The 115,343-nt window shown below is 37.0% G+C and carries 124 protein-coding genes, 1 tRNA gene and 1 other RNA gene (2 of these 126 only partly in view); 102 read left to right on the top strand and 24 right to left on the bottom strand.

Features of this window, described 5'->3' with window-relative positions:
* The 7 genes in view from fabF to fabI are tightly spaced (at most 17 nt apart) and all read left to right on the top strand, a layout consistent with a single transcriptional unit that may run on beyond the window.
* On the top strand, window positions 1–987 hold the 3' portion of the coding sequence (fabF, locus tag HFC68_RS01740; RefSeq protein ID WP_011673306.1) for a beta-ketoacyl-ACP synthase II. Its footprint begins 240 nt before the window's first position; the window shows 987 of its 1,227 coding nt (coding positions 241–1,227); its start codon lies off the left edge, out of view; its stop codon occupies window positions 985–987.
* A gap of 5 nt (window positions 988–992) precedes the next feature.
* Window positions 993–1,430 carry a biotin/lipoyl-containing protein gene (locus HFC68_RS01735; protein WP_041527000.1) on the top strand — a complete coding sequence of 146 codons (438 nt, stop codon included), beginning with the start codon at window positions 993–995 and terminating at the stop codon, window positions 1,428–1,430.
* On the top strand, window positions 1,430–1,843 hold the full coding sequence (locus HFC68_RS01730; protein WP_011673308.1) for a 3-hydroxyacyl-ACP dehydratase FabZ family protein: 414 nt from the start codon (window positions 1,430–1,432) through the stop codon (window positions 1,841–1,843). The genes HFC68_RS01735 and HFC68_RS01730 overlap by 1 nt, the downstream gene beginning before the upstream one ends.
* A 17-nt stretch (window positions 1,844–1,860) precedes the next feature.
* On the top strand, window positions 1,861–3,228 hold the full coding sequence (locus tag HFC68_RS01725) for an acetyl/propionyl/methylcrotonyl-CoA carboxylase subunit alpha (protein WP_011673309.1): 1,368 nt from the start codon (window positions 1,861–1,863) through the stop codon (window positions 3,226–3,228).
* Window positions 3,218–4,048 (top strand): acetyl-CoA carboxylase carboxyltransferase subunit beta, encoded by an 831-nt coding sequence (locus HFC68_RS01720; protein WP_002833591.1) that lies wholly within the window; start codon window positions 3,218–3,220, stop codon window positions 4,046–4,048. The genes HFC68_RS01725 and HFC68_RS01720 overlap by 11 nt, the downstream gene beginning before the upstream one ends.
* A 12-nt stretch (window positions 4,049–4,060) precedes the next feature.
* Window positions 4,061–4,828: a carboxyltransferase subunit alpha gene (gene accA, locus HFC68_RS01715; protein WP_002833592.1), complete on the top strand. Its 768-nt coding sequence runs from the start codon at window positions 4,061–4,063 to the stop codon at window positions 4,826–4,828.
* A gap of 16 nt (window positions 4,829–4,844) precedes the next feature.
* Window positions 4,845–5,603 (top strand): enoyl-ACP reductase FabI, encoded by a 759-nt coding sequence (gene fabI / locus HFC68_RS01710; RefSeq protein WP_002833593.1) that lies wholly within the window; start codon window positions 4,845–4,847, stop codon window positions 5,601–5,603.
* 138 nt (window positions 5,604–5,741) lie between these two features.
* Here the strand turns inward: fabI and HFC68_RS01705 are convergent, their stop codons facing one another.
* From HFC68_RS01705 to HFC68_RS01680, 6 genes are all read right to left on the bottom strand, one after another.
* Entirely contained in the window at window positions 5,742–6,914 is a 1,173-nt protein-coding gene (locus tag HFC68_RS01705) for a site-specific integrase (protein ID WP_167399603.1), read from the bottom strand.
* Window positions 6,915–7,010: 96 nt separating this feature from the next.
* The gene (locus HFC68_RS01700; RefSeq protein ID WP_029257881.1) at window positions 7,011–7,313 is read right to left on the bottom strand and encodes a hypothetical protein; all 303 of its coding nucleotides are present in this window, start codon (window positions 7,311–7,313) and stop codon (window positions 7,011–7,013) included.
* An 88-nt stretch (window positions 7,314–7,401) separates the two neighbouring features.
* A complete protein-coding gene (locus HFC68_RS01695; RefSeq protein ID WP_167399602.1) occupies window positions 7,402–8,376 on the bottom strand; it encodes a DUF4236 domain-containing protein in 975 nt (324 codons plus the stop codon).
* Between the two features lie 111 nt (window positions 8,377–8,487).
* Window positions 8,488–8,925: a hypothetical protein gene (locus HFC68_RS01690; protein WP_159251094.1), complete on the bottom strand. Its 438-nt coding sequence runs from the start codon at window positions 8,923–8,925 to the stop codon at window positions 8,488–8,490.
* Between the two features lie 55 nt (window positions 8,926–8,980).
* Window positions 8,981–9,379 (bottom strand): hypothetical protein, encoded by a 399-nt coding sequence (locus tag HFC68_RS01685; protein ID WP_069825264.1) that lies wholly within the window; start codon window positions 9,377–9,379, stop codon window positions 8,981–8,983.
* Window positions 9,380–9,382: 3 nt separating this feature from the next.
* The gene (locus HFC68_RS01680) at window positions 9,383–9,757 is read right to left on the bottom strand and encodes a helix-turn-helix domain-containing protein (RefSeq protein WP_081332163.1); all 375 of its coding nucleotides are present in this window, start codon (window positions 9,755–9,757) and stop codon (window positions 9,383–9,385) included.
* 164 nt (window positions 9,758–9,921) lie between these two features.
* Here HFC68_RS01680 and HFC68_RS01675 point away from each other — a divergent pair, with 164 nt between their 5' ends.
* The 46 genes from HFC68_RS01675 (at window position 9,922) to HFC68_RS01460 (ending at window position 46,590) form a co-directional block, all read left to right on the top strand.
* Window positions 9,922–10,155, top strand: coding sequence for an XRE family transcriptional regulator (locus tag HFC68_RS01675; protein WP_069825265.1), 234 nt, complete (start codon window positions 9,922–9,924; stop codon window positions 10,153–10,155).
* On the top strand, window positions 10,152–10,394 hold the full coding sequence (locus HFC68_RS01670) for a hypothetical protein (RefSeq protein ID WP_167399601.1): 243 nt from the start codon (window positions 10,152–10,154) through the stop codon (window positions 10,392–10,394). Before HFC68_RS01675 ends, HFC68_RS01670 begins: the two co-directional genes overlap by 4 nt.
* A 73-nt stretch (window positions 10,395–10,467) precedes the next feature.
* A complete protein-coding gene (locus HFC68_RS01665; protein ID WP_229564423.1) occupies window positions 10,468–10,926 on the top strand; it encodes a helix-turn-helix transcriptional regulator in 459 nt (152 codons plus the stop codon).
* Window positions 10,927–11,202, top strand: coding sequence for a helix-turn-helix domain-containing protein (locus tag HFC68_RS01660; RefSeq protein WP_167399600.1), 276 nt, complete (start codon window positions 10,927–10,929; stop codon window positions 11,200–11,202). It begins immediately after the preceding gene.
* A 13-nt stretch (window positions 11,203–11,215) separates the two neighbouring features.
* A complete protein-coding gene (locus HFC68_RS09320) occupies window positions 11,216–11,347 on the top strand; it encodes a hypothetical protein (protein ID WP_256677761.1) in 132 nt (43 codons plus the stop codon).
* 192 nt (window positions 11,348–11,539) lie between these two features.
* Window positions 11,540–12,307, top strand: a complete 768-nt coding sequence (gene bet / locus HFC68_RS01655) for a phage recombination protein Bet (RefSeq protein WP_229564422.1) — start codon at window positions 11,540–11,542, stop codon at window positions 12,305–12,307.
* A complete protein-coding gene (locus HFC68_RS01650) occupies window positions 12,267–13,112 on the top strand; it encodes a PD-(D/E)XK nuclease-like domain-containing protein (RefSeq protein WP_229564421.1) in 846 nt (281 codons plus the stop codon). The genes bet and HFC68_RS01650 overlap by 41 nt, the downstream gene beginning before the upstream one ends.
* 10 nt (window positions 13,113–13,122) lie before the next feature.
* On the top strand, window positions 13,123–13,953 hold the full coding sequence (locus HFC68_RS01645; RefSeq protein ID WP_167399599.1) for a helix-turn-helix domain-containing protein: 831 nt from the start codon (window positions 13,123–13,125) through the stop codon (window positions 13,951–13,953).
* Between the two features lie 3 nt (window positions 13,954–13,956).
* Complete coding sequence (locus tag HFC68_RS01640) at window positions 13,957–14,649, top strand: putative HNHc nuclease (protein ID WP_167399598.1); 693 nt, start codon at window positions 13,957–13,959, stop codon at window positions 14,647–14,649.
* Between the two features lie 167 nt (window positions 14,650–14,816).
* Entirely contained in the window at window positions 14,817–15,272 is a 456-nt protein-coding gene (gene ssb, locus HFC68_RS01635; protein WP_167399597.1) for a single-stranded DNA-binding protein, read from the top strand.
* 150 nt (window positions 15,273–15,422) lie between these two features.
* Window positions 15,423–15,728, top strand: coding sequence for a DeoR family transcriptional regulator (locus tag HFC68_RS01630; RefSeq protein ID WP_159276381.1), 306 nt, complete (start codon window positions 15,423–15,425; stop codon window positions 15,726–15,728).
* Between the two features lie 10 nt (window positions 15,729–15,738).
* Window positions 15,739–15,924: a hypothetical protein gene (locus HFC68_RS01625; RefSeq protein ID WP_159276383.1), complete on the top strand. Its 186-nt coding sequence runs from the start codon at window positions 15,739–15,741 to the stop codon at window positions 15,922–15,924.
* 11 nt (window positions 15,925–15,935) lie between these two features.
* Window positions 15,936–16,160: a hypothetical protein gene (locus HFC68_RS01620; protein WP_160208596.1), complete on the top strand. Its 225-nt coding sequence runs from the start codon at window positions 15,936–15,938 to the stop codon at window positions 16,158–16,160.
* Window positions 16,161–16,170: 10 nt separating this feature from the next.
* Window positions 16,171–16,293 (top strand): hypothetical protein, encoded by a 123-nt coding sequence (locus tag HFC68_RS09315; RefSeq protein WP_256677763.1) that lies wholly within the window; start codon window positions 16,171–16,173, stop codon window positions 16,291–16,293.
* 85 nt (window positions 16,294–16,378) lie between these two features.
* Window positions 16,379–16,795 (top strand): ArpU family phage packaging/lysis transcriptional regulator, encoded by a 417-nt coding sequence (locus HFC68_RS01615; protein ID WP_167399596.1) that lies wholly within the window; start codon window positions 16,379–16,381, stop codon window positions 16,793–16,795.
* A gap of 167 nt (window positions 16,796–16,962) precedes the next feature.
* A tRNA-Asn gene (locus HFC68_RS01610) sits at window positions 16,963–17,036 on the top strand.
* A 105-nt stretch (window positions 17,037–17,141) separates the two neighbouring features.
* Window positions 17,142–17,666 carry a hypothetical protein gene (locus HFC68_RS01605; protein WP_141822593.1) on the top strand — a complete coding sequence of 175 codons (525 nt, stop codon included), beginning with the start codon at window positions 17,142–17,144 and terminating at the stop codon, window positions 17,664–17,666.
* Window positions 17,667–17,903: 237 nt separating this feature from the next.
* Entirely contained in the window at window positions 17,904–18,101 is a 198-nt protein-coding gene (locus tag HFC68_RS01600; RefSeq protein WP_167399563.1) for a hypothetical protein, read from the top strand.
* Window positions 18,102–18,163: 62 nt separating this feature from the next.
* On the top strand, window positions 18,164–18,979 hold the full coding sequence (locus HFC68_RS01595) for a hypothetical protein (RefSeq protein WP_141822597.1): 816 nt from the start codon (window positions 18,164–18,166) through the stop codon (window positions 18,977–18,979).
* Between the two features lie 69 nt (window positions 18,980–19,048).
* Window positions 19,049–19,654: a terminase small subunit gene (locus tag HFC68_RS01590; protein ID WP_167399595.1), complete on the top strand. Its 606-nt coding sequence runs from the start codon at window positions 19,049–19,051 to the stop codon at window positions 19,652–19,654.
* Entirely contained in the window at window positions 19,638–20,909 is a 1,272-nt protein-coding gene (locus HFC68_RS01585; protein ID WP_167399594.1) for a PBSX family phage terminase large subunit, read from the top strand. The genes HFC68_RS01590 and HFC68_RS01585 overlap by 17 nt, the downstream gene beginning before the upstream one ends.
* A gap of 7 nt (window positions 20,910–20,916) precedes the next feature.
* Complete coding sequence (locus HFC68_RS01580; protein WP_167399593.1) at window positions 20,917–22,314, top strand: phage portal protein; 1,398 nt, start codon at window positions 20,917–20,919, stop codon at window positions 22,312–22,314.
* Window positions 22,298–23,263, top strand: coding sequence for a minor capsid protein (locus HFC68_RS01575; protein WP_167399592.1), 966 nt, complete (start codon window positions 22,298–22,300; stop codon window positions 23,261–23,263). Before HFC68_RS01580 ends, HFC68_RS01575 begins: the two co-directional genes overlap by 17 nt.
* A gap of 2 nt (window positions 23,264–23,265) precedes the next feature.
* Window positions 23,266–23,541, top strand: coding sequence for a hypothetical protein (locus tag HFC68_RS01570; protein ID WP_167399591.1), 276 nt, complete (start codon window positions 23,266–23,268; stop codon window positions 23,539–23,541).
* Window positions 23,542–23,738: 197 nt separating this feature from the next.
* Window positions 23,739–24,350: a DUF4355 domain-containing protein gene (locus tag HFC68_RS01565; protein ID WP_167399590.1), complete on the top strand. Its 612-nt coding sequence runs from the start codon at window positions 23,739–23,741 to the stop codon at window positions 24,348–24,350.
* A gap of 14 nt (window positions 24,351–24,364) precedes the next feature.
* A complete protein-coding gene (locus HFC68_RS01560) occupies window positions 24,365–25,279 on the top strand; it encodes a phage capsid protein (protein WP_167399589.1) in 915 nt (304 codons plus the stop codon).
* Between the two features lie 38 nt (window positions 25,280–25,317).
* Entirely contained in the window at window positions 25,318–25,563 is a 246-nt protein-coding gene (locus HFC68_RS01555; RefSeq protein WP_256682584.1) for an Ig-like domain-containing protein, read from the top strand.
* Between the two features lie 11 nt (window positions 25,564–25,574).
* On the top strand, window positions 25,575–25,946 hold the full coding sequence (locus HFC68_RS01550) for a phage head-tail connector protein (RefSeq protein ID WP_167399588.1): 372 nt from the start codon (window positions 25,575–25,577) through the stop codon (window positions 25,944–25,946).
* Between the two features lie 4 nt (window positions 25,947–25,950).
* Window positions 25,951–26,253, top strand: a complete 303-nt coding sequence (locus tag HFC68_RS01545; RefSeq protein ID WP_167399587.1) for a hypothetical protein — start codon at window positions 25,951–25,953, stop codon at window positions 26,251–26,253.
* Window positions 26,246–26,617 carry an HK97-gp10 family putative phage morphogenesis protein gene (locus HFC68_RS01540; protein WP_167399586.1) on the top strand — a complete coding sequence of 124 codons (372 nt, stop codon included), beginning with the start codon at window positions 26,246–26,248 and terminating at the stop codon, window positions 26,615–26,617. Before HFC68_RS01545 ends, HFC68_RS01540 begins: the two co-directional genes overlap by 8 nt.
* Entirely contained in the window at window positions 26,618–27,025 is a 408-nt protein-coding gene (locus HFC68_RS01535) for a hypothetical protein (RefSeq protein ID WP_167399585.1), read from the top strand.
* 17 nt (window positions 27,026–27,042) lie between these two features.
* The gene (locus HFC68_RS01530) at window positions 27,043–27,639 is read left to right on the top strand and encodes a phage major tail protein, TP901-1 family (RefSeq protein WP_141822621.1); all 597 of its coding nucleotides are present in this window, start codon (window positions 27,043–27,045) and stop codon (window positions 27,637–27,639) included.
* 77 nt (window positions 27,640–27,716) lie between these two features.
* The gene (locus HFC68_RS01525) at window positions 27,717–27,995 is read left to right on the top strand and encodes a hypothetical protein (protein WP_159276415.1); all 279 of its coding nucleotides are present in this window, start codon (window positions 27,717–27,719) and stop codon (window positions 27,993–27,995) included.
* Window positions 27,996–28,074: 79 nt separating this feature from the next.
* Window positions 28,075–28,413 carry a tail assembly chaperone gene (locus HFC68_RS01520; RefSeq protein WP_159234056.1) on the top strand — a complete coding sequence of 113 codons (339 nt, stop codon included), beginning with the start codon at window positions 28,075–28,077 and terminating at the stop codon, window positions 28,411–28,413.
* 101 nt (window positions 28,414–28,514) lie between these two features.
* Window positions 28,515–28,847: a hypothetical protein gene (locus HFC68_RS01515; RefSeq protein ID WP_229572677.1), complete on the top strand. Its 333-nt coding sequence runs from the start codon at window positions 28,515–28,517 to the stop codon at window positions 28,845–28,847.
* On the top strand, window positions 28,840–32,190 hold the full coding sequence (locus tag HFC68_RS01510) for a phage tail tape measure protein (protein WP_167399584.1): 3,351 nt from the start codon (window positions 28,840–28,842) through the stop codon (window positions 32,188–32,190). The genes HFC68_RS01515 and HFC68_RS01510 overlap by 8 nt, the downstream gene beginning before the upstream one ends.
* A complete protein-coding gene (locus tag HFC68_RS01505) occupies window positions 32,190–32,954 on the top strand; it encodes a phage tail protein (RefSeq protein WP_167399583.1) in 765 nt (254 codons plus the stop codon). Before HFC68_RS01510 ends, HFC68_RS01505 begins: the two co-directional genes overlap by 1 nt.
* Window positions 32,954–35,959, top strand: a complete 3,006-nt coding sequence (locus HFC68_RS01500) for a peptidoglycan amidohydrolase family protein (protein ID WP_167399582.1) — start codon at window positions 32,954–32,956, stop codon at window positions 35,957–35,959. The genes HFC68_RS01505 and HFC68_RS01500 overlap by 1 nt, the downstream gene beginning before the upstream one ends.
* Entirely contained in the window at window positions 35,943–36,305 is a 363-nt protein-coding gene (locus HFC68_RS01495) for a hypothetical protein (RefSeq protein ID WP_167399581.1), read from the top strand. Before HFC68_RS01500 ends, HFC68_RS01495 begins: the two co-directional genes overlap by 17 nt.
* A 1-nt stretch (window position 36,306) precedes the next feature.
* On the top strand, window positions 36,307–39,405 hold the full coding sequence (locus HFC68_RS01490) for a hypothetical protein (protein WP_167399580.1): 3,099 nt from the start codon (window positions 36,307–36,309) through the stop codon (window positions 39,403–39,405).
* A 35-nt stretch (window positions 39,406–39,440) separates the two neighbouring features.
* Window positions 39,441–39,749: a hypothetical protein gene (locus HFC68_RS01485; RefSeq protein ID WP_167399579.1), complete on the top strand. Its 309-nt coding sequence runs from the start codon at window positions 39,441–39,443 to the stop codon at window positions 39,747–39,749.
* Window positions 39,750–39,751: 2 nt separating this feature from the next.
* Entirely contained in the window at window positions 39,752–39,982 is a 231-nt protein-coding gene (locus HFC68_RS01480; RefSeq protein WP_167399578.1) for a phage holin, read from the top strand.
* On the top strand, window positions 39,966–41,090 hold the full coding sequence (locus HFC68_RS01475; protein WP_178084806.1) for a peptidoglycan recognition family protein: 1,125 nt from the start codon (window positions 39,966–39,968) through the stop codon (window positions 41,088–41,090). The genes HFC68_RS01480 and HFC68_RS01475 overlap by 17 nt, the downstream gene beginning before the upstream one ends.
* Window positions 41,091–42,136: 1,046 nt before the next feature.
* Window positions 42,137–43,417, top strand: coding sequence for an AbiH family protein (locus tag HFC68_RS01470; RefSeq protein ID WP_167399577.1), 1,281 nt, complete (start codon window positions 42,137–42,139; stop codon window positions 43,415–43,417).
* Window positions 43,418–43,886: 469 nt separating this feature from the next.
* Window positions 43,887–45,263, top strand: a complete 1,377-nt coding sequence (locus tag HFC68_RS01465; RefSeq protein ID WP_002833594.1) for an amino acid permease — start codon at window positions 43,887–43,889, stop codon at window positions 45,261–45,263.
* Between the two features lie 160 nt (window positions 45,264–45,423).
* A complete protein-coding gene (locus tag HFC68_RS01460) occupies window positions 45,424–46,590 on the top strand; it encodes a hydroxymethylglutaryl-CoA synthase (RefSeq protein ID WP_011673311.1) in 1,167 nt (388 codons plus the stop codon).
* 39 nt (window positions 46,591–46,629) lie between these two features.
* On the opposite strand, the gene HFC68_RS01455 is transcribed toward HFC68_RS01460, so the two are convergent.
* Window positions 46,630–47,229 (bottom strand): hypothetical protein, encoded by a 600-nt coding sequence (locus HFC68_RS01455; protein WP_011673312.1) that lies wholly within the window; start codon window positions 47,227–47,229, stop codon window positions 46,630–46,632.
* A 78-nt stretch (window positions 47,230–47,307) separates the two neighbouring features.
* Complete coding sequence (gene lexA / locus HFC68_RS01450) at window positions 47,308–47,937, bottom strand: transcriptional repressor LexA (RefSeq protein ID WP_002833597.1); 630 nt, start codon at window positions 47,935–47,937, stop codon at window positions 47,308–47,310.
* Window positions 47,938–48,070: 133 nt separating this feature from the next.
* Between lexA and HFC68_RS01445 the strand changes: the two genes are divergently transcribed.
* Both HFC68_RS01445 and HFC68_RS01440 read left to right on the top strand, forming a co-directional pair.
* On the top strand, window positions 48,071–48,319 hold the full coding sequence (locus tag HFC68_RS01445) for a DUF896 domain-containing protein (RefSeq protein WP_002833598.1): 249 nt from the start codon (window positions 48,071–48,073) through the stop codon (window positions 48,317–48,319).
* 70 nt (window positions 48,320–48,389) lie between these two features.
* Window positions 48,390–48,611: a YneF family protein gene (locus tag HFC68_RS01440; RefSeq protein WP_002833599.1), complete on the top strand. Its 222-nt coding sequence runs from the start codon at window positions 48,390–48,392 to the stop codon at window positions 48,609–48,611.
* A gap of 11 nt (window positions 48,612–48,622) precedes the next feature.
* On the opposite strand, the gene HFC68_RS01435 is transcribed toward HFC68_RS01440, so the two are convergent.
* Window positions 48,623–49,267, bottom strand: a complete 645-nt coding sequence (locus HFC68_RS01435; protein ID WP_029257926.1) for a 1-acyl-sn-glycerol-3-phosphate acyltransferase — start codon at window positions 49,265–49,267, stop codon at window positions 48,623–48,625.
* Window positions 49,268–49,341: 74 nt separating this feature from the next.
* Here HFC68_RS01435 and HFC68_RS01430 point away from each other — a divergent pair, with 74 nt between their 5' ends.
* The 24 genes from HFC68_RS01430 (at window position 49,342) to dnaJ (ending at window position 76,362) form a co-directional block, all read left to right on the top strand.
* Complete coding sequence (locus tag HFC68_RS01430; protein WP_002833602.1) at window positions 49,342–50,097, top strand: tRNA1(Val) (adenine(37)-N6)-methyltransferase; 756 nt, start codon at window positions 49,342–49,344, stop codon at window positions 50,095–50,097.
* Window positions 50,078–50,365: a GIY-YIG nuclease family protein gene (locus tag HFC68_RS01425; RefSeq protein ID WP_002833603.1), complete on the top strand. Its 288-nt coding sequence runs from the start codon at window positions 50,078–50,080 to the stop codon at window positions 50,363–50,365. The genes HFC68_RS01430 and HFC68_RS01425 overlap by 20 nt, the downstream gene beginning before the upstream one ends.
* Before the next feature lie 120 nt (window positions 50,366–50,485).
* Window positions 50,486–51,481, top strand: a complete 996-nt coding sequence (locus HFC68_RS01420) for a D-2-hydroxyacid dehydrogenase (protein WP_011673315.1) — start codon at window positions 50,486–50,488, stop codon at window positions 51,479–51,481.
* A 151-nt stretch (window positions 51,482–51,632) separates the two neighbouring features.
* On the top strand, window positions 51,633–52,415 hold the full coding sequence (gene rpsB, locus HFC68_RS01415; protein ID WP_002833605.1) for a 30S ribosomal protein S2: 783 nt from the start codon (window positions 51,633–51,635) through the stop codon (window positions 52,413–52,415).
* Window positions 52,416–52,530: 115 nt separating this feature from the next.
* Entirely contained in the window at window positions 52,531–53,409 is an 879-nt protein-coding gene (gene tsf, locus HFC68_RS01410) for a translation elongation factor Ts (protein ID WP_002833606.1), read from the top strand.
* Between the two features lie 153 nt (window positions 53,410–53,562).
* Complete coding sequence (pyrH, locus tag HFC68_RS01405) at window positions 53,563–54,288, top strand: UMP kinase (RefSeq protein WP_002833607.1); 726 nt, start codon at window positions 53,563–53,565, stop codon at window positions 54,286–54,288.
* Window positions 54,288–54,848, top strand: coding sequence for a ribosome recycling factor (frr, locus tag HFC68_RS01400; RefSeq protein ID WP_002833608.1), 561 nt, complete (start codon window positions 54,288–54,290; stop codon window positions 54,846–54,848). Before pyrH ends, frr begins: the two co-directional genes overlap by 1 nt.
* 257 nt (window positions 54,849–55,105) lie before the next feature.
* Window positions 55,106–55,855, top strand: coding sequence for an isoprenyl transferase (locus HFC68_RS01395; protein WP_011673316.1), 750 nt, complete (start codon window positions 55,106–55,108; stop codon window positions 55,853–55,855).
* A 10-nt stretch (window positions 55,856–55,865) separates the two neighbouring features.
* On the top strand, window positions 55,866–56,651 hold the full coding sequence (locus tag HFC68_RS01390) for a phosphatidate cytidylyltransferase (protein WP_041527001.1): 786 nt from the start codon (window positions 55,866–55,868) through the stop codon (window positions 56,649–56,651).
* 23 nt (window positions 56,652–56,674) lie between these two features.
* Window positions 56,675–57,937, top strand: a complete 1,263-nt coding sequence (gene rseP / locus HFC68_RS01385; RefSeq protein ID WP_011673318.1) for an RIP metalloprotease RseP — start codon at window positions 56,675–56,677, stop codon at window positions 57,935–57,937.
* A gap of 27 nt (window positions 57,938–57,964) precedes the next feature.
* The gene (locus tag HFC68_RS01380) at window positions 57,965–59,680 is read left to right on the top strand and encodes a proline--tRNA ligase (RefSeq protein ID WP_011673319.1); all 1,716 of its coding nucleotides are present in this window, start codon (window positions 57,965–57,967) and stop codon (window positions 59,678–59,680) included.
* Between the two features lie 93 nt (window positions 59,681–59,773).
* On the top strand, window positions 59,774–64,087 hold the full coding sequence (locus HFC68_RS01375; protein WP_088356025.1) for a PolC-type DNA polymerase III: 4,314 nt from the start codon (window positions 59,774–59,776) through the stop codon (window positions 64,085–64,087).
* A gap of 119 nt (window positions 64,088–64,206) precedes the next feature.
* Window positions 64,207–64,683, top strand: coding sequence for a ribosome maturation factor RimP (gene rimP / locus HFC68_RS01370; protein WP_002833614.1), 477 nt, complete (start codon window positions 64,207–64,209; stop codon window positions 64,681–64,683).
* 13 nt (window positions 64,684–64,696) lie between these two features.
* On the top strand, window positions 64,697–65,785 hold the full coding sequence (gene nusA / locus HFC68_RS01365; RefSeq protein ID WP_002833615.1) for a transcription termination factor NusA: 1,089 nt from the start codon (window positions 64,697–64,699) through the stop codon (window positions 65,783–65,785).
* A gap of 21 nt (window positions 65,786–65,806) precedes the next feature.
* Window positions 65,807–66,100 (top strand): RNase P modulator RnpM, encoded by a 294-nt coding sequence (gene rnpM, locus HFC68_RS01360; RefSeq protein WP_011673321.1) that lies wholly within the window; start codon window positions 65,807–65,809, stop codon window positions 66,098–66,100.
* The gene (locus tag HFC68_RS01355; protein ID WP_002833617.1) at window positions 66,101–66,403 is read left to right on the top strand and encodes a ribosomal L7Ae/L30e/S12e/Gadd45 family protein; all 303 of its coding nucleotides are present in this window, start codon (window positions 66,101–66,103) and stop codon (window positions 66,401–66,403) included.
* Between the two features lie 12 nt (window positions 66,404–66,415).
* Window positions 66,416–69,172, top strand: coding sequence for a translation initiation factor IF-2 (infB, locus tag HFC68_RS01350; protein ID WP_011673322.1), 2,757 nt, complete (start codon window positions 66,416–66,418; stop codon window positions 69,170–69,172).
* Window positions 69,173–69,188: 16 nt separating this feature from the next.
* Window positions 69,189–69,539 carry a 30S ribosome-binding factor RbfA gene (rbfA, locus tag HFC68_RS01345; RefSeq protein ID WP_002833619.1) on the top strand — a complete coding sequence of 117 codons (351 nt, stop codon included), beginning with the start codon at window positions 69,189–69,191 and terminating at the stop codon, window positions 69,537–69,539.
* Window positions 69,540–69,677: 138 nt separating this feature from the next.
* Window positions 69,678–70,577 (top strand): tRNA pseudouridine(55) synthase TruB, encoded by a 900-nt coding sequence (gene truB, locus HFC68_RS01340; protein WP_011673323.1) that lies wholly within the window; start codon window positions 69,678–69,680, stop codon window positions 70,575–70,577.
* Window positions 70,578–70,580: 3 nt separating this feature from the next.
* A complete protein-coding gene (ribF, locus tag HFC68_RS01335) occupies window positions 70,581–71,525 on the top strand; it encodes a riboflavin biosynthesis protein RibF (RefSeq protein ID WP_011673324.1) in 945 nt (314 codons plus the stop codon).
* Window positions 71,526–71,632: 107 nt separating this feature from the next.
* Entirely contained in the window at window positions 71,633–72,673 is a 1,041-nt protein-coding gene (gene hrcA / locus HFC68_RS01330) for a heat-inducible transcriptional repressor HrcA (protein WP_002833622.1), read from the top strand.
* A gap of 10 nt (window positions 72,674–72,683) precedes the next feature.
* On the top strand, window positions 72,684–73,256 hold the full coding sequence (gene grpE / locus HFC68_RS01325; RefSeq protein WP_011673325.1) for a nucleotide exchange factor GrpE: 573 nt from the start codon (window positions 72,684–72,686) through the stop codon (window positions 73,254–73,256).
* Between the two features lie 25 nt (window positions 73,257–73,281).
* On the top strand, window positions 73,282–75,141 hold the full coding sequence (gene dnaK / locus HFC68_RS01320; RefSeq protein WP_011673326.1) for a molecular chaperone DnaK: 1,860 nt from the start codon (window positions 73,282–73,284) through the stop codon (window positions 75,139–75,141).
* A 96-nt stretch (window positions 75,142–75,237) separates the two neighbouring features.
* Window positions 75,238–76,362 carry a molecular chaperone DnaJ gene (gene dnaJ, locus HFC68_RS01315; protein ID WP_002833625.1) on the top strand — a complete coding sequence of 375 codons (1,125 nt, stop codon included), beginning with the start codon at window positions 75,238–75,240 and terminating at the stop codon, window positions 76,360–76,362.
* Window positions 76,363–76,467: 105 nt separating this feature from the next.
* Here dnaJ and HFC68_RS01310 read toward each other — a convergent pair whose 3' ends face one another.
* Both HFC68_RS01310 and HFC68_RS01305 read right to left on the bottom strand, forming a co-directional pair.
* On the bottom strand, window positions 76,468–76,695 hold the full coding sequence (locus HFC68_RS01310) for a DUF378 domain-containing protein (RefSeq protein WP_002833626.1): 228 nt from the start codon (window positions 76,693–76,695) through the stop codon (window positions 76,468–76,470).
* Window positions 76,696–76,823: 128 nt separating this feature from the next.
* Window positions 76,824–77,294, bottom strand: coding sequence for a TspO/MBR family protein (locus tag HFC68_RS01305; RefSeq protein WP_011673327.1), 471 nt, complete (start codon window positions 77,292–77,294; stop codon window positions 76,824–76,826).
* Between the two features lie 236 nt (window positions 77,295–77,530).
* Here HFC68_RS01305 and HFC68_RS01300 point away from each other — a divergent pair, with 236 nt between their 5' ends.
* The 5 genes from HFC68_RS01300 (at window position 77,531) to HFC68_RS01280 (ending at window position 80,077) form a co-directional block, all read left to right on the top strand.
* The gene (locus HFC68_RS01300; protein ID WP_011673329.1) at window positions 77,531–78,013 is read left to right on the top strand and encodes a QueT transporter family protein; all 483 of its coding nucleotides are present in this window, start codon (window positions 77,531–77,533) and stop codon (window positions 78,011–78,013) included.
* Window positions 78,014–78,029: 16 nt separating this feature from the next.
* Window positions 78,030–78,251 carry a DUF2829 domain-containing protein gene (locus HFC68_RS01295; protein WP_011673330.1) on the top strand — a complete coding sequence of 74 codons (222 nt, stop codon included), beginning with the start codon at window positions 78,030–78,032 and terminating at the stop codon, window positions 78,249–78,251.
* Window positions 78,252–78,992 (top strand): 3-oxoacyl-ACP reductase, encoded by a 741-nt coding sequence (locus tag HFC68_RS01290; protein ID WP_011673331.1) that lies wholly within the window; start codon window positions 78,252–78,254, stop codon window positions 78,990–78,992.
* A gap of 123 nt (window positions 78,993–79,115) precedes the next feature.
* Window positions 79,116–79,637 carry a DUF4373 domain-containing protein gene (locus tag HFC68_RS01285; protein WP_002833631.1) on the top strand — a complete coding sequence of 174 codons (522 nt, stop codon included), beginning with the start codon at window positions 79,116–79,118 and terminating at the stop codon, window positions 79,635–79,637.
* A gap of 191 nt (window positions 79,638–79,828) precedes the next feature.
* Window positions 79,829–80,077 carry a GlsB/YeaQ/YmgE family stress response membrane protein gene (locus HFC68_RS01280; RefSeq protein WP_002833632.1) on the top strand — a complete coding sequence of 83 codons (249 nt, stop codon included), beginning with the start codon at window positions 79,829–79,831 and terminating at the stop codon, window positions 80,075–80,077.
* A gap of 170 nt (window positions 80,078–80,247) precedes the next feature.
* Here HFC68_RS01280 and HFC68_RS01275 read toward each other — a convergent pair whose 3' ends face one another.
* Window positions 80,248–81,048, bottom strand: coding sequence for a manganese catalase family protein (locus HFC68_RS01275; protein ID WP_002833633.1), 801 nt, complete (start codon window positions 81,046–81,048; stop codon window positions 80,248–80,250).
* A gap of 2,358 nt (window positions 81,049–83,406) precedes the next feature.
* Window positions 83,407–85,248 (bottom strand): translation elongation factor 4, encoded by a 1,842-nt coding sequence (gene lepA, locus HFC68_RS01265; RefSeq protein WP_167399576.1) that lies wholly within the window; start codon window positions 85,246–85,248, stop codon window positions 83,407–83,409.
* A gap of 226 nt (window positions 85,249–85,474) precedes the next feature.
* On the opposite strand from lepA, the gene HFC68_RS01260 reads away from it, so the two are divergent.
* On the top strand, window positions 85,475–86,083 hold the full coding sequence (locus HFC68_RS01260) for a hypothetical protein (protein ID WP_011673335.1): 609 nt from the start codon (window positions 85,475–85,477) through the stop codon (window positions 86,081–86,083).
* A gap of 39 nt (window positions 86,084–86,122) precedes the next feature.
* Here HFC68_RS01260 and HFC68_RS01255 read toward each other — a convergent pair whose 3' ends face one another.
* Entirely contained in the window at window positions 86,123–87,223 is a 1,101-nt protein-coding gene (locus HFC68_RS01255) for an SLC13 family permease (protein ID WP_041526963.1), read from the bottom strand.
* An 88-nt stretch (window positions 87,224–87,311) separates the two neighbouring features.
* Entirely contained in the window at window positions 87,312–88,733 is a 1,422-nt protein-coding gene (locus tag HFC68_RS01250; protein WP_167399672.1) for a C69 family dipeptidase, read from the bottom strand.
* Window positions 88,734–88,858: 125 nt separating this feature from the next.
* On the opposite strand from HFC68_RS01250, the gene HFC68_RS01245 reads away from it, so the two are divergent.
* Window positions 88,859–89,047 carry a 2-hydroxymuconate tautomerase gene (locus tag HFC68_RS01245; protein ID WP_002833641.1) on the top strand — a complete coding sequence of 63 codons (189 nt, stop codon included), beginning with the start codon at window positions 88,859–88,861 and terminating at the stop codon, window positions 89,045–89,047.
* A gap of 47 nt (window positions 89,048–89,094) precedes the next feature.
* On the opposite strand, the gene HFC68_RS01240 is transcribed toward HFC68_RS01245, so the two are convergent.
* The gene (locus HFC68_RS01240) at window positions 89,095–89,907 is read right to left on the bottom strand and encodes a Cof-type HAD-IIB family hydrolase (protein ID WP_011673338.1); all 813 of its coding nucleotides are present in this window, start codon (window positions 89,905–89,907) and stop codon (window positions 89,095–89,097) included.
* Between the two features lie 177 nt (window positions 89,908–90,084).
* Between HFC68_RS01240 and HFC68_RS01235 the strand changes: the two genes are divergently transcribed.
* Window positions 90,085–91,461, top strand: a complete 1,377-nt coding sequence (locus HFC68_RS01235) for an RsmB/NOP family class I SAM-dependent RNA methyltransferase (protein ID WP_099299610.1) — start codon at window positions 90,085–90,087, stop codon at window positions 91,459–91,461.
* Window positions 91,462–91,959: 498 nt separating this feature from the next.
* On the top strand, window positions 91,960–92,913 hold the full coding sequence (locus HFC68_RS01230) for a hypothetical protein (protein ID WP_011673340.1): 954 nt from the start codon (window positions 91,960–91,962) through the stop codon (window positions 92,911–92,913).
* Window positions 92,914–92,992: 79 nt separating this feature from the next.
* Here the strand turns inward: HFC68_RS01230 and HFC68_RS01225 are convergent, their stop codons facing one another.
* A complete protein-coding gene (locus tag HFC68_RS01225; RefSeq protein WP_055126237.1) occupies window positions 92,993–94,426 on the bottom strand; it encodes a L,D-transpeptidase/peptidoglycan binding protein in 1,434 nt (477 codons plus the stop codon).
* Window positions 94,427–94,725: 299 nt separating this feature from the next.
* On the opposite strand from HFC68_RS01225, the gene HFC68_RS01220 reads away from it, so the two are divergent.
* Both HFC68_RS01220 and HFC68_RS01215 read left to right on the top strand, forming a co-directional pair.
* Window positions 94,726–95,781: an LLM class flavin-dependent oxidoreductase gene (locus HFC68_RS01220; RefSeq protein ID WP_011673342.1), complete on the top strand. Its 1,056-nt coding sequence runs from the start codon at window positions 94,726–94,728 to the stop codon at window positions 95,779–95,781.
* Complete coding sequence (locus HFC68_RS01215; protein ID WP_029257941.1) at window positions 95,778–96,458, top strand: NADPH-dependent F420 reductase; 681 nt, start codon at window positions 95,778–95,780, stop codon at window positions 96,456–96,458. The genes HFC68_RS01220 and HFC68_RS01215 overlap by 4 nt, the downstream gene beginning before the upstream one ends.
* 87 nt (window positions 96,459–96,545) lie before the next feature.
* Here the strand turns inward: HFC68_RS01215 and HFC68_RS01210 are convergent, their stop codons facing one another.
* On the bottom strand, window positions 96,546–97,325 hold the full coding sequence (locus HFC68_RS01210; protein ID WP_011673343.1) for an alpha/beta hydrolase: 780 nt from the start codon (window positions 97,323–97,325) through the stop codon (window positions 96,546–96,548).
* 287 nt (window positions 97,326–97,612) lie between these two features.
* On the opposite strand from HFC68_RS01210, the gene HFC68_RS01205 reads away from it, so the two are divergent.
* Both HFC68_RS01205 and HFC68_RS01200 read left to right on the top strand, forming a co-directional pair.
* Window positions 97,613–98,722 carry a lactate oxidase gene (locus HFC68_RS01205; RefSeq protein WP_167399575.1) on the top strand — a complete coding sequence of 370 codons (1,110 nt, stop codon included), beginning with the start codon at window positions 97,613–97,615 and terminating at the stop codon, window positions 98,720–98,722.
* A gap of 152 nt (window positions 98,723–98,874) precedes the next feature.
* A complete protein-coding gene (locus HFC68_RS01200) occupies window positions 98,875–99,426 on the top strand; it encodes a TMEM175 family protein (RefSeq protein ID WP_011673345.1) in 552 nt (183 codons plus the stop codon).
* 177 nt (window positions 99,427–99,603) lie between these two features.
* Here the strand turns inward: HFC68_RS01200 and fni are convergent, their stop codons facing one another.
* The 4 genes from fni to mvk are packed head-to-tail and all read right to left on the bottom strand — an operon-like array spanning window position 99,604 to window position 103,614.
* On the bottom strand, window positions 99,604–100,587 hold the full coding sequence (fni, locus tag HFC68_RS01195; RefSeq protein ID WP_011673346.1) for a type 2 isopentenyl-diphosphate Delta-isomerase: 984 nt from the start codon (window positions 100,585–100,587) through the stop codon (window positions 99,604–99,606).
* A gap of 8 nt (window positions 100,588–100,595) precedes the next feature.
* The gene (locus tag HFC68_RS01190) at window positions 100,596–101,678 is read right to left on the bottom strand and encodes a phosphomevalonate kinase (RefSeq protein ID WP_023440342.1); all 1,083 of its coding nucleotides are present in this window, start codon (window positions 101,676–101,678) and stop codon (window positions 100,596–100,598) included.
* Between the two features lie 13 nt (window positions 101,679–101,691).
* Window positions 101,692–102,675 (bottom strand): diphosphomevalonate decarboxylase, encoded by a 984-nt coding sequence (gene mvaD, locus HFC68_RS01185; protein ID WP_011673348.1) that lies wholly within the window; start codon window positions 102,673–102,675, stop codon window positions 101,692–101,694.
* Window positions 102,676–102,693: 18 nt separating this feature from the next.
* Complete coding sequence (mvk, locus tag HFC68_RS01180; RefSeq protein ID WP_011673349.1) at window positions 102,694–103,614, bottom strand: mevalonate kinase; 921 nt, start codon at window positions 103,612–103,614, stop codon at window positions 102,694–102,696.
* A 116-nt stretch (window positions 103,615–103,730) separates the two neighbouring features.
* Here mvk and HFC68_RS01175 point away from each other — a divergent pair, with 116 nt between their 5' ends.
* The 3 genes from HFC68_RS01175 to HFC68_RS01165 are packed head-to-tail and all read left to right on the top strand — an operon-like array spanning window position 103,731 to window position 107,789.
* A complete protein-coding gene (locus HFC68_RS01175; protein WP_167399574.1) occupies window positions 103,731–106,520 on the top strand; it encodes a helicase C-terminal domain-containing protein in 2,790 nt (929 codons plus the stop codon).
* Window positions 106,521–106,580: 60 nt separating this feature from the next.
* Complete coding sequence (locus tag HFC68_RS01170) at window positions 106,581–107,072, top strand: DUF5590 domain-containing protein (RefSeq protein ID WP_011673351.1); 492 nt, start codon at window positions 106,581–106,583, stop codon at window positions 107,070–107,072.
* Window positions 107,073–107,084: 12 nt separating this feature from the next.
* A complete protein-coding gene (locus HFC68_RS01165) occupies window positions 107,085–107,789 on the top strand; it encodes a DnaD domain-containing protein (RefSeq protein WP_011673352.1) in 705 nt (234 codons plus the stop codon).
* A gap of 37 nt (window positions 107,790–107,826) precedes the next feature.
* On the opposite strand, the gene HFC68_RS01160 is transcribed toward HFC68_RS01165, so the two are convergent.
* Together HFC68_RS01160 and recU are read right to left on the bottom strand one after the other, a co-directional pair.
* On the bottom strand, window positions 107,827–110,136 hold the full coding sequence (locus HFC68_RS01160) for a PBP1A family penicillin-binding protein (RefSeq protein WP_011673353.1): 2,310 nt from the start codon (window positions 110,134–110,136) through the stop codon (window positions 107,827–107,829).
* A 33-nt stretch (window positions 110,137–110,169) separates the two neighbouring features.
* The gene (recU, locus tag HFC68_RS01155) at window positions 110,170–110,775 is read right to left on the bottom strand and encodes a Holliday junction resolvase RecU (protein ID WP_002833049.1); all 606 of its coding nucleotides are present in this window, start codon (window positions 110,773–110,775) and stop codon (window positions 110,170–110,172) included.
* Between the two features lie 136 nt (window positions 110,776–110,911).
* Here recU and HFC68_RS01150 point away from each other — a divergent pair, with 136 nt between their 5' ends.
* From HFC68_RS01150 to HFC68_RS01120, 7 genes are all read left to right on the top strand, one after another.
* Window positions 110,912–111,463 (top strand): DUF1273 domain-containing protein, encoded by a 552-nt coding sequence (locus tag HFC68_RS01150; RefSeq protein ID WP_002833050.1) that lies wholly within the window; start codon window positions 110,912–110,914, stop codon window positions 111,461–111,463.
* A 75-nt stretch (window positions 111,464–111,538) separates the two neighbouring features.
* Entirely contained in the window at window positions 111,539–111,880 is a 342-nt protein-coding gene (gene gpsB, locus HFC68_RS01145; protein WP_002833051.1) for a cell division regulator GpsB, read from the top strand.
* A gap of 22 nt (window positions 111,881–111,902) precedes the next feature.
* Window positions 111,903–112,275, top strand: an RNA gene (rnpB, locus tag HFC68_RS01140) — RNase P RNA component class B.
* An 86-nt stretch (window positions 112,276–112,361) separates the two neighbouring features.
* Window positions 112,362–113,492 carry a class I SAM-dependent RNA methyltransferase gene (locus tag HFC68_RS01135; RefSeq protein ID WP_011673354.1) on the top strand — a complete coding sequence of 377 codons (1,131 nt, stop codon included), beginning with the start codon at window positions 112,362–112,364 and terminating at the stop codon, window positions 113,490–113,492.
* A 9-nt stretch (window positions 113,493–113,501) separates the two neighbouring features.
* Window positions 113,502–114,596: an FAD-binding oxidoreductase gene (locus HFC68_RS01130; RefSeq protein WP_011673355.1), complete on the top strand. Its 1,095-nt coding sequence runs from the start codon at window positions 113,502–113,504 to the stop codon at window positions 114,594–114,596.
* A gap of 13 nt (window positions 114,597–114,609) precedes the next feature.
* Window positions 114,610–114,996, top strand: a complete 387-nt coding sequence (locus tag HFC68_RS01125; protein ID WP_011673356.1) for an EbsA family protein — start codon at window positions 114,610–114,612, stop codon at window positions 114,994–114,996.
* Between the two features lie 7 nt (window positions 114,997–115,003).
* Window positions 115,004–115,343 carry the 5' portion of a formate--tetrahydrofolate ligase gene (locus tag HFC68_RS01120; RefSeq protein WP_011673357.1) on the top strand. The gene runs 1,322 nt beyond the window's last position, so the window shows 340 of its 1,662 coding nt (coding positions 1–340); the start codon lies at window positions 115,004–115,006; its stop codon lies off the right edge, out of view.

Raw genomic sequence — 115,343 nt, 5'->3', positions numbered from 1 at the left:
GCCGTTGAAGCAATGGAACAAGCTGATTTTAAAGAAGGCGAGTTAGATCCTTACCAAGTCGGTGTAATTTATGGTTCAGGAATTGGTGGATTAACTACCATCCAAGAACAAGTCATTAAAATGGATCATAAAGGGCCAAGACGGGTTTCACCATTATTTGTAACTAACTCAATTACTAACATGGCAGCTGGGAACATTTCAATGTATTTCAATGCAAAAAATACCAGTCAAGCAATCGTTACTGCTTGTGCTAGCGCAAATAATGCAATTGGAAATGCATTCCACCATATCAAAAATGGTTACGCAGATGTTATGATTACAGGTGGTTCAGAATCATCAATTAATGAAATTGGAATCGCTGGTTTCGCTTCATTAACTGCATTAACTGCATCAGAAGATCGTTTACGTGCCTCAATTCCATTTGATAAGGATCGCAATGGTTTTGTAATGGGTGAAGGAGCAGCTACTTTAATCCTTGAAGACTACGACCATGCTAAAGCACGTGGTGCTAATATTTTAGCTGAAATCGTTGGTTACGGTATGACAAGTGATGCTTTCCATATGACCCAACCAGATCCTGAAGGTCGCGGTGCCATTCGTGCAATGCAAATGGCAATGGACGAAGGTGGCATTAAAGCCAATGATATTGATTATATCAATGCTCATGGTACCAGTACGCATGCTAACGATAGTGCAGAATCAAAAGCTATCGAAAGCATCTTTACTGAAAACGACCATTATAAGGTAAGTAGTACTAAGTCAATGACTGGTCATTTGCTTGGTGCGGCTGGAGCAATTGAAGCTGTTGCAACTATTGCAGCACTTCAAAATGGTATTATGCCGGTTAACGTAGGTTTAGAAACTAAAGACCCTGAAGTTAACATTCCATTAGTTACAGAAGATAACCGTAAGGCTTCTGTTAACTATGCCTTGAGTAATTCATTTGGTTTTGGTGGACATAACGCTGTATTAGCATTCAAGAGGTGAAAATGTTGACTGAAATAGATTTAGAAAAGTTATTAACCAAATTAGATAAATCATCATTCACGTCATTCGAAATGACGGAAGGTGATTTTAGCATTAAAGTAAAAAAAGAAACTACTCAAATAGTTCAACCAGTAGCAACGGTTAATGCCGTTGCTACTGACGTTGAAGCAACTTCTGAAATAGCGGATGCTAACCTAGAAGAGATTAAGGCTCCGTTCGTGGGGGTGGTCTATTTTGCACCTTCAGAAGGAGAAGATCCTTATATTAAGGTTGGCAGTCACATTTCAAAAGGCGATACTGTGGGCTTAATCGAAGCCATGAAGATGTTTAACGAAGTTCATTCACCAGTTGATGGTGAAGTCGTAGAACTCTTAGTTGAAAATGGATCGATGGTTGAATACGATCAACCAATTGCTCGTGTTCGTAAAGTTGGAGATAATTAATGGAAATTAATGTTCAAGATATTATTCCTCAACGTCCTCCTTTTCAAATGATTGATCAATTAGTTGATCTTGAAGCAGGAAAAAAGGCGGTCGCTGAAAAGAAAGTTACCATCAATGAATGGTTTTTTAATAATGGCAACGAGCTCTGCATGCCTGAGCCACTCTTAGTCGAGGCTTTAGCACAAACGGGAGCTTGTGCACTTTTATCAAACGAAGCATTTGTGGGAAAAAATGCTTTCTTTGGCGGAATTAAACAAGCTGAATTTTCAAATAGAGTTGTTCCTGGCAATCGACTTACTTTAACGGTTGAATTAACCAAAATGAAAAGACAAATCGGTACTGGTCATGGGGTTATTGTTAATGAAAATAACGAACTGATCTGTGAAGCTGATTTAACTTTCATTGTGGGCTAGGAACAGGGAGGCTATCTATGTTTCAAAAGGTTTTAGTTGCTAATCGTGGTGAAATCGCGGTCCAAATTATCCGCGCCTTACACGAAATGGATATCGCTGCAGTTAGTGTCTATTCTACAGCTGATGAGAATAGTTTATTCGTTAAATTAGCGGATGAAGCCGTCTGCATTGGAGGGCCTCAACCTGCTGATTCATATTTAAACATGTTTAATATTATCAGTGCTGCCGTCTTAACTGGCTGTGATGCGATCCATCCAGGTTACGGATTTTTATCCGAAAATGCGGAATTCGCTCGATTATGTAAAGAAAGTAATCTGGTATTTATTGGACCGCACTATAAAACCATTGACTTGATGGGAAATAAGTCTCGGGCGCGTGAAACGATGATTAGTGCGAATGTTCCGGTTATTCCGGGAAGCAACGGCATGGTTCGCGATTTAGAGAATGCCATGGTGGTGGCTAAGCAAATTGGTTATCCAATTATGCTTAAAGCTGCTGATGGTGGTGGCGGAAAAGGGATTCGTCGAATTAATTCACCAGAAGACCTTAAAAAGGCTTATCAAGAAGCGAAGCGGGAAGCTGAAACTTCTTTTGGTAATTCTGATTTATACATTGAAAAAATCATTGAAAATGCTAAACATATTGAAATGCAAGTTATTGCAGATCAGTTTGGTCATTATGTATTTTTACCTGAACGTGATTGTTCGCTGCAACGAAATAACCAGAAAGTAATTGAAGAAACACCATGCGCCACTATTTCACATTCTGAACGCGAAAGTTTAGGTGATATTGTAGTTCGGGCTGCAAAGGCCATCAATTATTATAATACTGGTACAATTGAGTTTTTGATGGATGAAAATCATAATTTTTATTTCATGGAAATGAATACTCGACTTCAAGTTGAGCATACAGTTACTGAAGAGGTAACGGGAATTGAATTAATCAAAGAACAAATTAAGATTGCTGAAGGATTGAAACTTGATTTCAGCCAAGCAGACGTTGAAATTTTAGGCCATGCAATTGAATGTCGAATTAATGCCGAAGACCCAAGCAATGGTTTTATGCCATCGGCGGGGACCATTAAGCATCTATTTTTCCCAGATGGAACAATGGGTGTACGCATTGATTCGGGAATTACATATGGTAGCATGATCCCACCATTTTACGATTCAATGATTTCAAAAATAATTGTTAAAATGCCAAATCGGGTTCAAGCGACTAGAAAAATGCGTCGTGTTTTAGATGAATTTGAAATCGAAGGTGTAACTTCAAATAAGGCATTCTTAGAGGCTTTACTAGTTGATAAGGGATTTGAACAAGGATTGTTTACGACTAAATATATTGAAAATGTCTTTTTGAAAGAGTGGTTAAGTAATGCAAAATAAATTCTCACTTCCTACTCAAGATGAAATTGTTAAGCGATTGAAGAAAATTCCAGAAGGTTTGTGGCGCGAATGTTCTAATTGTCACGAAAAGTTTTATTACCGTCGCGCAGGGGTTTATGAAGTGTGTCCTAATTGTGGGTATGGTGCACGGCTAGGTTCTCGTAAACGAATCAAATTACTTTGTGATGAGTTTGAAGAATGGGACAAAGCAATGGCTACTGATCCTACTAATATAGACGATGAAAAGTACAAAAAGAAACTGGCTACAGGGATTAAAACGACTCACGTTAATGAAAGTGTCCTCACAGGAAAAGCTAAAATTGGTAACAATGAATTTGCTATTGGAGTGATGGATTCACGCTTTATCATGGGTAGTTTAGGTCAAGTGACGGGGAGTAAAATTGCACGAATGTTCCAGGAAGCGACTCGGCAACATCTACCAGTTATTATGTTTACTGCTTCAGGTGGTGCGCGAATGCAAGATGGAATTCATTCATTAATGCAAATGGCCAGAGTTTCTGATGAAGTTGCTCGTCATAGTGCGGAAGGCTTATTATACATTGCAGTTATAACCGATCCTACTACAGGTGGAGTTACAGCTAGTTATGCCATGCAAGCTGATATTATTATTTCAGAACCAAAAACATTAATTGGTTTTGCCGGTCGCCGAGTGATTGAACAAACGATTAATCAGAAGCCACCTAAGGATTTTCAACAAGCCGAAACGTTACTTAAAAATGGATTCTTAGATGATATTGTTGAACGACCAAATTTAAAAGAATATTTGAATAATCTTTTAAATTTACATTCAGATAAGTAAGTAGGGATAAAAATGGCAAAAACAGCATATGAAACAGTGACTGCTGCTCGCAGTAAGGATAAAGTTGCAACTGCTGATTTGATAAATAATATTTTCTCGAATTTTACGGAATTCCATGGAGACCGTCAATTAAGTGACGATCCTGCTGTGATTGGTGGAATCGCTCTATTGAACGGTACACCAGTAACCGTAATTGGTACCCAAAAAGGTAAAAATACCGCTGAAAATATTGAACGTCATTTTGGAACTGTTGAACCTGAAGGGTATCGAAAAGCAGTACGTCTGATGCAACAAGCTGAAAAATTTAAACGACCAGTAATTACATTTGTTAACACACCAGGGGCTTATCCAGGAATGGATGCTGAGTATCATGGTCAAGGTTCAGCAATTGCTAACAGTTTAATAGTGGGGATGGAACTTCGTGTCCCTTATATCAGTATTATTGTTGGTGAAGGTGGTAGCGGAGGTGCATTGGCTCTGGCTACCGGTGATACAGTTTGGATGATGGAAAATAGTATCTATTCAGTTTTATCACCTGAAGGTTATGCTTCAATCGTTTGGAAGGATTCTAAACGTGTTATTGAAGCTTCTGAGGCTTTAAAATTAACTCCAGAACATTTACTTGAAGATGGAATTATCGATAAAATTGTTCCAGAAGTTGTTGATCAAACTAGTACACAAAATTTAAAACAAATGTTAGTTACAGAAGTAAATCGTTTAAGTCAATTTTCAGCTGATGAACTCGTGCAGCGACGACATGAACGATTTAGTAAATTCTAGAAGAGGGGTTATGCAGTTGGAAGGAATTCTTAGTGGAAAAACCATTGTCATTATGGGTGTAGCGAATAAGAACAGTATTGCTTGGGGTTGTACAAAAGCAATCATGGATCAAGGCGCAAAAGTTGTATTAACTTACCAAAATGACCGGATTAAAAAAAGTTTAAATAAAATTGTGGACGATTCAATCGCATTGGTTGAATGTGATGTTTCAGAAGATGCCAATATTGAAAAGGCCTTTAAACAAATTGAAGATAAATTTGGTAAGGTTGATGGTATTATTCATGCGATTGCCTTTGCTGACAAGGAAACTCTTGAAGGTGGAGTTTTAAATACCAAAAAAGAAGGTTACAATCTAGCTCAAGATGTTAGTGCTTACTCATTGATTGCTGTTTCACGCTATGGTGCGGAAATCATGAACGAAAAGGGTAGTATTGTGACGCTTACATACTTCGGCTCAACTCGTGCAATTCCTAACTACAACATGATGGGAATTGCTAAAGCTTCACTTGAATCCAGCGTACGCTACTTGGCAAGTGATTTAGGTGACCGTCATATTCGAGTTAATGCTATTTCAGCTGGTGCAATTAAGACACTTGCTGTTACAGGTATCAAGCATCATCGTGACTTGCTTAAAGAATCTCAAAGCCGTACAGTCGATGGTGAAAATGTAAGTACTAGTGAAGTTGGAAATGTCGCTGCATTCCTTGTTAGTGATATGGCAACTGGTGTAACCGGTGATGTTATTTACGTTGATAAAGGCGTACATTTAATTTGATTTATAATCATGCAAAATAAAACGAGACAATACCTTATTAAAATAGGGCTTGCCTCGTTTTTTTGTTTGATGTGGTCATGGTATCGTCTCGTAATCTCACGTATTTGTGTGGGATTTTGCGTGGGATTTGTGGGATTATTAAAATTTACCGTGAATCTCATCAGAAACCGCTAATATGGAGCTTTCGTTTGATCTGAAATATTTATCAGTCATTTCTGGTTTAGCATGACCAAGCCATTTCATTACCGAAATGTTGTTGATGTTGTTTTGCAAAGCAACCGTGGCGAAATAATGACGGAGCATGTGAGGGTGAATTCTAATATTGCATGCTTCGGATACTTTGGAAAATAACTTATTAATGTAAACAGGTGCCATTGGTAAACCAGTACCTATTGAAACAACCACATAGTCATCTGGTTTTATTGTTTGCTTTTGACTCAGACGTATTTTCTTAGAAAGAAACAATACATTTTCAATATCTTCGTTCATATCTTGGTTAGCAATGATATAGCGATAAGAAGATGTTGTTTTTAAATCTGATCCATTTTTAGCAATAGGGTTACGAGCACGGTCAAACAGTATTTTATAGCGAACCGTATCCTCATTAGATAGCTTTTCAAAAGATTCATAACGTAATCCTAACAACTCACCACGGCGTTCACCGAGGGCCAGCAAGCGAACAACTGAATAGTAATAAGGATTCAAGACTTTTTTTGCCGTCTTGAACCACTTTTCATAATCTTCTTTTTCAAGAGTCATACTTTTTGGTGCTTTCCCATCTGGCAAGTCAATGTGCTGAATCTTGTTTTTAACGATGTAATCATTATATTCTGCATAATTCATGATAGATTGATACAATCCGTTAATATCTTCAATATAAGCTTTTGAAAGCCCACGGTCAGCAAGTGAGTTAATGAACGCTTGATAATCAGCCCGATTCATTTTTGATATCTTGGTATCAGAAAAAACATTTTTAATATATTTTTTAAAATAAAGATTAGAAACGTGAACTGTTGTTTTTCGCCATTTCCCAGATTTAAACTTAAGCTCTTTCATTTCTTCGTAACATTGTCCAATGGTCATATTAGCTTGATTTTTAGGCTTGATTTTATCGGCATACAAATCAGCATTGAATTTATCTAATACTATCTTAGCGTCAGAAGCGGACTTTAAACCACTTCTCGTGAACTCTTTACGTTTTTGTCCAACGAGTTGGTAAGTACGACGGACGCCATATTTATATTTTTTGTCACCGTTGTTTTTATACCGGTAAATATTTGGTTTATTTTTAAGGGGCTCCCATTTTGGCATATCTAAAAATTCCTTTCTTTGTGTATATTTAATTCAAAAATACAAACATATGTTCTTTTTGAGTTCAAAAAAATAAGCCATTTGGCAGATTTAAAATTATTCAAACGTAATTTCACTCATTGAATCTTCTAGGTCTTCTAAAACATTGTTTTCTTCAATAAACATATTCCACTTTTTATCATCAGAACTTTTGATTGCTGATTTAAGTTTATCGAATATGTTATCTAAGACGGTACTAAACATTTTATCAGCAGCTCGTTCAACTTTAGTTTCGTTCCAGCGCTTAGCAAAAGGGCGCTTCTGATTTTTTTCATTCTGGTAATCTAGAGCTTTTTCCATAAATTTATCTTTAACACCTGAGTTTGTCTCGAGATATTCTAGTAATTCTTCTTTATCCATAACTGGTACCTCCAATATTATTTAGTTAATTCCCACATACAGAGTTGAACTGTATCAAGTCACCGGAGTGGGGGAAGAAAGAAAATATTTAATTACCTGTTTGATAATGATAGCCAGACGGAAGAGGTTCGCCTGGGCTTAATCTACGAGAATGTCCTTTTCGTGTTGCCCAAGTATAGCCATCTTCAACAGCCCAGCGGATACCAGTAGTATTATTGGTAGATGCAGCGGCATTGTTGGTAGCAGTGCTTTTTTGCGTAGATACAGCTTGTGCAGCCGATTCGCTTGCTCGTCGAGCACTTTCTGAAGCTGCCTTGGCGGCTACTGCTTTACTTTCTGCAATTGAATTTGATTCAGCAACACGTTGTGCCGATTCTGAACTAGCTTTTTTGGCTACAGATTCTGATGCTTTTTTTGCTTCTTCAGCTTTCTTAATACTTTCGCTTTCTGATTTTGAAGATGCAATAGATTCTGATTTAGCAATACTTTTCGCTGAATTAGAATGCTTATTATTATCTGTAAGCGTTGCACCATTTTGCTGTGTGTCTTGACCAGAAGCTGAACTAGGTGAATTTACTGCAGCACCAAAGAAAAATAAAATAAGTGTTAATATAGCAATCCAACGTGTACGCAAAAATTTGGTTTTATTTGCGGGTAGTGCATAGGGAGGTTTTCTTTTTAAAATATATTTATAACTTGCAATATATAGAACGTAGATTAAACCGATAGAGCCCAACAATTTAAATAAGTTAAGTTTAAAGATTAAAATAATTGTTAAAATAATAGCGAATACAATTAACCAATTTTTATAAGGTTTCTTTTTATTCGGCGACATATTATTAATATCTGGTTTAATGCTACTTTTACTTTTAGTTTTATCAGGGTAATCCTTGACATATGAAATACCTGTTCCAGAAATTGTATTAGTAGTACGTGTACCACCATTAGCCTTTTTTGTATATCTAAATCCTTTAAAACCAGTACTCCAACCAATCCCCGATTTACTAAAATTCATTCTGAAATACTTGCCCAAATTTAAACTTTTTCTGTATCTCCAACCCAACGTAACTCCTCCTAAAATATGTACAGCTTTTTAAGTCTTCAGTTTTTGGACTTTGAAATTCATTCCCACCAACGGAATCGAACCGTTGCAAGTCGCCAGAGTGGGGTAGTGTTATTTGTTATAAAACTTTTCTGGATTAGTGGGATCAAAGTTCTTAAAAAATATTGAGGCCGAAACAATTTTACCATCACTATTACGTGATTCTTCAATAGTATAATCACGATTCAATTTGTCAGAATGGTAGGTAGTTCCACTCACGTAATCTAAATCATCATTTGTTACTTCTTTATAATTGCTCATAGCTGTAGCATCGTGTACAGGAACGTAGTCACGTTTGAATGGAAATTTAATTGATACGACTCTGTCATTATCATCTGTAGATAGTAATGCGTGGCCTTGTTTATAGAATCCGTAATCATCTTTTTCAAGCTTTTTATTTATTTTGTCTCCCATACGTACGGTTTTTAATTTGGGTTTTGAATCATGAAAGCAACCGCTTAGGACTAGCAATGAACAAATAACTCCCATAAAAACTATTAATTTCTTCATATTGACTCCTCCAAAAAGTCAGCTTTTAAGATCTTCAGGTTTTGGACTGGATACATTAATCGTAGATAATATTTTTGACTAGCGGCTCAAACCAAACAGGTAAATTAAATTCATCCATAAAGTTTGCCCAATTTCTCTGTTCTTTAGGTATATCTTCATATATTAATCGTGAAATTATATGGATTGCTCGTTCATTTGTTTCTCTTTCTTCCTTATTTTTAATATAGGGGGAGAAAGTATATAAAAATGAAGGTTGAGAGAATTGAATATGACTAATTTCATGGGCCAATCTAAAAGCAACACTTATTTCACAATCAAAATTACCATTCAAATTTATTATTTTACGTTTACAGAAAGCAACATCTGGATCTGAAATATTTCCTTCAATTTCTCTAATCTTAATCCCTGATTTACTTGCTATATAAATAAGACGTGCTAATAAATCATCATGCATAAACTATTCACCACGTTTTTCAGCTCTGAGCATTGTTAACAGAGCTTTTTTATATTCTTCAGATAGTGGTTGACCGTCAAACATGGCCATTCCTTCTTCTGATAAAGCCTTATCTAAATCAACGGTATTCATATCGTCATCCGCGGAGTTAGGATTATCAGTATTTCCAACCAAGTAATCAGTAGAAACGTCCAAAACATTGGCGATACCCTTAAGCTCTAAATCACGTGCAGGGCGTGTGCCAAGCTCTATTCTATTAAGAACTGAGCGATTTATATTGATTCTACTTGCCAATTCTGTTTGTGATATATTTTTAGATTCTCTAAGTTCTGCAATTCTACGACCTATTTTTATTTGTTCTTCTTCTTGTTTTGTCAAGGTATATCATCTCTTTTCGTTTCTATATTAGCAACAAAATAATAACATCATTTCTGTTTCAAAACACAAAAAGTTCTAAAATAGAAAAAAAGTTATTGACTTTTCTGTTTTAGAACTATATTATAATACTTGTAAGTTGCTAAAACAGAACAAGGAGGTAGCAAATGATTAATTTAGAACTTATTAATTTTCAACAGAAAAAGTTGCATATTTCTGATGAAGAAATGGCAAAAGCCTTGGGATTCAAGAATCGCTCAACTTACTATAAATACAAAACTGGATCATATGCATTCAAAGCGGATATGTTACCACAGTTAAAAGTGATGTTGAAAATACCATACTCAAAATTTTTTACAAAAAGTAGTTCTGAAATAGAACAAAAGGAGGTGACAGCATGAATATTAACCAAGCAAAGGCGATGCATTCACAACTAGGCATGACTCAGTGGTATGAGCTATGTAATGACTGGTTAGGTGAAGAAGACATCTTGCGTGCTATTAACCCACCAAAGATTAATGGCAAGAAAGCACCAAGTATGATTCCAGAACTAGCATTCCAAGGTATGTGCCGTGGTGCTATTCCGGAATATGCGGTCAAAAAAAAAATTAATGCAATGACTGTTCCTATGGTTATTTAGCTTATGACTTAATTATAGAAAAATCCCACGTGAACAAAAATCCCACGTGGTACACAAAAAGAAGGTGTAAGCATTGGTAATAGAAGACGTTACAGCTGAATTAGATAAGTGTTTAAAAAGAAAGGAATTAAGTCGAACAAGATTTGCTGAATTAATTCACGTTTCTAAACAAGCAGTTTCTAATTGGTTTTCAAGTGATGAACACAAAATACCTGTAGACAAGCTTTTGTATATAGTTGACGTCCTAGGCGATGAACGATTTAGGTTTGTCGTTGCGGACTACATATTAGATACAAGGCTGCTTACTGAGAATAGCTACGGTAAGGATCCGTTATCTCAATTTGTGAGAGTTAACAAAGAAGAAAGCGAACGAAGAATCCTTAACGAACAGGTAACGGAAATACTTGCTAAAACTGGATGGAGTCAAGATGAACATGACTTTTTGATTAAGTTCAGGAAAGAACTATCAGAAGAACGACAAGCCGAGAATGATTTTGCGATTGCATTAGATTTGGCACTGGAGGTGGTTTAGATGGCAGCAATTAGCTTAGATGGGATTGATCAAAAGGTAGCCGACAGAGTGGTTGAATTAATCATTCCAAAGATAGAAGAGCGGATAAATCAAACGCTTAAGTCCGATAAATTACTGACGCAAGACGAAGTGATGGAAAAATTACATGTTAGGTATGGGCTTTTCAAAAGAGATTATTATCCTACAATGCCGCACATTGGACATGGTAGAGGAATTCGATATTCAGAAAAAGCCATCGATAAGTGGATTGAGGAGAACCAAGAAACTTTAATTTAAGGAGGATATGAAGATGATATTTATTTTGAAACTAATCGTGATTGCTTTAGCGTCATCACAGATGGTTAGTCTGTTAAGCGATCCGAAAGATGATGCTAAGCGTATTGAAAAATTGGAAAGGAAAGGTAATCACTATGTTAATTGATTGCACAAAAAAATCCCGTACGCCAATACGAGATTCAAAACATTTCACAACATTTGATACATCAATTCTACCACCGAAGGAAGGTGCTGTACATGCCTAACGGGGATTTAATGGAATCATTCTCACAAGCGGAGGACGCTTATCTAGACCCAGACCAGTGCCAATCATATGTAGAAAATACGGAGGTAGAAGATGATGAGTAATGTACAAAATGAAAACACTGCAGTAGTCGAAACAGAGAAAAAGGTTGTGTATGAGGTTAATGGTGAATCGGTAACTCTTTCAAGAGCTATGGTTAAAAATTATTTAACGAGTGGAAATGGAAATGTGAGTGACCAAGAAGTAACGATGTTCATCCAGTTATGTAGATACCAACATTTGAATCCATTCTTGAATGAAGCTTACTTGGTTAAGTTTGGCGGTAATCCAGCTCAAATTATCACTTCTAAAGAAGCCTTTATGAAAAGGGCTGAATCAAACGTTAATTACGATGGAATTGAAGCAGGATGCATTGTTGAACGTAAAGATGAAATTGTATATACAAAGGGAGCATTTACGCTTAAATCTGACAGGATAGTTGGTGCTTGGGCGGATGTATTCCGTAAAGATCGTGAGCATCCAACACATGTTGAGATTGCATTCGAAGAATTTAACAAAAACCAAGCTACTTGGAAAAGTATGCCAGCTACTATGATTCGTAAATCGGCTATGGTAAATGCTTTACGTGAAGCATTTCCACAAGATTTAGGGGCGCTTTATACAGAAGATGATAAGGATATTAACGCAACAAAACGTTCAAATAAAGTTGAAGAACGTAAGGAAGTAAATAGCACTGAAGCTGGTAATGTACTTGCTAACAAATTTGCGAATGTTCAAAACGCTAAGCAAGTTGAAGAAGTAAAAGAGGAGGTAGCAAACGATGGCAGTCAAAACGAAGAGCAAACAACCGCAGCTGAATAAAGAGAATTACTACGATTTATCAACTGAAAGTTATATGTCCTTCTCTTTGTATAAACGATTTAAGAAGTGTGAGTACGAGGCGATGGCTTATCTTAACGGAGAAATTCCAAGTGTTGATGAGACTAACCCAGCACTGTTGATGGGCAACTACCTTCATACTTACTTCGAATCTGAGGAAGCCCATAACGAATTTATTGAAGATAATTCAAACGAATTAATTAGTTCCCGTGGGAAGAACAAAGGACAGTTAAAAAGTAACTATGTTTTAGCTGACAAGATGGTTAAAGCTTTAGAAAGACAGAACTTGTTTAAGGGTGTTTATCAAGGAAAAAAAGAAGTTATCCTAACTGGCAAAATGTTTGGAATGGATTGGAAAGTTAGAATTGATTGCTTACATGTTCCTAAAGATGAAAATGACGTAGCTTACTTCTGTGATCTAAAAACATCACGGAATTTACATGCCAAGTTCTGGGATAACGAACTAAGACAATGGAATCCGTTTGTTACAGCTTACGGCTATGATTTGCAGATGGCGATTTATCAAGAAATTATCCGTCAAAATTATGCTTTGAAATTTGCACCATTTATTTTTGGAGTTTCAAAAGAAGATGTACCAGAAGTTCTAGGGATTGAGTTCAAGCAAGAAGAACTAGACGATGCACTGCTCGATTTAGAACAGAGAATGCCACATATCATTAAATTAATTAAAGGCAAGGTTGATCCAGAACCTTGTGAGAAATGTGACTTTTGTAAAAGTAGACAACAAATTAAAGGATTTGTTGATATAGATTCATTATTGGATTAAGGAGGCTGCTATGAAAGAAGAAGAACCAAGTTATTTTTCAATTATTCCAGCAAATGTTAGATATGATAATCGTCTACCAGCAAAAGCAATTCTTCTATATAGCGAGATTACAGCATTAACTAAAAAAGATGGGTATTGTTGGGCTTCTGATACACACTTTGCCAAGCTATACAAAGTATCAAATACAACGGTCCAAAATTGGTTACATGCGTTAGAAAAATACGGTTATATCACTAGAGAAGTAGTTTATCGTGAAGGAACTAAACAAATTAAAAATAGGTATATAAGAATTTTTGAGTACCCTACCCAAGAAAATTTGGGTACCTACCCAAATAAATTTAAGAACCCTACCCAAGAAAACTTGAGAGGTAATAATAAATCTAATAATAAATTTAATAATAAAAATAATAATAAACCGTCAAAACCACCTAAGCCGGTGGCTGACCGTGACCATTTCGAATCATTGTGGAAGCTGTATCCGAATAAAAAAGGCAAAGAATCAGCATGGAATTCATACAAACAATCGATTAAGACTGGTGTTACTGACGATGATATTCGACAGGGTATTAACAATTACCTAGCTGAGATTAAAGCTAAGCAGACACCTAAGCGCTATATCAAACACGGTCAGACGTGGTTCAAACAAAAAGGATGGCAGGATGAGTACGATAGTACTCCAGAGGCTCCTGTAAACGGACGAAAGACTGTACAACGGGAAACCTTACCAGAATGGGCCCAGGACAACAGCATCAATCAACCAGCTAAAACGTCTAAACCTACTGTTAGTCCAGAAGAAATTCAACGGCAGTTCGAAAAACTAAAAACGATAAGAGGGGGATAAGCAATGCAAAGAGCAAGAGCCGTGATGCGTAGTGGTAATTTAATAATCCACTTGGATGAACCACTTAATCAAGATCACCTAGAAACCGTCGCAGGTTCAACAGACCAGTTCTATATTGATTTCGAAGTGGCCGACACTCGTAAAGCCAGTGCCCAGCAACGGCGATTGTTCTTTGCTTTATTGCATGATATTGAGGTCTGGTCGTTTACGCCGAAGGATTATCTCAAGGATATATTCTACACACAGTACGAAATCTATACCGCAGGCAAGTCTATTAGCCTGTCAGACGGCACAGAATCGTCCGTTAGCGATGCTAAAAGGCTACTAGACCTAGTTATCGATTTCATGTTCGAGTGGCATGTGCCGTTTAAAAAGGGCTATGAGCTACTACCTAGAGACCAGCGATATTTTTTGTATCAATGCTGTAGGCACCGAGTTTGTACGATTTGTTCTGAGTATGCAGATATCCACCACATCGACGTGGTTGGTAGGACAAATAGAAACAAAGTGGACCACACTAAACGCCACGTAATGGCATTATGTCGAAAACATCATGAAGAGATTGAACACATCGGACCCGTTCAGTTCTCAAGAAAATACCATGTTCCAGTTGAGGGTATCAAACTAAAACTTGAAGATTTGAAGAAATTAGGAATTAGGGGGAATTACGGTGCTGAAAATGAAAATGTTTTGTAATGATATAGAGTTATTTTTCTATGACTGGTATTTGAGACACATTAAGAAACCTAAATGCCTTGTATGCAAGGAAATAGCAACATTGCAACTTGACTGCGGACCGGTGCTTTGGATCTTTGAAAATTGTGCTCAAATTCAAAGTGAGTTAGCTAGTGAGGAGGAATCTAATGATTAATCGAACAGTATTAGTAGGCCGGTTAACTAACGATCCGGAACTAAAATACACAGGCAGCGGTGTGGCAGTTGCAACTTTTACAGTAGCTGTTAATCGGCAATTTACTAATTCGCAAGGCGAACGTGAAGCGGATTTTATTAGATGCCAAATGTGGCGCAAAGCTGCTGAAAACTTCTGTAACTTCACTCGCAAAGGTTCATTAGTTGGAATTGATGGACGAATTCAAACTCGCTCATACGAAAATCAACAAGGAACACGAATTTTTGTTACTGAGGTTGTAGCTGAGAACTTCTCGCTACTTGAATCTAAAAATAGCAGTCAAAATAAACCTCAAAATAACGGACAAAATTACCAGAATCAACAAAATGGTCAATCATCACCTAACAGAACTCCTAATGATCCATTTAATAGAATGCCGGATATCAAGGGTGACGATTTACCGTTCTAGGGAGGGTTAAAAATGATTAAACATTACATTACTAAATACTACGAAGACGATAACTTATATGCAGAGTCCTGGATACAAATTAATTTATTTAACAAGTCATGGTGTGTATCTAAAAGAAAAATAAAAATATCCTTTTAGGGAGAGTTAACAATGACATTTAAAGAAAGACAAGCATTAAGAAAACAAGCAACTATTGAATTGAATCTAGGAAACAGTGATAAATATGAAAAACTAATGCATAAAGCTCGTGAAGCAAGACCGAATTATAAAGTGCCTAGTCAAGCAATTTGGGGAAGCGACAACGCTAAAGTTATTGAGCGTAGGAAGATGGTCAAGAAATTGCTAGAAACAGGGTATGACAACAAAGAAATAATTGCCAAGTGCGGTACAACAGATACAACCATTAGGAAAGATATTAGGACGTTGAAAGAATTGGGCACCATTAAAGATAAGTAGGAGGTTGAATATGTTTAAAAAATTAAAGAAAATGCTTGCAGGCGAATCAACAAATACCGAAGACCAAACTTACAAATATGTCTATAACTACAATTATACGTTTACAACTAATTGTAGTTGCGGATGTCAACCAGATATTGAACAGGCTGAAAAGTTGATAGATATGGCAAAGATAAACGCTGCTAAAGAAAAATAACAGGAGGCATTATGGAATTAACAGAGGAAGTTCGTATATATTTCTTTAATCATAATGTGGGAGTCCTAGACACGAGGATTACTAGAAGTCGATTTGTATATATCGAAACGGATGATCTACATTCTATGTATCGTTACTCTTTGGAAAGTCCAGAAATGTTGCAACATGATGTTGGCCATAATGAATGGCGGGACATTTGGCTAGGAGTAAGACGGGAGCAAACAGCATTGTTTTAGGGGGATAGCGATGAGTAAGGGATGTATTTGGCTCTTATTAATTATTGGATCATGGATAGCAGTAACTAAAGTAATTTGGATAGCTGCCAATGCAATTACTTTTTTAGGTAAGGCTTTGCTATCTATATTTTGACAACAAAAAAGCCACAGCATCCGCTGTAGCTATAATTACTCGACAACCAATTATAACATACAGGTGGGTGGAGGTTATGGACGTTATGACATTACCAAAGTTAAATGAAAAAGCTACAGGGAATCAAGTAAAAGGTTTTTTTAGAAGAGAGTATCCTAGAATCGCCAGACTAGCAGGAAAGAATCCTACAGAACTTAAATCTACTAATATCGATGATATGCCAAAGGCTCCTCAATATGGAAATCACGTTGAAGATAACGTCATTGAATTTTCAAATAATCAGTTGGAATACTTAAGAGTCGTTAATGCAATTAAGGGATGTTCAATGATTTCACAACAAATCATCTTATACGATTTAATTCAAGGTTACAACGTAGGTTGGGTTTCAGCAGCATTAAAGTATTCGCCTCAAAGATACAACGACTTAAAAAAGTACGCTATGAATGAATTTGCTGATACATATGAGTATTGGTCCGGAGAAGACCTGCATGTTTATTTTTAAAAATCAGATTTTTATTGGATTTTTATCAGATTTTCATCAGTGCATTTATACGAAAAATGGGTGTAAATTAGTATTATCGAAAGTTAGCAAGTAAGAGGAATCCTCCAATTCTTTGAATTTAGACAAAACCACCCATGTTGTTGATGTGCAAAGCTAACTTTCGATTTGTAGATGTAGCTCAGTTGGTTAGAGCATCTGACTGTTAATCAGAATGTCGCAGGTTCGAGACCTGTCATCTACGTGGGTACAGCATTTGAGATTGTATAACTTAATTTTTAGTATAGACCTTCCAAAAACTATGAAGTAGACTTACTTATATATGAAACTGTTTTGGAGGGTATTATAAATGACAAATTTTTTAGGATGGTTGATAAGTGGCTTACTGCTTTTAATAGTTATTTTTATTAAAAGGTTACCTTATATGTTAGAAAATAAAATATTGCAGAAACAAAAGTCTAGAGATTCGCACGAGCTTCAAATAGAATCTTATTTTAAAGAATTAGGCGGAAAAGAGCAAAAAGAAGTTCTTGAAGAATGGACGAAAATTTTAACTTTCATGAAACCAATTAAGGATCCTGATAAACTAAGTAATTTAATTCATCGGACGGTAATTTATGGTTCAACCAATTCAATAAAAATATTATCGTTAATGGCGCAATATACTTATACAGATATGAAGAAAGATTTAGAAAACAATAATAAGTTTATGATTTACGTAGCATTCTTATGTTGTAGTTTGAAACAAGATTTTTCAGGGCAACATATTGATCCTCTTACTTTACTAAAAGTGAAAATTAGTGATATTAAGGAGTCAGAAGAGGAATATACTAATTCAATTAATAAAATAAACAAAGAAATAGCTAATTTGTGAGGTGGTAGATTGTTTAATATAGAGTTTTCCACAGATTTCATATTTAGCGGACTAATACTCATTTTTATTTTTACAATAATATTTTTTGCAATATTGTATTTTATCAATAAAAAATAACATTAAAGTCACATAACTTAATTGTCGTGTGACTTTTTATTATGGAGGCAAATTTGATGGTGCTATTTTTAGCAAGTTTTATATTAGGAGTGATTGGGTTGTCATTAGGAATGTTTCAGCTTGGGTATAGTAAAGGAAGAGAGCACCAATGTAAACATGAAGATGACTAAGTACGGCTGGTGTAGTCAAACAGAGATAAAAATATTTGGTGAACTAGACCGAGAAATTAAACAAAAAAAGAAGGACGATTCTAAAAAGGATCGTCCTTTTATTGTGCCCAAAGAAAAAAGAGAAACTATCAAGATTGATTGGAAATAGTGTCAAAGATAAAAATTTCATCTGATATAATTAACCTAATAGAACATTTAGGAGTGTACTTAATGAATTTTTTGAAGTGGTTATGGAAACATTTATTTATTATTATCATTGCAACAGTAGTAACTATTTTTATGGGATATTTAGCAATCAGATGGATACGATATAATGACACATATCTATATCGATATTTATTTCAAGATAGTAATGGAAAATTTGCATGGACGGGTTTTACAGCAATTATTGCAATAATTACATTAGCTATTAATGCTTGGGATAATCGTAGAAAATTTAAAGCAGATTTGATTTCGAAAAGTAGGATCGCTTGGATTGAAAATGTAAGAGAAAAAGTTGCACAATTAAATACGAAACTGTCAGAAATAAACTATCTAGTTTCTTTATATGAAATTTCCTCTAAAAGAGTAGAAAAAGTAACAAGTCGAAAGGAATGGGTTGCTTTTAATAATAATTACGAGTTGGAATTGGAAAATATGGATCCAATAGAAAAAAGGTTAACTGATAGTTACGAATTCGAAAAAGAATTTGCCCGAAACGAACCGTTTCACGAAGAATTTCTTGAAATAGAAAGTGAAGCAGAAGATATTCGAAAAAAGCTATTATTGAGGTGCGATGAATGTATTGCGCTAAATAATAATATTGAGTTATATTTTTTGGGATCAAATTCAGAAGATATTAATATTAAGGAGGGATTGAATAAGTTATGTGGGAGCTTGAAGTATATACTAAAGTTAATTAATAAAGATAGCAATCGCAAGACAGTAACACATATTAGTACTAGCTCTGAAGATGTTAAAAATATAAACGATGATATAGAAAGATATTTGAAAGCTGAGTGGGAGAGAGCAAAAAAAGGCGAATAATTAACGTTGAAAGTCATGTGAATAGGCATGGCTTTTTTTAGTACTCAAAAGGAGGCGTGGTGATATGTAATGACAAGGAAGTTGACTAAACAGCAGCGCAAATTTGCTAATGAATTCATCAAAACTAACAATGCGTATCAATCGGCTATAAACGCAGGCTACTCTAAGGCTTACGCTAAAAATGCTGGCAAGAAATTGTTGGAAAATGGTGGAATTCAATCTTATATCAACAAAAAGGTTGGAAAAGTAGAAGAAAATGAATCAAATGCAGCTGATGAAGTTCTTCGAAACATCTATCGGATTGGCGCTGGCAAAGAGATAGAAAGACGATATGTCAATATTGATAACTTAAAAAAAGAAGCGCTAGATAATGATGAATCACTGAATGCTCGTCTTGAGTATATGGAAGACACGACCATAATTGGTCCAGCATCAGTTAAAGAACAAGTTTCAGCAGCTGAATTGTGGTTTAGATTGCATGGTGATTTCAAAAATGATAGTGAAGAGATTGAGAAACAGAAGGTACGCAAGCTTAAAGCCGAGGCTGATATTGCCGAAGCACGTGCTCAAGAATATGATCCAGAAGATGTTGGAAATGATAGTGATGGATTTATAGAAGCGCTAAACAAGGGTGCTAAAGAAGTTTGGGGTGATTCAGATGAAACTGAAAGCTAAAGTATTTCATTTTACCCCGTTTTCAGTGAAGCAGAAACAAGTCTTAACGTGGTGGCGAAGTCCTAAAGTTAAGGACCACGAAGCTATCATCTGTGACGGCTCTGTTCGTGCTGGTAAAACGGTAATTATGTCGCTGTCTTATGTGATGTGGGCCATGGAGACGTTCAATGAAGAACAGTTTGGCATGGCTGGTAAAACGATTGGCTCGTTTAGACGTAACGTTTTACGCCCGCTTAAACAAATGTTATTAGGAAGAAGATATAAAGTGGTTGATCACCGTACGGATAATATGTTTGAAGTATCCAAGAACGGTAAGGTTAATTACTTTTTTATTTTTGGTGGTAAAGATGAAGCTAGTCAAGACTTAGTTCAAGGGTTAACCGCAGCAGGATTCTTTTTTGATGAAGTGGCTCTGATGCCACAGTCATTTGTTAATCAAGCAACAGCTCGTGTTTCTAAAACAGGTGGTAAGTATTGGTTTAACATGAACCCAGAGGGCCCTTATCATTGGTTTAAATTGAATTGGATTGATGATTTAAAAGGTAAGCGAGCATTGCGAATCCATTTTCGAATGGAGGACAATCCATCTCTATCAGAAGAAGTCATCGACAGGTATAAACGTAACTACTCTGGTGTGTTCTACCAGCGCTATATTTTGGGCTTGTGGGTAATGTCAGAAGGAGTTATATACGATAACTTCAATAGAGAAACAATGGTCGTTAGCGAGCCACCAGGGCGTTGTACGAAGTATTACGTGTCAGTCGATTATGGAACTCAAAACCCTACAGTATTTCTAATGTGGGGTTTTTATAATGGCGTCTGGTATTGCTTAAAAGAGTATTACTACGACGGACGACACAGCGCATGTCAGAAAACAGATGACCAGTATGCGAATGATTTAGATGAGTTTGTCGGTAATCTGAACGCCAGGATTATTATTGACCCGTCTGCAGCTTCTTTTATTGCGGTGTTAAGAAATCGACACTACCGCATTATCAGAGCTAACAACGACGTGCTTAATGGGATTCGTGAAACACAATCAGCAATGAACAACGGACTGATTAAGTTTACGGACAACCTACCTAATTTATTTAAAGAGTTAGCATCGTACATCTGGGATGATAAAGCATCCAGCAACGGCGAAGACAAAGTTATTAAGGAACATGACCATGCTATGGATTCAATGCGTTACTTTGTCTACATGGTACTAAGACACAACAACAAAGCTAAAGTTATCAAAAATAAATACTTTTAAAGGGGTGATGATAATCGATATTACAGTTATGGGAAAAGGCTCAATTATTAATGGAACAACGTTTGTATTCCCAAAGGATGCAGATTTAACAGCTGATGAGATTGGGAGCTTTATTTCTGCAAACGATGAATTTGCCAAAGAATACGATAAAAAGTGGCAAATGTATATCGGAAACCACGCGATCCTCCATAAGAATGCAAAGGACCACGGGCCAGATAATAAATTAGTTAACAATTTAGCACATTACATTGTGGAGACGTTTAACGGTTACTTCATGGGTATTCCACCTAAAATCACGTTAGATGATGACACCGACAATGAGAAGCTTCAACAATGGAATGATACTAATTCATTCCAAGATAAATTGAATGAGATTAGCAAACAAGCGGATGTTTACGGACGTTCGATTGCTTTTTTATTTCAAAATGAAAATAGTGAGACAGGCGTAGCTTATAGTTCACCGATGAATTCATTCATTATTTATGATGATAGTGTCCTTCATGAACCGTTAGCATTTGTTAGATATACACGAGACAAGAACAACATTTTATCTGGTCAGGTATATACAGATAACGAGTGGTATTCATTTGATGATAGTGCTAATAGAGTAGGCGAAGTTAATGCTAATCAGTTCGGACAAGTGCCAGCAGTAGAGTTCTTTGATAATGAAGAGCGACAAGGCGTGTTTGAAAATGCAATGACCTTGATTGATGCACTTAACAACGTAGTGAGTCAAAAGGCTAATCAGAATGCTTACTTTGATAATGCCTATCTATTGTTGAAAGGTATGGACTTAGACGGTGATGATGGAAAACTAGCTCTTAATTTGGACGGCAATCAAATCATTTATGCACCTAATGAGGAGTCAGTGAACGGCACAGCAGAATTCTTATCTAAGCCGGACGGGGATGCGATGCAAGAACATCTAACTGACCGTTTAATCAATATGATCTACCAAGTTTGTATGGTCGCTAATCTTAATGATGATTCATTCAGTGGAAACAGTTCTGGTGTGGCTCTTCAATACAAGTTGTTACCAATGAAGAACATGGCGGCTAACAAGGAACGCAAGTTTACTCAAGCATTGCGAAAACTATACAAGATCGCTTTTGGCGTTGAGACTATTCTGGACACGACTAAAACGGAAGCATGGCAAGACTTGAAGTTTCAGTTCACTCGCAACCTCCCAGTTAACTTAGCAGACGAAGCCTCAACAGCTAAGAATCTTGTTGGTTTGGTTAGTCAAGAAACACTGCTGTCTACGTTATCATTCGTGGACGATGCTAAGAACGAGATCAATCGCATGAAAGAGGAGCAACAGGAACAAATTAAAAGTTCACTTGAAGCCACTAATAACATAACTGACCAACAGAAAGTCGGTGTAGACGATGTCGAAGAAGAATAGTGATGAATACTGGAAGCAGCGTGAACAGGATGAACAAGATTGGATTAACGAAAACATCAAAAACGATGATGATTTTAACAAACATTTGCAAGAATATTACCAAGAGTTGATTGACCGAATTAACAAAGATATTAGCAATCAGTTAATTCGATATGCAGAAGCAGAAGGTGCTGATTTATCCGAAGCTCGTCAAAGAGTTAGTGATGAAGATGTTAAGGCTTTTGAAAATAAAGCTAAATCGATCGTTAGAAAAGCTGAAAAGATTCGAAAGCGCAAAGGTTTCGTTTCACGCTCTGATTTCTCCAAAGAGATTAATGCAAGGATGCGTTTGTATAATGCAACAATGCGAATTAATCGATTAGAGATGCTAAAAGCTCAGATTGGATTAGAAATCATGGATACTAACTTAGATGTTCATGATGATGTAGATCAACGTTTATCAAACGACTATCTTGGTGAACTAAAACGTCAAGCTGGCATTTTGGCTATGTATGAGAGCCAGCACAATTATAAAGATGTAGCTAAGGTAATTATGGCTCAAACCAAAAATGCAACGTTTAGCGAACGAATATGGGCGAATACGGACGTTTTAAAAGCTAATCTTGACCGAGAATTAACTCAAGCTATTATCCGTGGAGAAAATCCACGAGAACTAGCCAGTAGACTTCGGAAATACGTCGCTGAGGGCGTTGGGAACGTCACTAATGTAACTGAAAGGATAGCACGAACTGAATCCGCTAGAGTGCTTAATAAGGCTCAAATAGAAAGCTTTAAAAAAGCAGGTTACAAAAAATGTAAGTGGGTTGCTGAGGGATCAGCATGCAAGATTTGCCGTGGCTATGCATTAGACAACGATGGGATTTTCGATATTAAAGATTTACCAGTATGGCCAGTCCATCCTAATTGTATGTGTAGCACTACACCATGGTACAAAAAAGAGGAGGAATAAATATGAAATTAAGTGAATTTATAGCATTACCAAGTGATGAACAATTAGATTTTGTTATGGAAAGGCTTGAGGATAATGCTTTAGATGGTAATGAGCATTTTGTCGCAATTATTCGTTTCTTAGAAAACATAGAATGTGATGAACCTAGTGAAGATGGTGCTGATTATGCTATTACAGCAAAATTAAGATGTGAAGATGAATCATTCAGTAAAACTATGGATAAAGCAAAAGAAAAGACTGATAAATTAGCAACAAGTGCCGGAATGGCTAACGAATAACTAGACAGACTTCAAGCAAAACTTTCAGAGTTTGGTTTAGTTATTGATAAAGGAAAATTAGTTTCTAAATGTAGCGTTCAAAGCGATGACTAATCACGGTCATCGTTATTTTTATGCTCTTTTTCCTGATTGCAGAGCTAAAAGAACAACTGAGTAGCCTCCCAAGGCTTTAAATGCGAGCAAAGGAGTTATTAATTATGGAACTAGAAAAAGTTTTACCAATGAATCTACAGTTTTTCGCAGAAGAACCAGCCAATCCAGATACAGAACCAACTGATTCAATTGACACTCCAGCCGGCGGAGATGGAGAAGAAGGTAAGGACAGCGATGGTAAAGAAAGCAAGGTTGATGAAACCGTTGAAAAATTGCAGAAACGTTTGCATTCAGAAACAGCTAACAAACACTCGTTAGAAGAACAGGTTGCTGATTTGCAGAAACAACTTGATGAACAAAAGAAGAAGCCTGACAAGTCCGTTAAGTCGTTATCTGATGATGAAAAAAAACAGAAAGAACTTGAAGAACTCAATAAGAAGAACGAAGAACTCGAAGCTAAATTGAAACGCAATGAGGTTCTTTCTCAAACTCGTTCAGTCCTTCAAGAAGATAACATCAACGTCGATGACAGCATTCTCAATTTAATTGTTACAGACGATGATGATAAAACTTACGAAAACATCGTAGCTATCAAATCATTGATTGCTAAAACGACTGAATCGGCACGTAAAGGTTACTTAAAAGGCTCAACACCTAAAGATACAGGCACGCAAGTCGCAGATGCCTTTACAGCTAAATTAAATAAATATAAATAAAGGAGGGCATATCTATGCCAGCAACAAATAATAACCAAGCAGTACGTACGTTCCAACCACAATTCAAGGATTTGTTACAAGCTGTATATGAAAAGCAAGCTTATTTCCGTGATTTTTTTGGTGGCTCAATTCAAGCAGAAGACGGAGTTGCTAATAACGCCAAAGCATTCTCACTTAAAACTAGTGACATTCCAATGGTTATCACTAAAGGAACGGTAGATAGTGATGAAAACCGTGCATATAAAACAGATGCCAACACAGCATTTGGAACTGGTACAGGAAATTCAACTCGCTTTGGACCACGTAAAGAAATCATCTACACAGATACAGATGTTAATTATTCATGGGATTGGGTATTCCATGAAGGTATTGACCGTGCAACTGTTAATAATGGTTTTGAGAATGCAGCAGCTGATCGTTTAGAATTACAAGCGCAAGCTAAGACCCAAATGTTCGATGACCAAGGCGGTACTTTTATTAGTAAAATCGCTGGTAAAACTGAAAACATTACTGAAATTACTAACGATAGTATATTGGCTTTGTTCAATAAACTTTCATCAATTTACGTCAACCTTCAAACTATCGGAGAAAAGAAAGCGTGGGTTAATGCAGAGCTTTACAACGCAATTATTGACCATCCTTTGACTACATCATCAAAGAGTTCATCAGCTAACATTGATGAAAACAATATTCTTCATTTCAAAGGATTTGAAATTCAAGAAACGCCGGATGCTAAGTTCCAAGAAGGCGAGATTGCTTATACTTCAATCAAGAATATTGCTCGTCAATTTACTGGTATCAACACAGCTCGTACGATTGAATCAGAAGATTTTGATGGTGTAGCACTTCAAGGAGCTGGTAAAGCTGGTGAATTCATTCTTGAAGACAATAAGGCAGCAGTTGTTAAGGTGACATTAAAAAAAGCGTAAACCCACCAGCTAGCGGGATAACTGCTAGTCAAAAAACGTTGTCCGAGAAGGTGGGGGACGCTAAGGATATCACTATTGCAGCTGATCCAGTTGATGCAAGTGATGCTACAGATGTTGTTAAGGCGACGACTGCTACATCAAGCGATGAAACGGTAGCAACGGTTACTAAGAAGAGTGATGGAACGTTCACAGTTACTGGCGTTAAAGCTGGTACAGCAACCATTACATTCACAAGCGGAGACTTTACAGTAACGTTAGCAGTAACTATTACAGAAGCCTCTTAGGAGGTGACTAGATGGCTGAAACAGAAGATTTGAAGAACCTTAAAGTGTTGTTGGCAATGGAAGATGATAACAGTAGGGACACTTTACTGAATTTAATCATCAAAAACACCGAAGCATCACTTAAGATTAAACTTCATCGAAAAGCTAAGGACGATGTGCCAGCAGAACTTAATTATATTTTGCTAGAAGTGGCTGTACGACGTTTCAATCGATTTAAGAATGAAGGTATGACCAATTATTCGCAAGAAGACGAAACGATTACCTTCAAAGACAATGATTTCGACGACTTCTTGAAAGATATTGCCGATTGGTTAGCTGACCAAGAGGACAATCCTACGACTCTAGGTCATGTTAGTTTCATTTCTGGTTATTCTGGGAGGTAGTGTGATGAGGTTTACAGATAGAATCAAATTCTATAAAGACGGAAAGTATAATCCAAAAACATCTACGTATGATGACCCAGAACTTGTTGGTGAAGCGGTGGCCAATGTTACTCACGTTGGGACAACTAGATCAATGCAGCTATTCGGTAGTATCAACAGTGATAAGCAAACCGTCAGACTAATTGAACCGTTCGATAAAGATTGGAGTTACTTAACAATTAATGATAATAAAACGCATTATGTGAAAGTAACAGCAATTAGTCCGCTTAAAATCAATGGTTACATCGTAGGTGAATCGCATGAGTAATCAAAGAATAACACTACATGGAATGAAGAAATTACAGAAAAAGTTAGCTAAGGTAGCTCAAAAAGAAGAAGTAAAAGAGATTGTTAAGAAACGCACTGCTGAGATGCATAGTGAGACACAAAAACTAATGTTGGATTTGTACAAGCCCAAAGAAGAAGGTGGATCATCAACCGGTGAGACACGTAAATCAACGGTTGTTGTCATTGAAGACGATGGTTTATCTGGCTCAGTAAATATCGGTACTGAATATGCACCGTATCTTGAGTTAGGGACACGTAAAATGGAAGCACGACCAGCGCTTAAACCTTCTTACGATAAAGAGCTACCACTCTTTGTTTCTGATTTAAGAAAGCTAGTAAGGTAGGTGGTTAAAATTAGGCAGTCACCGTCACAAGATGTATTTAACTATTTTTATAACTTATCTCAAGAATGGGGCTACAATACATTTGAATTTTTACCACCAGTTGAAAACGATGTGGAATATCCATTTGTTCAGATTGGAGAAGTCGGAGAGGTCCCAGGTAATACTAAAACAGAATTAACCGGAGCAATCACCTTAACAATCAATTGTTGGGGAACATATAAACAACGTTTAGCCATTAGCGAAATGGTTGAGCGTTTTTTTTATGCCTCGATTGGTCATATTAATACGGAAAACTACTCGTATTACGGACAAGTTCAACAGCAATCAAAACAGATTATCACTGATACCAGCGTTCCAGACACAACGTTTATGCGTGGGATCGTGATGATCAAGCTACAAATTCAATAATAAAAAGGAGTGGAAATATGACAGCAAGTACAGTTCAAAAATTTCAAGGAAATGACGTTGTCGCTTATGCACGATTATTAGATAACGCAAAAACAGAAGCAGCTTCATTGATTCCAGGTCAAACATCATTTGAATTTGACCCGCAACGTGATTCAGATAGCACTGATACAAAAGACGGTAGTTTTTCAACTAATTCTAGTCTTGAGACGGATGTTGAAGTTGATTTCATTAACAACAGTTCGAAAATTGCTGACCAAATGATTACCTCAATTATGAAAGGTAAGGTAATGGAAATTTGGGCGGTTAATCGTAAGCGCCGTAACAAAGATGGAAAGTATTATGCCTGGTACATGCGTGGAACGGTTTCAGAAGATGACAACTCAAATGACGCTGGAGACATTTCAGAGCGTGATGTTTCGTTTGCTATTTCTGGTGAACCTCAACGAGGTTGGTTAGCACTATCAGATGACCAACAAGCAGAAATTGATTACATCTTCCGTGGACTTGACGCTGTTACAGAAGGCGAAGATGGAGCAGAAGTAAACGGTGGTACTCCATGGAACGACGAGACAGATGCAGGTGTCGATATTCCTGATACTAACCCGTCAAAATAGATGCCCCAGTGGGAACTTCCGCAACACCCACTAATAATGGGGCGCTTATAAATTCTAACTAAAAAGGAGAGCATGTTATGGCTGATCGTACGAAGCAGCACTTAGTGATTTACAAGGATGCGACCAAAGCATTCGAAGGTGAAGTTGGTGAAAAGACGGTAGCTATTACCGGATTAGATGCCGGAACAGTTGTTGCAGAAGGCGACTATCAAGTTGCTTGGAGTGATGGCACTAACGAATCGGACAAGGTCGATGTTCCAGCATTCACAGTTAACAGTGCCGAAACTAAACCAGAAGTAGTATCCAATGTTACAGCAACGCCAACAGATGATGGCGCAAACGTTACAGGAGAATAGTTAAATCTTAGTCGCCAAAGAAAGCAAACAATACCATAAGGGGCGGCCTTCAAACTTAAAAAATAAAGGGGAATTTATCATGGAAATCAAAATTAAAAATAAAAAACAACCACTAAGCTTTGGAGTTAAATTTGTTCGTGAATTGGATAAAATCGCAGGACTAGAACGAGAAAATATTAGTTTAGGGATGGGCCTAACAAAGACATTGCCAGGTCTTGATGTATTCGATCCAGCGGTGCTATCAGACATCATCTATTGTGCAACTTTCGGTAATTCACCACGCCCAGGTCGTAATGATGTTGATGATTATATTGATGGACTAGAAGTTGGAGAACTTGAAGCGTTATTTGCCGACGTCAAAAAGGAAGTAAACGAAGCGAATGCTATTAAAGCTGCGATAAAAAACAGAAAAGCCTAGATAAGGCGGAGCCACAACAGACAAGTGAACAAGCTTATCACGAAATTCTGTTGTATTCGTTAGCTTATCTAGGCTTTAACTCTATTGAAGAAATAGAAAAAATGACGCTTGTTGAATATCAGCTAAGGATGGAAGCCTACCAAATTAGCCAAGTTAGGTTACATGAAAACATAGCGCTACAGGCATTCTTTAATCAGATGGTTCAAGCAACGACTGGGTCAAAGAAACATCCTAAACCTAAGTACAATTCTTTGGAAAAACTGTTTGATGCTAAATCTGAGATCGAACAGATTAGGAGCAAATTTGAAGGAGAATCGTATAGTCATAACCGACCTATCTCCAAAGCTGATCGCAAACAAATTTTTGCTCAACGTTACGACGAGTGGCAAAAAATAAAAGCTAAACGCAGGGGAAGGAGGAGGTTAGATGGCTGAAAGTTATAGTGTTACCGCTATGTTAAGTGCCGTTGATAAGAACTTTAGTTCTGTTTTTGCTAAAGCAGAAGCAGCTTCACAAAGTTTCGGACAAAAAACAGGAGCTTTAACCACAGCTATTGGTAAATCATCAATGGTTATGGGAGCTGGTCTAGCTTATGCAGCTAGTAAAGCTGTTAGCAGTTACGGTACTTTTGACGAAGCAATCAATAAAGCGGCCGTTATTGGTGGTGCTAGTAACAAATCGTTAAAAACTGATATGAAAACACTTGGCGATGAAGCACTTAACTTAGGTAAAACCTTACCAATTAGTGCTGATACAGCAGGCAACGCAATGGTTGAAATGGCTCGAAATGGTGCTTCAATCAAGGAACTTAAAACAGAATTTCCTGCAATAGCAAAAGCAGCAGCAGTGACAGGAGACGGTTTATCTGAAACAGCTGTTACTGTTCAGAATGCGATGAATATCTGGGGAGGCGGCGCAAAAAATGCTGCTAAATATTCTGCAATTCTGGCTGAAAATGCTAACAAGTCTAAGGTTGGTATTGATGATATGGGACAAGTATTTGCTAATGCTGGTTCTATGGCAAAGACGTTAGGTTTCTCAGTAACTGATTTGGCAACTGCTTCTGGTCTTATGGCAAATAGTGGTTTAAATGCCGCCCAAGGTTCACAAGACTTAGCTCATGCATTAACTACAATGGTAAAACCATCAGATACTGCTAAAGCTAAGATGGATGAATTGGGAATTTCTTACACCGATGCTAAAGGTAACTTCAAATCCTTCCCTTCGATTTTGAAAGAAGTAGCAAGTGCTACAGATGGACTAAGCCAGTCACAAAAAGTTGCTGCTTTGAGCACTCTGTTTGGAGCCGCTGGAGCTAAGGCAATGTTGCCATTGCTTGATGCAACAAAAAAGAAAACAAAAGATGGCAAGAGCGTGTGGGATGATTATGCTGGAGCATTGGAAAATGCAGGCGGGTCCGCAAAGAAGGCTAATAAATATCTGTCTGATAATTCTGAGAATATGACTAAAAACGTTGGTCAATCTATTGATCAAATGAAAGATGCTTTTGATGCACTTGTTAAAACGTCAATAGGTAGTATAGCGCCACAAATTAAAGCAGTAGCTAATGCATTAGGTGATTTTGCATCATGGCTTAACAAATCTAAAAGCCCACTTGCAGGATTTGTTAAAGGCTTAATTGCTTGGTCGCCAGTTATTGCTGGTGTATTAATCGTATTTGGCTTGTTAGCAACAGGAATCGGTAAATTGGTAACGGCTTTATCTGCACCAGTTAATATGTTTAGAACATTTACAAAATCGACATCCAAAGCTGGACGTTTCAGTGCAATGTCAGCTAAGCAAATTGCAGCACTAGGTATAAAAGCACTCGGCATTGGTGTAGGTATTGGTGTTGCAGCTGCTGGTATTGCTTTACTAGCCTTTGCTTTAACTGGATTAGCTAAGACAGGAACAGCTGGTATTACTGCGGTTGTTGCAATAACAGTTGCAGTAGCTGCGTTGGCCCTCATTTTTTCAAAACTTGCACCATCACTTACAGCTGGATCAGCAGGATTGATTGCTTTCGGTGTCGCAGTATTATCAGCAAGCATAGGTATTGCGTTAGTCGTTGGTAGCCTTACTTTGCTTGTTATGAGTATTACAGCACTTGCAAGCACTGGAACAGCTGGAACTACAGCGATGATTGCTTTTGGTGTCGTAATTGCTAGCTTAGCGGTCACATTTGCTTTGCTAGGTCCGTTATTGACAGCTAGTGCAGTTGGTCTAATTGCTTTTGCGGGCGCAATGCTTGCAATAAGTGTATCTGTTTTAATAGCATCGGCTGGTTTAGCAATTATTGCTACTGTATTACCAACTATCTCAACTTACGGATTATCAGCAAGTATAGGTATCGCAGCTTTAGCATTAGGATTTGTTGCTTTAGGGCTTGCATCAGTGGTGCTTGCTGTTGGATTAGTTGCGGTATCAGTTCCTATGATCTTGTTGGTAGGATTAACCGCAGTTCTTGCCGTAAGCTTGTTGGCCTTTTCAGTGGCAGCATTAGCAGTCGGTGTTGCAATCATGGTTGCATCAGCCGGAATGACTTTGCTTGCTGGTGTAATGCCTCTGATTTCGCAATACGGACTAAGTTCAGCTGTTGCATTTGCAGCATTAGGTGCAGCATCGTTGGTATTAGGTGCGGGGCTATTAATTGCCGGCGCAGGCGCAACGGTTGCAGGTGCAGGTTTAATTGTTCTTGGAGCAGGAGCATTAATTGCGGCTGCCGGAGTTACATTGCTTGGAGCAGGTATTGGTATTGCAGCTGCTGGTCTATCATTGTTTGGCGCAGCGGCACTAATTGCCGGCCCTGCTACAACAAAACTAGCAACTGGAATGTTACTACTAGCGCCAGCAATACTTGCTTTAAGTGCAGGTTCAACCGGATTGATTCTTGCCGGTACTAATATGGGTATTTTTGCAGCTGCTGCAAAATTAGCCAGCATGGGTATAAAACCACTTGCTGGACAGATTTCTACTACAGCAAGCAGTTTTAGAAGTTTACCATCATCAATCTCTGCTTCTAAAACTGCACTGAGTGGTTTGACAAGCGCCGCTAAAACAAATGGTACAACCATGGTAAGCACAAGTACGCAAGCAAGTTCAGCTGTGAAGGCTATGAGTACATCAATTAGCGGTACATTAACAACCTTGAAAGCAACCTTTACATCTAAAATGACAGCTATAAAAACTGTTGTTAAGAGCGGAATGACAAGCGCGATTAACAGCGTTCGGAATTCTAGAAGTAGCTTTAAAACAGCCGGTGAATATGCTTCATCTGGTATTGCTTCTGGAATTCTTGCTCAAAAAGGTGAAGTGATGGAGGCGGCACGTGAAGTTGCTTCGGCGGCTGCAGCAGAAGCTCGTAAGGCTCTAAAGATTCACTCACCATCACGAGTTATGCGTGATCAAGTTGGTGTCTATATCCCAGCTGGTATCGCAGTCGGAATGCGTAACAATATTGGTGCGATTGCTAGTGCAGCCAATGATATGGCAAACGCAGCAATGATGGAAGTTCCAGCACCAAGTGTCAACGATTTTAATGATTCGATTTCTCAAATACAATCGCTATCGTCAACAGCGTTCAGAGGAGATTTTAATGGATCGGTTTCACTAGAAGATACCACGGTCTCACAACAAAATAACGCCTTGCTCCGCCGTATTGCAGATAAAGATACTAACCTTTACATGGATAGCGATACATTAGTTGGTACTACATCTGATAAATTTAACGGACAATTAGGTGCAACTTCCAATAACGACGAAAGGTGGAGTTGGTAATGCAGTACAATTTTAGAGATTTACAGCCGACTAATAAAAATGAATATGAAGATATTCCCACCGAGGGCTTTGTTTTTGGGAGTTTTGATAGTCGGAAAGTTGGATGGTGGGTAGTTTCAAGAGAAGCTCCCACACCAACAGAAAATGAAATAGTAGAGCAGGTTGCTTACGCACAAGGCGTCTATGATTTCTCAATGCTCAATGGTGAACGCTTCTTTGGTAATCGAGAAATTACCTATAAAATTGTTATGCCATTAAGCGTCTATCATGAGCGTAAAATATTTGAAGAAGAAATTAAGCGTCAACTAATGCCGGTTGGTATTAGTAATCTAGTTGATACGCATGAAGATGGTTATTACTGGAGTGGCAAGTGTAAAAGTGTGGAAGTAGATGACGATGAAGAAAAAGGAATGCTGACGGCTACGGTGGTATTTGATTGCTACCCGTATGCCTATACTAACAACCTTGAAGGTGCAGATGTCTGGGACGATGTAGTTTTTGACCACTGGATTTGGCAACCAGTCAAGTTCAATGTAACTAAATCTACAGATATCACGCTGGAAAACATCGGTTCACGACCAATTATTTGTCATTTTGCTGTAACTGGTAAAGTGACCGTGAAAGGCCCTGGATTTAATGGTTATGAATTGACCAAAGATAATGCTGATAAAGCAACTATCACCATGCCTTTAGGCAAGAATAAATTTACGTTAAGTGGTTCTGGAACGATTGAGTTTAAGTTTAGACGTGAGGAGATGATCTAATGTATCGAGTGATTGCTTATGACGAACCAACCGACAAAGCTGGTTACGTTATCCATGACCCTGTTGTTGGTTTGGCAGCATCAGAAGGCAAATTAACCATATCATCAAGTCAAACTAATACTCTATCACTGACCTTAAATCAAGCTAACAAGTTATTCGGCAAAGTTAGGCCAATGCACACGCACGTCGAGGTTTATGATTCTGATAACAGCGAATTGTTATTCAGAGGAAGAGCTTTAAAGCCTGAACGTGAGATGAAGAGTAACGGTCAATTCATTCAAACCTACGATTTTGAGGATATCGACAGTTATTTAATTGATAGCGTTCAGCGCTACATCGAGATTGCCAATGCCACACCAGAAGAATTCTTAAAAAAGCTGATTGAGGAACATAATTCTCAAGTTCCAGAATACAAGCAGTTTACAGTCCGAAAGGTTACAGTGACGAACAAGAAAGATAACACTCTACGTAAGGTGGATTATCAGACCACTAAGGATGCGATTAAAAAGCTACTGACTGATTCAATTGGTGGCAGTATTATCTGTGAATATAAAGACGGCAAGAATTACATCGACTATCTTAAAAGTGCGGGGCAAGACCATTCAATGGAAGCTCCATTAAAGATTGCTGAAAACATGCAATCAGCTAAGGTTGCGATTGATCCATCTAAAGTAATTACCCGATTGATTCCGTTAGGCGCTCAAATTGAAACACAAAAGCCCGATGAAAAACATGATGATAGTTCGGACGACGGATCTAAGTTGAGTGGTCAAATGCACGCCGTCAATGGAGATTGGGGACCAGCGATTAAGTTCGCAGCTAAATGTATGAAAACGTCCGTTAGTGATGCCGAAGTAAGTATCATTAAAGACGTAATTAAGCACGAATCAAACGGCAGTGAAACAATTGTAAATAATTGGGATAGTAACGCAGCAGCTGGAACACCTAGCATGGGGCTACTTCAATTTATTGAACCGACATTTGAAAAATATTGTTTGGAAGGCTACTCCAATATCAAAGTTGGATTCCATCAGTTATTAGCAATGTTTAACGATTCAAATTGGGCTAGCGACGTTCATATTGGCGGTTGGGGTCCTACAGGTTCGAAACGTTATGATAAATTACCAGTTGATATTGTACCATCTGGAACTGGTGGCGGTTGGGGTTCTCCGTTCCCATCAGCAGGGCATGGAAGCTTTAGTGGAGGTCAATTATTTGGCGTACATGCTGGTGGTGAATTTCGCCAAAACGGTTTCCATGATGGACTTGATTTTGGATCAGTTGACCATCCGGGGAGCGATGTGCATGCCATTCATGGTGGGAAAGTAACTAGAATTGGATATATGGGTGGTTTAGGTAATTACTTTGTCACACATTCCGATGATGGTTACAATATTGACTATCAAGAAGCCTTCGGAAGTCGTAGTGATATTCATGTGAAAGTTGGTCAATATGTTAAAACCGGTCAAGTAGTTGGCACACGTACTACCGACCACTTGCATATTGGTATCACTAAGAAAGATTTTGATTATGCACTTAGATACGCGTTCACTAATAATGGCACATGGATTGACCCAGAGCCGTTGATTTTTGGTGGAAGCAAACAAGCACGTTCGCTTATTAAAAGAAATTTTCTTTTAACTAAAATGGATGATTCCAACTCTCCATCTGCAGACAATTCTAGCTCTCCATTGGAAAAACAAGAATTAGATATCCAAGCTGGAATTGATTTATTCAATAAAGCTAAAGCTGCACACCTTGAATACGCAATGGACTATAGAAGAGCTGATATTTTGACGGATCAGAAACACGCTGATTGTTCATCATTTGTCAGCTATTTTATTGAGTTGGCAATTCATGAAGCGGATCGGACACTGTACAATACTGAAACTTTGCATGGATTCCTTAAAAAGCATGGTTATCTTTTACACTATGAAGGAACTAATAAGACGTTACCAGCAATGCAAACTGGTGACGTAATCATTATGGGCAAAAAAGGACAATCGGCAGGTGCAGCAGGACATACCGCAGTCATGAAAGATGCTGAAACTGTTCTGGAATGTTCTACAGGCTGGTCTGGTGGCTATCCGGACGGTGCAGATGTTTTTGAACATGGTAAGAGTTCCAATCCAACACTTGCTGATTGGTTTAGCTATGACGCTAATAACTGGTCTGGTGAGTGGTACTGGTATCTTTATCGTTTTAGTGGAAACATTCCAGAACAAGATTCTGGAGACCAAAAAGGTGGAACGATTAAGTCTGGAGTGCGCTATACAATTGCGCCAGTAAATGATGGTAAAGACTACCTAGATATTCCGGAGTTTCAGAAGGAATTTGGAATCATCAACGGTGCGGTCACGTGGGATAGTATCAAAGATCCAGCCAAATTACTAGCTAAAGGTAAAGCGTGGATTAAGGCACAGAAAGCCTCAACTAATACCTTCACCGTCAGTGCTATTGAGTTGAACGAATACGAGCGTTTCAAAGTTTATGATCGTTACTTATTCATTAATCCATATGTAGCTGAACAACAACTGCTAACAGTTATTGGAAAAGAAATTGATTTGAACAAGCCACATAAATCAACGATGACCTTTGGTGACAAAACTGCAAAGTTAACTGATTACCAGAATGATTTTAAGAAAGTTAGTAAAGATGTTGAATCGCTCAAAAGTACCGTTTCAACCATTGATGGTGACATTTCAAGTATGCGTGCAGGAACGTCTAGCACTAAACTTGCAATGATTTCCGAACAACTAGGTATGGTTGATGTACCACAACTTAAAAAGGATTATGAAGGTACTCAGAAAGATATTGAGGACAGTAAAACCAGACTTGATACAGCCGAAAAAGGCTTAAAAATCGTTAAAGAAGATGATGAAACGACTAAGCAGACGCTAGCAGAATATCAGCAGACATTAGCAAAATATCAGCAGACGATTGCTGATTTAGATGAAAGATTGAAAAAAATAGAAGGAGATGATTCTGTTGACCCAAGTGTATAAAGATATCACTCAAATGGAAGCTGATATTGATACTATTAAAGACGCAATCGAAGCTGTTCAGAATGCGCATTATGGAGTTGATATGCGAATTGCGATTAAACGTGGATTTGAAATCATCAATGGGCTGGTTACAAATGGAAATTTAGTTACCCAAGATGATCTTGATACAGCAATCGATGAGCTTAGCAAAGCGATCGATTCTAAGTTAGAACAACAGCGCCAAGCAATTGATTTTAAGCTAGAACAACAGGATTTGAATATCAAACAAATTGTAGCAGCGTTACAAAAATTTGAAGTTCCAATCGAATGGGACGGCGAAAACATAGTGATAAGAGAGGACGTTTAATATGATTAAAATACCAGAAGCAAGCATCATCACACTTGATACTTATAAGCGTGATTTACATGTCGGAGAAGCATTTGACTTGAGCGAGAACTTTAATGGTCGTGTTGGTGATGAACAAGTACCATTGGTTATTAAATTTTTAGAACGAGGTAAAACACAACAATTTGAAGATGGATTAGTTCCGTTTATCAGTGGATTTGTTGGTGATAGACTTAATGATGATAATGTTGTAAATGCAGATACTGGTGTAGGTGTCAGCTACACAGGTACTCGTTCAGATATTGTTGGAATGGGTATGGTAAAGATGAATCTTCCCGGAACCATGTTTCCACAAGAAGGTTGGTTCTATGGATTCCTAGGGCTGGAAACTCCTGATCATTCTAAACGTGTATCAACGTTCAATGTCTGGTTCCATATTTATAATGGCAACCCAGATATGTTTGTTAACAAAGAACCGTTCAGAACAGAACTTCAAAAATTAATTGATAGTTTTACAACGGATATTACTAACACCGAAAAGGATGCATTAGCAGTTATCGCAGAATATAAGCAAAAGTTTCAAGATGTTATTACAGAATACCAGCAAAAGTTCCAAGGTGTCGTGGATAATGCAACGTGGCTCACAGACCAATTAAATGTTATACAAGCTAAAATTAATTCTAGTGATATTGCGACTAAGAGTGAACTGGAGCAAGCTTTGTTGGAAATGAACAAAGATATTTTCGAATCGCTCAAACAAAAAGCCGACAAGACTTATATTGATAACTACTTATCAAAAATAACTTATGTTCCTACAACATTTGCCGATTTAGATGCTCTGAAAGCTAAATATCCATCGGGTGCTAACGGTCTATATATTACGGCTGATACGGGACATAAATACATTTGGGACGGTAGCACATGGAAAGATTGCGGTGCTTACCAATCCGCAGGATTAGCGGATGGTTCGGTAACAATCGACAAGCTTAACAATAACGCTTTTACTTACGTCAGTTCAGACAATATAGCATTCAATCGAACCGCAATGTCAAATGGATTCAACAATTATGAAAAGCTAAAATTCGAAGCTGGAACAATTAGTGGTGCGGATGGTAGCAATGTTAACACTAATAATACCGTGAGAACTGCATTAGGAGCAATGAATTACCAAGGCATCGCAATTTTTAATTTTAATTCAACAAAATATCAATGGAAGTTAGCACAATACGACGCTAGCCAGAAGTTCATTAAGTTTTTAACGGATTGGAACACCGGTCAAAACAATCACATTGATTTTGGATCTGGTCAATATTATCGCTTATTGGTATCAACGATTGATAGTTCTCAAATCGACATTGATGACGTTTTGCTAAATATTAAAGTGGCTAATATTGCTAAAAAAATGACTTACAATCTTGGGGATTTGTCACGTAACTTTGAACATATGATTACAATTGGCGGTGGCGCAGAACCAGAGATTAGCGTTGATAAGAGCCAAAATATTAAGATTACCATGCCAGCCAATCCGTTAACTATGTTTGACGGTCTGGGATCAAACGTAGCGGTTAGCCCTGTAACCTACAACGGCGTTACATTCACTTTGACACACGGTAATGTATTAGTGTGGAATTTACAAAAAAATACAATCGGTGTTCAAGCAATTAGCGACAATCGAGATAAGTTGAACGTTATTCTTGCGGATAACATTTACGGTCAAATTAATAATGGATTTTTCAGCCAATTCTATGACCGCAAAATTGCACGTAACGATGTTGGTTACCAGATTAACATTGGTGGTAATGATCATCCGAGCTTTGTTTCAAATAGTGATAATTCATTAGACGTAATTATGCCAAACAAATCATTATTCTACTACAACCATTTTGGTAAGCAGATTAAGGTTTCGGATTCAAAATATTATGGCAAGACTATTAATTTACCAACAAATAGCGTGTTACTTTGGAATTTTGATACGAACGAGATTGTGGCACAAGCGCAAGAATCGGAGCGTCCAGTTAATAGTATTATCCTTGCTAACAATATCTATAAGCATGTTACTAGCGGTTACTTTGAACAATATTTTAGAGAACAGTTCGGCCAAGAATATGCTGATTCTTATCATGCTTATGCAGAGCAAAATATTGCATACAATGATCAAGATATAACAGTAGTGGGTGATGAGCTATGGATTGGGATGCAAAGTACACCAGACCATGATGCTGCACACACTGGGCAGATTATCCGTTTAAATCGAAATCTTAAACAAGTTGGTCGCTACGTCCATAATCTCGGACATTTAAACACCATGGATTATTGCGTAAATAATGATACATTATTAATCGGTAATTCATCAGACGAAGCCAGTGCTGTGCCAGAGATTATTTTAATTCCTAATGTAAGTAAATTAAAGGTTGACCCAGATTGGCCGATGATTGATTACAACAGCGACACCGTAATTAAGATTAAGTTTCCAGACATTAGTCCGATGGGGGTTGGTGCTGTATTTGGTGAAACTCCTGATGTGGCTTATCTATTGATTGGTGGTGCGCCTGGAATGAACTCCGTTGTAAAAATTGAACTCGGAATGGGAGCTTCGGACTTATCCAGTGCAGGTTATGGCACTTTTATCAAAAATACTGATGGCTACAATGGCACAGCGCAATATGTAAGGCGTTACTACGGACGCACGATGCAAGTTAACCAAGGCGCAACTTTTTATAACGGTAAGATTTATGGTGCATTTTCTCGGAGCAAGCCACACTTTGCGAAAATCACGCTCCACGAACCGCAATTAACGAACCACGATGGTTTATATTCCATTGAAGATTGGACCATTGCGGATTATAACACCGAACCAAATGGTATGGCCATTTACGATGGCCTTTATATGCGGACAACGTTTGATGGAAAGCTGGTAGATATGCCGTTGAGCAGCCGACAAGGCGGACAAGCTAACATTGGAGAAACCGTTAAAATGCCGTTCCGAGGTAGTAACATCCAGATTACGCCAACTTCGCCAGTAACTGATCTATATGTAGAAGTCGTAGACGGTCAAAACTTTAATGTTAAATCAGTAAGCGAAAAAACAGGGACATATAACTGGACGGCGACGATTGATTAGCCGTTTTTATTTTGGACAAGAAAGAAGGTAATCAATTGCATGTGATTTTTGGGTTTACAATCAGTGAGTGGACGGGAATTGCAACTATTATAGGTAGCGCTACTGGCGTAGTTTATAAGTTTGTTGTAGCACCTTTACTAAAGAAATTTGACACGTTATCTGAAACACTAGTTGAATTGAAAGAATCATCTCGAATGGAACAACAAAATTTAAAGGATGAATTAAAAGGCTATCAAAATATTTTGATAGAACATGATTCTGAAATTCAAAGTTTGTATGAAGACAAAGGGTGGCATCGATCCCTTGCGTATCGTTCACGATTTAACGATGAAGGAGAGATTTAATTATGAAGAATATTAATTGGCATGATGGTAAGTTGTGGGCAGGATTGATTAGTTTACTAATCGTTTTAGTTCAACAATTAATGGTAGCCTTCGGCTACACTTATCCAGTCAACTGGCAAAATATTGTAGGAATCATTAATACCGTACTAACATTGCTAGGAATGTTAGGGGTGATTAGTGATGTTACGGTAGTTAGTAACCAGAGAGGAGAACCAGATGAAAAAATTAAATAGATTAAAATGGGTTGTTGCAATCGCAGCAGCCTTTTTTGTTGGAACAACATTTAATTCTAAAGCAAGTGCAGCTACTGTTAACAATGATTATGCTTTGAATTCAAACCAGGGGTCATCGTTACGAACAAGCAACAACGTAATCATTGCACATGCTACAGCAGTATATGCTCCTGCTAAAAATGTAGCTACTTATGAAAAACGTGAGTGGTATAATACGGGCGCTTACGTTCAATACATTGTTGGTGATGGTGGTAATATTTATCGAGTGGGTGCTGAAGGATATCAAGCATGGGGCGCGGGATCGTGGGGCAATGCGAATGCACCAGTTCAGATTGAACTTGCACAAACGTATGATAATGCGGAATTCTATAGAGACTACGTGACCTACGTTAACTTGTTACGCTCAAGCGCAATTAAATATGGTATTCCAACAGATGTAGATAGTTCAGCATGGCGGGGTGTTAAATCACATCTTTGGATTACTAACCATGTTTGGGGCGACCATACTGATCCTTATGGTTACCTTGCTAGCCACGGTATTACTAAAGCTCAATTTGCACATGATGTTAAATATGGCTTTAGTTCAAGTGGTAACAATGTGAACCCAACGCCTACACCAACTCCAAAACCAGCTAAGCCAACTAACAAGAAGGATGTTCACGTAATCTATGCTTTACATCAAAAAGGTAAGAAGTGGTTGAATCCAGTTAAAGACTTTGGCTCTGGTTCTAATGGATTCGCTGGTGTTCCTAATAGCGTGCATGACATGCTTTACATCAAAGTAAATCGTGGTTCAATCAAATACCGTGTTCACACGAAAGAAGACGGCTGGTTACCATGGATTAAGAAAGCTAATAAGAATGATACAGTCAACGGAGTTGCCGGAATTAAAGGACACACGATTGACGGAGTACAAATTGTTTATACAACTCCAAAAGGTGAGACTTACCAACAGGCATACTATCGCTCACAAACAACTCAACGAGCTAACTACTTAGGAACTTGTGCTGACAATGGTTCAGTTTCTGGTTACGATAGCTGGGCTGGAGTGTTAGGTGAGCCTTTGGATAGACTACAGATTCACATTAATGACAATAGCAAATATTAATATAGAGTGTGTTTTATTTGAATATTTAAATTTAAAATGTTAAATTAACACTAACCCCAGATTTTAAACATTATATCGCAAACCTTTTAGAAAAAGCCTGTTCAGTTTAAATGCTGAGCAGGCTTTTTTGCTATGGCGAATAAGATTATAAAATGTACTGTAAGTAATTTATATTTACGCTATATCAGTATTTTATGTAACGTGTGTACAATAAAAATAGACGAATTTAGTTAATTATGTTAAATTGAATACATTCCTCGATTTGAATACTGTAGCTGAATACAGCGAAAGCCTCCTAGCGAACGCTAGGGGGCTTTTTTTAATGTAATCAAAGGACTATAATAAGGTTGTAAGCTAAGTTCCTCCAAAGAATATTAAGCTTGCCAGAGAATCACCAGCCAATAAATAGGTTGCGTGATTTTTTGTTTGTAACTTTATTTTAACGCTTGAAAACACACGTCTTTATGATTGAAACGGAAGTTTTTCAAAATATAAATAAAGATACGGGAATTATTGTAGAACAAAATCAAAAGCATTACCAATAAAAACAATTGGGTGACTTCTGCTGATCTTTTTTTAAAGGCAGTTCATAACGGCTCGATTTCTAGTTGCGAATTATTAGTTGACATACTAGGTAAGTCTTTAGATAAGCAGATTTAGGTTAATAATAATAATAGTTTTTAGGATAAAATTATATAGTAGATAGGGTTGAAATTACAACCCAGTACATGTTAATATGTTAATACTTCAATATGGTGTATCAATTTATATATGTTAAATAATTCTCTTTTTCCAATTTAATCCCTCTAGTTGATGCTAGGTGGATTATTTCATATTTAAGATGTCGTACTTTAAAGTGTAAGTTAGTATTTTCTCCAAAGAATCATTCAGTCTTTTAACAAGATTGAGTGATTTTTACTGTTATAAAGTGGTAATAACACAAATAGAAAAAACATTAGCCTCTATCTTCGGATAGGGGCTTTTTTATTTTGGGTAAAAGTATAAAATTGTGTAAGAAATATAAATACTCAATAAGGGGAGTAACTATGGAACAATTAATTGTTATAGGGAATGGACTGGATTTAGCTGCAGGATTACAAACCAAGTATGATGATTTTTTTAGATGGTTAAAAAATAATATGGGAGAAATTGATTATACTCGTGGTTCTGGGAATATTGGTTTTTCTTCTATTTATAATGAAGTTGAATCTAGCAAAAAAGATAATTCAACAACAAAATTTGCCGAAATGTTTGATTTTTGGTCAGGTTGGTTTTTGACAATTAATGGTGCAGAATTCATAGATGACTCGATAGAATGGAATGATGTTGAGAATCAAATTGATAACGTACTTAGAAGACTCCTAAAATATAGTGAAAATTTAAAATACAAATCACTTTTAGATTCAGTAAAATATAGCATTGGTGAAGATGATGGGAACTGGAGAAAAAGTTTTAAAGATTCGGTAGACCACTATTTCCAGGATTGGCTGTGTTACTTAGGCAATGAAAAATTTGTAGAAAAACGGGACGAAGAAATTGATTTTTATAAAATTCTTTTAGATGAATTAAACAAGTTCGAAGCAAAATTTGCACAGTATCTTTGCGATGAAGTGATAAGTGAACAAAAAGTATCACAATTAATTAGAGAGATTCCTAACGAACTATATGATAGAAGAAAACTTCTAGAAAATATAACACAGGATGAATCTTTTTCGTTGGATGATACTCAGGTTCTAAATTTTAATTATACTCCGATATTCAAGGTGTTTGGAGTTGAACAGGGGTTCGAGAAATTAGAAGAAAAGATCCGTTATATACACGGATCTTTAAAAGAAGATGTTGAAAACAAAAAGTATGTTCCAGATCAAGTTATTTTCGGGATAGATGATACTGCTCTAATCGATGATGATGAAAGTGATTTGTTAAGAGAAAACCTATATAGATTCGGTAAAACTTATAGAATAATGAATTCAAAAGACGAATCATCACTGGATTTGAATAGAAAAATTGAAATGATAAAATTTTACGGACATTCTCTAAATTCTGCTGACTATGCATATTTTCAAAGTATTTTTGATAAGGTAGATTTGTATGGTAGCAATGTCGAATTATATTTTTATTATGGTGATTTTGAGAAAGATAACAGTGAAAATCAAAGTAAATTTATGGACAGAATATATAAATTGATAGGTACGTATGGACAGAATACTTTTAAAAATACTTCGGAAATAAAAGGTAAAAATTTATTACACAAGTTGCTCCTTGAAGGTAGGATAAAAACAAGGTATGTTTCTACTACGGGTGTGGTGGCTGATCCAAAGAGCTAAAAATCTAAAAATAGACTTGAAAATGGGAAAAACGTGGGATTAAAAATGTTAATTTGCTATAAACACTGATATCAAAGCGTTTATTTGGTAAGTATATTAGCGCGTACATTTAATTTAAGCTAAATAAAAAGATTAAGGTGGTTACCTTAATCTTTTTTTGTATCCTCAAATTGTCAGATATAGATAGATTTTTTGAGAAATTGACTAGATGTAATTGCGTTTATTAAAATTAAATGATATTATTCTAATAATAAGTGAAAGGGAGGTTGTTATATGAATCATCAAGTTAAATATTTTGCTAATGTTAATGTAACAACCACTACCTCAACCACCATCCTGTCTGGTTGAGTGTTTTGAGGTGCTTTCCAATTAAAATTTGGTTAACAAACAAAACCACCCAATCAGAATTCAGTGCCTACTAGCATTGATACTGATTCGGTGGTTTTTTATATTTTGAGGAGGAAGAACAATGAAGGAAGATTTACCGCAGTTAAAACGATCACTTACATCAAACCAAATGCAAATGATTGCATTAGGAGGAACCATTGGTGTGGGATTGTTCATGGGATCCTCATCGACAATTAAGTGGACGGGACCATCAGTGTTGCTAGCATATGGCTTTGCGGGGTTAATATTGTACCTAGTTATGCGTGCTTTAGGGGAGATTTTATATGTAAACCCAAGCACCGGTTCCTTTGCTGATTATGCAACCAACTATATTCACCCCTTAGCAGGATATTTAACCATGTGGAGCAATATCTTCCAATTTATTGTAGTTGGGATTAGCGAAGTGGTTGCAGTTAGTCAATATTTGAATTACTGGTGGCCAAATTTACCAGGGTGGGTTTCTAGTGTGGTGGTAATTGCTACTTTAACGCTTGCTAACTTGGTTTCTACTAAAGCATACGGAGCGATTGAATTCTATTTTGCTTTAATTAAAGTGCTAACGATTATTTTAATGATTATTATTGGTGTTTTAGTGATTTTCATGGGCTTAGGTAATCATTGGCGCCCTGTAGGATTGAGCAATCTTTGGGCTCACGGGGGCTTTTTTACAGGTGGAGTTAAAGGATTCTTGTTTGCATTATCAATCGTTGTAGGCTCTTACCAAGGAATTGAGTTACTTGGTATCACTGCTGGTGAAGCAGCTAATCCTAAAAAGGCCATTGTGGCTTCGGTAAAATCAATTGTTTGGCGAATTTTAATTTTTTATTTAGGAGCAATCTTTGTTATCGTAGCTATTTTTCCTTGGAATCAATTGGCTACGGTAGGTTCTCCGTTTGTGGAAACTTTTTCAAAAGTAGGAATTACCGGAGCGGCTGGAATTATCAATTTTGTTGTTTTAACTGCGGCAATGTCAGGAACCAATTCTGGAATTTATAGTGCTAGTCGAATGTTGTATAAACTATCTCAAGAAGGAAAGGTACCTAAGATTTTTGGTAAATTATCCAGTCATCGAGTTCCATCTGTAGCAATCTTGACCATATCTTTTGGAATTTTGTTAGGGATTATCTTAAATATCTTCTTATCTTCATTTAAAGGAGGAGCTGTTAACCTATTTGTGCTGATATATAGTTCGAGTGTGTTGCCGGGGATGGTTCCATGGTTTGTTATCCTACTTTCTGAATTACGCTTTCGCCGTGCTAACCCAGAAATAATTCAAAATCATCCTTTTGTAATGCCGCTTTATCCCATGAGTAATTACTTAGCGATTATCTCGTTACTTTTGATTGTAGTTTTTATGTTCATCAATCCAGACACGAGGGCATCAGTTACAGTAGGATTTGTTTTTCTAATGGTTTTAACGATTAATTTTATAATTAAATTCCGCCGTAAACGGGGTTAGAAAAAATTCAGAAAGCTAAAGTTCTGAAGCTTTTAATATTTTAAAGGAAAAGATATTGCTAAGGTTTACCTAAGAAATAAGCTGAACTTTGATAAACAGATAGGGGTCTGCTAAAATTTAATAGATAAAAAATTTAGGATTAAGCTTTGGAGGATTGGTTTTGAAAATTGGAATTGATAAGATGAGCTTTTTTACGAGTGATTTATATTTACCGATGGAGGATCTTGCAAAGGCTCGTAACGAAGATCCGAATAAATACTTGATTGGTATTGGACAATCAAAACAAGCTGTAATCCGAAATTCACAAGATTCAGTAACACTAGCAGCTAATGCAGCATTAAAAATAGTAGATGATAACGAAAAAGAAAAAATTGATTTGATTTTGTTCGGTACTGAATCTGGTGTAGATAATTCTAAATCAGGAGCAATCTACTTACAGTCATTATTAGGAATTAACTCATCAGCGAGTGGTGTTGAGCTAAAGCAAGCTTGTTTTGGTTTAACTGCCGGAATTCAAATGGCAATGGGACATATTGCTTTACACCCGGAAAGTCGAGTTTTACTAGTAGGATCGGATATTGCTCGCTATGGAATTGGTACATTAGGAGAAAAAACTCAAGGTGGAGGAGCAGTCGCGATAATTATGAGCGCTAATCCTCATCTCCTTGAAATTGGAACGCAAAGTGCCCATTTAACTAAGGATATTATGGATTTTTGGCGTCCATTAAATCGTAGTGAAGCGTTAGTTGATGGTAAGTATTCATCAGCCGAATTTATTAATTTCTTCAAAGAAACTTTCGAAAATTACCTCGAAAAAACGGGCGAAGAGATTGATAAATTTACCGCTCTTATTTTTCATTTACCTTACACTAAGATGGGGCTTAAAGCTTTAAGAAGCGTAATTGAAGACCTAGATAATGATGATTTAAAAGAAAGTTTATTAGAACATTTTGAGGAGAGTCGTTATTTGAATCGTGAGGTAGGAAATTTATATACAGGTTCATTGTATCTGAGTCTGTTGTCATTATTACATGCCCGCAATTTAAAAGCAGGCGACCAAATTGGCTTGTTTAGTTATGGTTCTGGTGCAGAAGGTGAGTTTTATTCTGCTAAAGTCGTTGAAGGATATGAAAAGTATGTTACAGATGAAGAAATTGCATTTTTGGATCAAAGAACTTCGGTCTCAGTGGCTGAATATGAACAAATCTATCGTAGTTTTATGAGACCTCAAACAGCGGACTACAGAACTGAATTTGAAAACGATCCTGCACCATTTGTTTTGAAGGGACAACAACAACAACAACGGATTTATGAAAAAGTAAATTAAAAAAATGGCAACTTGGGTTTAAACCTAAGTTGCCATTTTTTATGAGAAGATGCTGTAAACAATTTTACCGTCTTTCGCGATAATCATCGCTTTATTTTTGTCAGGTTGATTTAATTGAACGGCATATCCCTTACCAAGTTCTTTTTTGAGGGATTTTGAAACCTCAACAAATTTATCTTGGATATCTTTAAAATTACTATTACTCATTTGGTCAGGATTTTCGATCAACTGATTGAAAACTTTTTTAGTGTCTTTATCGGTTGCTGAAACACTAAATGTTTTGGCAGATGGATCATATGTAACAGTACCAAACGATTTAAAAGATTTAGTAAGACTAGCCTGGACTTGTTGCACCTGTTGGGCCTTAGATGAAGAGGCAACACTTTCGCTTTTAATCATTTCCAACTTATCGTCCTTCAAGCTCGATTTTTTACTAGCAATTAAAGTTGAGTTGGTCTTAGAGCCAGAACTTTTATGTGAAGTTTCCATCACATTTCTTGCTGAGAAAATAACAACAGCAAGGGGGATAATCACTAAAAGTGAGCTTAAAAAAATGGAGCCTCGGTTCCTAATTGATGAATAAAATTGAAAAAATCCAAGTAATAATGTAATTGATGCTAAAACTAAAACGTAAAGCATAGTAACCCTCCAAAATGATTTATCGCATTAACAATAGTATGCTTTGAAAAACATAATAAATCAATAGGAAAGTCACATCTAGTAGATGTTATCTCTAAATAAACCAACAACTTTACCGAGGATAGTCACGTTGTCCAAAATAATTGGGGCCATCGTATCATTTTCTGGTTGAAGTCGAATGTGATCGGATTCTCGATAGAATCGTTTGCAAGTTGCTTCATTTTCATCAGTCATAGCAATTACAATGGTGCCATTGTCGGCTGTAGATTGTTTTCTAACAATAACTTGATCACCAGATAAAATACCGGCATTAATCATACTTTCTCCTCGGATGGTAAGCATGAACAAATTACTACTATCATTTTCGTACTCTGGAGGAACAGGGAAGAAATCTGTAGCTTCTTCAACAGCCAAAATTGGTTCACCGGCAGTAACTACTCCCAGTAAGGGAATAGTAGGATTTTTATCTTGTACTCCTAAAGCGTCTAAACCTAATTTTGTTACCTCTAAAGCTCGGGGCTTAGTAGGATCCTTTTCTAAAAAGCCGTTTTTTTGTAAACGATCAATGTGTCCATGAACAGTGGAAGTAGATGATAGTCCAATGGCACTACCAATTTCACGCACTGTAGGTGGATATCCTTGAGCGTTAACTGTTTTATAAATATATTCCAGAACGCTGAGTTGCTTAGTGCTGATATTTTTTGCCATTTTTTCACCTCATAAATATTTGTTGTTATTTTATCATAAAAAATCCTAATACTCAAACAAATGTTCGCCTTAAAAATTGAAATTAAAAGCTTTCCATAGTATGATTAAGCTACTAATAACGGAGGGATTTATTATGGCCGATCAAGAAATGCAAAAATTAATTAAGAGAATCAATGAACTTGCTAAAAAAGCAAAAGAAGAAGGACTTAGTGACTTAGAGATTATCGAGCGAAAAGATCTGCGTCAAAAATATTTGAAGAAGTTCCGAGAGAGTTTCAGAAGTCAAGTTGAAATGATGCAAATTTTTGATAAAGAAGGCAAAGAAGTCACACCTGAAAAGGTAAAAGAAGTTCAACGAAAAAAGGGCTTACGTGACGATTAGAACGGGGCTTTTGTTTTTAGCCGTTTTTGTGTAAAATGAATAGGTAAGTCGTTGGTAAGGAGGATTGTAAATGTCAACTGGAATTTGGATTATGATTGTAATCATCGCATTGCTTGTTGGTGCAGTTGGTGGTTTCTTCTTTGCTCGTCGTTACATGGAGAATTATTTGAAGAATAACCCCCCAATTAACGAGGATATGCTTAGAACAATGATGCTTCAGATGGGTCAAAAGCCATCACAAAAGAAGCTCCATCAAATGATGACTGCGATGCAAAATCAATCTAAGAAATAAAAAAACGTCCATTATTTGGACGCTTTTTTTGTTTCTTTATTCGAAATGTCAATGTATTTAAACGTAGGATCAACTTCATTATCAAGTTTAACAAAAGCATTGTTTAATTCTTCTTCTAGCATTGCTAAGTTTTCGTCATTCATTTTCGTTTTACGATCAATAGTAATCGGTTCACCAAAGTTGATATGAATCTTTTGACGAGTAAATAGTCCTTTAAAGGTTAATGGTCCTTGATAAATAGCTGGTACAATGGGGACGTTAGCTAATTTGGCAATTACGAAAGCACCATTTTTAAGCTCTTGGGAATGTCGAGTTCCTGAAGGAAAAATAATGGTTGATAATTCTCCCTTTTTTAAAATCTTAACCGGGGTTTTAATGGCTGAAGGACCCGGATTTTGACGATCAACAGGAAAAGCATTTAATTTAGTAATTAACCAGCTTAAAAACCGATTTTGAAAGAGTTCCTTTTTAGCCATAAAAGAAAATCTTTGCGGATAAGCAGCTAGGGCATATAGCACTGGGTCAAACCACGTGCGGTGGGGAGCTACTAACACATAACTACCTTCTGGTAAACGTTCTGAGTTGTGTACATCAGGTTTCCCATTAATAAGAAATATCAATGAAGAAACAAAGTGTTTAATAAATGAATAAAACATAAGATAACCTGTACTTTCATATATTTATTAATTTGATTATATTATGAAGTATTGGTAAAGAAAAGGAGTTTTAAATGCAAGTTGAGTTAAAAAGTGACGAGCGAATTGATCAATTATATCGCGATGATATTCAGATTATTCAAAGTCCATCAGTATTTTCATTCTCACTTGATGCGGTATTATTAGCCAATTTTGCTGAGGTTAAAAAGGCTAGTAAGACTAAAATTGTCGATCTTTGCTCTGGAAATGGAGCAGTGGGTTTATTTCTTTCAAAAAAGACTGCCGGCCATGTGACAATGGTTGAGATTCAGTCACGATTAGCAGAGATGGCAATGCGGAGTATTCAGTTGAACGATTTAACTGACCGTTATGATGTTTACAACATGCCGTTGAAAGATGCGTTAACGAAAATTAATGCTGATTCCATAGATAACATTGTTTGTAATCCACCCTACTTTGAAGATTTACCTAGTAGCAAGAAAAATCCCAATGAACATTTGGCACTTGCTCGGCATGAATTAACGACTTCATTAGAGGAAGTTCTTCAGGTGAGTCAAAAGATGTTAAAAATGAACGGAAAATTATTTTTGGTACATAGACCGGATCGACTACCTGAAATTTTAACCAAATTAGTTAAAAATCGATTGGCACCTAAACGAATTCAATTTGCACATTCTCACGCAGGAGACGAAGCTAATATGGTTTTAATCGAAGCGATTAAAGACGGTAAGCCTAATGGAACTAGAATCTTACCACCAATAGTTATTTATGAGGGGTTGGAATACTCTAAAGCAATTAAGGAGTTATTATATGGAAATTCCACTGACTAACGGATTTTATTTTTATGTTTTACGCTGTGCGGATAACACTTTATATGGTGGCTATACCATAAATCTTATTAACCGCGTTGAACGCCATAATAAGGGACAAGGTGCCAAATATACTAAGGCTCGAAGACCAGTTCAATTAATTTATTTTGAATCGTTTGATAATCAGCATGACGCAATGTCTGCAGAATATCAGTTCAAGCAACGAACGCGAAGTAGTAAAATTAAATTTCTTAAAAAGAACGGTATTTCATTAACAAATTTAAAATAATAGTGGTACAGTTAAGGCGATTAACGACTAATTTAATAGTTTGAATACTGTAATATTTTTTGAATCATGATACAGTATGTAAAACAAATTATTTAGCCAAGTCTGAGAGGAGAATTTTTGATGAAAATTATTGCTTATGGCATTCGAGATGACGAAAAACCTTACCTAGAAGAATGGGTTAAAGATAATAAAATTGAAGTAAAGGCTGTTAGCGAATTGTTGGACTCCAACACGATTGAACAAGCTAAGGGTTATGACGGAGTTGTTGCATATCAACAGAAACCTTATACAGATGATTTGTTCGATAAAATGAATGAATTCGGGATTCATGCCTTTTCGCTTCGTAACGTTGGTGTTGATAATGTTCCAGTTGAGGCTTTAAAGCGAAATAATATTAAGATTACCAATGTTCCAGCGTACTCTCCAATGGCGATTGCAGAACTTTCAGTAACCCAACTCCTAGCTTTAATTCGTCGAATTCCAGAATTTGATGCTAAGATGGCTCGTGGTGATTTCAGATGGGAACCAGATATTGCTCTAGAACTTAACCAAATGACAGTAGGAGTTATTGGTACCGGAAGAATTGGGCGTGCGGCCATTAATATCTTTAAAGGCTTTGGAGCTAAAGTGATTGCTTATGATGTTTTCCGAAATTCAGAACTTGAAAAAGAAGGAATCTATGTTGACTCGCTTGAAGAACTTTATCGTCAAGTAGATGTTATTACCTTACATGTTCCCGCTTTAAAAGATAACTACCATATGTTAAATGATGAAGCGTTCGCACAGATGCATGATGGGGTATTTGTTCTAAATTTTGCTCGCGGTAGCTTGATTGACACGAAGGCATTACTTAAGGCTTTAGATAGTGGTAAGGTGGCTGGTGCGGCACTAGATACCTATGAAGACGAAGTAGGTATTTTTGATGTGGATCACCAAAATGACCCAATCAATGATCCCGTATTTAATGATTTATACAGTAGACGTAATGTAAAAATCACACCACATGCGGCTTTTTATACTAAGCCAGCAGTTAAAAATATGGTACAAATTGCTCTTGAAAATAATAAAGCACTAATTGAAAAAGGTGCTGCAAGAAATGAAGTTAAGTTTGACTAATATTTAGCTTGAAATGCGACTTTAGTTAGGTTAAAATTATATTCGGCCTGTAGGTCAAAAACACACTTGATTGGAAGTTGACGGAGTGCTCAACTAGTTTGAGTCCCGAAACCGTAGATAATCAAGGAGGAAAAACTAGGAGGAAAATAACATGTCTGTTATTTCTATGAAACAATTGCTTGAAGCTGGTGTACATTTCGGACACCAAACACGTCGCTGGAACCCTAAGATGAAGCCATTTATCTTTACTGAACGTAATGGTATTTACATCATTGATTTACAAAAAACTGTTAAATTAATTGACAATGCATATAACTTCGTTAAAGATGTTGCTGCAAATGATGGTGTAGTTCTTTTTGTTGGTACAAAGAAGCAAGCACAAACTGCTATCGAAGAAGAAGCAAAACGTGCTGGTCAATACTTTGTTAACCATCGTTGGTTAGGTGGAACTCTTACAAACTGGAACACAATCCAAAAACGTATCAAGCGTTTGAAAGATTTGAAAGCAATGGAAGAAGACGGTACATTTGATCGTCTACCTAAGAAAGAAGTTGCTCTTTTGAACAAGCAAAAAGACAAGCTTGAAAAATTCTTGGGTGGTATCGAAGATATGCCTCATACTCCAGACGTATTGTTTGTTGTTGATCCTCGTAAGGAACAAATTGCTATCAAGGAAGCTCAAAAATTGAATATTCCTGTTGTAGCTATGGTCGACACAAACTCTGATCCAGATCAAGTTGATGTTATTATCCCATCAAATGATGATGCTATTCGTGCCGTTCGTTTAATCACTGCTAAGATGGCTGACGCTGTTATCGAAGGTCGCCAAGGTGAAGACGAAGAAGAAGCTTCACAAGAAGTCGCTGAAGGCGTAAGCAAGGACTCTCTTGAAGACTTGAAGAAGTCTGTTGAAGAAGGAAGCAACGAAGAATAATTATCACTTAGGCTGTCGTGATTTGAGACCTTTTAGGCCTGAGATTACGCGCGGCCTTTTTTTACGGAATCACAAATTGGTATTAGTAATATAAAAAGCTAAGGGGGCCATAAAAATGGCAAGTATTTCAGCTAAATTAGTAAAAGAATTACGCGATAAAATCGGTGTTGGTATGATGGACGCTAAAAAAGCACTTGTTGCTACAGAAGGTGACATGGACAAAGCAGTTGATTTTCTCCGTGAAAAAGGTATTGCAAAGGCTGCTAAGAAGAGTGACCGTGTTGCTGCTGAAGGTCTTGCAGATGTTGAAATGCATGACAACACAGCTGCAATTGTAGAAGTTAATTCAGAAACTGACTTTGTTGCATCAAACGATCGTTTCATCGACTTAGTTAAGGAAATTGCTTCACAAGTTGCACTTGAAAAACCTGCAGATGTTGATGCTGCTCTTAAATTGAAGTCACCAAAGGGTACTTTGAATGATGATATCATCGAAGCAACTCAAGTAATTGGTGAAAAGATTTCTCTTCGTCGCTTTGCTACTTTAGAAAAGGGTGAAAACGAACATTTCGGTTCATATCTTCACATGGGTGGTAAAATTGCAGCGCTTGTATTGCTTGAAGGTGCTGATGAAGAAACTGCTAAAGACGTTGCTATGCACGTTGCAGCTATCAACCCTAAGTATGTTAACCGTGACCAAGTACCTGCTGAGGTATTGGACCACGAACGTGAAGTACTTAGCAAAGAAGCTGAAGGTGAAGGCAAACCAGCTAACATCATCGAAAAGATGGTTACTGGTCGTTTGAACAAGTTCTTGGCTGAAATTAGTTTAGATGATCAAGAATATGTTAAAGATCCTGACCAAACAGTTGCTAAATATGTTGCTTCAAAGGGTGGTAAAGTTAAGTCATTTATCCGCTTTGAAGTTGGTGAAGGTATCGAAAAACAAACTGTTGACTTTGCTGAAGAAGTTCGTAAGGAAATGGGCCAATAAAACCCAGAGTTTTTGGATATTTAAAAAGCGAATTAATATGAGTTTAGCTCAATTAATTCGCTTTTTTGTAGGATTTTACACGTAATAACAGTGTGGTTTGCCGCATTTTTATGATAGAATTAATGAAGGAAATTAAACATAGGAGGCCGTAATATGTCGGAAGTTAAATACAAGCGAGTAATAATGAAGCTGAGTGGTGAAGCACTTGCTGGAGATAAAGGAACAGGTATTAATCCACCAGTAATTCAAAAGGTTGCTGAAGAACTTCGTGACGTGCATGACCTAGGAGTACAAATTGCCATCGTTGTTGGTGGTGGGAACATGTGGCGTGGAGAAACTGGTGAACAGCTTGGAATGGAACGTGTTCAAGCTGACTATATTGGTATGCTAGGTACGGTTATGAATGCTTTAGCACTTCAAGATAGCCTAGAATCACTAGGAGTTCCAACTCGCGTTCAAACTTCCATTGAAATGCGTCAAATCGCTGAACCTTACATTCGTCGTAAGGCCGTTCGTCATCTTGAAAAGAATCGCATAGTAATCTTTGCTGCTGGTACAGGTAGCCCATACTTCTCAACTGATACAACTTCAGCTTTAAGAGCGGCTGAAATTGGGGCGGAAGCAATTTTAATGGCTAAAAACGGCGTAGATGGTATTTATTCTGCCGATCCAAACGTAGACCCTGATGCAGTTAAATTTGACGAATTAACACATATGGATATTATTGATAAAGGACTTAATGTTATGGACACTACTGCAAGTTCACTTTCGATGGAGAATAATATTCCATTAGTTGTTTTCAACTTAAACCAAGCAGGTAACATTAAAAAGGTTGTTGCAGGTGAAAATATTGGAACAACGGTTAGAGGAGAAGAATAATGGCAAAAAATGAGATAATCCAAAAAGCTGAAGAAAAAATGCAAAAGGCACAGAATGTTTTAGAACGTGATCTAGGTTCAATCCGTGCTGGCCGTGCTAATGCTTCATTACTTGATAAAGTCTCAGTGGATTATTATGGAGCTCCAACTCCACTTAATCAAATGGCTTCAATTACCATTCCGGAACCACGAGTATTGTTAGTTACTCCTTATGATAAGAGCGTATTGAACGACATTGAACAAGCTATTTTAATGTCAGATCTAGGGATTAATCCTGCTAATGATGGCTCAGCAATTCGTTTAGTAGTTCCTCAATTAACTGAAGAAACCCGTAAAGATTTAGCCAAGAATGTTAAAGCAGAAGGCGAAAAAGCTAAAGTAGCAGTTCGTAATATTCGTCGTGATGCAATGGACACTTTGAAAAAGGCTAATAAAAATGGCGACTACAATGATGATGAATTCCATGATTTAGAAAAACAAACTCAAGATAGTACGGATAAAGCAATTAAAGTTGTAGACGAAATCGTAGCTAATAAGGAAAAAGAAGTCCTTGAAGGCTAGTATTAACTTTTGATAAAGCACCCCAAGAATTGTAGTGAAAACTCAACTTTTGGGGTGCTTTACTGGTTATTGAAAAATTCCAACTTCAACCAAAAAGTATCAAAATTTGGTATGGTACAATAAAAATCATGTGTTTTTAGGTAGTTTTGAAGATGTTTGACGTATCTTTAATAGTCGTTGTCCGTTTATTTGTACAGAACAATGATTTTGTAGCTTTTTTTTGGTAAAATAATAACCATTAGCTTGGAGGTTTTTTGATGAAAATGAATCAAAAACTTGAAACAGAATTAAATGAAAATATTCCAAAGCATGTTGCCATTATTATGGATGGTAACGGACGCTGGGCTCAGAAACGATTTATGCCACGTGTTGCTGGTCATAAGCGAGGAATGGAAGTCGTTAAGACTATTACTAAAAGTGCTAGTAAGTTGGGCGTAAAGGTGTTAACCTTATACGCTTTTTCGACGGAAAACTGGAAACGTCCCCAAGATGAAGTTTCATTCTTAATGAAATTACCGATTACTTTTTTCAATAAATTTGTTCCAGAATTGATTGAAGAGGGGGTCCAGGTTCGAGTAACTGGAGATATCGACGGCCTTCCCCAAGCGACTCAAGATGCTGTACGAAAAGCGATCGAGGACACCGCACAAGGTACAAAGATGATTTTAAATTTTGCTCTTAACTATGGAAGTCGGGACGAAATTACCAAGATGGTCCAGTCAATTGCTCAAGCTGTTAATACCAAACAATTGGACGTGGATAAAATTGATGAGCAGGTTATTGAAAACCATCTACAAACTAATTTTTTAGGCGAACTTTCTAATCCAGATGTATTGATTAGGACCAGTGGAGAAGAGCGAATTTCGAACTTCTTACTTTGGCAAATTGCATATAGTGAGTTAGTCTTTACTGACACACTTTGGCCAGATTTCGACGAAAAAATCTTTATTGAAATGATAAAAGAGTATCAAAAACGTGATCGACGTTTTGGTGCAATTAAAAAGTGAGGAATTAATTTTGAAGCAAAGAGTAATTACTGCCGTAGTAGCGTTAATAATTTTTATTCCAATTGTCTTTCTTGGAGGAACATTAATCGAGATTGCAGCCTTGGCCCTAGCCGTGGTGGCAATGAGTGAAGTTTTAATTATGAAACGAATTTTGTTGGTAACTCCTGAAGCAATTATTAGTATCTTAGGAACGTTATTCTTGGTTGCCCCTAAGTCATGGATGCACGACTTACCAAGCCAAATTAATACACCATTTGTTTCTTTGATTTTTGCCATTGCGTTGATGGTGAGAGTTGTTTTCAGTAAAAATCGTTTCAATTTCGATGATGCTGGTGTATTAACATTGACAATGCTATACATTGGATTCGGATTTAACATGTTTGTTCAAGCTCGAACGGTGGGCTTAGGAATGTTAATGTATCTGCTACTAACCGTCTGGAGTACAGACAGTGGAGCCTACTTAGTCGGAAGAAAGATTGGTAAGACTAAACTTGCTCCTCAAATTAGCCCCAATAAGACTTGGGAAGGTTCCATTGGCGGAACCATAGTTGCAGTTATTGTTGGAATTATTTTCTCAGTAACGGGACTAATCCATTATGGAATTCTAGCTACAATTTTAATGACGCTATTCCTTTCAATTGCAGGTCAGTTAGGAGACTTAGTAGAATCTTCTCTTAAACGTTATTACGGTGTTAAAGATTCTGGTCGCATCTTACCAGGTCATGGAGGAATCCTTGACCGTTTTGATAGTCTATTGCTAGTATTGCCAATGGCATATTTATTAGGTTTACTATAAAATCTGCCAGTTAGGAGTTATTTATGATAACTACGATTATTACCTTTATTGTTGTATTTTTAATTTTAGTTGTTGTCCATGAGTATGGGCATTTTGTTGCTGCTAAAAAGTCCGGTATTTTAGTTCGTGAATTTTCAATTGGGATGGGTCCTAAAATTGTTGATTTGAAGCGTAATGGAACTACGTATACTTTACGGATTCTTCCCATTGGTGGTTATGTTCGAATGGCGGGACTCGATGAACAAGAAGATGAATTGAAAGCGGGACAACATGTTACATTAACCACGGATAATACTGGACAAGTGACGATTATTAATACTTCTAGTAAAGTTCAAAATTTGATGGGCATTCCAGTTGATGTAACCAGTTTTGACTTACAAGATAAATTATTCATTGAAGGTTATGAAAATGGTAACGAAGACGAAGTTAAACATTTTGAAATTGATCATGATGCATCGATAGTCGAATCCGACGGGACAGAAGTTCGAATTGCACCGCGTGATGTTCAATTTCAATCTGCTAAGATTTGGCAGCGACTAATTACTAATTTTGCTGGACCATTTAATAATTTTGTTTTGGCCATCGTTGTTTTTGCGATAATGGGAGTTATGCAGGGAGCAGTTCCGGCTAATACTAACCAAGTACAAGTCGTTGAAAATGGTGTTGCTCAAAAAGCAGGAATTAAAAATAATGATCGTATTGTTAGAGTTGAAGGACAAAAAACAGATAATTGGAGTCAATTATCTAAGGCAGTTTCAGCTCGTCCAAATCAAAAAACGACTTTAGAAGTATTACGTCAAAAGCAAATAAAGAAAATCACATTAACACCTAAGTTAGCAAGTAATGGTAGTAAAAAAGTGGGTATGATTGGTGTTCAATCATCCATGACAACTAATTTAGGTAAGCGAGTTTTATATGGTTTCACTGGAACTTGGCAAATGGCTAAGAGTTTGTTTACCGCTTTAGGACAGATGCTACATGGCTTTAGTTTGAATGATTTAGGCGGTCCTGTTGCAATTTATGCCACGACCTCTCAAGCTACCCATCAAGGCTTCATGTCAGTGCTGTATGTGCTAGGTTTTCTATCCCTAAACTTGGGGATTGTTAACTTATTACCAATTCCAGCTTTGGATGGAGGAAAAATTCTCCTAAATTTCGTTGAAATGATTCGAAGAAAACCTTTAAAAGTTGAAACCGAAAATGTGATTACGCTAATTGGCTTTGGATTTTTAATGATATTAATGCTGTTAGTTACTTGGAATGATATTCAAAGATACTTTTTTTAAATTAACTTAAGGAGTTCAAATTCAATTATGAAACAATCAAAAATTCTTATTTCTACTGTAAAGGAAGTCCCAAATGATGCCGAAGTTTTAAGTCATAAAATGATGCTTCGGGCAGGATACATCCGTCAAATTTCGGCCGGAATGTATGCATACTTACCATTAGCTTATAAAGTGATTAGTAAGATTGAAAAAATCGTGCGTGAAGAAATGGAAGCAATCGACGCCGTTGAAATGTTAACTCCAGCGGTTTTACCAGCTGAATTATGGAAGCAATCAGGCCGTTATGAAACATATGGTCAAGAACTCTATAAATTTAAGAATCGTCATGATCGTGATTTTATTCTTGGACCAACACACGAAGAAACCATGACTACATTGATTCGAGACGAAGTTAAATCATACAAGAAACTTCCACTTTCTTTATACCAAATCCAAATGAAATATCGCGATGAAGATCGTCCTCGTTATGGATTACTACGCGGCCGTGAATTTTTAATGAAAGATGCTTATTCTTTCCACGCTGATGAAGAAACGTTAGACCAAAGTTTCCGTGATTTCGAAAAAGCTTACCAAAACATTTTTAGACGTTGTGGTCTTAATTTCCGTGAAATCGTGGGTGACGCCGGAGCAATGGGTGGTCGAGATTCCAAAGAATTTTCAGCTATTGCTTCTATTGGTGAAGATACAATCGCTTACTCAGAAGAAAGCGATTATGCTGCTAACTTAGAAATGGCAAGTAGTGTCTACACAGATCTTCAAATGCATGAAAATCAAGAAGAACTTACTAAAGTGGCTACTGATGATGCGCATTCAATTGATGAAGTTGCTGCTAAGCTAGATGTGGATAGCAACCGTTTAATTAAAACTATGGTTTTAATTGTCGATGAAGCACCTGTTTTGGCTTTACTACGTGGTAATGATCAACTAAATGAAGTTAAGCTTACAAATCTTTTGCACGCTGATGAGGTTCGAGAAGCAACGGAGGAAGAAGCCTTTGAACTTCTAGGTGCGCACGTGGGTTCGCTTGGTCCAGTACTTGAAAACAAACCAGAAAATTTAAAGATTGTAGCAGATAAATATATTGAACAAATGGTTAACAGCGTTGTTGGTGCTAATGAAGATGGTTTCCATTTGAAAAATGTTAATGTTGAACGCGATTTTACCGTTGATGAATATGCTGATATTCGTACTGTCCGTGAAGGCGAACTTGCTCCGGATGGTAAGGGTGCTTTGAAATTCACTAAGGGAATCGAAATTGGTCATATCTTCAAGATTGGAACAAAGTACTCTGAAGCTTTGGATGCTAAGGTACTAGATGAAAACGGACGAGCAATCCCAGTAATTATGGGTTGTTATGGAATTGGGGTGAGTCGTTTACTATCAGCTGTTTCTGAACAACAATCGGATGAAAATGGGCTTGTATGGCCTAAGAATATTGCTCCTTATGATGTCCATGTAATTCCAGTTAATGCCAAGAATGCGGAACAAATGGAAATTGCTGACCAAATTAACGGAGAACTAACTAAAGCAGGTTACGATGTATTAGTAGATGATCGTAAGGAACGTGCCGGAGTTAAGTTTGCGGATTCAGACTTAATTGGAATCCCACTTCGTGTTACCATTGGTAAGAAAGCTTCTGAAGGCATTGTTGAAGTCAAGTTACGTAAGACAGGGGAAGCAGTCGAAGTTAAGGTTGCGGAACTAAATAACACGGTAGAAATTTTATTAAACCAAGCTCAATAAAAGTAAATAAACCAATTAAAGCTGGGGAATCCCAGCTTTAATTATTTGTAGCAAATATTTTTAATGGATTAGTAACATCAGGGGGACCAAAGAGTGAGTTTGTCAGAAAATGAACAATTCAGAGTTTTATTAGAGCAAATTGATTTATTGGATAATGCTGAATTAAAAGATGGTTCAATCAAAGATTTAACTGTGCACTCCAATTCCAAGCGTTGGACGTTTAGTTTTGAGTTTAATGATATTTTACCTTTACAAATCTTTGTTGAATTTCATCATCAATTGGTTAATACGTTTGGGTCAATAGCTCAAATTGATTTTTCAATTGATACTATAAATAAAAATAATGTTGCAACCCATGCAACCGATTATTGGGATTGGATTATCAAGAATAGTGGTATTCAATCATCACTTCTACAAGTGTTATGTGATAAGTCGATTCCAGAGTTTAAAGATGGACAATTAGTTGTCAAAGTAGATAATCAAATTACTAAGAACTTTCTCAATGACGATGTTTTGCAGACTCTTAGTAACACGTATCAAAAAGTTGGTTTTGGTCCGATTAAAATTAAACCTACAATCGATGACAATACTGCTCAAGAACGTTTGCAAGCTTATCATGAAGAAAAAATTAAACGTGATCAAGCCATTGTTCAAAAAGCGACTGAAGCAATTAAAAAAGCTGAAAGTAAAAAGAAAGCTTCTGATAAAGCGATGCCTGAATTTAATGGTAAAGTGCAAATGGGTAAACCAATTAATGGTAAGGACAATATTGTTCAGTTGAGAGATATTACCCAAGAAGAACGTTCGGTGTCCATTGAAGGGTATATTTTTGACGCAGAAGTTAAGACCCTTCGTTCGGAGCGTCAACTTTTAATCTTTAAGGTGACGGACTATACATCGTCTATTACCATCAAGAAGTTTTCTCGTAATGAGGCCGATGAACAATTATTCTCGGCCATTAAAAAAGGTTTGTGGGTTAGAGTTCGCGGAAGTATTCAAGAAGATAGTTTTATGAAAGATCTAACGATGAATGCTTACGATATCATGGAAGTCGACCACGCTGATCGACAAGATACAGCAACTGATAAAAGAGTTGAATTACACTTACACACTAATATGAGTACGATGGATGCTACTAACGGAATTAGCGATTTGGTAGGACAAGCTGCTAAGTGGGGGCATCCGGCGGTTGCAGTCACAGATCACGCTGGATTACAAGCTTTCCCTGAAGCCCATGCAGCTGGTAAAAAAAGTGGTATTAAAACACTTTTCGGTGTTGAAGCTAATCTAGTTGATGATGGAGTTCCAATTGGCTATAACAGTGAACATCGCCCATTGAAGGGCGGCAAATATGTAATCTTTGATGTGGAAACTACGGGTTTGTCTGCAATTTATGACAAGGTGATTGAACTATCGGCGGTCAAAATGGAAAATGGAAATGTAATTGATCAGTTCGAAGAATTTATTGATCCGGGTTTTCCTCTTTCGGAAACTACAATTAATCTGACTAGTATCACGGACGAAATGGTACGTGGTTCAATGTCTGAAAAAGAAGTTTTCACCAAATTTAGAGAATTTTATGAAGATGCTATTATTGTGGGACATAATGTAACTTTTGATATTGGTTTTATGAATACAGGTTACCTCCGACATGGGATGGAAGAAATAAAAAATCCCATAATTGATACTTTAACGTTAGCGCGGTTCTTGTATCCTACTCTGAAAGGTTATCGTTTAAACACTTTGGCCAAAAAATTTGGGGTAGCACTCGAACATCATCATCGGGCTATTTATGATTCAGAAACTACAGGACATTTGTGTTATCTCTTCTTAAAAGATGCCGAAGAACGTTATGGGATTGAATATCATGATCAACTAAATGATCACATGACTGAAAATGAAGCATATAAACATGCACGGCCAAGTCATGCCATTTTAATTGCTAAGACCCAAGCAGGTTTAAAAAATCTTTTTAAATTAGTATCAATGTCAAATGTTAAATATTACTATCGTGTACCTCGAATTCCTCGCTCTGAGTTAGAAAAATTACGCGAGGGGATTATTGTCGGTTCTGCTTGTTCTAGCGGGGATGTTTTTACGGCGATGATGCAAAAAGGATATGCTGATGCACGGCGAAAGGCTAAATTCTATGATTACTTGGAAGTAATGCCTAAACCGGTTTATCAACCATTAATCGAACAAGAATTAGTTAGTGATAATAAGAAGTTAGAGGAAATCATTGCCAATATTGTTAAATTAGGTGAGGATCTAGATATTCCAGTGGTCGCAACGGGAGATGTTCATTATCTCAATCCGCAAGATTATATCTACCGTAAGATTTTAATTAATTCGCAAGGTGGGGCTAATCCTTTAAATCGTTCAGAATTACCTGATGTTCATTTTAGAACTACCGATGAAATGCTGGAAGACTTTTCTTTCTTGGGTCCAGAAGTAGCACACAAGATTGTTGTCGAAAATTCGAATAAAATCGCTGATAGTGTAGATGACGGAATTAGCCCAGTTAAAGATAAATTGTATACACCTAAAATGCCAGGTGCTGAAGACCGAATCAAACAGCTTTCGATGGATCGGGCACATGCTTTGTACGGTGAAGTATTACCGGAAATTGTTCAAGAACGATTAGATAAAGAATTGACTAGTATCATTGGAAATGGTTTCTCCGTAATTTATCTAATTGCTCAGCGCCTAGTGCATAAGAGTAATAAAGATGGTTATTTAGTTGGGTCGCGTGGATCAGTTGGTTCTAGTTTTGTTGCTACAATGTCTGGAATTACAGAAGTTAATCCATTACCGCCTCATTATCGATGCCCTAAGTGTCAATATTCATTCTTCTATACCAAGGGTGAATATGGTTCTGGATATGACCTTCCAGATAAAGAATGTCCGGAATGTGGAACTTGGATGATTGGTGATGGACAAGATATTCCGTTTGAAACTTTCCTAGGTTTCAAAGGAGATAAGGTCCCCGATATTGATTTAAATTTCTCGGGAGATTATCAACCTATTGCGCATAATTATATGCAAGTTTTATTTGGTAAAGATAATGTGTTTAGAGCTGGTACAATTGGTACGGTTGCTGATAAAACAGCATTTGGATATGTTAAAGCGTACGAAAGAGATACTAATCAGCATTTGCGCGGAGCCGAAATTGAACGTTTGGCTAAGGGCGCAACTGGTGTTAAACGAACGACTGGACAACATCCGGCTGGAATTTTGATTGTTCCTGATTATATGGATGTATATGATTTTAGTCCTATTCAATATCCCGCTGATGATCAGACGGCTGCTTGGGAAACGACTCATTTTGATTTTCATTCTATCCATGATAATATTCTGAAAATGGATATTCTGGGACATGATGATCCAACAATGATTCGTAAGCTACAAGATTTATCAGGAATTGATCCAGAGACCATTCCAACTGATGACCCCGGGGTGATGAAAATTTTCTCTGGCCCAGAAGTTTTAGGCGTTGATGAAAATCAAATTCAATCTAAAACAGGAACTTTAGGAATCCCTGAGTTTGGTACGCGATTTGTGCGAGGAATGTTGGAAGAAACCCATCCAACTAGTTATTCAGAGCTTCTCCAAATTTCTGGATTATCACATGGTACTGATGTTTGGTTAGGGAATGCCGAAGAATTGATCAAGGCGGGTACCGTAACTTTGAAAGAAGTTATTGGTTGTCGTGATAATATTATGATGGATTTAATTCATTATGGTTTAGATTCACAGTCCTCCTTCCAAATTATGGAGAGTGTGCGTAAGGGAAAGGGAATTCCAGAAGGCTATGAAGATAAGATGCGTGCGGCTAATGTTCCCGATTGGTACATTGAATCTTGTGGAAAGATTAAATATATGTTCCCACGGGCGCATGCTTCAGCCTATGTTTTAATGGCCTTACGAATTGCCTACTTTAAGGTTTATTATCCATTGGTTTATTACGCAGCATATTTCACGGTACGAGCAGATGACTTTGACATTGTTTCGATGGCACGCGGGAAAGAATCCCTCAAAAATCGCATGCAAGAAATTAATGATAAAGGTAACGATGCGTCGACAAAGGAAAAAAATCTCCTAACCGTGTTAGAATTAGCTAACGAAATGTTAGAACGTGGTTTTGAATTCAAAATGATTGATATTGAAAAATCAGATGCTGAAGAATGGTTAATTGAAGGCAAGTCCTTAATTGCACCATTTAATGCTTTACCAGGTTTAGGATTGAACGTTGCTAAACAAATCGTGGCTGCGCGAGCAGACAAGCCATTCCTTTCCAAAGAAGACTTGTCAAAGCGGGGACATGTTTCGCAAACTTTAATTGATTTCATGACTGAGAACAACGTTTTATCGGAGTTGCCGGATGAAAATCAGCTTAGTTTATTCTGATGATTTGCAAAAATGCCCATATAATGGTATATTCAGAGTAGTAATTTGATACTCGTTAATTGAGTGAGCAGCGATGCTCGCTCTTTTTATTGGCAAAATATAATTCTGGAGGTTCAAGTTTGAGTAACAATGTTATTGAAAAGGTGACAGAATTAGTCCAACCAATTACTGATCGCCATAATTTTGAACTTGTTGAAGTTGAATTTGTAAAAGAAGGTCAAGGTTGGTTCCTAAGAGTCTATATTGACAAAGTTGGTGGCATTAACATCGAAGAATGTGCCATGGTCAGTGATGAGCTAAGTGAAATTTTGGACGCACAAGATCCAGATCCAATTCCACAAGCTTATTTCTTAGAAGTGTCTTCTCCAGGGGCTGAACGACCTTTAAAAACGAAGGAAGATCTTACGAGATCAATTGGTGAATATATCCATATCTCACTATATGCATCGATTAATAAGCAAAAAGTTTTCGAAGGTTACCTTAAAAGCTTTGAAAATGATGAAATTGTTTTGGACTATTTAGATAAGACTAGACATAAAGAACTTAAAGTAACGTATGATCAGGTTGCATTTGCTAGATTAGCAATCAAGATTTAGAGGAGAGTTTAAAATGAGTAAAGAAATGATTACCGCTCTTGATATCTTAGAAAAAGAAAAGGGAATCAAAAAAGAAGTTATCGTTGAAGCACTTGAAGCTGCATTAGTTTCGGCATTCAAGCGTAATTACGGACAGGCTCAAAACGTTGAAGTAGAATTTAATGATCGTAAAGGTGATATTCATGTTTACGCCGTTAAAAAAGTTGTTGAAGAAGTTGAAGATGATCAATTGGAAGTTAGTTTAGCTGACGCCTTGATGATCAATCGAGCATACGAATTGGATGATGAAATCAGATTTGAAGTTACTCCTAAAAACTTTGGCCGAATTGCAGCTCAAACTGCTAAACAAGTTATTATGCAACGGGTTCGCGAAGCTGAACGTGGTGTAATTTACGAAAAGTATGGTCAATACGAAGATGAAATTGTTACAGGCGAAGTATCACACCGTGACAATCGTTACGTATATGTTGACTTGGGTGGGGTCGAAGCTGTGATGGCTAAGTCAGACCAAATCCCAGGTGAACAATATGAACCTCATGATCATATTAAAGTTTATATTACGAAGGTGGAAAATAACGGTAAGGGACCTCAAATTTTTGCTTCAAGAACGGATTCGGGACTTTTGAAACGGCTCTTTGAACAAGAAGTTCCTGAAGTTTATGATGGAACGGTCGAGATTATGTCGATTGCTCGTGAAGCTGGTGATCGTGCTAAAATTGCGGTACGTTCTAATGATCCTGATATTGATGCAGTTGGGACATGTGTGGGTGCTAAGGGCCAACGTGTTCAAACGATTGTCAATGAACTTCATGGTGAAAACATGGATATTATTGAATGGAAAGAGGACCCAGCAGAATATATAGCTAATGCTTTGAAACCTTCTGAAGTTATTGACGTATTATTTAATGAAGAAGATGAAAATTACTGCATGGTAATCGTTCCAGATTACCAGCTTTCATTAGCAATTGGTCGTCGTGGACAAAATGCGCGTTTAGCTGCTAAACTTGTTAACTTCAAGATTGACATCAAATCGGAAACAGATGCATCAGAATATGCTGAAGAAGAAGATTCTGAAGAAAGTACAGAAGAAACCGCTGAATAAACCATTGGAGGTGTGTTCTTGATGAAAACCAGAAAAATACCAATGCGTAAAGACATTGTGACAAATCAAATGTTTCCTAAAAAGGAACTCGTGCGAGTTGTTAAAAATAAGGAAAACGAAGTAGCTATTGATCCGACGGGTAAAGCTGCAGGACGAGGCGCTTATATTGGATTAGATGTCGAAATTGCTAAAAAGGCAAAAAAGAAGCGAACTTTTGATCAAGCGTTTAAAATTAAAGTTGACGACCAGTTCTACGATGACTTAATTGCTTATGTTGATCATCAGCAAGCACGAAAAGAGTTATTTGGTAAGTAAATGATTAAAGAAAATATTAGTAAATATCTCGGATTGATGCGCCGTTCAGGTAACTTGGTTACTGGTCAAGAACTAGTACTCAGTTCAATTCGTAGTCAGAAAGCCAAATTCGTTCTGGTAACAGAAGATATTGGCGAGTCCTCAAAGAAAAAAATTATTGATAAGTGTCATTTTTACGAAGTTCCATTCACTATTTTGGGAACTAAAGAAGATCTTTCCAAAGCAATTGGGCAGGAAAGATCGGTAGTGGCAACTGAAAATAATGGTTTTGCAAAGGGGTTACTAAAGAAAATAAATGAATAGGAGCGTGAAACGATGGGCAAAAAAAGAATTTATGAATTAGCCAAAGAAATCAACGTTTCGAGTAAAGATATTATTGAAAAGGCGCAGGCCGATGGTCTTGATGTAAAAAACCATATGTCGACGCTAGACGATGCTTCTGAAAAGCATTTACGCAATGCTTTCAAAAAAAATACTACTACAACCAAACCGGAAGAAAAACGGACACCTAAATTCCGTTCAAGCAAAACTGGTAAAACTGTGGTTAAGAAAAGCGACCATCCAGCAGCTGATGGAACGAAGGGTATTCAAAGATTGAAATCATCAAATAATGAAAGTACTACAAGAAACAATAACAATAACAAAAATGGCAACCAAAACCGTAATAATACAAATGGTCGTCCAAACAATAACCAAAATCGTCCAAACAACAATCGTAATCAAAATAACAACCGTAATGGTAATCGTCCTAACCAACCTAAGCGCGATGAAAAACAAGATCGAATTCGTGCTTCAGTAGCAGAGGCTGCCCGTATGGCTGCTCAAGCTAACCGCGAAATTGCTAACGAGAAGCCCCAAGCTAATCGTCAACGCACGAATAGCGCTAAGCCAGGTGAACAACGTCGGGAAGGTCGTAATAACCAAAATCGTCCAAACAACAATAATCGTAACGGTAACAATGTAAATCGTACGAATAATAATAATCGCCCTAACAATAACAATCGTAACAATGAAAATCGTCCAAGTCGTCCAAATAATACTAATCAGACGACTAATAATCGCCCAGCTAACAATACAACTAGACCAGCTGCTCCAGCAGCTACGACAGCTAATAATAGTGGCGAAAAGAAGCAAGATCGTTTTAGTGGACGTAACAACAATTCTAGGGGTGGGAACCGTTTTGGAAACAACCAAAATCGTCCCTTTAATAAAGAAAACCGTAAGAACAAAAAGAGAAATAGAAAAGCTAAACGCGATGGGCGGATGAAGGAAACAACTAACAAAGTTGTTACTGTTCGTAAGGAACGTCCATTGCCAGATGTATTAGAATACAGCGAAGGCATCAATGTAGCAGAGATTGCTAAGAAGATTCATCGTGAACCAGCAGAAATCATCAAGAAATTGTTCATGATGGGTGTAATGGTTAACCAAAATCAATCACTTGATAATGATACAGTGGAACTTCTAGCAGCCGATTATGGAATCGAAGCTCAACAAAAAGTTGAAGTTGATATTTCAGATATTGATAAGATTTTTGAAGACGAAGAAAAGAATACAACTAACCTTGTATCACGCCCTCCAGTTGTTACTATCATGGGACACGTTGACCATGGTAAGACAACCTTACTTGATAAACTTCGTCATAGTCATATCACTGAAGGAGAAGCTGGTGGTATTACTCAAGGAATCGGTGCTTACCAACTTAAGCATGATGATAAGTTGATTACTTTCCTTGATACTCCTGGTCATGCGGCCTTTACTGAAATGCGTGCTCGTGGTGCTGATGTTACGGATATTACAATCTTAGTTGTCGCTGCTGATGACGGTGTAATGCCACAAACTATTGAAGCTATCAACCATGCTAAGGCTGCTAATGTTCCAATTATCGTCGCCGTTAACAAGATTGATAAGCAAGGAGCAAATCCTAACCATGTTATGGAACAATTGACTGAATATGGTCTTATTCCTGAATCATGGGGTGGAGACACGATTTTCGTTGAAATTTCAGCTAAATTAGGTCAAAATATCGATGAATTACTTGATATGATTTTACTTCAAGCAGAAGTTCTAGAACTTAAAGCTAACCCAGATCAAAATGCTGCTGGATCAGTAATTGAAGCTCAATTGGATCCTGGTAAAGGTTCTATTGCAACAATCTTAGTTCAACAAGGTACAATGCACGTTGGTGATCCAATTGTTATTGGTAACACCTTTGGACGGATTCGAACAATGGTTAACGAACATGGCCGTCGAGTGAAAGAAGCTACTCCATCAACCCCAGTAGAAATTACTGGCTTGAACGGTGTTCCAGAAGCCGGTGATCGTTTCGTAGTCTTTGATGACGAAAAATCAGCTCGTGCAGCTGGTGAAGAACGTGCTAAACGTGCTCAAATGGAAGAACGTAAACGTAGCAACCATGTTACTTTGGATAATCTCTTTGATTCCCTTAAAGAAGGCGAAATGAAGAAGGTTGACATCATTATCAAGGCTGATGTTCAAGGCTCTGTAGAAGCTTTAGCTGATAGTTTACAAAAGATTGAAGTTGAAGGTGTTCGAGTTAATATCATTCATAAGGCCGTTGGAGCTATTAACGAAAGTGACGTTACCCTTGCAGCTGCAAGTAATGCGATTATCATTGGTTTCAATGTTCGCCCAACAGCTCAAGCTAAACAAATGGCTGACTCTGAAGATGTTGATATTCGTCTCCATCGTGTTATCTATAACGCAATCGATGAAGTTGAATCAGCAATGAAGGGAATGCTTGAACCAGTTTACGAAGAAGAAATTATTGGTCAAGTTGACATTCGCGAAACTTACAAGGTTTCTCGTGTGGGTACAATTGCTGGTGGTTTTGTAACTGAAGGATTTATTACACGTGATTCCGGAGTTCGTTTGATTCGTGATGGTGTAGTTATCTATGAAGGTAAACTAGGTAGTCTTAAACGTTTCAAGGATGATGTTAAAGAAGTTAAACGAGGATTTGAACTTGGTTTAACGGTTGAAAATTACAATGATATCAAAATTGGTGATGTTATCGAAGCATACCGCATGAAAGAAGTACCAGTTGAGTAGATAGGAGGAATCTATTATGGCTCGACAATACCGTTCGGATCGCTTGTCTCAAGAAATTGAAAAAGAAGTGAGTGATATCCTTCGTCGTCGTGTGCGTGATCCTCGCGTTGAGGGAGTTACAATCACTGGCGTTGATGTGACAGGTGATTTACAACAAGCAAAAATTTATTACAGTATTTTATCTGATAAAGCATCAGATGATCAAAAAACCAAGGCGGGTCTTGAAAAGGCATCTGGTTTAATTCGTAAAGAGTTAGGTAGCCGCCTATCAATTTACAAGACACCGGAACTTAGTTTCATCAGAGATGAATCTGTTCAATATGGTGATAAAATTGATCAATTACTCAATAAATTAAATCGTGATTAATCCAAAAGAGTATGCTTAATGGCATGCTCTTTTTTGTTTGGACCTAAATAAATAGGACGAAATCTTTTTAATACGATATAAGTAATGTAAAATGGCTATGAAGAGTGCATTTTAAGTACAGAATGAGAGGTTACCAAAATGGATGGAATAATTCCAATTAATAAAGAACGAGGAATGACAAGTCACGATGTTGTTGCCAAGGTTCGTGGTATTTTAAGAACTAAAAAAGTTGGTCATAGTGGAACCCTTGATCCTAGTGTTGACGGGGTTTTACCAATTTGTGTTGGCAGAGCTACGAAAGTTGTGGACTATTTAATGGGATTTGGAAAAGTTTATCAAGGTTCAATTACGTTAGGTTTCTCGACTACTACGGAAGATCTAGATGGTGAAGTAGTTGAAACTAAAAAACTTGATGAACCATTAACGGACGAACAAATTAATCAAACTTTGACTGCAATGACAGGAACTTTAATTCAAATTCCACCCATGTATTCCGCAGTAAAGGTTAAGGGCCGCAAGTTATATGAATACGCCCGCGCTGGTGAGACGGTAGAACGTCCTCAGCGTCAAATTAAGGTTTATGATTTTGTTCAAACTCGCCCATCAATTTTTGATGCAGAAAAGGGACAACAAACTATTTATTTCAAGGTTAGTTGTGGCAAGGGGACGTATGTGAGAACTTTAGCAGTTGATTTTGGTCGTCATTTTGGATTACCAGCGGTGATGTCTGATTTAAGTCGCTTGGCTAGTGGGGGATTCAAAATTGAGGAATGCCTGACGTTATCCGACTTAGAACAAGCACGAGATGAAGATCGTTTATCGACGGTTATTCAACCTTTAGATCGGGCCTTGGATAACTTTAATACAATTACAATTTCAGATGTTGAATGGGAAATTGTTAAAAATGGAGGATTTTTGAATCGTCCGCAAACTGATGAAATCATAGCTTTAAAATATAATGGGAATATTCAGGCGTTATATCAGTATGATACAAATCGTCAAAACTATATTCCTAAAAAAATGTTGTTGGTGAGATAGAAAATGCAAATAGTAAGAATACATCATCCATATTCAAAAAAAATAATTCCAGCAGAACCTGTAGCACTAGCTTTAGGTTTCTTTGACGGTGTTCATCGTGGACACCAAGCAGTTATTAAGCAAGCTTGCCAAAAGGCCCGAGAACAGCATTTAAAGGTGGCAGCAATGACGTTTAACCATCATGCGTCGGTAGTATTTGAACAGGATCGTAACTTTAGCCCGTTAAGCTACCTAACTTCAGTAGAACGAAAAGCAGAGTTAATGCGCGAATTAGGCGTTGATATACTTTACGTTGTTGATTTCACTTCTGCATTTGGTAGTTTAAGTCCCGAAGATTTTGTTCAACAATATATGGTGGACTTAAATGCCAAAGTGGTAGTTGCAGGTTTTGATTATACATTTGGACCTGCTGAACTAGCGAACATGGATACTTTACCAGCACTAGCTCAGGGACGATTTGAGGTCATTAAAGTGTCTAAAATCATTTTAAAGAATGATAAGATCGGATCTGATAAGATTCGTGAGATGGTATCGTTAGGAAATATTGATGATGCTAATGCCTATCTAGGTTACGCTTTTCAAACGAGTGGCGTGGTGGTTCATGGAGAAGCACGTGGAAGAGAACTCGGTTTTCCAACTGCTAATATAGTTTCTAATGAAAATCAAATTACACCTGGGATCGGAATCTATGTTGTTGAAATCAAAGTAGGCGGCCAATGGTATAAGGGAATGGCATCCGTTGGCAAAAATGTAGTCTTCGGGGAAGGTCGTCCGGTTACTACTGAAATTAATATTTTAGATTTTAAAGAAGCTATCTACGGAGAGACTGTTAAAGTTAAATGGTACCATCGCTTACGAGGTGAAATTAAATTTGATTCGGTTGATGCTTTAATCGAACAACTGCATCAAGATGAAGCTGATACAAGGGAATTTTTTAACAAGTTATAAAGATGTCTGACCAAATTTGACTATAGTTGACATTTCTACAAACCTCTGGTATCTTATTAAGTGTTCTTAGCACTCCAACTTTCTAAGTGCTAAAAGAGGTGATTTTCATGTTAACAGATCGTGAGTTGTTAATTTTAGAGGAGATTGTCCGAGAGTATACTGAGAATGGTCAGCCAATCGGATCAAAAACGTTGATGAATAATCTTCCAGTAAAAGTGAGTTCGGCAACGATTAGAAATGATATGGCTAAGCTAGAAGAGATGGGTCTGATTGAAAAGATGCATTCATCTTCTGGAAGAATTCCATCTTTGATGGGATATCGGTATTACGTAGATCATTTGTTAAGCCCCAAGAAGTTAAATCAAAGTGAGGCTCAACAGATTCAAAAGGGTCTGGGGATGCATTTTAGAGAAGTAGATGACATTGTTCGAACTTCGGCTGAAATGTTATCAAATTTAACGCATTATACAGCGTTAACGTTAAAACCTGACCAAAAAGATGCGACTTTAGATGGTTTTCGAATGGTTCCACTTGGTGGGAATCAAGTGATGTTGATTTTGGTTTCTAGTAATGGCGACGTTACTAGTCAGCAATTTTCGATCCCCCGCGGAATGAATAGTGAGACTGTCGAACGCGTCTTGAGAATTATGAATGATCGCTTGATTGGCGAAACGCTTGATCAAGTTTATTATCACCTGAAAACAGATATTCCTAAAATTGTTGAGCATTATCTGCATAGTAACGACGGAATTATTGATATTTTCGAAAATGTAGTTGCGCAGTCTTCACAGGACCGTTACTTCATTGGAGGGAAGTTGAATATCCTTAATTTCTCCAAGAATGTAGATGTTAGTTCAATTAGAGGGCTTTTGACTCTATTTAATGAGAATGATCAACTTGATGGATTACTTGGAAATAATCAGAGTGACTTAGATGTAAAGATTGGCGATGAATTAAGCAATGCTTTACTAAAGGATTTTAGCTTAATCACTGCTACTTATGATGTTGGTAGTCGAGGCAAGGGATTAATTGCCATTCTCGGTCCAACTAGTATGCAGTATTCGAAAACATTAGGCTTACTTGATACATTTAGAGATCAGTTGTCTAATCGAATGCTCGAATATTATAAGCACCTTGATGATAGTTAGGAGGATTGAATTGGCAAAAGAGAAAAAAGAAGAAGTCAAAGAAGAAGAAGTTTCTGAAGCTACTTCAACAGAAGGGTCAACAGATGTTGAATCAACTAATAATGATGATTTAACTACAGAAACTCAAGCAACAACGGCTTTAGATGACATTAAAAAGGTGGAAGCTGAACGCGATGAACTTTCAGACAAGTATATTCGTGCTCAAGCTGAAATTGTTAATATGCGTCGCCGAAACGAAAAAGAACAGGCATCATTAATCAAGTATGATGGTCAAAAACTTGCAAAAGCAATTTTGCCAGCACTTGATAATCTTGAACGCGCTCTAGCAGTTGAGTCTGCTTCGGAACAACTCTTAAAAGGGGTCAAGATGGTTCAAACCGATTTGTTAAAAGCTTTGAAGGAAAATCACGTTGCTGAAATTGAAGCTGAAGGACAAGCTTTTGATCCTAATATGCATCAAGCCGTTCAGACGGTGCCAGCTGATGATGACCATCCAGCCGATACAGTTGTTCAAGTATTACAAAAAGGATATATTTTAAAAGATCGAGTGTTACGACCAGCAATGGTAATCGTAGCTCAATAAAAAAGAGGAAGAGGGATTTTAAACAATGGCAAGTAATAAAATTATTGGTATTGATTTAGGTACTACAAACTCTGCAGTTGCTGTCATGGACGGTGACAAACCAAAAATTATCACAAACCCTGAAGGAGCACGTACAACTCCATCAGTTGTTGCTTTTAAGAATGGTGAAACTCAAGTTGGGGAAGTTGCTAAGCGTCAAGCAATCACTAACCCTGATACAATTGCTTCAATCAAACGTCACATCGGTGAAGCTGGCTATAAAGTAACCGTTGATGGCAAGTCTTATACACCACAAGAAGTTTCAGCAATGATTTTAAGTTATATCAAGAAATTTGCTGAAGATTACCTTGGTGAAGAAGTAGATAAAGCTGTTATCACAGTACCTGCTTACTTTGATGATTCACAACGTCAAGCTACAAAGGACGCTGGTAAGATTGCTGGCTTGGATGTTAAACGTATTATCAACGAACCTACAGCATCTTCATTAGCTTACGGACTAGATCAAAACGGTAAGGATGAAAAGATTCTCGTTTATGATTTAGGTGGTGGTACTTTTGATGTTTCCGTTCTTGAATTAGGGGATGGCGTATTCCAAGTTCTTTCAACAAACGGTGATACACACCTTGGTGGTGACGACTTTGATCAAAAGATCATCGACTGGTTAGTTGATGAATTCAAGAAAGACAATGGCGTAGACTTATCACAAGATAAGATGGCTCTTCAACGTTTGAAGGACGCCGCTGAAAAAGCTAAGAAGGACCTTTCAGGTGTTAGCGAAGCTCAAATCAGTCTACCATTTATTTCAGCTGGCGAAGCCGGACCATTACATCTTGAAAAGACTTTGACACGTGCGCAATTTGATCAATTAACTGCTGACCTAGTGGAACGTACTAAGGCTCCAGTTGAAAATGCGCTTAAAGATGCTGGACTTTCAGCTTCTGAAATTGACGAAGTCATCTTAAATGGTGGTTCAACACGTATTCCTGCCGTTCAAGAAGCCGTTAAGAACTGGACAGGTAAGGAACCTAACCACTCAATCAACCCTGATGAAGCCGTAGCTTTAGGTGCTGCTGTTCAAGGTGGTGTGCTTACTGGTGATGTTAAGGACGTTGTTTTACTTGACGTTACTCCACTCTCACTTGGTATTGAAACAATGGGTGGTGTATTCACTAAGTTAATCGATCGTAATACAACAATCCCAACAAGTAAGTCACAAGTATTCTCAACAGCTGCTGACAACCAACCAGCTGTAGATATCCATGTACTTCAAGGTGAACGTCCAATGGCTGCTGATAACAAGACACTTGGTCGTTTCCAACTTACTGATATTCCAGCTGCTCCTCGTGGAATTCCACAAATCGAAGTTAAGTTTGATATTGATAAGAATGGTATCGTAAACGTTTCTGCAACTGATAAGGGTACTGGTAAGGAACAAAAGATTACAATCAAGAGTTCATCGGGTCTAAGTGATGAAGAAATTGATCGCATGATGAAGGAAGCTAAAGAAAACGAAGAAGCCGACAAGAAACGTAAAGAAGAAGTTGACCTTCGTAACGAAGTTGATCAATTAATCTTTACAACGGATAAGACTTTGAAAGACCTTGAAGGTAAAGTTTCTGAAGATGAAATCAAGAAGGCTAAAGATGCTAAAGAAGCTCTTGAAAAGGCTCAAAAAGATAACAATCTTGACGAAATGAAAGCTAAGAAAGATGACTTGAGCAAGATTGTTCAAGATCTATCTGTAAAGCTTTACCAACAAGCTCAAGAAGCCCAAGGGCAAGCTGCTGATGGAGCTCAAGCCAACGCTGGTGACGCTAAGACTGATGATGACAATACAGTCAATGGTGATTTTGAAGAAGTTGATCCGGACAAGGATAACAAATAAATAACCAGTAATCGTAAAAAGGTCAAAGTCAGTGACTTTGACCTTTTTGCATGATTATCTGTTAAGATAAGCTAATAGAAATCATGGAGGATGAATATGGCTGCAAATAAAGATTATTATGACATTCTAGGCGTTAGTAAGGATGCGTCTGATGATGAAATTAAGAAGGCCTATCGTAAGCTTTCTAAAAAGTATCATCCAGATATCAATAAAGCACCTGATGCCGAACAGAAGTTTAAAGACGTCAATGAGGCGTATGAAGTCTTAGGTGACTCTCAAAAACGTGCTCAATATGATCAATTTGGTTCAGCTGATCCGAATGCTGGCTTTGGTGGCGGTGGATTTGGCGGCCAAGGTGGTTTTAGTGACTTTGGTGGTGGATTCGAAGATATCTTTGGTTCATTCTTTGGTGGTGGACAACGCCAATCACCAAATCAACCACGCCAGGGAGAAGATTTGCAATACCAAATGAGCCTTAAATTTGAGGAAGCTATCTTTGGTAAGAAGACGACCATCAAGTACTCTCGTGAAGCCCTATGTAAAACTTGTGGTGGATCTGGTGCTAAAGAAGGTACTTCTCCCGTAACTTGTCATAAGTGTAATGGTACGGGTACGATTCAAGTAACCCAAAATACGCCACTTGGTAGAATGGTTCGCCAACAAACTTGTGATGTATGTAATGGTACGGGTAAGGAAATTAAAGAAAAATGTCCTACTTGTGGTGGTACAGGTCATACTTCTCAACAACACGAAGTTAAGGTATCGGTTCCTGCTGGGGTTGAAGATGGTCAACAAATGCGTCTTCAAGGCCAAGGAGAAGCTGGATTTAATGGAGGTCCTTATGGGGACTTATACATTATTTTCCAAGTTCAACCAAGCGATATGTATGAACGAGATGGTTCAGAAATTTATTACAACCAAACGATTTCATTTGTTCAGGCAGCTTTGGGTGACGAAATTGAAGTACCAACCGTACATGGTAAGGTTAAATTAAAGGTTCCAGCTGGTACCCAAACGGGAACTAACTTCCGTTTGAAAGGTAAGGGAGCACCACGTTTACGTGGTAATGGAACTGGTGACCAGCATGTTAAAGTTAAGGTCACTGTACCTAAGAAGCTTAACAGCGGACAAAAGGAAGCTTTGAAACAATTTGCTAAAGCTAGTGGTGAAGAACCTTCTGGTCATGGTAAGAGTGGTTTCTTTGATAAGTTTATGAATTAGAAAAAGTGCGTGCAAGAATAAAATCTTGCACGCACTTTTCGAGTCTAAAAAAACGCTATATAAGGGTGAGTATGTAGATTACTCATCCATCTATAGCGTTTTTTTTTAATAGTTATTATCATTCTTCTTTTCTGGTTGAGCACTAATTAAACCAAAAAATTTAAGACAGTAGATGGCACTAATACCAACTAAAACATATACAATCCTAGAAATGATTGCTGCTTGGCCTCCAAAAAGTGTAGCTACTAAATCAAATTGGAAAATACCAACTAATAACCAGTTTAAGCCACCGACAATCAATAGAACAAGTGCTATAACATCTAGTGTTTTCATGGTTGAATCCTCCTTTAGTCTCTTATTTTTGGAACAACTTAATTCTAGCAAAGTTAATTGAATATACCTAAAAATACGCTTACAAGTAAATTGATAATTTTACTACCAAATGATTCAATGACAGAAAGTTAGTTAAGAATGGCTGTTCCTAAGGTTAGGTAAGTAGCAAATAAAATCCAAAGGAAATACGGAATCATTAAGTAGGCTGCCAATTTGCTACTCTTATAAAATTCCTTGATACAAAAGAATACTAGTACGTCTAATACAAGAATGATTAATAGTCCGGTCCAACGACTACTTGCGTTGAAAAATACAATACTCCAAATAAAATTCAAGAAAAGTTGGGCAATAAATAATGTTAGGTTTGTTTTGCGGTAGTTACTCCTAACTGTGAAAATTAGGTAGCCAACGATACCAATCATTAAGTATAAAATTGGCCACACGATACCAAATAAACGATCTGGTGGTGAGAATGGTGGCAAAGTAAAGCTATTATAGATGGCTTTGATGTCGCCAGCTAATAATCCAGATAATGAGCCGATTAGTTCTACTCCAACTACCGCAATAATTAATTGAATCCATTTACTTTTGGTTTGCATAAAAATCCCTCCCTTATATTTTGTGAAACCTATCTCATTAAGGTTAGCTTACCAAAAGTAGAGGAGAGAATATAATATTTTGCTTAGGGTAGTGAAATCAAAAATAAAACTAAAGATGACATTTGCTCAACTAAAAGCTAATATTAAAGGTGTTGGTATTAAATTTTATCTGATACTAACACACACGGTGGTTCGAAATATCCTCCCGCCTCAAACTAAAACTAGGAGAGTTACATATGCACAAGATTAATCGAAATATTTCCGCTACGGCTATCATAGCGGCTCTTTACGTGGCCATTACCCTTGCACTAGCACCTATCAGTTTTGGCGTAGTCCAACTACGACTTTCAGAAATGTTCAACCATTTGGCGGCGTTTAACAAACGCTATATTTTTGCAGTTACGTTAGGGGTCTTGATTGTGAATGTATTTAGTCCATTAGGGCCCATTGATATGCTTTTTGGTACGGCTGGAACCCTAATTGGAACAACGCTAACGTACTTTTGCACACGCAAAGTTACGTCATTGATTGGTAAATTTACCATTGCGACAATTTGCCAGTTACCGGGGATGTTACTGGTAGACTTAGAAATGCACTTATACAGCAATCTTCCCATGTTTCCGACTTATTGGATATTGGCTGCGGGTGAAATTGCCTCAATGGTAATAGGCGCGTTTTTTATCTACTTAATTTCTACTAAAGTTGACTTATATAAATAAAAAAGAGGTTGAATAAATGACTTTTGAAAAAATACTACCTATTTTAAAAAATAATGGTAAAGCAATTCGTGAACAGTGGGATAGCGATGAAGAATTTATCTTAGTAGTCAAAGATCAAAAATTTAATGGTGTTCCCGTAACTCCCTATATGTTAATTAAAACGACTAGCGAAGGCTATTCTAGCTTTGCACCTACCGTTTGTGACGTGTTGGCAGACGATTGGAAGGTCGTGGATTAATTGGTTAATTATCCTGAGTTAAAGAATAAGTATGTTTTACTTACAGGAGCTAATTCTGGCATTGGGCTTGCTCAAGCTCGCGAATTTTTGGGTCAAGGTGCAAAAGTAATCGGACTCGATTGCAATGTAGATCAAATGCAACAACTAAAAGCAATATATACGACCAATTTTGGTTATTACCAAGTGGATTTGACTGATGAAAAACAGTTAGATACGGTAATTGGTAAGATAAGTAAAGTAGACATTTTATTAAATACGGCTGGGGTACTTGACGATTATCAGCCAATTGAAACTACTTCGATCAATTTATGGCAGAAAATTCTGGCTACAAATGTTACAACAATGTTTAATGTAACTAAAAAGATTTTACCGCTGTTAGCTGAAGGTAGCGTTATTGTTAATATGGCTTCAATTGCTGGAATGGTTGCTGGCGGTGGTGGTATAGCTTACACAACGTCAAAACATGCCGTTATTGGATTTACTAAACAATTAGCACTAGATTTGGCTGAGCGAGGAATTCGAGTGAATGGCATTGCTCCAGGATGTATTGATACACCGATGAATGCAAAAGATTTTGCAAATGGTGGGGAGATGGCTAAGTCTGTCGCTAAAGAAGTGCCTATAAAACGCTGGGCTGGAGCTGAAGAAGTTGCCAGAGTTGCTACATTTTTAGCTAGTAATGGGGCAAGTTACTTACAGGGAACAATTATTCCTGTTGATGGTGGCTGGATCACAAAATAATTTAAAGCTTTTCAACTTTAGTTGGAAAGTTTTTTTGTTAAAAAGTATATTTTTAGTTTACATTTTAGCTTTTAAAACGTTACTAACTATGAGTACATCTTTTTAATCATAGGAGGTGCCTTAATGGCCAGACCAACAAAAGCGGGCTTAGATTATTTTCCATTTGACGTTGATTTTAATGTAAATGAAAAAACGGAAGCTATTATGGGAGAATTTGGAGCTAAAGGAGTTTTAACCACGATTTTTATCTTTTCAGCGATTTATAAAAGGGGATATTTTTTGGAGTGGACACCACTTGTTAAAAATAGCCTTGCAAATCGAATTGATGGAGTTAATAGTAAATTGGTAGAGCAGGTAGTTAACCGCTTGGTTGCTTACGGGACCTTTGATGAGGAACTGTTCAACTCGGCTAAGGTTTTGACAAGCTCACGTATTCAGACCACGTATTTAGAGGCGACTAAAAGAAGAAAAGCGCCAAGACCCACTCTATATTGGTTAGTCGATGAAATTGAGACCGAGATTAATGTTGTCATTAATCCACAAAGTAAAGGAAACAAAAATAAATTAAATCAAAGTAATAAAGACCTTAATTTAATTAAAGGCGGCTGTGTAAATGATCCAATTCCAATGGTAAAACTTACTTAAATTACTAATATGAGATAGAAAAATATTGAACAGCTTTAACACCGTTAGTAACAAAAAGAAACTTAAATGACAAACATCCAGCTTTTATTGTTATAAAATGAAAATTATAAGGCATAAGGCCTTTTACTTGTTTATATTATTTAGCTTTGATAACATTAATTTTACTTAGTTAGGGAAGGAGGCGTGAACAGATGGGACTTATTTGGACATTGATTGTAGGTGCTATTATTGGTGTTATTGCCGGGGCTCTTACAAGTAAAGACATGCCTGCTGGTTGGATTGGCAATATTGTTGCTGGTTTGGTTGGTTCTTGGCTAGGACAAAGCTTATTGGGTACTTGGGGACCTTCATTAGCTGGTATGGCTTTAATACCATCAATTATTGGCGCTGTTATTCTAGTAGCTATAGTTTCTTGGATTCTAAAAGCTACACATAAGTAATTAGCTATTTTATATAATATTTTGAGGATGATTCTAAATAGAATCGTCCTTTTTATTTGGATAAAAATTATGAATGATTAATTGTTAGAGCAAATTAAAAAGTACCTTAAAATTTATATTTCCTCCTGGACATAAATTTTAAGGTACTAGCTTATTAAAATTTTAATTATTTACCCTTGATCATTGTGTAATTTGGGGTCAGCAGGTTTAATATGTGGGATGCTACTCATAGCTTCAGGATTTTCTTGATATGTGAATTTTTCTCCATCTCTTGCGATTTGTCCCTCAAAAGCTTTTGAACCATCACCATCTGAAAAATTCATCAGAACATGACTAAATTCACTATGTTCAATGTCTTTCATATCACCAGGCACGATGACTCCATACTTCTCTTCAAGTTCTTCTTGTGCCTTCATAAATTGAAGTTGGTGTTGAGTTTCGCGGGCTAACAGGAACTTCAACATATCACGAATACCTTCATCTTCAGTCATAGAATAGAGTCGGCTGACTTGTAACCTAGCCTCTGATTCTCTGACGACATTAAATCGCATATCAGCAACTAAATTACCACTTGATGTTACATAGTCTGCATTCCATGCTGAGCCATTGGGATTATTTAGGCTAGCATTTAAACCATGAACTAGAGCGTGTTCTGGGTCCATACCTGCCATAGTTACTGCTAATGATGGATCTCTTTTTAAATCTTCAGCACTAAATGGTGCTTCTTCAAGTAAATATCCAATCATTGTTGAAATCATTTCAACATGAGCTATCTCTTCTGTACCAGTATCTAATAATAAATCTTTATATTTTTCATCACCAGTTGATGCCCAACCTTGCGAAAGATATGACATCATCCCTGTAGTTTCCCCCCATTGTCCACCAAGCGCCTCCTGTAAGCGTCTGGCCATGATTGGGTCTGGATGATTTGGTTTGGCATTGTATTGCAGTTTTCTTGTATGTTTAAACATAAAGACACCTCTTTCTTAAGTGAAAAACGAAGTTACATTATATAAAACAACATAGTACAGGAAGAAATATATCATGATTGTTTATTTAAACATAATAATATGTTTTGAAACATATATTCATAATGTTAGCGGGATTAAACGATTATTATTGAGGGACAGTATTAAGCTAAGATTTAAAATGTTTAGAAAATACGGTGAAGGATTTAATTAGAAATACTATTTTGGGGTATAAGTAAGACTTTATAAATTTTACAATATATTCAGATATCGGTTTTTTTAAATTAGATTTTTATAGAGATAAATTTTTAATTCCACTAACGGAATCGAACCGTTGCAAATCGCCAGAGTGGAAAAGTATTACTTTATATTGGACTACTCGTAACAGTTATTAGCATTCACTTCAACTATTTTTACTACTCATATTTAAAGGATTTAGTTGATTTAGTCAGAGATTAAAAAACAACGTATCAATTACGTTGTTTTAAATGATTATTATTGTCTTAGATTACACGAGGACATTCGTAAAAATCGAAGTTTGGTGAATCAAAGTCAGGACTATATGTACCATCGGATTCTTTTAAAAGTTTATAGTTTGATGATACTTTTAAATTACCGGGCGTTATTTCTGAAACTAATATTAATCCGTTTGAATATTCATGCCTAGCGTATAAACGATTTTTAGATCTATCGATAATATCTACTCGAGGCAACTCGTTCGGAGTATTTATATTCATTTTTGATGCACCTTCTCAAATAGATATTATACAAGAAAAGATAAAAATGTTTAGTAAAAAAGGTTATTACCAAGAAATTTATTTAATTGGAACTAAAGTAGTAATAAAAATACCGACTAATTTTTTATTTCTGTAACATAGCTCAATATATCCAAGTTTTTCAAGCGAAACTAAAGCTTCAACAAATGTTTGATTATCTAAATTAGAGCGTTGGCGAATTTTAGAAGGATCTACAATAGTAGGTCGTCTCGTATTAGAATTCTCGATTATAGTATGCAGTAAAACATTATAGTAATTGATTGTGAACACCTTCTTTAACTAGAGTATACATGAAATAAGTAAAAATGTAATAGATGACGTATTGTACTTAGGTCAACAATGAAGAGGCTTACAAAAATGAAGAGGAATGTAAAGGGAATACGCAACGAGAGAACAATCCTGATTGGTTATTTAACAAAAAACAAACTAAGATACACAAATACTTACGTAATGATTGTTTTAGGAGAAACTAATGATAATTAAACATTAATAAATATTACGAAGATAGTAAATTATATGTCGAGTCTTGGTTACAAATAGATTCTTTTAGAAGAACATATTGTTTTTCTAGAAGAAAAATAAAAATATCCTCGAATTAACTTCGAGAGTACCGCGTAATTTAAAGTTGTCACTTCGATCATTTATTTTCAGGTTTCGGAGTGGGTGGCAATCGATCGCAGTTTCGAATATATACGAACTCTGGAAACAAAACCTCCACGAGGCCCAACTTCGTGGAAAGTTCTAGCAGGCTTATTATCAGTTCTTGGTTTGATATTTTCTGACATTAGCTTCTCTTCAATACATTAGTTTTCTATAGTAGTTGTTCCTACAAAAAACTATCATGAAGAACGGTAGGAACAACTACTAAATATAATGCATACTCGGTCTCCTCTGAAATACATAATACTAGCGATACAATATAGAAAAATAATAAGTTATCTACGAACAGGATAGTCAATTTAAAATTGTGAAAATGTATAATGAAGGCAACAGATAGTAGAGTAAGTTTATAAAAGTTTTAAAACGAAAAAATAATTTAAAACCGTCCTGAACACGACGTTAGACCGCTCTTTTTTATGCTCAAAACATGTCAATGGCTTAAAACTTTACAAGGCAACCCAAACAAGACTAAAAAAGAATGGTCTATCATGACAGAAAATGCACGAAAAGGATAACAGAGTAGTGAGAAGAACAAGACACAAGTGAGGAATGATTTAACCGCTGAAACCAAGAAGCAATTGCAAGCAGAAAAACAAAACTTTGGGGGAATTAATAAGACTTAAGCGTGTGAACTATGAGCGTGATCAAAACATCAAGTAAAAGAACAACCTTAGAATGTAAACGAAAGCAGTATAAAAATAAGGTATGTTTCTATTAAAGGTATAGTAGCTGATTCAAAAGCACTTAAACTACAGGTGTAGGAAAAATAATCGATTACAAAATAAAAGCCTATCTAGTCAAATTAATGATTAGATAGGCTTTTTTGTTTTATATTTATTTTCTGCGAAAACATCTAAAAAATGAGTTATGCAGGAAATTCGCAGGAAAATTAACATTTATGGCATTTTTTCAAACTCAATAATCCTTATTTACCGCCTTTTCCCTCAGTATCAGTCTTCAAAACGGTCATGAAGGCTTCTTGAGGAACTTCAACTTTACCAACGGATTTCATTCGTTTCTTACCACGCTTTTGTTTATCCAGCAATTTAGCACGACGGTCAGGATCACCGGTGTGAATCTTGGAAGTAACATCTTTACGATAAGCTCGAATGTTGGTACGAGCAATGATTTTATTTCCAATTGCAGCTTGGACTGGAATTTCAAAGTTTCGACGAGGGATGATTTCTTTCAGACTAGCGGTAATTTCGTTACCCCGTTGTTGCGCGAAGTCACGATGAGAGATGAAACTCAAAGCATCCACTCGTTCGCCATTCAATAAGATATCAATCTTAACCAGGTCGCTAACTTTATATTCACCGAGTTCATAATCGAGCGAAGCATAACCACGAGTGCTAGACTTCAACTTATCAAAGAAATCAAAGATAATTTCTGAAAGGGGAAGGGCATACTTAACGTTCACTCGGTTTTCATCGATGTAATCCATTGTATCGAAAATTCCCCGACGGAATTGCGATAATTCCATTACAGCACCGACATATTCATTAGGGACCATAATACTAGCATTTACGTAAGGCTCTTTAATATTTTTAATGCTAGAAGCATCAGGCATTTCAGAAGGATTTTCAACAATCTTTTCAGACCCATCCGTCATTTCGACGCGGTAGGTAACTGATGGTGCCGTCGTGATTAAGTCGAGGTTGAATTCTCGTTCTAATCGTTCTTGAACCACGTCCATGTGAAGTAGACCTAAGAATCCGCAACGGAAACCAAAACCTAAGGCTTGCGAAGATTCAGGTTCAAATTCCAAGGCGGCATCATTTAGTTGTAGTTTTTCAAGTGCTTCACGTAAGTCATTATATTTAGCATTATCGGTAGGATATAGACCAGAATAAACCATTGGACTCATTTCACGATAACCTTCTAAAGGCTGCGCCGCAGGATTCTTGACCAATGTAACTGTATCACCAACACGAGTATCTTTGATGTCCTTAATGCTGGCCGTTAAGTAACCGACATCCCCAGCCATTAAAAAGTCACGCTTCAAAGGATCAGGAGAGTTAACACCCACTTCGTTAACCTCGTAAACTGAACCGCTATTCATCAACTTAATCTTATCGCCAGGTTTAACCATCCCTTCAAATAAACGAACACTCAAAACAACTCCACGATAATCATCGTATTTCGAGTCGAAAATTAATGCCTGTAAGGGAGCATCTAGGTCACCATCTGGAGCCGGGATTTTTTCAACGATTTGTTCTAGTAATTCGGGAATTCCGATGCCTTGTTTGGCACTAGCCATCATGGCGTCGCTGGCGTCTAAGCCAACTACATTTTCGATTTCATTTTTAACCCGTTCAGGATCTGCAGCAGGTAAGTCAATTTTATTAATAACTGGTACAATTTCCAAATCATCATCGATAGCAAGATAAACGTTAGCCAAAGTTTGTGCTTCCACTCCTTGAGCTGCATCGACCACTAAGACGGCGCCTTCACAGGCGGCCAAGCTACGAGATACTTCATAGGAGAAGTCTACGTGTCCTGGGGTATCGATTAAATGGAAAATATATTTTTCACCATCATTTGCTGTATAGTGTAATTCAACAGCATTTAATTTGATAGTAATTCCACGTTCACGTTCAAGATCCATGGTATCCAGTAATTGATTTTGCATATCGCGCTTAGCAACCGTTTCTGTTAGTTCAAGAATTCGGTCGGCTAACGTGGATTTTCCATGATCTATATGGGCCACAATTGAGAAGTTTCGAATGTGGGCTTGACGATCTTGTAAATCTTTATATTCGTTCATAATAATTTCCTTTTCATAAGTAGTCACTGTATTAAATTATATCAGACCAAACCTTAAAGGTTAAACTAAGCTAAAAAATATTGTAAAAATATATCAATTCATTTTTTTGTTAACCGAACTATAAAATATAGTACCGGTTGAGGTTTCTCGGATTATAAATATGCTAAAATAGTAATATGAATTTTTCAGAAATTTAATTTTTAAGTTACAGCGGGGGAGTAAGGTCATGCCTGAAAAAAATCAGCCGGCAGTTGATACGCAGTCAAGTTCTGCACCAGTAACTAGTAGTTCTAAACCAGTAACTAATAATTCTTCAACATCAACTAAACCGAATAATAGTGGAGCCACCAATTCTAATACAAGCACCTCGGCGAGTCACCAAGCTAGTTCATCAGTGTCAACTAATAGCAACCATGATAAAGCGAGTTCGCAAACTAATAGCGAGTCTAGTGCCAAATCTGATAGTACATCTAAGGCTAGTTCACGAGTAAGTAGTAAGCAAAGTACTTATTATTACTACGTTAAACCTAATAGAGCAACTAATTCTTATGATAATTATAATAGCGATGATAGTGATGACACGGACGAAGAAGATTCTTCATCGAGCAGCAGTAAGAGCAGTTCGGAAGAAAAAGTTCATAAAGCTAAAAAAAGTCGGATTATTACTACAATTAAATCTGATTCAAATAGTGGTTCAGATATTGAATATCGAAATAGCCATGGTGGAATGATGACTTTCTTAGTAGTTTTGATTCTACTAGTTGGCGGCTATTTTATTTGGAAAAAACGACGTCAAAAACGTCCAACTAGCATTGGTAGACATCAAAAAAAGTAAAATAAAACCTCAAAATTTATAAATTTTGAGGTTTTTTATTTATCCAAAAAAGACAATTAATACCCGACCGACTAGGCCTAAAAGTACCAAACCGACCAAATTTAAAATTGAAAAACGTAACATGAAAGGCTCTGAGTGACGAATACGGAATTGTTTGTAGGCTAACAAATTAGCTAGTGAAGCCACTAGAGTTCCTAATCCACCAATATTAACGCCCAAAAAGAGAGGATAAACGTCATTAGTGAACTTGGAAAGGAGAATGGTGGCAGGTACGTTACTAATAATTTGACTACTAAAAATTGAACTAAGATAGATTGAAGTACTGGATTGTAGTAATTGATGCAGGGTCTGTGTAAGAATCGGATAGCGGCTTAGATTACCCGCTGCCATAAAAAAGAACAGGAAGGTGATTAATAAGCCATAATCTACTTTATCGAACACGTTATGATTAATTAACAGTCCTAAACCAATTGCACTAATGAGCATAACCTCAAGAGGCAAGATGGAGAAGACTCCTAACAAGACGATCACGGTAACCAACCCAGCAATGATGGTTTGTTTAAGATTAATTGCAGGAACGTTAATAGTCACACCATGAAGTGGGGTTTTAGGGACTAAAAGCAAGCAACTAGCTAAAAATAAAAGACTGGTTAAACTGATTGCTAGAGCCATTGTCAACATCTGGATAATGCTCAAATGATAGTAGTTTAGAATAAAGAGATTTTGCGGATTACCCATAGGAGTCAACATACTTCCTAAATTAGCTGCCATGGTAATTAAAATAGTAGGGATAACCAATTTTAGGTGTGCTTTTTCGCTGATAATAAATAAAAGTGGTAGTAAGGTAATAATCGCGACATCGTTGGTTAACAACATGGCACTGAAAAAAGATAGTAAAACCAACATCCCTACAATTTGGCGAGTGTTGGTGGCTTTTTGAATTAATACACTAGCGGCAAAACTTAATAAATGGAGTTCTTCATAGCATTTAACCACCACCATTAAAGCAAATAGAGCAAAAATGGTTTTCCAATTAATGTCACCTAACTGTAAAGGGCTTAGCAGACAACTAACTAAAAATACGCCCAAGGCAATCCACATGATTTTGTCATGCACAAGTTTATTTATAATAATGTCCAACTCCAGTTCATCGAGGTAATGTAATTTTAATCAGATTTAATTTAAAAACATAAAAAGCGCCTCAGAAGAGACGCTCCTAAACGATTGATTAAAGTTCTTCATTGTGTTGGTAATATAATGGTGATAAGTCGGTTGACTTAGTAATTAAGTTGGCACTTAAGGCTTGAAAAGCCTGAATTGCTGTAGCGCTAATTTCGTTTCCAGCTTGATTTAATAATTCTTCTAGGGCGGTTGTATCGGATAATTCTAAAGCTCGTTGTTCAAAATCATGCAGTTGATTCCGCATTTGAATGTTAACTTTTGAACGAGTTGTATTTAACTCTTTTACGAACTCCTTATAATGCGCATCGGTTAAGACACCAGCCAGTTTGAAAACCCAATAGGCAGAGTCGGCAGTGTAAACTTTAGCTCCATGATGATACATTTCAGGCGTTTCCGACATCCCTGCAAAAAACGGCACATATACACTTTGAGCCGCAACCCCCATGGCTAACCAATGGATTCCACCAACTTCAATAGGTTGATTAGGCTTAATTTGTAAGATGTGAGACTCTTGAGTAGCTGGAAGACTAATAGGACGGAAACGATGTTTTTCAGCTTCTGAGCCTGTTCCAACTGGGTTATATGGCGTTCCTTCATAATGAGAACTTAAAATTTGTTGGACATCTTCAATTTGAATTAATCGGCTGGCCTTACGAATAAATGGTAAGTCATGGCTAACTGGACTTTGGATAATTTCTGGATTAAGAATCCGCTGTCCTTCCCAAACACGAGGAGTGTTGTAATATTCATCAGAAAGATCATTTAAACCAAAAATGTTTCTGAAATTAAAACTGGTTGGGTTGGGATTTAAATGATGCATTGCAACAAATTGTTTAAGATCAGCCTTAAACATAAAGTTTTCTGGATCTTCAAAATCAACTTCTTGGATAGAAAGTTGGTTAGAAACTACCGCATAACTATCATCTGGAATCCGTTGTGCAACCCACTGGTGTCCACCTGCAGTCTCCATATACCAAACTTCATTAGCGTCGGAGAAAAGAATTCCATTAGTCTCGTTGGTACCATATTTTTCAATAATAGCGCCGAGGTATTTCACACCTTCCCGAGCAGATTTGATATAGGGCGAAGTAACTGTAACCATTGCCTCTTCACCAATTCCATTTTCAACTAAGGGATCATAACCGAGGACTCGATTATTAGTGTAGGCACTCTCGGTGGCACTCATTGCTACCCCATATTCATTGATACCATCTTCTTCAAATAAGCCGAATTCAGTGGTCCATTCCGGAGTGGCGGTATATTTTCCTCGCACTGGGGGAAGGGGCATCGTAAATTGGTTATCACTAGATTTAAATTCAGTATTAGCTGCTTCATCATGAGGATGAACGGTAAAATGCTTGGGCCAAGCTGATTTAGCATCTTCATTTCTCGCAATGATGGTTGATCCATCAGCCGTAGCTGCTTTACCAGCTAAAAAACTTGTACATGCAGAATATTTATTGTCGATAATAAGGACCTTCTTCCGTAAATTACTTAATCATAGTTTATCACACAGAAAAGTACTTTGAATTATTTCTGTTTCATGAGAATATATATATGGGTTTAAATGGATAATTTAAGGAGGAAATAAAGATGCCATTAATTCATATTGATTTAATCGAAGGTCGGAATGAAGACCAACTTCGTGGACTAGTTAAAGACGTTACCGCAGCCGTCGTTAAAAACACGGGGGCTCCAGCAGAACACGTGCATGTTGTGCTAAATGAAATGTCAAAAAATCATTATTCGGTTGCCGGAACTTTAAAGAGCGACGAAAAATAATAAAAAAACTTCAAAATCAACTGAAAGATCAGTGATTTTGAAGTTTTTTACTCGGCTAAACCGAGATATTCATTGAGATACTTTGCAACACCATCTTCGGTATTATCAAATTCAGTAATATCATTAGCAATTCCTTTAATTTGGTCCGTAGCATTTTTCATTGCCACTCCACGGCCAACATAATCTAGCATTTCAGCATCGTTATGTTCATCTCCAAAGGCAATTGTATCCCGTCGATCAATATGATAGTAATCTGCTAAGTAGGCCACCGCCTTGGCTTTCTGAATACCTTTAGAAACGATTTCCAGAACACTTTGGGGTCCGCCCCAAACGCCGACAGTAATATATTCCCCATAATAGTGTAGTAATTGATTTTTAACTTTTTGAGCACTATTAGGTTCCACTAAAATCGTAATTGAAGTTGGATTAGTTCTTAACGTTTTTTCGGTTAAAATTTGGTCATTGGAAATTTCATGAGGAAAAAATTCAAATGAAGCGGGAGCCGCATGATCCGCAAAAAATGAATCTTTACTTTCAACCGCAAGTAATTGAATACCGTAGTCATCTTTATGCTTCATCAGATCGTAGACGACCGCTTTGTTGATGGTTCTGGAATATTCACCATCCCATTTTTGGTGAGGAATATGTGTTAAAGCCCCATTAAAATTCGCCATCGGCGTTTTAAGGCTAAGTTCATCGTAAATATCGCGAGCCATGCGATAAGGTCGTCCCGTAACAATGGAAACGATGTGTCCAGCTGCCGTGGCATTTTTGATAGTTTTAATGGTTTGAGGTGAGAGTTGACTACTTGAATTTAAGGTGGTGCCATCTAAATCAAGAGTGATTAATTTTTGATGCATTTGATCGCTCCTTTTACTATTTTCTGTATTACTTATAAGTTAACATGGTTAAATTTAAAAAACTAGAGTACTTTAGGAAGTTAAATGAATTGTTAAGGTGGCTCAACCCGTTTTTTTTCTGTATAATTAAGTCCAGTTTTATGGCGAATGAATAAAGAATAGAAGGAATATTTAAAAATGCAACTACCAGTTGATTTTAAGAAAAAATATGAAAAATTACTTGGGGATCAAGCCGAAGCTTTTTTAGCGAGCTTCGATAATCCTGTTCAAAAGGGATTTCGGATTAATCCGCTTAAATATCACGGACATCTTCATGAACATGCAATGCAACAATCTGTGGGTTATTCAGCTTGGGGCTATTTTGGTAAAGTACGTGGGAAAACCATCGATCATCAAAGTGGACTGGTTTACAGCCAGGAACCAAGTGCCATGCTGGTCGGTGAATTTGCCCATCCTAAACCAGGTCAAAAAGTGTTAGATTTGTGCGCCGCACCAGGTGGAAAGACTACTTATTTAGCTAGTTTCATGGATCAACAAGGGTTATTAGTTTCTAATGAAATCAATCGAGGCCGAGCTAAAATCTTGGCTGAGAACGTTGAACGCTTTGGTATTCAGAATGCGGTGATTTTAAATGAGTCACCTGATCGAATGGAAGATCGTTTTGCCAATTATTTCGATGTGATTGTGGTGGATGCGCCTTGTTCTGGGGAAGGAATGTTTAGAAAAGATCCTGCAGCCATGGAATATTGGAATAAAGATTACCCATCTGAGTGCGCTAATCGCCAAAGAGAAATTTTAAAGAGCGCGATGAAGATGTTGGCCCCTAAGGGAACTTTAGTTTATTCGACGTGTACCTTTGCTCCTGAAGAAGATGAACAAATTATCGCTTGGTTATTAGATAACTACGAAAATCTAGCATTGGTGGATGTCCCTAAACAAGATGACATGGATGCAGGGCGTCCGGAGTGGGCCGACGGCAATCCAGAACTAACCAAGGCGGTACGTTTATTCCCTCATCATTTTCAGGGTGAAGGACATTTTATGGCAAAACTGGTCAATCACGGGATGGAGACGCCCACTGAAAAGCCCCGAGCTAAGAAGAAAAAGAAACAATCAAGTAATTCAAAGTCCCTAAACAAGACCCAGGTGAAATTGTGGGAGACTTTTGCTAAAGCGTTTTTGAAAGATTCGAATTATTTCGATTTAGCTCATTTAATGGTTCAAAAAGATCGCTTATATTATCAAAGTGAGCGTTTAGATTTAGAAGGATTAAGGTATATCAAGCCTGGATTAGAGCTGGGAGAATTTAAGAAAAATCGTTTTGAACCCAGCCAGAGCCTTTTAATGGCCCTCCCCGTTGATGAATTCCAACAAGTTGTTAAAATTACAGCTGAGGAGTGGCGTCAATATGTGCATGGCGACGTTCTGTCGACAACTACTGCTGGTAAAGGTTGGGTAGCCGTAGCTGTAGATGACACAGTGGTTGGACCTGGTAAGTTAGTACAAGGTACGGTTAAAAACTTCTATCCCAAAGGGTTACGGATGAACTTTTGATTTACTAAAGTGAATAAAAATTAATTTAAAAAATGATCTCTAGAATTAGGACTGGTTAAGCTAATTTTAGGGCTCTTTTTTATTTTTAGCTTTTTAAGATAATACTTTGAAAAACAAATCTCACAATAAAAACGGGGATGAATCGTAATTTAATGCTAGGATGGTTAAGTAAACGGTATAGTTAGGTGCTGAATGAGTAGTTGATTATTTTTTTTATTAAAAAGGGGATATATTACAAAAATGTTTAATTGGTTCAAACTAAATGGTTACAGCATTAGTGTTGCTCTTTTAGTTAGTTTTATTTTAATAATAAAAGTTTATTTAGACTGGGGAATCTTAATTATTACTGGATCAATTTTCATTATCGTAGGTCTTCAAAGGTTTAGATAAGTGCTAAAAAATTATTTACACTAATCGGGTATATAGTTATAATGTACTGATGTTATATCCGATAAAGTGAGAAGAGTAAATTTAAAGTAGCGAGGCTATACGATACCTATGGTTGAGGAATTGAAAAAGCTATTTAATAATCGAGGGTTGGTTCTATTTTTATTAGAAGCACTCTTGGTACTGATTGTGATAGTATCGATAATACTAGAAGCAGTAAAAATCAATGACATTCATACTGTTAATGCAATGCGCAGTGACTTTATCGCAAAGCAAAAAAAGGAAGAACGTGCATTTAGTCGTGCCGAAAGAAATCTTATTAAAAAAACTAAAGAAACTACGCCTAAGGTCAATGATGAGAAAGTTTTAAACGGACGGTTAAGTCCTTATCTTGAAAATACTGATGCAGAAGTATCCGTCGCGGTCTATTCAAAAAAGAATAACCGTATTTATCAAACAACTAATAGTAAAAGAACCACTTATCCTTCTGCTAGTATTATTAAAGCCGATTTTTTAGTAGAACTTTTGCATCAGAAACATAAAGCTGGTCAGAGTCTAGATGTTAACGAACAAGCTGTGATCCAAAAGATGATGGAGTATAGTGACAACGATGCGGCTACTAATGTTTATAATCAAATTGGTGGGTATAGTGGCTTAGCTAGGTACTTTAGTAATGTTGGAATGGATGGATCGGTAGCTTTGACCACTGGATGGGCGTTGACGGCTACGACACCGCTTGATCAAATTAAAACACTTAATATAATTTTTTATCAAAGCAATTATATTAGTGATACTTCAAGAAGTTATATTGAATATTTGATGGGTCATGTAGCTGAAGACCAAAACTGGGGGATATCAGTCGGTTCTAAGCATTTTTGTTTGAAAAATGGTTGGAAGCAAATGCCAAATGGTAAATGGATTATTAATAGTATGGGACAGATTGGAACTGGTCAGAATAGCTGTACGATTGCGATAATGTCTACTGGAAATAAAACCGAACAAAGTGGAGAAAAATTAGTGGAAGATCTCACTAAGGCGGTTAGTAGCGAACTAAAAATTAAATAAAAAATAAAAGAAGGACGTCCTTTAGGGATGTCCTTCTTTTATTTTTTATATGTTTAATTGGAGATAGATTCCAAACGGATTAACCTTGTCCATAGATAATTACTGGTTCATCTACGGTTGTTTTTTGATATAGTTTCACCATATCCTTAGGTGGAACGTTGATACAACCGTTAGAGCCATGATTGTAACGCTGACTAGGATTACCAAATACAGAGGCTTGTACCCATGGAGCGGAATGAATAAATATCCCGTCATCGGTTAAATTGTCTGCTTGTGGCACGTAAGATTTATAAGGTTCTCCATTTTTTTCATAACCTCGCATAGTTATAGGCGCAATTTTGAATTTAATGAAATAAGCGCCTGTTGGGGTAGCAATATTAATTTTGGGAGATCCAGTGTTAATCCGAATTTTTTGCGCCACTGTTTGATTTTGTACTAAATATAGTCGTTCATGCGTTAAATCTATTTCGATATGATCGGAATTAGCTATTTTTTTATGCCAATTTTTTTGATTTAGCGTTTGATTAGCCTGATTGAAGTTTTTAGCTGAAACATTATTTTTTCCTGCCAGTAAACTTTGGATAAGATGTTGTGCTTCACTATCCGTATTTAAACTCCAACCTAGAGTGCCCTCAGCGTTACTAAAAGATACCTGTTTGCCTTGGACTGTTGTAAAGGTTAAATTTTGTGCTCCAGAAAGCGTGTATTTATGGTTAAAACGCTTAATGAATTTATAGGCGGGCTTTAAGTCGATTGATGGACCATCTTTACTAATCGTTCCATTTTCTATTAAATCACTTACTTGACCAGTAATTTGGTGTCCTTTAGCTCGAAACGTAAACTGCTTTTTTAATAGTAATCTGATTTTTTTAGCCGTGGTTTTTCCACTCCATGTTTCAGAAAGTAATGGGGCAGTGATTTCAACGTGTTTATTAGGTGTATTTAAAAGTTTATCACTAACTTTTTCCACGGTCTGATTTACCGATATCTGATTACCAGAGTGAGCGGACAATAAAGAAACTTTTCCATCTTGGATCATTACTTTTCCATTTTGTGGCATGGTCCGTGAAGCATTAATTGCTTCTAAATGTTTTTGTAAAGACGGTTGATCTGTTTTTATAGCAGAAAGCAGGGCGCTTTTTTTATATAAAGTTAAAGCTTTAAATTGTTTGGTACTATGGTTAATCGACCACCATAGTCGATTCCTTTGTTCAGTTAGTCGATACTTCAATTGCGTTTCATAATCGGTAACTGGAATGTTATTAAACTTTTTACTAGCTAACACCTTCTTGTTTTGGGGATCGTTAATAGTATAACTTGGCGTCACCCGTTGGTTCTCAATTTTTTTAACTGCCTCTTGATAATTGAGGTGGCTAATATTGATATTATCAATCGTGGTATTTGTCCAAAAATGTGTCGATTGATAATAGAGTTGTTGAATTATTAGAATACCTAATATTAAGCAAGCTATTCCTAGTCTCCATGCTAGTTTACGTTTCTTATTAATTTGCATTTTATTGGCTTCTTTCTATTTCACTTTTATTTCATAAATATTACATCAATGTTACATTTTTGTGAAGCAGTTATTACGAAATCCTTGATAAATTTTTAAAATTAATTAATACGTAAATGCTTTAGAAGGACATAAAACTATTATTTAAATGCAAAAATTAAAATAACGTTTATTAAATATTTACAAGTACTATGGCAATATGACTTAAGTTTATCAGCATTAAATGTTGCTTTTTTGCGACAAATGTATTAATCTAACTTTATTAACTTACAAAAAGTAAGTAAATGGAGGGATTAATCATGGTAAACGTAGATAAATTAGAATTTGGAATTGAAACTTTTGGTGATATTGTTGCCAATGAAGATGGTAGTTTAAAATCAGCCGCTGAATCGATTCGACAAATTGTTCACGAAGGCGAAATTGCTGATAAGTATGGAATCGATGTGATTGGAGTCGGTGAACATCATCGCCCTGATTACAGTGTGTCTAGTCCTGAAACTGTCTTGGCTGCAATCGCATCCGTAACTCAAAAGATCAAACTAGCTACAGCCGTAACAGTCTTAAGTTCGGATGATCCTGTTCGAGTTTATGAACGTTTTGCCACACTGGATGGCTTATCTAATGGACGAGCACAAGTGATGCTTGGTCGGGGTTCCTTTACCGAATCATTTCCTTTATTTGGATATGATTTAACTGATTATGATGATTTGTTCAATGAAAAACTAGAACTATTTGATAAATTACGTACAGAAAAAGCCGTAACATGGTCGGGAAAATTCCGAGCAGCTTTAAAGGAGCAGGAAGTTTATCCTAAGACAGAGAGGGGTAAGCTGGAAACTTATATTGGAATTGGTGGCTCTCCTGAATCGATTATTCGTGCCGCTCGGTTTGGTTATAAAGTTATAATTGCCATTATCGGCGGCCAAGCTGATCGATTCAAACCGTATATTGATTTGTATCACAAAGCTAACCAAAAATTTGGGACTCCAGATCTACCAATTGCGGTTCACTCTCATGGATTTGTTGCAGATGACAATCATGAAGCCGTTGAAGTAGCTTTTAAAAATATTAAAGCGAATTTTGATCGAATCGGACTTACCCGTGGTTGGGCTCCTATGAGTCGTGAACAATTTGATAGTGAAACTAAAGTTGGTTCATTTTATGTGGGTGATCCTGAAACGGTTGCGCAACGAATTGCTCGGACCATAGATTTACTTAATTTAGGTCGCTTTGACTTAGTGTATGGTGCTGGTAATCAGACCGCTGCACAACGTGAGCGTATGATTGAACTATATGCCACAAAAGTCATCCCTAGAGTTAAAGAGATTTTAAAAAGCAAAGGGGGCGCAGAATAATGACCATTAAACGAGTCGGAATTTTAGGTGCCGGTAAAGTGGGGATTGTTTTAGCTGGGTTAGCCTTAAAGGCCGGCTATGAAGTACGAATTTCAGGGTCAGGTTCAGTTGATAAAATTGATTTAACAATTAGTACTCTGGTTCCAGGCGCCATTGCTTCTGAAAATGCCGAAGTGGTCGCTAATAGTGACATTATCATTTTAGCAATTCCACTAAGCCGTTATAAAAATATCGATCCTACGTTACTTAAAGGTAAATTAGTGATTGATGCGATGAACTACTGGTGGGAAACGGATGGCATTCGCGAGGAGGTCCTAGATCCAACCTTAACTTCTAGTGAGCAAGTTCAAAACTACTTTAAGGACAGTACTATTGTCAAAACGTTTAATCATATGGGATACCACAATCTTCAAGAAGAGGCTTTACCAAAAGGTGACCCTAAACGCAAGGCTTTGTTCGTTACGGGTGATAATCATGCAGCTGTTGATGAAGTAACAAAATTTGTTGATTCAATGGGATTTGACCAAGTGGTTCATTATAAGCTCACTGATGGAATTATGACTGAACCTGGTAGTCCACTGTTTGGGGCTAGTCTAAAATATCAAGAATTAAAACAAATTATTGATAATTTTGACCATACTGACTTTGGACGTAAAATTAGTAGTACTTTGAATTGAAAAAACTACCTTGAATAAATTTCAAGGTAGTTTTTTATATATCTTCCTGATAAGTCTGTTAAAGTAATAATTATTTTTAATCGAGAGCTAGATATATTGATTGAGGAAATTTAAAACAGTAGGATATACGATTTCTAGATATCCTTTTGCATGCTGAGTACCAGGTAACATCCATTCCACGTAGGGAACGTTTTTACTAGTTAAAATTTTTGCCATTTCTAAAACACCACTTGTTGGCACAAATTCATTTAATGAGTTTGCTAAAAACATCGGTCCGGGTTGACTGTTGACATGTTTGTAGGGGGTTGCTAGTGAATATTGATCTGAGTTTCCGTTAAAATAATTAGTAACAAACCATTTATAAAAAGCGTCGTTTTGACCAGTCTGGTTTATTTCAGAACTTTTGGAATTTGTAAAATCTTGTTTATGATCAGGTTGAGCAATTACGGCAGTATGCTCATTTAACCAATCATCAATATCAAGAATCCCAGACAAAGAAACAATCGGGAGTCCATATTTAATTCCCATTTCGACAGCCATGTTTCCACCAGCAGATGAACCAACTACGGCAATTCGATCACTATCAAACAATTTTGAAGAAGTTTTAATCCAGTGATATAAAGTATCCATATCGTCTAAAGGTGCTGGATAATAAGCGTCTGGAGTTAATCGATAGTTAGGAACAATAACGGAAAATCCGTCCTTTACCAAAGCTTCCGCTAAATCTTGATCTTTAGCTTTGTCACCTCTAAACCAGCCTCCGCCATGGATATCAATAATCAAGCCCTTAGAAGCATTATCAGGTTGGTATAAGTCAGCTTTTAAAGCGTGAATTTCATCGTAAATTAAATCATTCTTAATTTTCATTACGTTCCTTCTCTCTAGTTATTTGAAAGATTTGGTTATCACTCTAAAACTAGTCTAATTTAGTTGTCAAAACGGGTGTTAGTTTAATAATCAATTCATCTCGACGTCAGTTTATTACAACTAATGAGCTTTTTCAAAGATTAATACTTGCATTTAATTAACGATTAACTTACAATAAGTAAGTGAAATAGCAAGTAGAAATCTGTTACTATTCTGTTCTTTGCTATCAGTAAATTTTAGAATAGTTAATCTTAAAATTAGTAGTGATTTGGATGGGGGCATATATTATGACAATGATTAATGGTTATGAACAAAGTGATCGTGAAGAAAAAATTGACATTTTAAATTTGGAGTCTTTGGAAGAAAGAGCCGAAAAGATTATTCCAACTGGTGGGTTTGGATATATCTCTGGTGGTTCTGAAGATGAATGGACTCTCCGACAAAATCGAACTGCATTCCAGCATCGACAAATCGCGCCCAAAGCTTTGAGTGGAATTGAAAAACCAGAACTAAATACAGAAATCTTTGGAATTCCATTGAATACTCCAGTGATGATGGCGCCAGCTGCAGCTCAAGGCTTAGCACATTCACAAGGTGAAAAAGATACAGCTAGAGGTCTTGCCGCAGTAGGAGGCTTAATGGCACAAAGCACATATTCATCAGTTTCTATTGCTGATACGGCAGCTGCTGGTGAAGGTGCTCCTCAATTTTTCCAGCTTTACATGAGTAAGGACTGGAATTTTAATGAGAGCTTGCTAGATGAGGCTAAAAAAGCTCATGTTAAAGCAATTATTTTGACCGTAGATGCCACTGTTGATGGTTATCGAGAAGCTGATATTAAAAATAAGTTTGCATTTCCACTTCCAATGGCTAACTTAACTAAGTTTTCCGAGGGTGATGGTCAAGGAAAAGGAATTGAAGAAATCTACGCTTCTGCAGCTCAAAATATAAGACCGGAAGATGTTAGAAGAATTGCTGATTACACACAATTACCCGTAATTGTTAAAGGAATTCAAACTCCTGAGGATGCTATTCGAGCAATTGATGCTGGGGCAGCCGGCATTTATGTATCAAACCATGGAGGTCGTCAGCTAAACGGGGGACCTGGATCTTTTGATGTTTTGGAAGATATCGCTACCTCCGTTAATAAGCAGGTGCCAATTATCTTTGATAGTGGTGTACGTCGTGGTTCAGATGTATTTAAAGCTTTGGCTAGTGGCGCAGACATCGTGGCTTTGGGTCGTCCAGTAATTTATGGATTAGCTTTAGGTGGTGCCAAAGGGGTTCAATCTGTATTTGAACATATAGGCCATGAACTTGAAATTGTGATGCAACTAGCAGGTACTAAAACCATTGATGATATTAAAAATAACCCACTACTAAACATCAAATATTAATTGATAAAATCCTCCAATTCTGGGGGATTTTTTAGATATCGAGGAACTTTTTTGATATGTCGGCTACTAGATACTGATGGGTATTTATTGACTTAATAGACAAATGTTATAATTGTGGTATAAAAAATTGATTAAAAAGGATGCAATTTATTATGAATAAAGAACGCTTTGAGGCTTTTACGGACGCCGTAATTGCCATTATAATGACTATTTTAGTATTAGATATACATCTACCTACAGATGATCATTCGATGCGAGCGATTATTGCCATTGCTCCTTCATTTCTTGCATATATCGTTAGTTTTACAATACTAGCAGTCATGTGGGTTAACCATCATAATTTATTTCTTCATGTGAAAACGGTAAATCATAAAATTCTATATACCAATATATTTCTATTGTTTTGGGCAACTTTATTACCAGCTACCACAGCTTGGTTCGGTTCAGACATCTACTCATCAACGGCAGCTTGGCTGTACGCTGTCAACGTCATTGTTTACAACATTTCTTTCTCAATGGTGAGAAATGAAGTTTTAAAAATCAATGATAGGTTGAAGCATTTATACATTACAGAGATAGCATCGCTGATTTTAAATATTATTGCATTGTTTATTGTATTCTTCTGGCCTCCCTTTATTATGATAAGTTTGTTAATGGACATTCTACTGTGGTCGATTCAACCGGTGGTTCGTCATAAAGGATAAGGTGAGCTATTGATTAATGCTTAAATTAGTTGTGTTCTAATAAAATTGTTAAGATAAAAAAACTCCGCGCTGTTATTAGTGAGAATAATAACAGTACGGAGTTTTTTGTAATTAAATCATATTTGATGCTCATAAAAATATGCCCCGACAAAATCGAAAACATATTTAACGACACTTTTAAAATAAATTTTTCTCAGAAAGTTCGTTGATAGATTTAACGCCCAACAGTACCAAGAGGCTCTTTAGTTGGTACTTCATCTGCTCAATCATTTCAACCATAAATGCATCGTCATGGTGGAGTAGCTGATGGAGGAAGTAGCCCGCAATTCCCACGTTATCAGCCCCTAAAGCCAGACTTTTAATAATATCACTTGAATTACGAATACCGCCAGTAGCGGTAATTGACAAGCCATCAACCGTAATTGATTTAAGTGACTCTACCGTTGTTAAACCAAACGATGTCATAAAATCAAAATCTTTAGTGTGACGACGAGCATTTTCGATTTGAATAAAGTTAGTACCGCCTCGACCACCAACATCAATAAACTTTACGCCAACTTTTTTTAGGGCGAGGGCATCTTGATGAGTCATTCCCGCACCGACCGCTTTAACAATCACGGGTACTTTCAGGTTAGAAACGATTTCAGCAATATGATCTAGGTAATCAAAGGTACGGTCACCCTCAGGCATAACTAGCTCCTGAGCAACATTGATATGTAACTGTAGGGCGTTCGCTTGAAGCATGTCTACAGCTGCCTGCGCTTTAGCAACACTAGCATCCGCCCCAACATTCGCCATAATCAATCCTTGGGGATTAGTTTCTCGCACAATTTTAAATGTGTCTGCTAGTTCAGGATATTTTAAAGCGACTGATTGAGAGCCAACGGCCATCGCTAAATCAGTTTCTTGCGCAATTTTAGCAAGCCGTGCATTTAATTTGGCGGTGTAGGCACTTCCACCCGTCATAGCCTGAATGAAGAAGGGGAGGGGCATTTTTAGCCCTGCCAGGGTAGTTTCTAAACTAACCTCTGAAATTCCTGTTTCAGGTAATGCATTTGGTAATAAGCGAATTGTATCAAACCCAGCACTGGCAGTCGGGCTGTAAAATTTTTCAGCCAATGAAATGTGTTCATCTTTACGATGAGAATGAATATTTTTCATGACAACTCCTAATTAATTTCTGTGACATGGTGAACATCTAAATCAAGGGGTTTGATATCATGTTTCTCCCATTCAGCAAACATTTTTGCTGTCTTCGTGGAATTGGGCATAATGACAATGCCACAATCACCACCACCGGCACCAGAAGACTTAGCAGCTCCATCAAATTTTTCAGCAATATCGCAAAAGTTGGTAAGCGTCGTGGTCTCAATCGAAACGCCACTAAATAAGCTTAACTCTTGTAATAGGTGCCGATTGTTAGTGATCTCACGTTGAATAACTGTAATATCAGCATCACGAAAACCATCAATCATCTTATTGATACAAGATGCGCTTTTGGTCAAAAACTCATGATAGCTATCCGTTTCTTGATAACTGGTTGTAGCAACTTGATCAACTAAATCAGAAGTGGAGGCTGGGGAGCCTGTCCAGCCAATGTAAAGGCGTAAATCTGATGGAGGAGTGAGTAATTCAATTTTTAATTGAGGCCAAGGCGTTCTTAAAATTGTTTCTAAATCTTTAGTACGACGCATACTGTTTAACCAGTCTCGATTGAAAGATTGGTAAGCAATCCAACCGCCATAAACGCTAGCTGCAATATCTCCCAAAGAACCGTTTCCTTGCACATCTAAATGTGCAATTGATGCAAGTTTGAAGAGTAGTTCTTTAGTTAACGGAATATTATAAAATTTGGCCACAACTTTAATGGTGGCGACGGTTACGGCCGCAGAACTTCCTAGACCATATTTTTTACCATCACTGCTATCTAAATCACTATTGATGTATAAATTATAAGTTTTTAATTTACGATTAAGCAAAACAGCTAGTTCTTCAATAATCGAAATAGCTGAAAGGATATAGTGATAAGGGTTGTCCCGGTTATCAACCACTAATTCACTACCACGACGTCGCCAGGAAAGAACATTATTTTGATATTGTTTAGAAATAATATTTCCGACGGTTAATTTACTAGGTTCAAGGCTGGCAGTGACGAATTGATTAATTGCCACTAGCACGGCATTATTGCCAGGTTCGACAATGGCATATTCACCAGCAATATATAATTTTCCGGGAGCTTTTTCTGTTATCAATTTAAAATTCCTCTTAGTTTTTAGTAAATTTAATTCCACTACCAGGCTTAGCCACGACTAATTGATCTTGATCAAAGTAGCTGGCAAAGAACCGCTTAACCCGCGTAATGTTTTTAGATTGGCACAGAACTTTAACGTTGGGTCCGGCATCAATGGTGTAGTAACACTCAATTCCACTTTCACGCAGTTGTTCAACCAACTTAATCGCTTGAATGGTTTCAGGTGCAAAATAGGTAAAAGCAGGCTTAGAAGATAAAGTCGTTGCATGCATCATGGCTGCACTGTGTTCTGCCAATTCACCAATTTTAGTAAAATCATTGTTTTGTACAGCACTAATCATTTCTGGAATTGCTTGGTTAGTAGCTTCCACCCACGCAGGATAGAAAGGCGAAGTACTAGCGGTATGTTGCATTCCTAGCGTACTTTTAACTTTCTTTTGGCGTCGATCAATGACGATAGTAACCATATTTAAATCAATTTGGTCTTCAGATACAATTTGTTCGGCAAAGGAACTTTGATGATCATATCCGCGATGCCAATGCACAATCCCGCCGAAAACTGAGCGCGAAGCTGAACCGGAGCCTAAACGTGCTAGTCGTGAGAGATTAGTTAAATCAGTATGTGAACCTAAAGCACTCACTGCGGCCCCGGCTAGAGCAGCCATGCCTGAAGCTGAGGAGGCTAAGCCAGCGGCAGTAGGAACGTGATTTTCAGATTCAATTTTAGCAAAACCTTGATAACCAAATTCACTTTTAACCGCTTCTAGGACGCGATTAATACGTTGCATCTTTTTAACATCGATTAATTGATGATTTAGATAAAAAAGATTACTAGTGTATTCATCCGAAAAGGTTACCTCAGTATCGGTATAAAATTTGTCGAGGGTCAAAGAAATGCTGTCATTAGCGGGTAGAATTAAATCCGAGTTAATTTTACCCCAATATTTAAGTAATGCAATGTTAGTATGGGCTCTTGCAAAACCATGTTTTTCATTCATACGTATCGAAACCTACTTTTAAAGTTTTTCAATCCAAGTGGCCGTGGCTCCGCCAGCAGTAAGTTGCTGACTAATTTTTTCAGCAGCTGGAAGGTTAGGAGCAAGTGAAATCACACATCCTCCTAAACCACCGCCAGTTAATTTACTGCCAAGCGCACCTGAATCATTAGCAATTTTAATTAATTTTTCAACAGCAGGGTGACTGACTCCCAATTGACGTAAGTTAGTATGTGCTTCAGTTAAAATTTTCCCTAACGTACTTACATCATTTTGACGGAGGACAGTCGCAGTCTGACTAGTCAATTCTCCCAATTTTTCGATTAAAAGTCTACTGTCAGAGTCAAATCGAAGCTTATTTTTAACGATTTCGACTGCTTCACTCGTTTTACCCTTAATTCCCGAATCACTAATTATGAGGTAAGCGTCGACGTTGATTGGTAATGGCTTAATGGTACCATCTTTTTTAAACCAGATTGGATTATTAGCACTTGCAGTAGCAGAATCTAGCCCGCTAGGCTTTCCGTGAATAATCTTTTCTGAAATATCGACAGTTTTTAGAAGGGTCGTTCGCGTTAAGGGATGTTCAAAATACGCGTATAGGGCCCGTACTAGAGCAACTGCTGTCGATGCTGAAGAGCCCATTCCGCGTTCGGCTGGAACATCACTATCAATGGTAATTAATAAATTAGTATTGGGGCGATTAAGCTCGTTTAAAGTTTGTTTAATTAGATTTTTAATACCAAGTAGATTACTATGGATATCCTTTAGAGACCCATTAAAATAGCGACTTTTGATTTGAATGTCGCCATTAGTTGGTTGGATTTTAACCGTAGTTTTAACATTACGGATTGGTAATGCAATTGCAGGCTGTCCATAGACGACGCTATGTTCGCCAATTAAAATTATTTTTGAATTACTACTCTTTATAATTTCTTCCACGACGATACTCCTTTTTGGTCCAAATTAAATGATACCTTAAATAAAACAATTGTTCTATGTAGAGAAGGTAAACATTTGGTAAAATTAATAGGTAGATAACAAAGTGGAGATGTGAAATGAATAAAACAAAGTATGCCGTCGTTGATTTAGAAATGACAGGTAGTGATTTCGATGGTGACAATCGAATCATCCAAATCGGATGCGCTTTTGTTGAAAATGGAAAAATTGTGGATACCTTTCAAAGTAAGGTTAATCCGCAAAGACCGATTCCAGCGGGAATTACTAAACTGACAGGAATCACCGATGAGCAGGTGCAAAATGCCCCTAAATTTAATGATATTGTAGATGAAGTATATCGAAAATTAGTCGATACTGTTTTTGTAGCTCATAATGTAGAATTCGATTTTCCCTTCTTGAAGCAAGAATTGGTTCGTAGTGGATATCCGGAACTTAACATTCCAGCTGTCGATACGGTTTCCCTCAGTCAAATTGTCTTTTCATTTACCAAGGGTTACCGATTACGTGATTTAACTAGCTATTTAAAAATTGAACATGATGATCCACATTCTGCTGATAGTGACGCCATTGCTACAGCTAATTTGTTAATTGCGATCAAAAAAAATCTCCAACAACTTCCCATTGTAACGTTAGAACGTTTAGTGGAGTTAGGAAAAGACTTACCACGCCAAACGCTATCGATTTTAAAGGACGCTCTACATGAGAACAAACAAAATCCGCAAAAAATTGATGTTGATTTAATGGTGGTCGATGGCGTTGCTTTAAAAAAGCCGATTGCTTTACAAACTGAACACCAAGCAGACGAGAAATTGGTTTATCCTCGGGGAAAACGAGAAAAGGAACAGTTATACAATGGAACCTTAAGCTGGCGTAAATTACAGGGTTCAATTATGAATTTCACCCATCAACAGTTTTCAGTTACGGAAGGCTTCAAAAAGCATGTGGTTATTGAAGCTCCTACCGGATCTGGGAAAACCTTGGGTTATTTATTCCCATTGAGTTATATTGCACGTGAACAACAGCGTAAAGTAGTTGTTAGTGTACCTACAACCATTTTACAAAACCAAGTTCTAGCAGTAGGACGTCAGCAGTTGAATGCTATTTTAGAAACGCCGATGCAGTTTGCAATTCTGAAAGGGAGTAGTAATTATCTTAATTTAGAAGCCTTCATGAAAAGTATTACCCATCAAACGTTAAGCAAAGATTCTCGCTTGGTGGCCATGAAGATTCTGGTATGGCTTACTAAGACGGATACTGGTGATTTTGATGAAATTAACCACCATATTAACTTTTCTAACTTCGTCGATGGCATAAGACATCATGGAAAAACCGTGCTTAACCCGAAATCTAAGTTCTTTGAGTATGACTTTTACCGTAGAGCGATGAAGAAGTTGAAGTATGCAGACTTTATTATTACCAATCATCGTTATTTAGCATTACACGCCGATGAAATTGGAGAATCTGATCAACAACCATTACTAGTGATTGACGAAGCCCAGCATTTTCCAACGATTGTTTCCAATATGAATCAAAAATTTCTAGACTTAAACGAGTTGATGATGGAAACCCATCGGTTAGTTAGTCGTTTAGTAATGAACCATAAGCGCAATTTAATTCAAGCGACTAAACATCAACCCTTAGCTGGATTTCATATTCGGCGCTTTGTTAACAGTCTCGAGCATATTAATACTCAAATTACGGAGATTCAACAAAAGCTATTTGATAAATTTGTGGCTCCTCGTAAGAAAAATTTATATGAAAATCAACCAGCCGAGATTGTCATTAAAAATAATGTTATTAACCAAATGGCTAAGCACGAATTTCATCAAGTGGTTCAGGAATTGGCCAATACATTTATTGAGTTTGATGCGTTAGATCGCTTTTTTAAAGACCAAGAACTTACTCCGGAAATTAGGGATGATTGGGCTCAAATCAAAGCTTTTCAAAGTAATTTAACGAAATTCTACGATGCTATTCGAGAAATTACCGATCATCTCAATCAAAATATTTACTGGATCACGCTAGGTCCAAATCATGATCCGGGAAGTATTCGGATTGGTAAAGAAATTTTAGATACGGGAGAATTCTACCGGCAAAAAATCGAACCATTTTATCATAAGGTTCTTTTAATTGGTGGAACGCTATTCTTTGAACATAAGCGTAGTTACTTCTTAGACCAATTTGGCTTGCATAAACCCGAGACATCGATACGGACTTTCAGACGCGGCGTGGACTTCGAAAACCAGTTAGATTTTGAAGTACTACAAAGCGACTTTACGATTGATTATGAAAGCAACCAGGATCAATATGCTGACTTTTTGGCAGAGGCAATTGAAGCGTTGACGAGGGATGTTAATCGTCAAACGCTAGTTCTCTTTAATTCTTTAGAAACCTTGCGAAATGTTTATAATAGGCTACATGATTCTGATTTAAACGAAAGTCGCAGGATTATCGCGCAAGGTATCCATGGTTCTAAAGCAAAAATCATTCGAGAGTTTAACGATGAAGAAAATGCTATTTTGTTTGGAGCAGCCTCTTTTTGGGAGGGAGTCGATTTTCCAGGAGATCGTTTGGAATATTTAATTGTGACTCGCTTGCCATTCCGTTCACCGGAAGACCGGATGGTTCAATTTGCACGTAAGAATAAGCGCTCCTCCTTTATGAGTTTTGTCTTACCAGATGCCTTGTTAACTTTCAAACAAGGGATCGGGAGGTTGATTCGTAATAGTGATGATACAGGGGTAGCAGTAATGTTAGATAACCGTATTATTAATAAAGATTATGGTAAATTGTTTATTAAACAGCTGCCAAGTGGCGTAAATGCCAATTTAGGTAATATTAATGAAGTCAAAGAAAGAGTGAATAATTTCTTTAATAATCAAGAATAGCTTTCTTTGAAGCTGACTTTTGATATATAATCATTTTGTTAGTGTTAGACGAGGGGTATTATGGCAGAAAAAAATAATAAGCATCCATTTTGGTTAATCGCCTTTATTGTCATTGCAACGGTTGTGGGCTCAATATTTATTATCGTGCAAGAAATTAATCGACCAGAGCGCTATGACAGTAAGGTAGCAACCGAAATTGCAAAGAAAAATACCGATTTAAAGAAAGTCGATCGAGTAACTCGATTTGTATATAATCAGGTTGAATATACGGTCTCTGGAACCAAGGCTAATGGAAATAGTATTTTCGTTGTGCTTACGGATAACGGCAAAAAGGCTACAGTATATGACCAAACGGCAGGTGTAAGTGAACAAAAAGCCATCGCTAGTGTTCAAAGTAATCCTAATCTGAAGAAAATTACTTCTAGTCGATTTGGAATTATTAAAAACAAACCAGTCTGGATGGTTTCTTATATCAACCAAAAAGATAGATTAGTTACTAAAACGATTAACTTTAAAACGGGTGAAGAACTCAAAACCATTACAACATACTAATAGGAGGAACAAATGCAAGATTTACTTCTTAGTTTTTTAGAGGACGGGAGTATCAGCATTGCTAACTTTTTATTAGATAACTATGCAAAACTCGGCATGACAAATGACGAGTTTTTGCTTTATCTACAGATTAAAAAGGAGCAATCACGGGGAAATTCGTTTCCTCAGATGGATAAACTTGCTGATAGCCTCGGAATGACTAGTCAAAACCTCTTTTCGACCATCCAAGCATTACAAGACAAAAAGATTCTAGAAATTAAACAGCGAAAAGACGACCAAGGGCGGTTAACCGATTTTTATGATTTTAGCCTGCTTTATCAAAAAATGATTGCGTTATTTGATAATAAAGTAGAAGAAACTGAAAAGGTGGCAACCGCTAAGCAGGAAAATAATATCTATGATCAAATTCAGATTGAGTTTGGTCGACCTTTATCGCCAATTGAAATTGAAACCATTTCGCAATGGATTGATACCGACCATTTTTCTTATGATTTAATACGTTTAGCTCTTAAGGAAGCTGTATTAAATCAAGCATATAATTTAAAATATATGGATCGAATTTTGTTAAATTGGCAACAACGTCACTTAACCACTCCAGCTCAGGTTGAAAATAGTTTGAACTCTCGAACTACTAGTCAGGATACGAGTTCATCGAATAAAGATAATCAAAAGAAGCATATCCAAATTCCACTGGTTAAATTAACTAAAGACAACTAAAAAAGATCATCTCATTGATTGAGATGATCTTTTTTAGTTATTCAGAATCACTAGCAGAGCTAGTAGAAGTTGTTGAAGCAGAAGTGGTAGTAGAAGTGCTATCACTTGTCGTATCATTACTGCTTACGTCAGAGCTATAGGATGGTGTGCTGGAGCTATCTTCAGAAGAAGTATCGTTGCTGCTACTATCATCGTCGTCAGCATCAGAACTACTATAACGACTACTATAAGAAGAGTTTGAATGCTTGCTAGAATAACTTGACCAGCTACTGCTACTGTTGTTCTTAGAGTATTCATCACTCTTGCCAGTCTCATCATAATCTTCACCAATTTGATAATACTGGTTAGTACCTTTTTTACCAACTGTTGAAGGCATGGTCCAGTCTTCGTTGGAAGAGTATTGAGATAGGTAATAAATCATATACTTCCAATAATACTGAGCTAACTCAGTTTGTGATTGAGTTAGGTAACCAGTCGAAGTATTTGGATGATCATAACCAGTCCAAACAGCTAACGAATAATCCTTGGTATAACCAGCCATCCAAGAATCACTAGATGCTGAACTTGGAATGTCATTTGCTTCGGTAGCTTTCTTCGAATAGGCTACGGTACCAGTTTTAGAAGCCATATTCATGCCAGTAATATTAGCTGCAGTACCAGAACCTTGCGAGTCAGTTGTGACTCCTTTTAGAATCGATGTCATCAAGAAAGCTGTAGCCTTACTCATTGCACGAACACCTTTAGACTTGTAGGTATAGGTTTTACCGCTATTAGTATCAATTTTATTAATATAAGTTGGCTTGTGATAGATACCATCATTAGCAAAGGCAGCATAGGCAGCGGCTGTTTGAAGTGTAGAAATGTACAACCCAATTCCATTATTAAGGTTATAGGGTTCCTTACTTGTAATTCCTAAACCTTCAAGGAAAGTTGTTGCCTTGGAAATGCCGACATCTTGTAAGGTTCGAATCGCAGGAACGTTTCGAGATTGAATTAACGCATCTCGTACTGTCATTGTTCCCTTAAACTTATGATCAAAGTCATAAAGTTTTGTGTCTGTTCCAGGATAAGTAAATGGAGTATCTTTAACTTTTCGATACGTCGACCACTTCAGATATTCAAATGCGGGACCGTAATCCATTAGTGGTTTAGCGGTTGAACCAGAGCTACGGTCAGTTTGAACAGCTCGGTTTAAACCATAAGTAACATCACCAGTTTTACGTCCACCAATCATCGCGGCGATTTTTCCATTTTTACTATTGACTAACGTGGCACCAATTTGAAGCTCATCATCGTTAAATTGTACCGTTTGGTCATTATTTGCTAAATCGTAAAGTTTCTTTTGAGCCGCATAGTCCATGTTAGTATAAACTTTCAAACCACCCTTAGCAGTATCAAATCCTTTATCAGAAAGGTCTTGTAACACTTGTTTGATATAAGGATCAATAATCTTGTTTTTCTTAGCTGAGTTAGTTGAAGTTTCATGGGTCTCTGAAAGTCCATCAGAGATACTTTCTTTTTGCGCTTCTGTTGCTTGAGCTTGAGTAACTACTTTATTAGAAGCCATGGCTTGAAGAACCGTGTCTCGACGGGACTTAGCATACTTAGGGTTACTAATTGGATCGTAATTAGTAGGGGATTGTGGCATACCGGCTAATAAAGCCAATTGAGCTAAATCTAATTTTTCAAGCGACTTACCAAAGTAATACTTAGCCGCTGTTTGCATACCGTAAATACCATTACCCATGTAAACCTTATTAATATAGAATTCAAGAATCTGATCTTTACTATATTTCTTATCAACCTTCAAAGCTAACCAAGCTTCTTGAGCCTTAACTCTTAAAGTTCGATCTGATGCGTCCGTAGAGAATACAGATAATTTAACCAATTGCTGAGTTAAGGTACTAGCGCCTTGTAGACCTAAAGAAGATCCTGTAAGGTTAGCAACTGTTGCTCCTACAATACGAATGGGATCCACACCGTTATTCTTGTAGAAGCGACGATCTTCAATCGAAACAATCGCGTTCTTTAAAGTCTTTGGAATCTTGTCTTTTTTAACATATTCACGATTTTGTGATCCCAGACGAGTTAATACTTTACCGTCTTTATCGTAAATTACAGTGGCGTTATCACTCGATAATTTAGCTTCCGTGATTTTAGGAGCGCTTTGAGCATAGTACATAAAGAGCCCACCACCGAAAATAATCATCGCTACAAAAACTGCTACTGCTGCCAACAATAACTTCTTAATTAAGGAAGAATGTCGGTTGGGTTTAGGGTGTTTACCCATTTTCGAATGTTGCGTTCGTCGCATGGGTCGATTTTGGTACTGATTTCCGTTGTTCATAGATAATCTCCTTGCTGTTAGAAAATCGATTTTTTATAAATTCTCTATAATTTTATCAACCGCTTTTAGGTATGGAATTAAAGGATTCATTTGGTATTCCAATTGATATCCTTGTTCTTCAAATACCGAAAGGGGAATCGATTTCCGACCACCATTTTCTTTACTATCCCAAAACTGAAAAAGATCTTTCGTCTTCAGTAGAAATATCTTGTTCAATTTTACAAACTTTATAATTGTAAAGCAAATTCCACCAACTTTCTCGCAATCCTTCATATGATTAATTTGATGCTCATGGAAATTACTTAAAGGAAAGGAAGTAGAATTGGTTGTTTCCTTTGCGTCAAAATCGATATACTTACCTCGATATACTCCATTATAGTCAGTAGTGGAAGCCTTACTAAAGTAAGCCTCTTTAATCTGTGCCGCGCTGCGTTTAGGATAATCAACCTTCACAATTTGAATTGGTGTTGGTTTTTTATGAATAACAGCAACCCCGTGGCTTAGATAATAAGCGTTACTTTCATTAAGTTCTTCTTCTAAGGACATACCTCTTTTACCGTAAATAGGAGGCATGCTAACCTTGGCTTGGCTCATTTTAGGAGTGGTTGCTTTTGACCCAGTTGGATAATTAAATTTCAAAGATACGTCCTCCTGTTCATCTATTATACTATGGTATTTAGTTTGATAGATTACAAATAGTTTAAAAAGCGTATATCATATAGAAAATAAAACAAAATTTAATATTATGCTAAATTTAGGATTGAGGTGAGCGTTAATGAGTAGATTATGGGTGACAGGGTATCGTAGTTATGAATTATCAATTTTTTCAGACCAGGATCCCAAATTAAAAGTAATTCAAAATGCACTGAAACGAAAGTTAATTGAGAAAGTTGAATCTGGCACCACGTGGATAATTGCTGGGCCGCAATTAGGAACTGAACAGTGGTCGCTTGAATTAGCAAACGAACTCAAAATGGATTATCCAGAATTACAGACAGCCTTAATGTTTCCATTTAGTGATTTTGGTAAACAATGGAAAGAAGAAAAAGTCGAGAAACTAGCTTTAATCAAAGCGAAGGTAGATTTTTTTGCTAATGTTAGCGAAAATCCTTATCAAAACCCTCAACAATTAAGAAATTACCAAAACTTCATGTTAAACCATACCGATGAGGCCCTTTTGTTGTATGATGATGAACATGAAGGAAAAACTAAATTTGATTTAAATGCCATTCGAAGCTTTCAAGAACATAATTCATATAATGTAGAAACGATTGATTTTTACGATTTAGAAGAAGAATCCATGTTATATGAAGAAAAGGACGAATAATTCTTTGAATTTTTTAAAATCTTTGATACAATGATACATGGTAATTTGAACAAAAGTAATCGACGAGGTGCAACGATGGACAACATTAATTTTACTCCAAAAGATATTTTGCAAAAGGAATTCAAACCAAAGATGCGTGGATATGATCCTGCTGACGTGGATACATTCCTAGATTCAGTGATTAAAGATTACGAAAATTTCGGTAAAGAAATTGAACGTATGAAGAATGAAAATGATCGTTTAACTGACAAAGTTGACGAACTTAATAAGCAAGTTTCTGCTGGTGGAACTGTTGAAGAATCAGCACCAGTTAGTGGAGCTACAAACGTAGATGTTTTGAAACGTTTGTCAAACCTTGAACGTCGCGTGTTTGGTGCTCAACTTGAAGATACTGATAATAGTTCACATCGTATCTAATTCAATTTAATAACACTTTGTAAATCTCGGGTAATTGCGGTTAGCATCTGCTAACTGAGGAAAGTCCATGCTCGCACAAGCTGCGATGCTTGTAGTGTTCGTGCCTGGTGAAAAAATAAGCTGGGGCATTTGCTTTGCAAATGACGGCAAGTGAACAAGCTAAAGCCTTCGGTCATGCTTAAGTAGCTTTGAAAAGTGCCACAGAGACGATCTTATTAAGAAATTAATAAGTTGGAACGCGGTAAACCCCTCGAGCGGGCAACCCAAACTATGGTAGGGGAGCTTCACATCTGGAATTGAACTAAATGTGGGGGCAGACATTGTCTGGAGATAGATGATTACCCAAATTTAAATTTTCCTGAGAATTTATTTTGGACAAAACATGGCTTATAGAGATTTACAAATCAGGAAAGCTAGGGTAAAAGTTATCTTTTATCCTGGCTTTTTATTTTAACTAAAATTTATAAATAGGGAAGTAAATATGAAGAAATTCAATTTAATTGCCACAATGGCAAGTGGTTTAGAAAGTTTAACAAAAAATGAATTAAAAGATTTGGGTTATGAAGTTCAAACTGAAAATGGTCGGGTTCGTTTTGAAGGGACCTTTGAAGATATTATTAAAACTAATTTATGGTTAAGAACCGCTGACCGAATTAAAATAGTTGTTGGTGAGTTTGAAGCTAAAACGTTCGATGATTTATTCGAATCTGTAAAGGCATTGCCTTGGGACGAATTGATCCCTGTGGATGGAGCCTTTCCAGTTAGTGGCAAATCTAAAAAATCAACTCTTTTTAGTGTTCCGGATGTTCAAGCTATTACTAAAAAAGCGGTTGTTGAAAAATTACGTGAGGTTTTCCATTGGCGTAATCAATTTCCAGAAACAGGGGCTAAATATGGTCTTGAAGTAGCCATTGATAAAGACCATGTCATGATTACCCTTGATACAACGGGTGATAGCTTATTCAAGCGTGGCTACCGTTTACATAAAGGTACTGCTCCACTAAAAGAAACTATGGCAGCCGCATTGGTTTTGCTAACTAACTGGTATCCAGACAAACCACTTGTGGATCCATTTTGTGGTTCTGGTACAGTTTTAATTGAAGCAGCCATGATTGGCCAAAATATTGCGCCGGGTTTTAACCGTGATTTTGCCTGTGAAGACTGGCCCATTGTCGATCAAGAAATGGTAGAACGGGTTCGTGCTGCTGCAGATGAAAAGGCCAATTACGATGTTGAATTAGACATCACTGGTTACGATATTGATCAAAATATGATTGATATTGCAACTGAAAATGCGGAAGAAGCTGGATTATCTGGAATTATTTCCTTTAAGCAACAAGCAGTTAAGGACTTTAAAACTGATAAGAAGAATGGTGTTATGATTGGTAACCCTCCTTATGGGGAACGAATGGGGGACCAAGAGTTAGTTCGAAAGATTTATCGTCAATTAGGGACTGCAACGGGATCGCTAACTACCTGGAGTCGTTATTTTATCACGAGTGATTTAGATTTTGAAAATTACTATGGTCAAAAAGCCACTAAAAAACGTAAATTATATAATGGTGCTTTGAGAACCGATTATTTCCAATTCTGGGGTAAACGTGAAAGGTAGGTCTTGATAGTGAAAATTGCGGTTATTGGAAATGGGATTGTTGGCGCAACTTTTGTTAATGAAATTTTAGAGCGATTTCCTGCATACCAAATTGTCCAATTTGACGGTATTAAAGGGACTGCAACGACAGCTTCTGCCGGAATTATTGCTCCTTGGTTATCTAAACGTCGAAATAAAAAATGGTACAATTTGGCTCGTCAAGGGGCGGAATATATGTACCAAATAGCAGAAAAATACCGAATGCCTCCAGCAGTCTATTTTAAAAGTGGCGTAATTTATACACGAGATAATAATGAAAAGATTAGTGCACTACTCACCTTAGCTAAGGACCGAATTAAAGACGCTCCTCAAATGGAGGGATTTCGGCGGATTGATAATGCCGAAATCAAACAACTTTTTAATTTTATCCAAACTGAAAATAATGGAGTTTTAGTTGAGGGTGGCGCACGAATCGATGGACAAAAATTTGTTGAATTTTTGAATCAGCGCAATCAAACAAAGTTCGAATTACGTAATGAACGAGCTGTTTTATCGAAAAATGGAACAGATACCCTGGTTAATGGTGAAAAATTTGATTTAATCGTCTTAGCTGTAGGTGCTTGGCTAAAAGATACTTTAAGCGATATTGGCATCGAAGCCTTAACTCGTCCTCAAAAGGGGCAGTTAATTGAAGTAGAGCTTCCTGGGCAAGCCCAAGTTAATGCAAGTGCTCCCGTTTTAATGCCTGAAGGTGAACGAGATTTCATTCCTACTAACCAAGGAACTTTACTCATTGGAGCTACTCATGAAAATGATCAAGGATTTGATTTAACAGTGAGTGATCAAATTATTGATGATTTATTAGCCAGTGGACAACGAGTGATTCCTAATTTAGATAAATCGATGGTTAAGAATACGCGCGTAGGAACACGGGCGTATACTGAGGACTTTGCACCATTCTTTGGCTATTTGCCAAATCATCCACAAATTATGGTAGCGTCTGGATTAGGTTCATCTGGGTTAACTACAGGTCCAATTATTGGAAAACTATTAGCTGATTTAGTAGAAAATCCCGAGTTGGATATGACTGATTTGACTAAACCACTGACAACATACATTAAGTAGAGAGGTACATGGTATGAAGAAAGTAGAAAGTTTTTATTATCAGCCAGATTTTTTAAATAACATGATCAGCTGGTCATGGACTCTAATGATTCTGATTGTAGGTATTATTTTCTGGTTAGAAGTAACAACATTTAATTGGATTACGGCGACTTTTTTTGCATTGTTTATTGTAGTAATCAGTGTACAAACTGTCAGTCGAACCGTTGAAATAATTGGTTCTGAGCTGATTATTAATCGGGTAATCAAAAGTAATTTCACAATTTTAAGCATTAGTAAAATTAAAAATGTAACGCAAAGCAAAATGTCACTAAGTTTTGACTATGGCAATAAAAGATATAAACTATTAATGAGTCGTAAGTCATCAGATAAATTATTTAAAGCTTTGACAAAAAAGGGGTAGAAGATTAATGAATGATATTGAAATTTCCCAGAATGCTGAAATGTTACCAATTCAAACAATTGCTAAACAAGCCGGATTTGATGAAAAGGTAGTCGAACCTTATGGTCATTACAAGGCCAAAATTGATATTTTTTCCGAGAAACCAAATACGCAACTTGGAAAATTGGTTCTGGTCACCTCGATTAATCCAACGCCCGCTGGAGAAGGTAAATCGACCGTAACCGTTGGATTAGGTGATGCTTTAAATGACTTGACGGGGTCAGCAATGATTGCCTTACGTGAACCCTCCCAAGGTCCCGTTATGGGTATGAAAGGTGGTGCCACCGGCGGAGGTTACTCCCAAGTAA

This window comes from Pediococcus sp. EKM201D, assembly GCF_011800215.1.
GTDB classification, from domain to species: Bacteria; Bacillota; Bacilli; order Lactobacillales; family Lactobacillaceae; genus Pediococcus; species Pediococcus pentosaceus.
Note: the sequence above shows the minus strand (reverse complement) of the source record. Positions and strands in the feature narration are given on the sequence as shown.

Coding starts and splice junctions, on each gene's coding strand:
- HFC68_RS01730 (WP_011673308.1), top strand. CDS start 1,430: ATGGAAATTAATGTTCAAGATATTATTCCTCAACGTCCTCCTTTTCAA.
- HFC68_RS01725 (WP_011673309.1), top strand. CDS start 1,861: ATGTTTCAAAAGGTTTTAGTTGCTAATCGTGGTGAAATCGCGGTCCAA.
- HFC68_RS01720 (WP_002833591.1), top strand. CDS start 3,218: ATGCAAAATAAATTCTCACTTCCTACTCAAGATGAAATTGTTAAGCGA.
- accA (WP_002833592.1), top strand. CDS start 4,061: ATGGCAAAAACAGCATATGAAACAGTGACTGCTGCTCGCAGTAAGGAT.
- HFC68_RS01705 (WP_167399603.1), bottom strand. CDS start 6,914: ATGCCAAAATGGGAGCCCCTTAAAAATAAACCAAATATTTACCGGTAT.
- HFC68_RS01700 (WP_029257881.1), bottom strand. CDS start 7,313: ATGGATAAAGAAGAATTACTAGAATATCTCGAGACAAACTCAGGTGTT.
- HFC68_RS01690 (WP_159251094.1), bottom strand. CDS start 8,925: ATGAAGAAATTAATAGTTTTTATGGGAGTTATTTGTTCATTGCTAGTC.
- HFC68_RS01685 (WP_069825264.1), bottom strand. CDS start 9,379: ATGCATGATGATTTATTAGCACGTCTTATTTATATAGCAAGTAAATCA.
- HFC68_RS01675 (WP_069825265.1), top strand. CDS start 9,922: ATGATTAATTTAGAACTTATTAATTTTCAACAGAAAAAGTTGCATATT.
- HFC68_RS01670 (WP_167399601.1), top strand. CDS start 10,152: ATGAATATTAACCAAGCAAAGGCGATGCATTCACAACTAGGCATGACT.
- HFC68_RS01660 (WP_167399600.1), top strand. CDS start 10,927: ATGGCAGCAATTAGCTTAGATGGGATTGATCAAAAGGTAGCCGACAGA.
- HFC68_RS09320 (WP_256677761.1), top strand. CDS start 11,216: ATGATATTTATTTTGAAACTAATCGTGATTGCTTTAGCGTCATCACAG.
- bet (WP_229564422.1), top strand. CDS start 11,540: ATGATGAGTAATGTACAAAATGAAAACACTGCAGTAGTCGAAACAGAG.
- HFC68_RS01650 (WP_229564421.1), top strand. CDS start 12,267: ATGGCAGTCAAAACGAAGAGCAAACAACCGCAGCTGAATAAAGAGAAT.
- HFC68_RS01645 (WP_167399599.1), top strand. CDS start 13,123: ATGAAAGAAGAAGAACCAAGTTATTTTTCAATTATTCCAGCAAATGTT.
- HFC68_RS01640 (WP_167399598.1), top strand. CDS start 13,957: ATGCAAAGAGCAAGAGCCGTGATGCGTAGTGGTAATTTAATAATCCAC.
- ssb (WP_167399597.1), top strand. CDS start 14,817: ATGATTAATCGAACAGTATTAGTAGGCCGGTTAACTAACGATCCGGAA.
- HFC68_RS01630 (WP_159276381.1), top strand. CDS start 15,423: ATGACATTTAAAGAAAGACAAGCATTAAGAAAACAAGCAACTATTGAA.
- HFC68_RS01625 (WP_159276383.1), top strand. CDS start 15,739: ATGTTTAAAAAATTAAAGAAAATGCTTGCAGGCGAATCAACAAATACC.
- HFC68_RS01620 (WP_160208596.1), top strand. CDS start 15,936: ATGGAATTAACAGAGGAAGTTCGTATATATTTCTTTAATCATAATGTG.
- HFC68_RS09315 (WP_256677763.1), top strand. CDS start 16,171: ATGAGTAAGGGATGTATTTGGCTCTTATTAATTATTGGATCATGGATA.
- HFC68_RS01615 (WP_167399596.1), top strand. CDS start 16,379: ATGACATTACCAAAGTTAAATGAAAAAGCTACAGGGAATCAAGTAAAA.
- HFC68_RS01605 (WP_141822593.1), top strand. CDS start 17,142: ATGACAAATTTTTTAGGATGGTTGATAAGTGGCTTACTGCTTTTAATA.
- HFC68_RS01595 (WP_141822597.1), top strand. CDS start 18,164: ATGAATTTTTTGAAGTGGTTATGGAAACATTTATTTATTATTATCATT.
- HFC68_RS01590 (WP_167399595.1), top strand. CDS start 19,049: ATGACAAGGAAGTTGACTAAACAGCAGCGCAAATTTGCTAATGAATTC.
- HFC68_RS01585 (WP_167399594.1), top strand. CDS start 19,638: ATGAAACTGAAAGCTAAAGTATTTCATTTTACCCCGTTTTCAGTGAAG.
- HFC68_RS01580 (WP_167399593.1), top strand. CDS start 20,917: ATGATAATCGATATTACAGTTATGGGAAAAGGCTCAATTATTAATGGA.
- HFC68_RS01575 (WP_167399592.1), top strand. CDS start 22,298: ATGTCGAAGAAGAATAGTGATGAATACTGGAAGCAGCGTGAACAGGAT.
- HFC68_RS01570 (WP_167399591.1), top strand. CDS start 23,266: ATGAAATTAAGTGAATTTATAGCATTACCAAGTGATGAACAATTAGAT.
- HFC68_RS01565 (WP_167399590.1), top strand. CDS start 23,739: ATGGAACTAGAAAAAGTTTTACCAATGAATCTACAGTTTTTCGCAGAA.
- HFC68_RS01560 (WP_167399589.1), top strand. CDS start 24,365: ATGCCAGCAACAAATAATAACCAAGCAGTACGTACGTTCCAACCACAA.
- HFC68_RS01550 (WP_167399588.1), top strand. CDS start 25,575: ATGGCTGAAACAGAAGATTTGAAGAACCTTAAAGTGTTGTTGGCAATG.
- HFC68_RS01545 (WP_167399587.1), top strand. CDS start 25,951: ATGAGGTTTACAGATAGAATCAAATTCTATAAAGACGGAAAGTATAAT.
- HFC68_RS01540 (WP_167399586.1), top strand. CDS start 26,246: ATGAGTAATCAAAGAATAACACTACATGGAATGAAGAAATTACAGAAA.
- HFC68_RS01530 (WP_141822621.1), top strand. CDS start 27,043: ATGACAGCAAGTACAGTTCAAAAATTTCAAGGAAATGACGTTGTCGCT.
- HFC68_RS01525 (WP_159276415.1), top strand. CDS start 27,717: ATGGCTGATCGTACGAAGCAGCACTTAGTGATTTACAAGGATGCGACC.
- HFC68_RS01520 (WP_159234056.1), top strand. CDS start 28,075: ATGGAAATCAAAATTAAAAATAAAAAACAACCACTAAGCTTTGGAGTT.
- HFC68_RS01515 (WP_229572677.1), top strand. CDS start 28,515: ATGACGCTTGTTGAATATCAGCTAAGGATGGAAGCCTACCAAATTAGC.
- HFC68_RS01510 (WP_167399584.1), top strand. CDS start 28,840: ATGGCTGAAAGTTATAGTGTTACCGCTATGTTAAGTGCCGTTGATAAG.
- HFC68_RS01505 (WP_167399583.1), top strand. CDS start 32,190: ATGCAGTACAATTTTAGAGATTTACAGCCGACTAATAAAAATGAATAT.
- HFC68_RS01500 (WP_167399582.1), top strand. CDS start 32,954: ATGTATCGAGTGATTGCTTATGACGAACCAACCGACAAAGCTGGTTAC.
- HFC68_RS01490 (WP_167399580.1), top strand. CDS start 36,307: ATGATTAAAATACCAGAAGCAAGCATCATCACACTTGATACTTATAAG.
- HFC68_RS01480 (WP_167399578.1), top strand. CDS start 39,752: ATGAAGAATATTAATTGGCATGATGGTAAGTTGTGGGCAGGATTGATT.
- HFC68_RS01475 (WP_178084806.1), top strand. CDS start 39,966: ATGAAAAAATTAAATAGATTAAAATGGGTTGTTGCAATCGCAGCAGCC.
- HFC68_RS01470 (WP_167399577.1), top strand. CDS start 42,137: ATGGAACAATTAATTGTTATAGGGAATGGACTGGATTTAGCTGCAGGA.
- HFC68_RS01465 (WP_002833594.1), top strand. CDS start 43,887: ATGAAGGAAGATTTACCGCAGTTAAAACGATCACTTACATCAAACCAA.
- HFC68_RS01455 (WP_011673312.1), bottom strand. CDS start 47,229: ATGCTTTACGTTTTAGTTTTAGCATCAATTACATTATTACTTGGATTT.
- lexA (WP_002833597.1), bottom strand. CDS start 47,937: ATGGCAAAAAATATCAGCACTAAGCAACTCAGCGTTCTGGAATATATT.
- HFC68_RS01445 (WP_002833598.1), top strand. CDS start 48,071: ATGGCCGATCAAGAAATGCAAAAATTAATTAAGAGAATCAATGAACTT.
- HFC68_RS01440 (WP_002833599.1), top strand. CDS start 48,390: ATGTCAACTGGAATTTGGATTATGATTGTAATCATCGCATTGCTTGTT.
- HFC68_RS01435 (WP_029257926.1), bottom strand. CDS start 49,267: ATGTTTTATTCATTTATTAAACACTTTGTTTCTTCATTGATATTTCTT.
- HFC68_RS01430 (WP_002833602.1), top strand. CDS start 49,342: ATGCAAGTTGAGTTAAAAAGTGACGAGCGAATTGATCAATTATATCGC.
- HFC68_RS01425 (WP_002833603.1), top strand. CDS start 50,078: ATGGAAATTCCACTGACTAACGGATTTTATTTTTATGTTTTACGCTGT.
- HFC68_RS01420 (WP_011673315.1), top strand. CDS start 50,486: ATGAAAATTATTGCTTATGGCATTCGAGATGACGAAAAACCTTACCTA.
- rpsB (WP_002833605.1), top strand. CDS start 51,633: ATGTCTGTTATTTCTATGAAACAATTGCTTGAAGCTGGTGTACATTTC.
- tsf (WP_002833606.1), top strand. CDS start 52,531: ATGGCAAGTATTTCAGCTAAATTAGTAAAAGAATTACGCGATAAAATC.
- pyrH (WP_002833607.1), top strand. CDS start 53,563: ATGTCGGAAGTTAAATACAAGCGAGTAATAATGAAGCTGAGTGGTGAA.
- frr (WP_002833608.1), top strand. CDS start 54,288: ATGGCAAAAAATGAGATAATCCAAAAAGCTGAAGAAAAAATGCAAAAG.
- HFC68_RS01395 (WP_011673316.1), top strand. CDS start 55,106: ATGAAAATGAATCAAAAACTTGAAACAGAATTAAATGAAAATATTCCA.
- rseP (WP_011673318.1), top strand. CDS start 56,675: ATGATAACTACGATTATTACCTTTATTGTTGTATTTTTAATTTTAGTT.
- HFC68_RS01380 (WP_011673319.1), top strand. CDS start 57,965: ATGAAACAATCAAAAATTCTTATTTCTACTGTAAAGGAAGTCCCAAAT.
- nusA (WP_002833615.1), top strand. CDS start 64,697: ATGAGTAAAGAAATGATTACCGCTCTTGATATCTTAGAAAAAGAAAAG.
- rnpM (WP_011673321.1), top strand. CDS start 65,807: ATGAAAACCAGAAAAATACCAATGCGTAAAGACATTGTGACAAATCAA.
- HFC68_RS01355 (WP_002833617.1), top strand. CDS start 66,101: ATGATTAAAGAAAATATTAGTAAATATCTCGGATTGATGCGCCGTTCA.
- infB (WP_011673322.1), top strand. CDS start 66,416: ATGGGCAAAAAAAGAATTTATGAATTAGCCAAAGAAATCAACGTTTCG.
- rbfA (WP_002833619.1), top strand. CDS start 69,189: ATGGCTCGACAATACCGTTCGGATCGCTTGTCTCAAGAAATTGAAAAA.
- truB (WP_011673323.1), top strand. CDS start 69,678: ATGGATGGAATAATTCCAATTAATAAAGAACGAGGAATGACAAGTCAC.
- ribF (WP_011673324.1), top strand. CDS start 70,581: ATGCAAATAGTAAGAATACATCATCCATATTCAAAAAAAATAATTCCA.
- hrcA (WP_002833622.1), top strand. CDS start 71,633: ATGTTAACAGATCGTGAGTTGTTAATTTTAGAGGAGATTGTCCGAGAG.
- dnaK (WP_011673326.1), top strand. CDS start 73,282: ATGGCAAGTAATAAAATTATTGGTATTGATTTAGGTACTACAAACTCT.
- dnaJ (WP_002833625.1), top strand. CDS start 75,238: ATGGCTGCAAATAAAGATTATTATGACATTCTAGGCGTTAGTAAGGAT.
- HFC68_RS01310 (WP_002833626.1), bottom strand. CDS start 76,695: ATGAAAACACTAGATGTTATAGCACTTGTTCTATTGATTGTCGGTGGC.
- HFC68_RS01305 (WP_011673327.1), bottom strand. CDS start 77,294: ATGCAAACCAAAAGTAAATGGATTCAATTAATTATTGCGGTAGTTGGA.
- HFC68_RS01300 (WP_011673329.1), top strand. CDS start 77,531: ATGCACAAGATTAATCGAAATATTTCCGCTACGGCTATCATAGCGGCT.
- HFC68_RS01295 (WP_011673330.1), top strand. CDS start 78,030: ATGACTTTTGAAAAAATACTACCTATTTTAAAAAATAATGGTAAAGCA.
- HFC68_RS01285 (WP_002833631.1), top strand. CDS start 79,116: ATGGCCAGACCAACAAAAGCGGGCTTAGATTATTTTCCATTTGACGTT.
- HFC68_RS01280 (WP_002833632.1), top strand. CDS start 79,829: ATGGGACTTATTTGGACATTGATTGTAGGTGCTATTATTGGTGTTATT.
- HFC68_RS01275 (WP_002833633.1), bottom strand. CDS start 81,048: ATGTTTAAACATACAAGAAAACTGCAATACAATGCCAAACCAAATCAT.
- lepA (WP_167399576.1), bottom strand. CDS start 85,248: ATGAACGAATATAAAGATTTACAAGATCGTCAAGCCCACATTCGAAAC.
- HFC68_RS01260 (WP_011673335.1), top strand. CDS start 85,475: ATGCCTGAAAAAAATCAGCCGGCAGTTGATACGCAGTCAAGTTCTGCA.
- HFC68_RS01245 (WP_002833641.1), top strand. CDS start 88,859: ATGCCATTAATTCATATTGATTTAATCGAAGGTCGGAATGAAGACCAA.
- HFC68_RS01240 (WP_011673338.1), bottom strand. CDS start 89,907: ATGCATCAAAAATTAATCACTCTTGATTTAGATGGCACCACCTTAAAT.
- HFC68_RS01235 (WP_099299610.1), top strand. CDS start 90,085: ATGCAACTACCAGTTGATTTTAAGAAAAAATATGAAAAATTACTTGGG.
- HFC68_RS01230 (WP_011673340.1), top strand. CDS start 91,960: ATGGTTGAGGAATTGAAAAAGCTATTTAATAATCGAGGGTTGGTTCTA.
- HFC68_RS01225 (WP_055126237.1), bottom strand. CDS start 94,426: ATGCAAATTAATAAGAAACGTAAACTAGCATGGAGACTAGGAATAGCT.
- HFC68_RS01220 (WP_011673342.1), top strand. CDS start 94,726: ATGGTAAACGTAGATAAATTAGAATTTGGAATTGAAACTTTTGGTGAT.
- HFC68_RS01210 (WP_011673343.1), bottom strand. CDS start 97,325: ATGAAAATTAAGAATGATTTAATTTACGATGAAATTCACGCTTTAAAA.
- HFC68_RS01205 (WP_167399575.1), top strand. CDS start 97,613: ATGACAATGATTAATGGTTATGAACAAAGTGATCGTGAAGAAAAAATT.
- HFC68_RS01200 (WP_011673345.1), top strand. CDS start 98,875: ATGAATAAAGAACGCTTTGAGGCTTTTACGGACGCCGTAATTGCCATT.
- fni (WP_011673346.1), bottom strand. CDS start 100,587: ATGAAAAATATTCATTCTCATCGTAAAGATGAACACATTTCATTGGCT.
- mvaD (WP_011673348.1), bottom strand. CDS start 102,675: ATGAATGAAAAACATGGTTTTGCAAGAGCCCATACTAACATTGCATTA.
- HFC68_RS01175 (WP_167399574.1), top strand. CDS start 103,731: ATGAATAAAACAAAGTATGCCGTCGTTGATTTAGAAATGACAGGTAGT.
- HFC68_RS01170 (WP_011673351.1), top strand. CDS start 106,581: ATGGCAGAAAAAAATAATAAGCATCCATTTTGGTTAATCGCCTTTATT.
- HFC68_RS01165 (WP_011673352.1), top strand. CDS start 107,085: ATGCAAGATTTACTTCTTAGTTTTTTAGAGGACGGGAGTATCAGCATT.
- HFC68_RS01160 (WP_011673353.1), bottom strand. CDS start 110,136: ATGAACAACGGAAATCAGTACCAAAATCGACCCATGCGACGAACGCAA.
- HFC68_RS01150 (WP_002833050.1), top strand. CDS start 110,912: ATGAGTAGATTATGGGTGACAGGGTATCGTAGTTATGAATTATCAATT.
- gpsB (WP_002833051.1), top strand. CDS start 111,539: ATGGACAACATTAATTTTACTCCAAAAGATATTTTGCAAAAGGAATTC.
- HFC68_RS01135 (WP_011673354.1), top strand. CDS start 112,362: ATGAAGAAATTCAATTTAATTGCCACAATGGCAAGTGGTTTAGAAAGT.
- HFC68_RS01125 (WP_011673356.1), top strand. CDS start 114,610: ATGAAGAAAGTAGAAAGTTTTTATTATCAGCCAGATTTTTTAAATAAC.